Origin of the sequence: Pseudoalteromonas luteoviolacea (assembly GCF_021654285.1) — a bacterium.
In the GTDB taxonomy this organism is placed as follows: domain Bacteria; phylum Pseudomonadota; class Gammaproteobacteria; order Enterobacterales; family Alteromonadaceae; genus Pseudoalteromonas; species Pseudoalteromonas luteoviolacea_J.
The window spans coordinates 57,672-151,182 of sequence record NZ_JAKFZS010000015.1; the positions used below are offsets into that span (position 1 = coordinate 57,672).

General features: G+C 40.7%; 74 protein-coding genes (1 of these 74 running past the window's edge). 53 read left to right on the top strand and 21 right to left on the bottom strand.

The window, feature by feature from the left end; translation table 11 throughout:
• A protein-coding gene (locus tag L1077_RS15280) for a hypothetical protein (RefSeq protein WP_237137681.1) crosses the window boundary here: on the top strand, nt 1-162 show its final stretch. Its footprint begins 651 nt before the window's first position; 162 of the gene's 813 nt are visible here — the last part of the coding sequence; its start codon lies off the left edge, out of view; it ends in the stop codon at nt 160-162.
• Between the two features lie 14 nt (nt 163-176).
• Here L1077_RS15280 and L1077_RS27610 read toward each other — a convergent pair whose 3' ends face one another.
• Nucleotides 177-1,352, bottom strand: coding sequence for a GGDEF domain-containing protein (locus L1077_RS27610; protein ID WP_237137683.1), 1,176 nt, complete (start codon nt 1,350-1,352; stop codon nt 177-179).
• Between the two features lie 191 nt (nt 1,353-1,543).
• Between L1077_RS27610 and L1077_RS15290 the strand changes: the two genes are divergently transcribed.
• Complete coding sequence (locus tag L1077_RS15290) at nt 1,544-1,882, top strand: gamma-glutamylcyclotransferase family protein (protein WP_237137685.1); 339 nt, start codon at nt 1,544-1,546, stop codon at nt 1,880-1,882.
• A 45-nt stretch (nt 1,883-1,927) separates the two neighbouring features.
• On the top strand, nt 1,928-2,857 hold the full coding sequence (locus L1077_RS15295; protein ID WP_237137687.1) for an ABC transporter substrate-binding protein: 930 nt from the start codon (nt 1,928-1,930) through the stop codon (nt 2,855-2,857).
• A gap of 1 nt (nt 2,858) precedes the next feature.
• Here the strand turns inward: L1077_RS15295 and L1077_RS15300 are convergent, their stop codons facing one another.
• Nucleotides 2,859-3,887, bottom strand: coding sequence for a LacI family DNA-binding transcriptional regulator (locus L1077_RS15300; RefSeq protein ID WP_237137689.1), 1,029 nt, complete (start codon nt 3,885-3,887; stop codon nt 2,859-2,861).
• Between the two features lie 280 nt (nt 3,888-4,167).
• Here L1077_RS15300 and glk point away from each other — a divergent pair, with 280 nt between their 5' ends.
• The 6 genes from glk to adk all read left to right on the top strand — a co-directional run bounded on the left by glk (nt 4,168) and on the right by adk (nt 10,914).
• Nucleotides 4,168-5,184, top strand: a complete 1,017-nt coding sequence (gene glk, locus L1077_RS15305) for a glucokinase (protein WP_237137803.1) — start codon at nt 4,168-4,170, stop codon at nt 5,182-5,184.
• Between the two features lie 12 nt (nt 5,185-5,196).
• A complete protein-coding gene (locus tag L1077_RS15310; protein ID WP_237137690.1) occupies nt 5,197-6,207 on the top strand; it encodes a LacI family DNA-binding transcriptional regulator in 1,011 nt (336 codons plus the stop codon).
• A 271-nt stretch (nt 6,208-6,478) separates the two neighbouring features.
• Nucleotides 6,479-8,332 (top strand): phosphogluconate dehydratase, encoded by a 1,854-nt coding sequence (gene edd / locus L1077_RS15315; protein ID WP_237137692.1) that lies wholly within the window; start codon nt 6,479-6,481, stop codon nt 8,330-8,332.
• 22 nt (nt 8,333-8,354) lie between these two features.
• On the top strand, nt 8,355-8,975 hold the full coding sequence (locus L1077_RS15320; RefSeq protein WP_237137694.1) for a bifunctional 4-hydroxy-2-oxoglutarate aldolase/2-dehydro-3-deoxy-phosphogluconate aldolase: 621 nt from the start codon (nt 8,355-8,357) through the stop codon (nt 8,973-8,975).
• A 16-nt stretch (nt 8,976-8,991) separates the two neighbouring features.
• On the top strand, nt 8,992-9,996 hold the full coding sequence (gene gap, locus L1077_RS15325; protein ID WP_039609764.1) for a type I glyceraldehyde-3-phosphate dehydrogenase: 1,005 nt from the start codon (nt 8,992-8,994) through the stop codon (nt 9,994-9,996).
• A gap of 273 nt (nt 9,997-10,269) precedes the next feature.
• The gene (adk, locus tag L1077_RS15330) at nt 10,270-10,914 is read left to right on the top strand and encodes an adenylate kinase (RefSeq protein WP_237137696.1); all 645 of its coding nucleotides are present in this window, start codon (nt 10,270-10,272) and stop codon (nt 10,912-10,914) included.
• Between the two features lie 186 nt (nt 10,915-11,100).
• Here the strand turns inward: adk and L1077_RS15335 are convergent, their stop codons facing one another.
• Nucleotides 11,101-13,326 (bottom strand): GGDEF domain-containing phosphodiesterase, encoded by a 2,226-nt coding sequence (locus L1077_RS15335; protein ID WP_237137697.1) that lies wholly within the window; start codon nt 13,324-13,326, stop codon nt 11,101-11,103.
• 330 nt (nt 13,327-13,656) lie between these two features.
• On the opposite strand from L1077_RS15335, the gene tmk reads away from it, so the two are divergent.
• From tmk to L1077_RS15365, 6 genes are all read left to right on the top strand, one after another.
• Nucleotides 13,657-14,292, top strand: a complete 636-nt coding sequence (gene tmk, locus L1077_RS15340) for a dTMP kinase (RefSeq protein ID WP_237137699.1) — start codon at nt 13,657-13,659, stop codon at nt 14,290-14,292.
• A gap of 28 nt (nt 14,293-14,320) precedes the next feature.
• Nucleotides 14,321-15,229, top strand: a complete 909-nt coding sequence (gene holB, locus L1077_RS15345; RefSeq protein ID WP_237137701.1) for a DNA polymerase III subunit delta' — start codon at nt 14,321-14,323, stop codon at nt 15,227-15,229.
• Nucleotides 15,230-15,234: 5 nt separating this feature from the next.
• Nucleotides 15,235-15,561: a PilZ domain-containing protein gene (locus L1077_RS15350; RefSeq protein ID WP_237137703.1), complete on the top strand. Its 327-nt coding sequence runs from the start codon at nt 15,235-15,237 to the stop codon at nt 15,559-15,561.
• Between the two features lie 10 nt (nt 15,562-15,571).
• Nucleotides 15,572-16,372: a TatD family hydrolase gene (locus L1077_RS15355; protein WP_237137705.1), complete on the top strand. Its 801-nt coding sequence runs from the start codon at nt 15,572-15,574 to the stop codon at nt 16,370-16,372.
• A gap of 25 nt (nt 16,373-16,397) precedes the next feature.
• Nucleotides 16,398-18,197, top strand: a complete 1,800-nt coding sequence (locus tag L1077_RS15360; RefSeq protein ID WP_237137707.1) for a metallophosphatase — start codon at nt 16,398-16,400, stop codon at nt 18,195-18,197.
• Between the two features lie 73 nt (nt 18,198-18,270).
• Nucleotides 18,271-21,981 (top strand): sensor histidine kinase, encoded by a 3,711-nt coding sequence (locus L1077_RS15365; RefSeq protein WP_237137709.1) that lies wholly within the window; start codon nt 18,271-18,273, stop codon nt 21,979-21,981.
• A gap of 58 nt (nt 21,982-22,039) precedes the next feature.
• Here L1077_RS15365 and L1077_RS15370 read toward each other — a convergent pair whose 3' ends face one another.
• The gene (locus L1077_RS15370) at nt 22,040-22,786 is read right to left on the bottom strand and encodes a hypothetical protein (protein WP_237137711.1); all 747 of its coding nucleotides are present in this window, start codon (nt 22,784-22,786) and stop codon (nt 22,040-22,042) included.
• A 251-nt stretch (nt 22,787-23,037) separates the two neighbouring features.
• The gene (gene metG, locus L1077_RS15375) at nt 23,038-25,062 is read right to left on the bottom strand and encodes a methionine--tRNA ligase (RefSeq protein ID WP_237137713.1); all 2,025 of its coding nucleotides are present in this window, start codon (nt 25,060-25,062) and stop codon (nt 23,038-23,040) included.
• Nucleotides 25,063-25,254: 192 nt separating this feature from the next.
• Here metG and apbC point away from each other — a divergent pair, with 192 nt between their 5' ends.
• The gene (gene apbC, locus L1077_RS15380) at nt 25,255-26,328 is read left to right on the top strand and encodes an iron-sulfur cluster carrier protein ApbC (protein ID WP_237137715.1); all 1,074 of its coding nucleotides are present in this window, start codon (nt 25,255-25,257) and stop codon (nt 26,326-26,328) included.
• A 180-nt stretch (nt 26,329-26,508) separates the two neighbouring features.
• Entirely contained in the window at nt 26,509-28,977 is a 2,469-nt protein-coding gene (locus L1077_RS15385; RefSeq protein ID WP_237137717.1) for an EAL domain-containing protein, read from the top strand.
• On the opposite strand, the gene L1077_RS15390 is transcribed toward L1077_RS15385, so the two are convergent.
• The 3 genes from L1077_RS15390 to L1077_RS15400 all read right to left on the bottom strand — a co-directional run bounded on the left by L1077_RS15390 (nt 28,974) and on the right by L1077_RS15400 (nt 32,504).
• Nucleotides 28,974-30,998, bottom strand: coding sequence for a hybrid sensor histidine kinase/response regulator (locus L1077_RS15390; RefSeq protein WP_237137719.1), 2,025 nt, complete (start codon nt 30,996-30,998; stop codon nt 28,974-28,976). The genes L1077_RS15385 and L1077_RS15390 overlap by 4 nt on opposite strands.
• 122 nt (nt 30,999-31,120) lie before the next feature.
• Entirely contained in the window at nt 31,121-31,960 is an 840-nt protein-coding gene (locus L1077_RS15395) for a CLCA_X family protein (protein ID WP_237137721.1), read from the bottom strand.
• On the bottom strand, nt 31,899-32,504 hold the full coding sequence (locus L1077_RS15400) for a tRNA-uridine aminocarboxypropyltransferase (RefSeq protein ID WP_237137724.1): 606 nt from the start codon (nt 32,502-32,504) through the stop codon (nt 31,899-31,901). Before L1077_RS15400 ends, L1077_RS15395 begins: the two co-directional genes overlap by 62 nt.
• A 129-nt stretch (nt 32,505-32,633) precedes the next feature.
• Between L1077_RS15400 and L1077_RS15405 the strand changes: the two genes are divergently transcribed.
• Both L1077_RS15405 and L1077_RS15410 read left to right on the top strand, forming a co-directional pair.
• Nucleotides 32,634-32,978, top strand: coding sequence for an Hpt domain-containing protein (locus tag L1077_RS15405; RefSeq protein WP_211036303.1), 345 nt, complete (start codon nt 32,634-32,636; stop codon nt 32,976-32,978).
• A 148-nt stretch (nt 32,979-33,126) separates the two neighbouring features.
• The gene (locus tag L1077_RS15410) at nt 33,127-34,341 is read left to right on the top strand and encodes a pyridoxal phosphate-dependent aminotransferase (RefSeq protein WP_211036305.1); all 1,215 of its coding nucleotides are present in this window, start codon (nt 33,127-33,129) and stop codon (nt 34,339-34,341) included.
• A gap of 21 nt (nt 34,342-34,362) precedes the next feature.
• Here L1077_RS15410 and L1077_RS15415 read toward each other — a convergent pair whose 3' ends face one another.
• From L1077_RS15415 to L1077_RS15445, 7 genes are all read right to left on the bottom strand, one after another.
• A complete protein-coding gene (locus tag L1077_RS15415; RefSeq protein WP_237137726.1) occupies nt 34,363-35,037 on the bottom strand; it encodes a M15 family metallopeptidase in 675 nt (224 codons plus the stop codon).
• Nucleotides 35,037-36,185 (bottom strand): succinyl-diaminopimelate desuccinylase, encoded by a 1,149-nt coding sequence (gene dapE / locus L1077_RS15420; RefSeq protein ID WP_237137728.1) that lies wholly within the window; start codon nt 36,183-36,185, stop codon nt 35,037-35,039. Before dapE ends, L1077_RS15415 begins: the two co-directional genes overlap by 1 nt.
• Nucleotides 36,182-36,529, bottom strand: coding sequence for an ArsC family reductase (locus tag L1077_RS15425; protein ID WP_237137730.1), 348 nt, complete (start codon nt 36,527-36,529; stop codon nt 36,182-36,184). The genes dapE and L1077_RS15425 overlap by 4 nt, the downstream gene beginning before the upstream one ends.
• Nucleotides 36,526-37,032, bottom strand: a complete 507-nt coding sequence (locus L1077_RS15430; protein WP_237137732.1) for a PTS glucose transporter subunit IIA — start codon at nt 37,030-37,032, stop codon at nt 36,526-36,528. Before L1077_RS15430 ends, L1077_RS15425 begins: the two co-directional genes overlap by 4 nt.
• The gene (locus tag L1077_RS15435) at nt 37,032-37,412 is read right to left on the bottom strand and encodes an ACT domain-containing protein (protein WP_237137733.1); all 381 of its coding nucleotides are present in this window, start codon (nt 37,410-37,412) and stop codon (nt 37,032-37,034) included. The genes L1077_RS15430 and L1077_RS15435 overlap by 1 nt, the downstream gene beginning before the upstream one ends.
• A 116-nt stretch (nt 37,413-37,528) precedes the next feature.
• Complete coding sequence (pta, locus tag L1077_RS15440; RefSeq protein ID WP_237137735.1) at nt 37,529-39,673, bottom strand: phosphate acetyltransferase; 2,145 nt, start codon at nt 39,671-39,673, stop codon at nt 37,529-37,531.
• 2 nt (nt 39,674-39,675) lie between these two features.
• Nucleotides 39,676-40,875 carry an acetate kinase gene (locus L1077_RS15445; protein WP_237137737.1) on the bottom strand — a complete coding sequence of 400 codons (1,200 nt, stop codon included), beginning with the start codon at nt 40,873-40,875 and terminating at the stop codon, nt 39,676-39,678.
• A gap of 152 nt (nt 40,876-41,027) precedes the next feature.
• On the opposite strand from L1077_RS15445, the gene yfbV reads away from it, so the two are divergent.
• Nucleotides 41,028-41,474 (top strand): terminus macrodomain insulation protein YfbV, encoded by a 447-nt coding sequence (yfbV, locus tag L1077_RS15450; RefSeq protein ID WP_237137806.1) that lies wholly within the window; start codon nt 41,028-41,030, stop codon nt 41,472-41,474.
• Between the two features lie 48 nt (nt 41,475-41,522).
• Here the strand turns inward: yfbV and L1077_RS15455 are convergent, their stop codons facing one another.
• Entirely contained in the window at nt 41,523-42,134 is a 612-nt protein-coding gene (locus tag L1077_RS15455; protein ID WP_237137738.1) for a PKD domain-containing protein, read from the bottom strand.
• 243 nt (nt 42,135-42,377) lie between these two features.
• On the opposite strand from L1077_RS15455, the gene L1077_RS15460 reads away from it, so the two are divergent.
• Complete coding sequence (locus L1077_RS15460) at nt 42,378-46,115, top strand: M4 family metallopeptidase (protein WP_237137740.1); 3,738 nt, start codon at nt 42,378-42,380, stop codon at nt 46,113-46,115.
• Between the two features lie 49 nt (nt 46,116-46,164).
• On the opposite strand, the gene rlmA is transcribed toward L1077_RS15460, so the two are convergent.
• The 3 genes from rlmA to xthA are packed head-to-tail and all read right to left on the bottom strand — an operon-like array spanning nt 46,165 to nt 48,444.
• Nucleotides 46,165-46,974, bottom strand: coding sequence for a 23S rRNA (guanine(745)-N(1))-methyltransferase (gene rlmA, locus L1077_RS15465; protein WP_237137742.1), 810 nt, complete (start codon nt 46,972-46,974; stop codon nt 46,165-46,167).
• Nucleotides 46,971-47,594, bottom strand: a complete 624-nt coding sequence (locus L1077_RS15470; protein ID WP_237137744.1) for a hypothetical protein — start codon at nt 47,592-47,594, stop codon at nt 46,971-46,973. Before L1077_RS15470 ends, rlmA begins: the two co-directional genes overlap by 4 nt.
• A gap of 40 nt (nt 47,595-47,634) precedes the next feature.
• The gene (gene xthA / locus L1077_RS15475) at nt 47,635-48,444 is read right to left on the bottom strand and encodes an exodeoxyribonuclease III (RefSeq protein WP_237137746.1); all 810 of its coding nucleotides are present in this window, start codon (nt 48,442-48,444) and stop codon (nt 47,635-47,637) included.
• Nucleotides 48,445-48,681: 237 nt separating this feature from the next.
• On the opposite strand from xthA, the gene L1077_RS15480 reads away from it, so the two are divergent.
• The 3 genes from L1077_RS15480 to yccX all read left to right on the top strand — a co-directional run bounded on the left by L1077_RS15480 (nt 48,682) and on the right by yccX (nt 52,407).
• The gene (locus tag L1077_RS15480; RefSeq protein ID WP_237137748.1) at nt 48,682-49,125 is read left to right on the top strand and encodes an exonuclease III; all 444 of its coding nucleotides are present in this window, start codon (nt 48,682-48,684) and stop codon (nt 49,123-49,125) included.
• Nucleotides 49,126-49,340: 215 nt separating this feature from the next.
• Nucleotides 49,341-52,007, top strand: coding sequence for a TonB-dependent receptor plug domain-containing protein (locus L1077_RS15485; protein ID WP_237137750.1), 2,667 nt, complete (start codon nt 49,341-49,343; stop codon nt 52,005-52,007).
• Between the two features lie 133 nt (nt 52,008-52,140).
• Nucleotides 52,141-52,407 (top strand): acylphosphatase, encoded by a 267-nt coding sequence (gene yccX, locus L1077_RS15490; RefSeq protein WP_237137752.1) that lies wholly within the window; start codon nt 52,141-52,143, stop codon nt 52,405-52,407.
• Between the two features lie 141 nt (nt 52,408-52,548).
• Here yccX and L1077_RS15495 read toward each other — a convergent pair whose 3' ends face one another.
• The gene (locus tag L1077_RS15495) at nt 52,549-53,835 is read right to left on the bottom strand and encodes a citrate synthase (RefSeq protein ID WP_237137754.1); all 1,287 of its coding nucleotides are present in this window, start codon (nt 53,833-53,835) and stop codon (nt 52,549-52,551) included.
• A 415-nt stretch (nt 53,836-54,250) separates the two neighbouring features.
• Here L1077_RS15495 and sdhC point away from each other — a divergent pair, with 415 nt between their 5' ends.
• The 11 genes from sdhC to L1077_RS15550 all read left to right on the top strand — a co-directional run bounded on the left by sdhC (nt 54,251) and on the right by L1077_RS15550 (nt 69,821).
• On the top strand, nt 54,251-54,628 hold the full coding sequence (gene sdhC / locus L1077_RS15500) for a succinate dehydrogenase, cytochrome b556 subunit (protein WP_145925080.1): 378 nt from the start codon (nt 54,251-54,253) through the stop codon (nt 54,626-54,628).
• Nucleotides 54,619-54,966 carry a succinate dehydrogenase, hydrophobic membrane anchor protein gene (gene sdhD / locus L1077_RS15505; RefSeq protein ID WP_063363994.1) on the top strand — a complete coding sequence of 116 codons (348 nt, stop codon included), beginning with the start codon at nt 54,619-54,621 and terminating at the stop codon, nt 54,964-54,966. Before sdhC ends, sdhD begins: the two co-directional genes overlap by 10 nt.
• Nucleotides 54,967-56,739 carry a succinate dehydrogenase flavoprotein subunit gene (gene sdhA, locus L1077_RS15510; protein WP_063363993.1) on the top strand — a complete coding sequence of 591 codons (1,773 nt, stop codon included), beginning with the start codon at nt 54,967-54,969 and terminating at the stop codon, nt 56,737-56,739.
• A 10-nt stretch (nt 56,740-56,749) separates the two neighbouring features.
• Entirely contained in the window at nt 56,750-57,475 is a 726-nt protein-coding gene (locus L1077_RS15515) for a succinate dehydrogenase iron-sulfur subunit (protein ID WP_039609797.1), read from the top strand.
• 90 nt (nt 57,476-57,565) lie between these two features.
• The gene (gene sucA / locus L1077_RS15520; protein WP_046356224.1) at nt 57,566-60,379 is read left to right on the top strand and encodes a 2-oxoglutarate dehydrogenase E1 component; all 2,814 of its coding nucleotides are present in this window, start codon (nt 57,566-57,568) and stop codon (nt 60,377-60,379) included.
• A 10-nt stretch (nt 60,380-60,389) separates the two neighbouring features.
• Entirely contained in the window at nt 60,390-61,889 is a 1,500-nt protein-coding gene (odhB, locus tag L1077_RS15525) for a 2-oxoglutarate dehydrogenase complex dihydrolipoyllysine-residue succinyltransferase (protein ID WP_237137756.1), read from the top strand.
• 185 nt (nt 61,890-62,074) lie between these two features.
• Nucleotides 62,075-63,241, top strand: coding sequence for an ADP-forming succinate--CoA ligase subunit beta (sucC, locus tag L1077_RS15530; protein WP_023399327.1), 1,167 nt, complete (start codon nt 62,075-62,077; stop codon nt 63,239-63,241).
• Complete coding sequence (sucD, locus tag L1077_RS15535) at nt 63,241-64,113, top strand: succinate--CoA ligase subunit alpha (RefSeq protein WP_063363991.1); 873 nt, start codon at nt 63,241-63,243, stop codon at nt 64,111-64,113. Before sucC ends, sucD begins: the two co-directional genes overlap by 1 nt.
• A 618-nt stretch (nt 64,114-64,731) precedes the next feature.
• Nucleotides 64,732-66,696, top strand: coding sequence for a hypothetical protein (locus tag L1077_RS15540; protein ID WP_237137758.1), 1,965 nt, complete (start codon nt 64,732-64,734; stop codon nt 66,694-66,696).
• A gap of 188 nt (nt 66,697-66,884) precedes the next feature.
• Entirely contained in the window at nt 66,885-67,916 is a 1,032-nt protein-coding gene (locus tag L1077_RS15545) for a hypothetical protein (RefSeq protein ID WP_237137760.1), read from the top strand.
• A gap of 141 nt (nt 67,917-68,057) precedes the next feature.
• Nucleotides 68,058-69,821 (top strand): tetratricopeptide repeat-containing diguanylate cyclase, encoded by a 1,764-nt coding sequence (locus L1077_RS15550; RefSeq protein WP_237137762.1) that lies wholly within the window; start codon nt 68,058-68,060, stop codon nt 69,819-69,821.
• Between the two features lie 29 nt (nt 69,822-69,850).
• Here L1077_RS15550 and L1077_RS15555 read toward each other — a convergent pair whose 3' ends face one another.
• Nucleotides 69,851-70,921 (bottom strand): DUF3083 family protein, encoded by a 1,071-nt coding sequence (locus L1077_RS15555; RefSeq protein WP_237137764.1) that lies wholly within the window; start codon nt 70,919-70,921, stop codon nt 69,851-69,853.
• Between the two features lie 217 nt (nt 70,922-71,138).
• Between L1077_RS15555 and L1077_RS15560 the strand changes: the two genes are divergently transcribed.
• The 18 genes from L1077_RS15560 to L1077_RS15645 all read left to right on the top strand — a co-directional run bounded on the left by L1077_RS15560 (nt 71,139) and on the right by L1077_RS15645 (nt 93,311).
• A complete protein-coding gene (locus tag L1077_RS15560; protein ID WP_237137767.1) occupies nt 71,139-72,380 on the top strand; it encodes a hypothetical protein in 1,242 nt (413 codons plus the stop codon).
• 275 nt (nt 72,381-72,655) lie between these two features.
• Nucleotides 72,656-73,237, top strand: coding sequence for an RNA polymerase sigma factor (locus tag L1077_RS15565; RefSeq protein ID WP_237137769.1), 582 nt, complete (start codon nt 72,656-72,658; stop codon nt 73,235-73,237).
• 334 nt (nt 73,238-73,571) lie between these two features.
• The gene (locus L1077_RS15570; RefSeq protein WP_237137771.1) at nt 73,572-74,084 is read left to right on the top strand and encodes a UpxY family transcription antiterminator; all 513 of its coding nucleotides are present in this window, start codon (nt 73,572-73,574) and stop codon (nt 74,082-74,084) included.
• A 268-nt stretch (nt 74,085-74,352) separates the two neighbouring features.
• The gene (locus L1077_RS15575; RefSeq protein ID WP_237137773.1) at nt 74,353-76,272 is read left to right on the top strand and encodes an ATP-binding protein; all 1,920 of its coding nucleotides are present in this window, start codon (nt 74,353-74,355) and stop codon (nt 76,270-76,272) included.
• A gap of 1 nt (nt 76,273) precedes the next feature.
• A complete protein-coding gene (locus tag L1077_RS15580; protein ID WP_237137775.1) occupies nt 76,274-76,909 on the top strand; it encodes a Pvc16 family protein in 636 nt (211 codons plus the stop codon).
• A gap of 97 nt (nt 76,910-77,006) precedes the next feature.
• Nucleotides 77,007-79,067, top strand: coding sequence for a tail fiber domain-containing protein (locus L1077_RS15585; RefSeq protein WP_237137777.1), 2,061 nt, complete (start codon nt 77,007-77,009; stop codon nt 79,065-79,067).
• A gap of 15 nt (nt 79,068-79,082) precedes the next feature.
• Complete coding sequence (locus tag L1077_RS15590; RefSeq protein WP_237137779.1) at nt 79,083-81,131, top strand: Ig-like domain-containing protein; 2,049 nt, start codon at nt 79,083-79,085, stop codon at nt 81,129-81,131.
• A 118-nt stretch (nt 81,132-81,249) separates the two neighbouring features.
• Nucleotides 81,250-81,675, top strand: a complete 426-nt coding sequence (locus tag L1077_RS15595) for a hypothetical protein (RefSeq protein WP_237137781.1) — start codon at nt 81,250-81,252, stop codon at nt 81,673-81,675.
• A gap of 67 nt (nt 81,676-81,742) precedes the next feature.
• On the top strand, nt 81,743-82,138 hold the full coding sequence (locus tag L1077_RS15600; RefSeq protein WP_237137783.1) for a hypothetical protein: 396 nt from the start codon (nt 81,743-81,745) through the stop codon (nt 82,136-82,138).
• A gap of 19 nt (nt 82,139-82,157) precedes the next feature.
• Nucleotides 82,158-82,559 (top strand): hypothetical protein, encoded by a 402-nt coding sequence (locus L1077_RS15605; protein WP_237137785.1) that lies wholly within the window; start codon nt 82,158-82,160, stop codon nt 82,557-82,559.
• Nucleotides 82,560-82,571: 12 nt separating this feature from the next.
• Entirely contained in the window at nt 82,572-84,857 is a 2,286-nt protein-coding gene (locus tag L1077_RS15610) for a GNAT family N-acetyltransferase (RefSeq protein WP_237137788.1), read from the top strand.
• A 111-nt stretch (nt 84,858-84,968) separates the two neighbouring features.
• A complete protein-coding gene (locus tag L1077_RS15615) occupies nt 84,969-85,265 on the top strand; it encodes a hypothetical protein (protein ID WP_237137790.1) in 297 nt (98 codons plus the stop codon).
• 142 nt (nt 85,266-85,407) lie between these two features.
• The gene (locus L1077_RS15620; RefSeq protein WP_237137791.1) at nt 85,408-86,109 is read left to right on the top strand and encodes a hypothetical protein; all 702 of its coding nucleotides are present in this window, start codon (nt 85,408-85,410) and stop codon (nt 86,107-86,109) included.
• A 64-nt stretch (nt 86,110-86,173) separates the two neighbouring features.
• A complete protein-coding gene (locus L1077_RS15625) occupies nt 86,174-86,785 on the top strand; it encodes a hypothetical protein (protein WP_237137794.1) in 612 nt (203 codons plus the stop codon).
• Nucleotides 86,786-87,169: 384 nt separating this feature from the next.
• Nucleotides 87,170-87,553: a hypothetical protein gene (locus tag L1077_RS15630; protein ID WP_237137795.1), complete on the top strand. Its 384-nt coding sequence runs from the start codon at nt 87,170-87,172 to the stop codon at nt 87,551-87,553.
• A gap of 231 nt (nt 87,554-87,784) precedes the next feature.
• A complete protein-coding gene (locus L1077_RS15635; protein ID WP_237137797.1) occupies nt 87,785-89,278 on the top strand; it encodes a DNA/RNA non-specific endonuclease in 1,494 nt (497 codons plus the stop codon).
• Between the two features lie 112 nt (nt 89,279-89,390).
• Nucleotides 89,391-92,225 (top strand): hypothetical protein, encoded by a 2,835-nt coding sequence (locus tag L1077_RS15640; RefSeq protein WP_237137799.1) that lies wholly within the window; start codon nt 89,391-89,393, stop codon nt 92,223-92,225.
• Nucleotides 92,226-92,777: 552 nt separating this feature from the next.
• A complete protein-coding gene (locus L1077_RS15645) occupies nt 92,778-93,311 on the top strand; it encodes a hypothetical protein (protein WP_237137801.1) in 534 nt (177 codons plus the stop codon).
• The last annotated feature ends 200 nt before the right edge of the window (nt 93,312-93,511 follow it).

Consider the following 93,511-nt stretch of genomic DNA (forward strand, 5'->3'; position numbering starts at 1 on the left):
GAGCAGGCAATCGCACACTTTTCAGAGTTAGAGTTGACTAACAAGATTAGAGATTGCTACGCGCTTGCCGTTAAATTATATAAAGCTCAGGGCAATGAAGATAAAGCAGCTTATTTTTTAAAACGTTTGGATAGTTTTAACCCTTATTCAAAAGCACAATAAATCGTTATGCTATGTCATACGTCTTCTATTAAGTGTAACTCACTTCGGTTTCTGCCTTTGTGCTTGGCCTGATAAAGTGCGTTATCCGCTTGTAATTGGGTCGCTTCAAATGCAGCTTTTGATACAGTTTCAGTGCTAGCAATGCCTGCACTCAAGGTTACTTCACCAACTTGTGTGTTGACTTGCGCTAAGCTGTGAGTAAAAGCACGCCTTATTTTTTCGGCCAGTTGCAGTGCATGGGTAGGGTTGGTATCGAATAAAACGATACAAAATTCTTCACCTCCCCAGCGGGTAACAAGGTCTGAAGCACGCACAGATGCATGCAGTTGTTTACCAACATGAGCGAGAATTTGATCGCCAGTTTGGTGACCAAACGTATCATTTATTCTTTTGAAATGATCAACGTCTAACATGACAACAGTTAAAGAGTGACATTTTCTTTGTGAGAGGGGCATGATGTTATCAAGGCATTTAGACAGGCCACGACGATTGAGTAGTGTTGTTAATTCATCGTGATGGGCTGCGTATTCGAGCTTTCTCACAAATCGGCCAGCACTGAGTAACATGAGTAATGGAATGCCTGCGACAATACCAATCAAAGCCACTACCCAAGTGTAACCGCCCACCCAACTAAACTGCTCTCCGATACTCGGTAATGCGCCAAATGCACCATAAAGTGTATATAAAAAACTTAAAATCAGCTCTAAAAGCACAACAGATACAGTGATTTTTACAGCGATATATTCGTTTTTATCTTGCTTGGCATGTTGCCACAAGACCCAAGCATAATTTGCTCTAACGTAAAGCAGCCAAACTCCAATCACCAACAGCCGTATTGAGCGTTCCGGTATAATCAGCGTAAATATTAAAGACAGTACCAAAACGGGTGCGATCAGAAGTAACACTTTTTGTTTTGAAGGCGGACTATGTACAAAGTGCCAAGCCCCAATTAACCAAAGTGCATGCCCGATAATAAGACAGGTATTAAAGGTCACAACCATGATGTTTCTTGGTAATCCTTGCAGGGTTAACTGAGAAAGGTAAGCAACAGATAGAATACCAAGTGCAATGGCCCAATATCTTGCGCCCTCAATAGTCTGGCTCATCCTTGTTATGGCGCTCAATACAATTGCGCCAGTCATTGATGCGATGAAAAGGGAGAGCATTAAGGTTAAGTCATGAACTTGCACTTATTACATGATCCTTATCAAGTCATAAAAAGTGACTTTGAGTTGAATTGTTCCCCAAATTTGGAGCCCAATAAAAGCTTAGCAAATGTTGATGCTTTTGCATGAGCTTGCCGATTAGATAGCTATTAATTTTGGACCATAATTTGCAATTATTACTATATTTTAATGTGAGGGGTAGTATGGAGGTGAATGTGAAGCAGAGTATCAACAAGCTATTTGTATATGGTTCTTTAGCGCCAGATTGTGAAAATGCTAGCGTCTTGGAGCCTTTGAAAGCGACATATCAAAAAGCCTGGGTAAAAGGCAAGCTTTATGAACAAGGATGGGGCGCAGCAATGGGCTATCCCGGCATTGAACTGAGCACTGAGGGAGATTGGATAGAAGGCTATTTGGTCAGATCGAGCAAACTCAACGATTTTTGGCAGGTGATTGATGAATTTGAGGGGCAAGAGTATACGCGGCAAGAATGTGAAGTAAAAACAGCCTCTGGAGAGTGCCACAGAGCCTACATTTACACATTAGTCAGCTAAAAATGTGGAAAGTCAACACCAACTATTATCGGTACTGTATAGATTATGAAAAAAGTTTTGTTCTTCTTATTGTTAATGCATTGCCAAGCTATGGCGGAACCAATTCGAATTATCGTAAATGATTGGACGAGTCAAAAAATTCTCGCAAATATTGCAGAACAAATTTTTATCCGATTAGGTTTCGAAGTGGAACTGATCACAGTCACGGTAGATGAACAATGGTATTTATTGAAGGCAAATAGAGCCGACCTGCAATTAGAAGTGTGGCAAGGCACCATGGAGGATAAGTTTAATCAATTGCATCGTGCGGGAAAAATTGTTGATTTGGGGGAGTACTCTGTTAAGACGCGAGAGGATTGGTGGTACCCATTATATGTTAAAGATATGTGCCCTGGGCTACCAAACTGGCATGCACTAAGAACATGTGCAGATATATTTAAACGGGCAGGCTCAAGAGGAAAAGGCGTATATGTTGCAGGACCGTGGGAAAAACCAGACAGAGCACGGGTCAAAGCATTGGGCCTCAATTTTATCGTTAAACAAGTTGATGAGGGCGAGGAAATTTGGCAAGAGCTTAAATATGCGATAGAGAAACAGCATGCAATTTTGGTATTTAATTGGACTCCCAATTGGGTTGGAGCGGTTTACCCTGGAGAGTTTGTAGAATTTCCGAAATACGCTAAAGAATGTGAAGAAGATAGCAGCTGGGGTGTCAATTCTGAATTAGTATTCGATTGTGGTAACCCCAAATCGGGCTGGTTGAAAAAAGTCTCAAGCCGACGCTTCGCTGAACTGTTTCCGTGTTTAGCAGGTGGAGTTAAGAGGTTTGATTTAACGAATGAAGAAATTGAAACGCTGTCCGCCCAAGTGGATGTCCATGGGCGAACAGTTAAACAAGCAGCACGGGATTGGGTTAAAACCAATAAGTTATTGTGGAAAGAGATTTTTTCGACTTGCGAACCTCAACTAAATTAATCTACTGAGATGTTGACTGTCTGAGTATCAATTTGGGTGGCAATAATGTGTCGGTTATATCTTCACCTCTGATTAAAGAGAGTAGGTTTGTAACAAGCATTTGCCCTGCAAGCGTTGTATTTTGCTGAACTGTGGTTAGAGATGGTGTGATATAGTTTGATGCAGCAATATTATCAAAGCCAATGACATTGACGTCTTCAGGTATTCTTAGGCCTGCTTCTTTTAAAGCTTTGATGGCGCCAATGGCGATTAAATCACTGGCGGCAAATAAAGAGTCAAATTTTACATTGTTGGCCAAAAGTGAATGTGTCGCGTGATAGCCCGAATCCTCTGTTGATATGGCATTTGCAATATGTCTTTCACCGCATGAAATACCGTGACGCTGTAAAGTTTCTTGAAAGCCTTTAAAGCGAGTTAAAAATTCAGGGCTGTGTTCCGAGGCGTCTCCAATAAAGACGCAGTTTTTTCTTCCCTTTTCGATAAAGTGTTGAGCTGCCAATTGGCCGCCGCCATAATTGTCACAACTAACAGTTAAATCGGGCCTCCCCTCGACGTTTGCTCCCCAGCATACGAACTTGGTATTTTGTGATAACAGATTTTGTAACCTTGACTGGTAATCCATGTAATCACCATAGCCAAGTAAAATGATGCCATCAGCGCGATGACTATCTTCGTATTCAGCGCGCCAATCTTGGCTGATAGATTGGAAAGAAACCAATAAGTCATATCCTTCTTTAGCACATGCTCTAGTGATGCTTCCAAGCATGTTTAAAAAGAAAGGATTTATCTGAGACTCATCACCTGTAGGATCTTCAAATAATAAAATAGCCAAGGTTGCGCTTTGCTGAGTGCGTAAATTACTGGCATTTTTATCGACTTTATAATTGAGCTTCTTAGCGACCTCCCATACTTTTCTTCGCGTTTCTTCATTCACTAGTGGGCTATTTCTAAGTGCTCTAGAGACGGTTGATTGAGAAACGCCTGCAAAATGTGCAATGTCAAAGGAGGTTGCTTTACCTTTTGTTTTCATGTTCAAAATTAGTTTAATTGAGTCTTGGACATTGTCTTTGATTATTTTTTTTTTGCAACCAATTTCATAAAAGGCGTAAATTTTTATTGATGTACTTTGACACCGGTGTCATAATGTCGGTGTTTTATCATTTTGTTGTCAAAACGTATTTGGCTGCCCTGAATTAGGGCAGCTCTTTTTTCAGCCAGCGTGCAAAGTTTCGGCTGATTATGATTTGGGATAACAAGTGGGGCTAGCCCCAACAGGTGTTTGGAACACCGCAACAACAGAGAAAAACAGCATGAGCCAGACAACACTTAATAGTTTTAATGGTCATGACCGTGTGTTCGAGCCGATTATCGTTGCCGATATTGGTGGTACTAATGCTCGATTTGCCGTCGTGACAGGATACGATTTAGACTCTAATCAGTTTACAATTGCCCATCAACTTACTTTTCCAAGTGCAGAGTTTCAGTCCTTTGAAACTGCTTTATCCGCTTTCCTTGACTCACTGACTATTTCAAAACCTTCTAGAGCTTGCTTTGCCGTTGCAGGACCTATCAAAGGACATCAAGTATTTTTAACTAATTTGGGGTGGAACTTTAATACCCAAGATGTTCAGAAACAATTTGGTTTTGAGCAGTGTGCGGTGATTAACGATTTTGCGGCATTTGCTTATGCTGCGCCTTATCTAAAAAAAGAAGACAATATACAGATAAAGGCAGGACAAGCAGCTAAAGGTGCAAACATTGCTGTGATGGGACCTGGTACTGGGTTTGGTGCGGCTTGTCATGTTAGCGATATCCACAGCAGTTCAGTCTTGAGTTGCGAAGCAGGACATATTAGCTTGGCAGCAGTAACGGAATTAGACAGGCAATTATTACAAGTATTAAAAGAAAGCATTGGGCATGTTTCAGTAGAAACCGTGTTTTCTGGCCCAGGGCTTGCGAGGCTTTACAAAGCAATGGCGCAAGTCAAAGGTGTACAAGCCGAAGATTTAAATGCTGCACAGGTAAGCGCGAAAGCGGGAGAGTGTGAAGTATGTGATGCGACACTCAATCAATTTTGTGATTGGATTGGTAGTGTCGCAGGTGATCTTGCGTTAACTTTCGGGGCGTTAGGTGGCGTGTTTATTGGCGGTGGGATTTTACCCCGCATGACTGAACGGCTTATCTCAAGCAGGTTTGTTGAAAGGTTTACAGAAAAAGGGATAATGTCTCAGTACGCTGGGCAAATTCCAGTAACTCTAGTTGTGCAGGATAATATTCCTCTAATTGGAGCGGCAGCTTGTTTGCACAGCCGTAACCAATTTTCATAAATTGGAATAAGTATGAAAAAAGTAACCATTAACAGCGTGGCTGAGTATGCAGGGGTATCGAAAAAAACGGTCTCTAGAGTACTCAACAATGAGCCTAATGTTAGCCCAGCTACGCGTGAAAAGGTACTCAAAGTTTTTAAAGAGCTCGACTACAAGCCAAACCCCATCGCGCGCGGGCTTGCGCGCAATAAAAGCTTTATCATTGGATGTTTATATGACAATCCGAGTAAAAGTTATATAACTCGGGTGCAAAGTGGGGCTTTAGAAGCGTGTCACAAATTCAACTATAATTTGCTTATTCACCCATGCGAGCTAAGAGGTGATGAACTAATTCATAACGTTGATCAATTACTGACTACGTCGAGGCTAGATGGCTTGGTATTGACGCCGCCATTTTCTGATTCACAAGAACTGATAGATTTCTTAAAAACACAGAATATCCCGTTCGCGCGTGTTGCATCAGCTTTGGAAGATGACACCTCTATTTCTGTTTGTAGCAATGACGAGCAGGGCGCATATGAACTTACTGAACACTTGATATCACTTGGGCATAAAGAAATTGCTTTTATTAAGGGTCACCAAGATCACAGTGCAACTGAAAAGCGTTTTAGTGGTTATCAAAATGCACTTCAAAATCATGGTATTGAATTTAACGAAGGTTTAGTCGCACAGGGTAACTTTAGTTATCACTCAGGTGCAGATAGTGCAAAACAGATTCTAGATTTAAAACCAATGCCAACTGCTGTTTTTGCCTCCAACGATTACATGGCTGCTGCGGTGTTGAAGCTTGCGACGCAAAGGCAGCTAAGAGTCCCAGAGGATATTTCAATTGCAGGTTTTGATAATGCACCGATCGCCAGACATATTTGGCCGGGTTTAACCACAATTGCACAGCCTGTAGAGGAGATGACTCGCCAAGCTGTTGAGCAATTGATTTTGCAAATATCTGATCCATCAACAGAAGTTTATCAAAAAGTACTCGAAGCCAAGCTCATAACCAGAGAGTCTACTGCTGCAAAATAACCAGTTTTAATTACATCTACTTGTCAAAAGCCCAATCCCTAGCGATTGGGCTTTTTTTGTCCATAATTTAGATATGGCCCTAATTTAATCTAAATTTAATGTTCAATAGGTTGACACCGGTGTCATAAGTGTGAGTTAATACAGTGACACCGGTGTCAGGTTGAGGTGAGAGACAACCTGCCAGCGTACCTTTGAACGGGTAAATCAAAGCTGCTCAGTACATGTGAGATGTGCTGAGCCTTTTTCCTCTAAACATGCAAAGAGGCGGATTATGTTGCATCCTCGAATTCAAGAAGTTACTGAAAGAGTCGTTAAACGCAGCCAGACAACTCGTAGTGCCTACCTTAAGCGTATACAAGAAGCAAAAAAACAAACGCGCGTAAGAGCTGGACTTGGGTGTGGTAACTTAGCACACGTAATGGCTGCTTGTTCAAGCAGTGATAAGGCAAGATTGAAAGCTGATGATCAGCCAAACTTAGCCATAATCAACTCTTACAATGACATGCTTTCTGCACATGTTCCTTACATTGAGTATCCAGATTTAATTAAAAAGATAGCGACAAAATATGACGCGACTGCACAAGTTGCAGGCGGTGTGCCGGCGATGTGTGACGGTGTTACACAGGGTCGTGATGGCATGGAGCTATCTTTGTTTTCACGTGATGTTATTGCGATGTCTACCGCAGTTGCGCTATCACATGATGTGTTTGACGGCGTTTTTTGTTTGGGTGTGTGTGACAAAATAGTCCCTGGTCTTTTAATAGGCTCGCTTTCTTTTGGCCACCTACCAATTTTCTTTTTACCTGCCGGTCCAATGGAGTCTGGTATTCCAAATAAAGAAAAAGCACGTGTCCGTCAAAGTTTCGCGCAAGGTTTAGTGAGCCGTGAAGAATTATTAGAAGCGGAAAGTGCTTCATACCACAGTGCAGGTACTTGTACATTCTATGGTACTGCAAATTCAAATCAGATGTTGATGGAGATCATGGGTCTTCATTTACCAGGTAGCTCATTCATCAATCCGTACACAGAATTACGAGATGGTCTAACAGCAAGTGCTGTGAAAATGATGCTAGAACAATTGATTGAAACTAAATCAGCAAACCCAATCGGCGAGATTGTTGATGAAAAGACCGTTATCAATGGCTTAGTTGGTTTACTTGCAACGGGTGGTTCTACTAACCACGCAATACACCTAGTTGCAATGGCGAAAGCCGCTGGCGTACAGATCACATGGAAAGACATGGCTGAGCTGTCAGAAGTGGTGCCACTTTTAACACGAATTTACCCAAATGGTTCAGCGGATGTAAACCATTTCCAAGCAGCTGGTGGTATGGGCTTCTTAATGCGCGAACTGCGCGATGCGGGTTATTTGCATAATGATGTTAAAACCATTGTTGGTGAAGGCCTAGACGACTACACCAAAGAGCCTGTTTTAGATGTTGATACTAATGTGATCATGACCAACAGTGAAGGGCCAAGCAAGGTTAAGTGGGTACCATGCCCTGAAAACTCTTTGGATGAAGATGTGCTTAGACCGGTATCGAACCCATTTAACAAGCAAGGTGGTTTACAGCTATTAACAGGCAACTTGGGTAAAGCGGTAATTAAAGTGTCAGCCGTTGACGAGAAACACCAGTTTGTTTCTGCACCTGCAAAAGTATTTAGTTCACAAGCATCTCTTCAAGATGCGTTTGCCAATGGTGAACTTAACCAAGACTTTATTGCTGTGATTAAAGAGCAAGGCCCTAAAGCCAAAGGCATGCCTGAGTTACATAAGCTGACGCCAGTAATGGCAACCTTACAAGACCAAGGTTATAAAGTTGCGATTGTGACAGATGGTCGTATGTCGGGTGCATCAGGTAAAGTACCTGCGGCTATTCACTTAGCGCCAGAAGCCGTTGAAGGCGGAATTATCGCGAAGATCCGTGAAGGTGACATGATCACGTTAGATGCGCCAAATGGTGATTTAATTTTACATGTGTCAGATGAAGAACTCGCAGAGCGAGAATTAGAATTAACACAACCAGAACTCACATTTGGTACTGGCCGAGAGCTATTCACCGGGTTTAGAAACATGGTGAGTAGTGCGGACTTGGGTGCTAGCGCCTTTGGTATCGACGAATAACAACATTGGGGATGGGGTAAATATGAAAATACAAGAGATCTTATCGGCAGCGCCCGTAGTACCGGTAATTGTCATAGAAGAATTAGAAGACGCAATACCATTGGCGCGTGCTTTATATAATGGTGGTCTGCGTGCACTTGAAGTAACGCTTAGGACACCTGTAGCGGCTGAAGCTGTTAAGCAAATCAAAGAAGCATTACCAGAAGCTTATGTTGGCACAGGCACTGTTGTTGACAAGGCTTCTTTCGAAGCGTCGGTTAATGCGGGCGCAGACTTTATGGTCAGCCCTGGTGTGAGCTCAGAATTACTAGAACTTGCTAAAAGCACTGATATTCCATTTTTACCAGGTGCTGCGACACCAAGTGAAGCAATGGAACTCGCCTCGCATGGTTTTAAGTTTCTAAAGTTTTTCCCAGCAGAAGCTGCTGGCGGTGCACCTATGCTTAAGTCAATCGGTGGACCTCTTCCGCAAGTGACATTTTGCCCTACTGGTGGCATATCACTTGAAAGCGCGCCTAAATACTTGGCGTTAAACAATGTAGTTTGTGTTGGCGGTACTTGGATGTTGGATAAATCGCTAATTGCAAATAAAGACTGGCAAGCCATCGAAGCGCTTGCAAAACAAGCAAGTGAAGTTAAATAATTAGGGGAATGTAATCATGATCAACATCGCAATTAATGGCTATGGCCGCATCGGTCGCAACGTACTACGCGCACTTTACGAATCAGGTCAAAATGACCAAATCAAGATTGTTGCCATCAATGATCTTGCTCCAGCCGAAACAAATGCACACTTAACTCAATTCGATTCTGTACATGGTCGTTTCAATGAAAAGTTGACACTTGCTGGTAATACACTCGTTATCGGTAATGATGAAATCACACTAACGCAAGAGCGCGATCCTGCAAACCTTCCTTGGAAAGCATTAAATGTAGACATTGTACTAGAGTGCACGGGTATTTTCACATCGCGTGAGGCTGCAGCGAAGCACATTGAAGCGGGCGCAAAGAAAGTTATCGTTTCAGCGCCAGGTACGGATTTAGATGCGACAGTGGTTCATGGCGTTAATAGCGATGTGTTAAATGAAAACAGCAATATTATCTCAAATGCATCATGTACAACTAACTGCCTTGCGCCAGTTGCAAAAGCACTAAACGATGTTATTGGCATCGAGCAAGGTAGCATGACTACAATTCATGCATTCACAAATGACCAAAACTTATGTGATGTATACCACAAAGATTTATATCGTGCTCGTAGCGCGACACAGTCTATGATCCCTACTAAGACGGGAGCTGCAAAAGCGGTTGGTTTAGTATTGCCTGAGCTTGCTGGTAAACTTGATGGTATGGCTGTTCGTGTTCCTACTGTAAATGTATCTTTAGTTGATTTAACTTTCGTTGCTAAGCGCGAAACTACGACTGAAGAAGTGAACGAAATTGTAAAAGCTGCAGCAGAAGGTGCGATGGCGGGTGTACTTGAATACAACACATTGCCACTTGTATCAATCGACTTTAACCATAACCCAGCGTCATCAGTATTCGACGCAACGCAAACTAAAGCAGAGGGTAAGCTTGTTAAAGTGATGGCTTGGTATGATAACGAGTGGGGTTTCTCTAATCGTATGATTGACCAAGTTAAAGCACTAGGTGCATTTTTATAATTGCAACTAGGTATTAAAATTAAGCCCTGCAAAGTTGAAGTGCGGGGCTTTTTTATGAGTAGGGATTTCCTTGAGCGCTTGCCTGAAAGTGCAGCTTTATAAAAATACGATTTTTGTGTGTTTTTTATACAATGAGTTGATTCTGTTCATGTACATTCGAGATAGGGTACAAAACCTCTAATCAATTGGTATAAGTGACTTGAGTATCAACGCGCAATATGAAAAAATTCCAACCAATTAAAATACAGTAAACTCAGAATCGAGGAACATAATATGCGCATTATCCTTTTAGGCGCGCCTGGTGCTGGTAAAGGCACTCAAGCTCAATTTCTTATGGAAAAATTTGGTATCCCTCAAATCTCTACAGGCGATATGCTTCGCGCTGCTATCAGCGAAGGTACACCGCTAGGGCTAGAGGCAAAAAAAGTGATGGATGCTGGTCAACTAGTTTCTGATGAAATCATCATTGGTCTAGTTAAAGAGCGCATCGCAAAGCCTGACTGTGAGAAAGGTTTCCTATTAGATGGCTTCCCTCGTACTATTCCTCAAGCTGATGCAATGAAAGAAAATGCGATAACTATTGATCACGTTATCGAGTTTGATGTTGCTGACGAGATCATCGTTGAGCGTATGGGCGGCCGTCGCGTACACCCTGGATCTGGTCGTGTTTATCACGTTGTTTACAACCCGCCTAAGGTTGAAGGCAAAGACGATGAGACTGGTGAAGACCTTATTATCCGCGCTGATGATACAGAAGAAACTGTTCGCAAGCGTTTAGGTATCTACCATGACCAAACAAGACCGCTTGTAGATTACTACAACAAAGAAGCAGAAGCGGGTAATACGAAATACCACAAGCTAGACGGTACACAAGCTGTAGACGCTGTAAGTCAGCAGCTTGGTGAGTTACTTGGTTAATTAGATAATTAATTAGCTTTCAACCCAGTTGCGATGCGGCTGGGTTTTTTTTGTCTAAAATTTGGTTTTATCAGAGGAACAGAGAAGAAAAAGGCGCCTGAAAACTCAAGCGCTAAAAATCTTTAGGGGGAATTCAAATGCCAAACAAGTCTGTTTAGACATGCACATTAAACACTTTTTTGATGACTAATTTATGACAGCGTCTTGTTTTTTTCTATTGAAGTTAACTTCCTCGACGCTTTGGGGTTTGCTGAACCAATAGCCTTGATATTCAGTAATGCCTAGTGCATCCAAGCGTTTGAAGTCTTCTTGTGTTTCAACTCCCTCAGCCAGTAGTGCAATCTGCATGTTTTCACATATGGTTTTTAGTCCCAGTAATAGAGATCGTTGTTTTTTAAGGTCTGTAATGTCTGATATTAAACTTCTGTCTAACTTAAGCCTTTGAATTGGGCATTCAAGCACGCGTGCAATATTTGAATATCCAGTACCAAAATCATCAACACTGAGAATAAAACCAAGCTTGTTGAGCTGTTCCATAATGTGATTATGGTCTTCAGCGAAACTATATTCGGTTAACTCCAGTTCAATAGACTGAGGAGACACGCTATAGTATGTCGTTATCTCCTTAATGGCAGTGATGAAGTGAGGATCTTCAATATCCCTTGAGCTGATATTAATGGCAATAGGAACTGTGATATCGGGTGTATTAGTTAAAAGTTCACAAACCTTTTTCAACATAGTTTTTGTGACTTGGTTTATTAAGCCAAATTCTTCTGCAATGGGGATAAACTGCGAGGGTGGAACCCAGCCTAATAAGTTGTTATGCCACCTTGCTAGGGCTTCAAAGCCAATAATGTCTTTGTTGGCATTATGTTTACTTTGCAAATATAGCTTTAACTCACCCTGCTCGATGGATTTTTCAAGTAGCAGAGCCATTTCATGTCTTGCTAAAGTTTGCCTACGAGTCATTTGATCAAAAACGGTGATCATCTGGTTTGGTGCTCTAAGCTCACAGGCCTGAAGTGCATTTTTTAATAGTCTCTCGGCGATATAACCATGCTCCGGGTAAGTGGCAATACCAATGGCATATTTAGAGTGAAACTGATGTTGTCCAAGCTTTAGCCAGAAGTCTAGTTGTTTGTGCCAGCGGCGTGCAATGTCTTTTAATGGTGCCTTTACTTCTACTAATATGGCTATTCTTCCAGCACCAATATAAGCAATTTGATCTAATAACTCAGCATCTTGCTCTACAATTTGGTTTATTCGTGCATAGAGGGTACGATGCTGCTCCCCATCAATCATATAATCAAGCACATGCTTGTTTAAATTATCAGCGATCAACAAGGCAAAAGGTTCACCTCTATCTATGTGTGCTTGCAGCTGCTCTAGTAACCATGTTTTATTTGGGAGGTTGGTTGCTTTATCAAAGTACTTGGCTTGTTGGTGGGCAACGTCAAGCGTAAGTAGGTCTTGTTGAAGCTGTTGTTGATCTGACACATCTTGTAAATACCAAGCTTTAATATCGCTTGAGTGCTGCTCTTGTGCTGCCACTTCAATACATTTCTCATCTACGGTAAATGTTTTAGGTATTGCATCAACGAGTTCACTATCGTAAGTAAGATAATCAATGTTGTCCGGCGTAATACGTGAAAGTAGCAAGGGCAGGGGTTGTGTTTGGATATTCAGCAACCTTTTCGCTTTATCGTTTGCTTCCACAATATTTAAGGCGTTATCAACTAGGATAATTGCGTTAAATGATTTTTGGAAAAAACGCTGATAAATCTGCTTTTGTGACTTTAATAGGGTGTTATTTTCATGCATGTGCTGGTTTAAACGGTTTGCAGCTAGGCTTGTTCTCCAAACAGCAAGTGGAATACAGCAATTTAAGAAGAAAAACAGCAAAAGCTGAATATGTAATACGGCATCAACTAACATCCTACTTTCTTTTGGCACAACAGAAATATCCACGTTCTTGAGTATCAGTATGAAAGGGATAATGTTTAATAGCGCATAAAAAACGGCGGTTTTTTTTCCCACTAAAATCAATGCGATAATAGGTGTAATGTAAACAAAGATAGAACCTAAATGAGCAAGCTCAATGCTTGGAATGAATAGCTTGATCATCACTCCTGCAGTGATAATGCATACCAAAAGTAAATGTGCAGTGAGATAAAAAGAACGATTACTTAATAGCAGTAATGCGCCTACTGCAAGCGTGAATCCGGTAGTTAAAGCAATGACATAATTTAACTCGTAATCAATAGCCGCTGGTAAGCTATTTAGAAAAATGCCCAAGCACAGTACTAAGCCCGTCGCCAAAATAATACGAAGGGCACTAAGTCGCCATGTAGGTACGTTTACTTTTGGTTTTTGTTCTTCTTCAAGTAAGAAAAATCGGCTTAATGTACTCAAAACTAAATATTTCGTATTATTATTTTGAACAATACTAAGGTCTAACTGTACACAATTCAATGACAAATCAGCGAAATAAAGACTTAAATCAAATTGATTGCGTTGTCATTTTTTAATTATCTGAGATAGCTCAACTTGAGCTGGTTTATTTTTAATCGCAATTGTTAATTTGGAGTTGCTTTTGAATAATTCATATAACGTATAAAGTTTGGTACATATATATGTTGTTTGATTACTAGGCAAAAGAGTTAGCATGTACTGATAAAGATTTAAAAAAACGGTAGTATAGGGCACTTATACACGACCAAAATTAAGTTTGAGTGATTAATAATGAGCAAAGGGTTCATGCTAGTTTGCGATGGCAGTAATGGCGCAGGCAAAACAACAGTGATTAAGGGTATTGAGGCTTATCTAACTTCGAAAGGCTATGAGGTTGTTCTAACTCGTGAGCCTGGTGGCACAGAAATTGGTGAAAAGATCCGTGAAGTTATTCTTAATCCAGAGACCCCTCAAATGACGGACATTGCAGAATTAATGTTATTTGGCGCAGCGCGGGCACAGCATATTGAAGAAAAAATTAAGCCTGCGCTTGCAGCAGGCAAGGTGGTTATTTCCGATCGCTTTGATGCTGCAACCTTTAGCTTTCAGCATTATGCAAGAGGCATTGATTTAAAGGTCATTAAAACTATCAATGATTTGGCGCTAAACGGATTTAAACCTGATATGAATATTATTTTAGACCTCGAACCAGAACTTGGCTTGCAGCGAGTTCAGCAGCGAGGCGAAGGTTTAGATCGTTTAGAAGACGAAAAAATTGATTTTTTAAAGAGAGCTAGAGACGGATACCTAGCACAAGCAAACGCACAGCCAGAGTTATTTACTGTTGTGGATGCTCGACATTCTCAAGAGCAAGTATTGCAACAGTGCCTCAAAGCGGTAGATAACCTAGTGATGCGCTATTCATGAAGTATAAATGTAATCAAGGTGCGGCATAATGTTTCCTTGGATTGAATCAGTTAGATCTCAAATGCAAGAAAGCTTTGAACGTAATCGCTTTCATCATGCGCAGCTGATCCACGGGCTAGTTGGTGTCGGAAAAACAGCACTTGTGCAAAGTTTAAGTGAAGATCTTCTGTGTACAAATAGCAGTTCTCTCGCTAGCTGTGGTCAGTGCAAAAGCTGTTTGTTACTGCGCGCCCAAAACCATCCAGATTTATTATATCTAATGGCCGAGTCAGGTAGTATCGGAGTTGATGAAGTCAGGGCATTGAATGAATTCGTTTTCCATTCGGCACAGCAAGGTGGTAACAAGGTTGTTATCATTGAGCAAATAGAAAAAATGACAGAATCGGCTGCGAATGCCTTACTCAAAACACTCGAAGAGCCCGCAGCTAAACGATATATTTTAATGACGTGTAATGATATATCCAAGGTTAAAGCAACCGTGTTAAGTCGCTGTAATCAAGTTCGGGTGGCCGTGACTGATGGGACAGCAGCAAAGCAGTGGTTAGCAATGAAAGGAATTGCAAGTGAAGCACACTTATGGGCTGATAGCTTCACCAATCAACCGTTGCTGCTTGAACAGTGGTCCAGCCAAGAGATCATGCCTGAAGTGGATTATTTATGGAAAGTAGCGCATGATATTGCTAGCATTTCTGATATAAATGCACTTGAAAGCTCGCTTGCAAAGGGCACTAGTTTGTATACCGTTTTCACGCGTTTTTTAATTTCAGCGATTAAGCAGCAACTAGTCGCTGGCCAAATTAATTTTGTGCAGTATCATAATTGCATACAGCAAATCGAAAAATATATGTCTGATCATCATAAAATTTTGGGCATAAATAAGCTTTTGAGTTTGTCCAATTTGGTATTTGGACTTCAGCGCGTGCTAAGACAGGATTGAATATCATGCAAGAATTATTAGTCGATATTGAAGACAACGACGAGTTATATCGAAGTTATATGCCATTTTTAAAAAATGGCGGCATGTTTGTAAAAACCAATAGTCGCTTTGATATGGGTACGCCAGTATCTATGAGACTGATGTTACCTGATGCGCTGGAAGAAGAAGAAGTGACAGGTAAAATCGTTTGGATCACGCCTCAGGGGGCGCAAAACTCAAACCCACCGGGTGTAGGTATCAGTTTTGATACTGAGTTTGAATTGTTAAACGATAAAATAATAAAAATGCTGGGTACTGCACTCAATTTAGATAAACCAACTTATACGATGTAAGAAAGTAGTAATGATAGTAGATTCACATTGTCATCTTGACCGATTAGATTTCGACAAGTTAGATATTCAGTTGCCAGAAGTTTTGCAGGCTGCGCGCGATAAGCAAGTTGAACACTTTTTATGTGTCAGTGTCACACTTGAACAATTCCCCAATATGTTGAAAGTCATCGAGCCGTTTAAAGATGTGTCTGCATCATGCGGTGTACATCCTTTGAATCAAAGTGATGCGTTAAATAGGGGGGAACTATTAGAATTAGCTCAACATCCTCGTGTAGTTGCTATTGGTGAGACTGGATTGGATTACTATTACGCTAAGGACACACATCAAGTTCAGCAGGAAAGCTTTGCCGGACATATAGACGTCGCGAATGAGCTGAAAAAACCGTTGATCATTCATACTAGAGATGCGAGAAAAGACACCATCGACATAATGAAAGCCCATAACGCACAAGATTGTGGCGGTGTTTTACATTGCTTTACCGAAGATTGGGATATGGCGAAAAAAGCCATTGATATGGGCTTTTACATTTCGATTTCAGGGATAGTCACATTTAAAAATGCGGTTGATTTACAAGAAGTCGTGAAAAAACTACCTTTGGATAGACTTTTAATTGAGACCGACTCGCCTTATTTAGCGCCGGTCCCTCACCGTGGGAAAACTAACCAACCAGCTTATGTTCAGGATGTGGCTTATTTTGTTGCGGATCTTAAAGGGTTGCAATACAAAGAGCTTGCACATGCGACGACCGAAAATTTTTACCAACTTTTTAGTTTAGCAAATCGCAGTAATCAAAGTAGTGAATCAATCTAATTTCCCCCTATTTTTGTGCGGGCCTATGGTCCGCAGAGCTGAGCCTCAGCAGATTTGTTTGCAGTTTGTTACGACGAAAAAAACAAACATAAAGGTCGAGCTTAAGGGGCATCAAACGGTGTCAGATCAAACTGACATACGCCTAGGTGATGCGCTATTTTTGACGTTTGTCCATGTTAGTCCGCTACAAGGGGAGTTTAAGACAGATGAAGAGATTCCTTATCAGCTTTTCAATGCAGGCGAAAAAGCTGATCTAGCCAATTTGAGTTATCAAGGGTCGCCTCAGATAGTTGTACCCAAGATATTAAAAAATGTACTGCATGGTTCTTGCAGAAATCCGCATCACCCAAGCAAAGATAGCCTTGTTGAAGCCGATTCTTATATGGCTCAAAGTTATAGAAATAGTGATGAACGAGCAAGCTTGCTGATCTTATCAGGTGATCAAGTTTATGCTGATGATGTTGCAGGCCCAATGCTTGTAGCAGTTCAGCAGTTGATTGACTTACTTGGGATTTATAAAGAGCAAGCATTAGATTTAACGCTGCCAAGTACAGTGGATGACCAGCTTTACAACCGTGACTCTTTTCTCCCCAAGGAGCCTTGGAAAAGTCGAAGTAAACTCACTTTGGGTTATTGGTTACGAAAAGATGAACCCCATTTTTCCAGTGTTAAAGCAGCTAATCACCTTGTCTCGATAGAAGAGTTTGTGGCTTTTTATGTCTTAAATTTCAGTGCTAAAGCTTGGCAGCTAGTAACCCCTTTTGAATTTGACACTCAAAGCTTGAGTGCAAATCAGCAAACATTATTTGAGGCTGAATCAAGGGCATTGAAAGAATTCATTGCAACTTTACCTAGCGTGGAAAGGTTGATGGCCAACGTTTCCACATTAATGATGTTCGATGATCATGATGTGACAGATGATTGGAATTTAACGCCTAGGTGGGAGCAAAATATTGCGAATTCTCAAGCTAGTAAGCGTATTGTCAATAACGGGCTGATCGCATATTGGTTGTTTCAAGGCCTTGGTAATGATGCGCACCAAGTTTCTGGTCGATTGTTAGTCGGATTTTCCAATTCTTTAAAAGACAATATTTGGTACTTCAATGGTTTTGATAAAGAGATCAATCGATTTGGCCAATGGCATTATTGCTTAGATACAACGCCTAAAGTCGTCGTGATTGATACTAGAACACACAGGTGGCGAAGTGAGCAAGACTTTGATGAACCTAGTGGTTTGATGGATTGGGAAAGCCTGATGGAGTTACAGGAAGTACTTATTAATCATGAAAGTGTACTGTTGGTGAGCCCTGCGCCAGTTTTTGGTGTAAAAGTTATTGAAACCATTCAGGCAATTTTTAATACTTGCGGCGAGCCATTAGTTGTGGATGTTGAAAACTGGATGGCGCATGAGGGAGCAGCTAAAAAGCTTATTGATATCTTTAAGCGAGAAGACACGCCTAAGGAAACAATCATTCTGTCTGGTGATGTACATTATTCATTTTGCTTTTCGGTACAGGCGAGGTTTGGCCGGCATGACAATCGGATCTGGCAGCTAACTGCCTCGGGGATTAAAAATGAGTTCCCTAAAGGACTATTGGCGATTTTGGAAAAACTGGATATTGCGTTATTCGCTACTTGGAGCCCATTTAACTTATTTACAAAGCGTTGGCAGCTCGCTGTTTCTAAGCATAAATCTGATTATGAAAACGGACGGTATCTGGTGTCGGATTCTGCGATTAGTTTGGTGAGTATGGATGAGGGCAAACTGGTGAAATACACGCTACTTCACGGCACAGGTGAAGTAACTCAATTTGATTTAAACTAAACATCACGGATTAAAGCGCTACACGTAGCTTTTGCTATAGTTACGTTTAAGTATAGAGACTTAAGTGGCATTTATGCTTTTAATACAGCGCTTGTATGTGATGTGTATAGGATTAACACGGGTTATTAAGCCTTTTGTCCAGGGTGCCCTTTGTATTTTTTTGTTGTGTGCTGTTTTTGTTACGGCGGCAAACCCTGTCTTTACGGATACCTCTCAAGTTATGAGGCGATTTGACTATGAGTCAGGCCTCAGTCAAGTTACCATCATGGCACTTACTGAAGATCAGCTGGGTTACATATGGATTGGTACTCAGGCTGGGCTTAATCGTTTTGACGGCCATGAATTTAAACAATTTAGCAGTACGCAACAAAACCCAAACGAGCTAGCTGGTTCGTTTGTGACAGGGTTGTGTCATAGTGGGGAAACAGTTTGGATAGGCACGAGTACAGGGCTCAGTGCATATCATACAGTGACAGGACGTTTTCAAAGTTTTTTAGAGGAAAATTACCGAGCTATTACTTCAGACAGAGTAAAAACACTTAATTGCAGTGGTAATTACATTTCGGTCACCACTGAAAATCATGCTTTTTATCTTATCGACAAAGTGACACTAGAGCCGGTTGCGCTAGATTTAGCCGGCCGTTTTCCTAGCCATGCGATTGCCTACAATAATCAAGTCTTTTATATCACGGAAAGCGGCTTCAGTACGCTTAATCTGCAGTCTAAGAAAAGTGATTTGCTGCTCGCAGGAGAGTTTAAGTATCTGGCCTTGCGCGGAGAACGCGTTTTTCTGATCACCAAAGAAAATCAATTGCTCAGTTATGACACATTATATGAGCGTGTTCTATGGGAGATCTCAGTCGGTGCCGGAGCTGGGCTTGAATTGAACAATTTGCACATATCAACAGGGAAATTATTCGTTGGCAGTAATTATGGTGTTTATTTATACGACTTAAATGGTAATTTTAAAAAGCACTGGTTTAAGCATGAAGGTCAGGGACTTGGCTTACAAGACAACAGCATCATGTCTGTACTGGTCGACAGTAATCAAGATCTATGGTTTGGTACTGAGACAGGTGGGTTACATTTCATTAGCCAATTAAGTGAGAACTTCGGTCATATCAGTGCTTTTAACTATCCTCATAGCCCATTGCCTGAGCCTGATATTAGAAATTTTGCATTAGATAGGTTTGATAGACTTTGGCTGGCAACCTCTTCAGGCTTGTATTTTTTCGATGGAACAGGATTTAAAGAGGGGCATCTAGTTTTCCCTAATCTCTCGGTTGTTGAGAGTGCGTTTATAACTAAGTTGTATATTCGCGACCAATATATGTGGATTGCAACACGTGGATTGGGGATTTATCGGTTTAACTTAGATGACGGAACATTATTGAATATTATTCCCGATGTCGGTAAAGGCCCTGAGTTGAGTTTTAATGACATCATTGAGTTTCAAGGTCGAATTTTGGTGAGCTCGCGCTCAATGGGTTTGTTATTTTTTAACGAATCATCAAACAAGTTAGAGCCATTTTTAAACATGGAGAATGCGCCCAGCCACGTTTCATCACTACTGCCTCAAGGTAATGCGATTATATTTGGCAGTATCGGTGATGGGCTTTTCAAATATGAGGAGGGCAGCTTAATACAACTTACTATTGCAGATGCTTTGGCTTCTGATATCGTATTTATGTTGCAAGCTGATAGTTTTGGTCGGATCTGGGCTGGAAGTGAAACGGGCATTTCTGTTATTGATAATACGTTTTCTGTGGTTAGAACCATTAAAAGACAGGACGGGATAGCAAATAGCGCAATTTGGGCCCTTTTGTATGACGAGCAAGATCATATTTGGCTAGGCACGAGTGGTGGTTTGTCACGGATCAATATTCATGATTTTAAAATTGATAATTTCTTACCTGTAGATGGCGTACAAGGCAATGAGTTTAATTATAATGCGAGCTGGCTAGCACCAGACGGACGAGTATTCATTGGCGGGTCAAATGGGTTTAATCAATTTCATCCTGAGCAAATAACCATATCTCCGATAATTAGGCCACTATTGACTTCTAATATAGAGTTATTGGGCAAAACATTACACCCGTCGATAAATAAAGAATTAAAATTAGCACCCGAGCTCACCACTTTCCTCGAACTTGAATATGACCAAGATATTGTGTCGTTGCATTACTCAAGTTTGGATTATGGCTCTGAAGGACTTAGGTTTTACTATCGCATCATTGGACTCAGTGAGCAGTGGCTTAAGCTTGCTGACGGGGTTAGGCAAATTAATTTGCTCAAGTTGAACCCAGGCAATTATCAAGTTCAGGCTTATACAATTAATCGTTTTAATCAAACATCTCCTGTTCATCATTTTGATATAAAAATTAATGCGCCGTGGTGGTGGAGTAACCTGACTAAAACACTTTATTTCATTCTTTTATCACTTCTTCTTGTTATGTGGTTTAGGCAGCGACAAAAGCGATTCTTACAGGTTGTTAATGATAATAAAATAATGAATGAATTGCAGGAGCGTTTAGAGCTTTCTTTGTGGGCCAGTCAGGATGAAATGTGGGATTGGCATATTGATACAGACAAAATTTATCGTCACAGTGTTAAACCCCGAATTGAATATGGACACTGCAAGTCAGAGATGTCCGTTCATGATGCTGTGCAGTTTATACATCCAAAAGATTACATTGCTTGGGAAGAAAAACTCGAAGCTTGTCTTGAAGGTGAGCAAGATACGTATGAGATTGCAATTAGAGTTAAAACGATTGATGAACAATGGACATGGGTATTGGAGCGAGGCAAGGTTGTTAGCAGAGACAGTCATGGCAAGGTTAAACGGCTGGCCGGTGCGTTAAAAGACATCGCTGAGCTCAAAGCACACCAGAATGCACTTCAGGCTTTAAATGAAGATTTAGAAATTAAAGTTGCGGTGCGCACTGATGAACTTTATCAAAAGAACCAGAAGCTAGAGCAGGCGATGATTGAGCTCAAAAGAACGCAGCAAGAGCTTATTGAGAGTGAAAAGATGGCCTCACTTGGTAATGTTGTTGCTGGTATTGCCCATGAGATTAATACTCCACTTGGTATTTCGATTACGGCAATTTCGTATAACCAAGAAAGCTTGCAACAAGTCGCGACTAAATTAAAAAATCAGACGCTTAAGCAGTCTGATTTAGAGCAGTCTATTGAAGAGCAACAAGAGGGCTACTTATTGATGAGCCGTAACCTTGACCGAGCCAAAGAGTTAATTAGCAACTTTAAGCAAGTTGCGGTTGATCACTCCAGTGAAGTCCAACGAGAGATAAACGTAAAATGTTATGTTGAGGATGTATTTAAGTCTTTAAGCCCTTTGGCAAATGGCAAGCAAATAACTTTGGATATCGAAGGAGATGAGGAGGTGAATGTAGATACTTATCCCGGCGCTTTATATCAAATCCTAACCAATTTATATAACAACTCGATATTACATGGCTTTGAAGGCAAAGACTCTGGTGGGGTGAGTGTAATAGTCCATCAAATAGACGGCTATTGGTCGTTGGTTTATAAAGACGATGGTGTGGGAATGAGCGCGGGTAACTTACAAACAATGTTCGACCCATTTGTTACCACTAAACGCAGTCAAGGGGGGTGTGGTTTAGGTATGCATATTGTTTATAACTTAGTCACACAGTTACTTAAAGGAGAGATATCAGCTTGGTCAAAACCTAATAAAGGCCTAGAGGTGAAGTTGAAAGTGCCAGCAGCACGTATGAATGAAAAAAAAACAGGCTCTAATTAATGCTAGCCCATGTTAAATCATATTTTATACAGGGCTAGAGTTAATATATTTTAAAGGATTAATTTATATAGGTAGATATATTACGAGTGATATTGTTTTGATTTAGTTTCCAAGTCTCGACCATTCGAGTTGTACCGCCTGTATTTCTACAGATTATTTGTGCTGATATTGTTGCTGTTCTTGCATCATAATAGGTAGGCTCATCAAAAGAGATAATATCATTTATAAAACCATCACTGTGCCATGGCCCTAGTTTTAATGGTGCGTCACTTTCAATACTTGAAGCTGTACAAAAACCAGTCTCTTCGCTGTTATCAATGTTTAAAGTAGCTTGATAGCGTACATCCTGATAAAAACCCGGATAAAGATGATCGCCATCTTGCCAGTGAGATGCTGTCATTTTGCTTTTTAATTTGATTTTAGGTGCTGGGGCAATGTTATGCCTTAATCGTACTGATAAATTTGAGTTATCGATGCACTGCACCTCAATATACTTTTCTTTGTGTTCGTGGCCACGTTCAAGTTGAGCGGTTAAAATGCTTCCATTTATTTGCACATCAGCGAGATGAGTATGCGTGTACTTTTCGAAAATTTCGGCGTGATGGCAGGGGAGTTCGTTACCTGGATATGGAGCATAAACACGGATGTCGTATGCAGAGCTCGACTGGGTCACCATTACATTCAGTGCAGTTTGGTTATAATAAGTGACTCTACCGGGCGTGCCATCAGTATCGTGTATGATTGATGATGCTAAAGCAGATGTATTTATTATGATCGCCAAAGGTAATACTCGATTAATTCTCATTTTACATTCCTTTTTACATGTTGTGAGAATTTACTTTAGCGTGCACATGATATTATTTAAAGGGGTAGGTAGTATTTGTTGATGTGTTATTATACTTTCAAAAGTATTTAAACAATTAAAATAATTAAGTATAAAGGGTATAAATTAGAGTGTGTTTATTCTGAATTTTGTCGCAAAAGGCGTTAGATTTAAATAGAAATCAGCCTAAAATGAAGGCATGAAATAAAGCTTCATGCCCTCAATGAATTGTATTACATTACACGCATACCTGGCTCAGAACCTTCGTCAGGGTTTAAGATATAAATTTCTTTACCACCTGGACCTGCGGCTAAAACCATGCCTTCAGACATACCGAAGCGCATCTTACGTGGCTTAAGGTTTGCTACCATCACAGTTAACTTGCCTTCAATGTCTTCTGGTGCATAGGCTGACTTGATACCAGCGAATACTTGACGCGTTTCACCACCTAAATCTAACGTCAATTTAAGTAGTTTTTCTGCTCCTTCAACATGCTCAGCTTTGGCGATTTTAGCGACACGTAAGTCAACTTTAGCAAAGTCATTGAATTCAATTTCGTCTGCGATTGGCTCTTTAGCTAGCGGGCTATTTGGATCTATAGCTGGTTTAGCTGCTTCTAAGCTTTCTTTAGATGCGTCTACCATTGCATTTACCTTATCTAAATCAACACGCTGCATTAACGCTTTAAACTTATTAATTTCATGGCCAACTAATGGCTTAGAGACTGTTTCCCAAGTAAGTTCTGTTGCAAGGAATTGCTCGACGTTTGCACTCATGCCAGGTAATACTGGTTTTAAGTAAGTCAGGATAATCTTGAACATATTCAAACCAAGTGAACATACCTGATGTGCGCGCTCATGAGTCGCTTCGTCTTTGATTAATACCCAAGGAGCTTCAGCATCAATGAACTGGTTTGCTTTGTCAGCAAGCGTCATGATCTCGCGAATAGCACGGCTATATTCACGATTCTCAAAATGGCTTGCAATGGTATCAGAAACAGCACTGAACTCTGCTAAAAGCGCTTCGTCCATGATATTGTCGTTTAACTTACCAGCAAACTTCTTAGTAATAAATCCAGCGCAGCGACTTGCAATGTTCACAACTTTACCGACAAGGTCAGAGTTTACACGTTGTGCGAAATCTTCTAAGTTCAAGTCTAAGTCAGTGATACCGCTGTTTAGCTTCGCAGCGTAGTAATAACGCAAGTACTCAGGGTCTAAATGCTCAAGATAAGTACGCGCTTTGATAAAGGTACCTTTCGACTTAGACATCTTGGCACCGTTTACAGTAACGAACCCGTGGGCAAATACGTTGGTCGGCTTTCTAAATTCTGCGCCCTCTAGCATTGCAGGCCAAAATAGGCTGTGGAAGTAAATGATGTCTTTTCCGATAAAGTGATATAGCTCCGCGTCTGAGTTTTTGCCCCAGAATGCGTCAAAGTCGATACCACTCTTGTCACATAAGTTTTTAAAGCTTGCCATGTAACCAATCGGTGCATCTAGCCACACGTAGAAGTATTTGCCTGGCGCGCCTGGAATTTCAAAACCAAAATAAGGTGCATCACGGCTGATATCCCATTGCTGAAGACCTTCAGCAAACCACTCTTCCAGCTTGTTTGCCATTTCGGCTTGTAAACTACCAGAGTGTAGCCACTCTTTTAGCATGCCTTCAAAAGCAGGCAGATCAAAGAAGTAGTGTTCTGAGTCTTTTAAAACGGGCGTTGCACCAGACATTGCTGAGCGAGGGTCTTTTAGTTCTGTTGGACTGTATGTTGCGCCACAGGCATCACAGCTATCACCGTTTTGATCTACTGCATCACATGTAGGGCAGGTACCAGTTACGAATCTATCTGGTAAAAAGATATTTTTCTCTGGGTCAAACAACTGCGAAATAGTACGCTTTTTGATGTGGCCCTTATCATTTAGTCGAGTATAGATAAGTTCACTAAGAGCTTTGTTCTCATCGCTATGTGTGCTGTGGTAATTGTCAAAAACAATATTGAAATCAGCAAAGTCACGCTGTCTTTCAATACTGACATTCTTAACCATTTCTTCAGGTGTGATACCTTGCTTTTGCGCGTTCAGCATGATCGGAGTACCGTGTGCATCGTCAGCACAAACATAGTATGCCTCATGGCCACGCATTTTTTGGAAGCGTGACCAAATATCAGTCTGAATGTATTCAAGTAAGTGCCCTAAATGAGTTGGGCCATTTGCATATGGTAATGCACTTGTGATGAGAATTTTTCTCTTTGTCATAGTTTTCCCAAGGTTAATTAGCCGCATCGGCTAACGCCAGTGTCACTTTGTATTCAATTTGACGGTTAAATTAAATACAAATATTCTGACCAACTGGATTATGCCCAAATAACGCGATTTTGACTGGTCTTAATTTATCGAATGTTACATAATTCCTGCGTTCTTTTCATCACCTGATGGCGTTTTATTTGTATGTTTGGCATCAAGAAGTTTTTTAGTAAAGAAGATCCACAGCAAACTGAGATTATGAAGCTATTAAATAGCTATCGCAGTGCGATTTTTCCGATCGGGGTCCAAAGTGAGTGGATCTCTTCAATTGAGAAAAGTAAGTCGCAATATCGTGTATTAATTACGCTTCCTTTTGCTGCGTCCACTCAACAAAAGCAGCTTGAGCAATATCTACATAAAAATAAAATAGAAGAAGTCGCTATTGCCATCGAAACCAGTATTCCTGCTACATACAAATTTAAGAAAATAAAGCATATTGTGCTTATTGCTTCCGGTAAAGGCGGAGTGGGTAAATCAACAACCGCAGTAAACCTAGCATTAGCACTCGAACAAGAAGGGGCAAAAGTAGGATTACTTGATGCAGATATTTATGGACCTTCTATTCCATCATTATTGGGTTTGGTTGGTGAGCAACCTACTGCGAAAGATGATAAAACACTGAACCCAATGCAAAAATATGGATTAAATACAATGTCTATTGGTTACTTGGTACCAGCCGAAAATGCAACGGTATGGAGAGGGCCAATGGCGTCGCAGGCATTAAGTCAGTTGCTTAATGAAACCGACTGGGGTGAGTTGGATTACCTTATTGTTGATATGCCTCCAGGAACAGGTGATATTCAGCTTACTATGACGCAAAAGTTACCAGCCAGTGGTGCGGTCATTGTCACAACGCCACAAGACTTAGCGCTAGCAGATGCACAAAAAGGCATTGCCATGTTTGCGCAAGTTAATTTGCCCATAATAGGGCTTGTTGAAAATATGAGTTACTTTAACTGTCAGCACTGTGGTGAGAAAAACGCGCTTTTTGGCGCTGATGGCGGCAGTGAGTTAGCGGCGCGTCACGGTGTGCCTTTATTGGCTGAGATCCCACTAGATATTAAAATTAGAGAAGAGTCAGAAAAAGGGGAAAACTTAATTTCTCAAGGCACTAAGGTGGCTGATCATTATGTTTATTGTGCACAGCTTTTGAGTAGTATGCTGCACCTGCAATCAGCTGAGACATCAGCTGTCGAAATTACTTTTTCTGACGACTAATTGTCTATTTTATATGATGTTGGGGATTTTATTTCTCTTGAGTACTGGTAATTGTGTTGTTAGTCATCATACTTATACATGTGGTTTTTAGGGGTGTCTGGTTGAATTGACATTAAAGTTGACATGTTTGTGATGGCCTAGGCTATAGGCAATCGAAATCACTTACTCAAGGAGGTGGGTATGTGGTTGTATGTTAAGAACATAGCTTTGTTTTGCATGCTTTTGATTTGTAGCTATGGCTCGTTTGCATCTCAAAATTATATCATTGAGCAAGTTTCAGATACATCAAACCAATTGACCATAGATTCTATCATTGATCGTTCAGCGAGCTTTACTCAAACTAAGGGAGAAATTCGCTTTGTTAAAGGTGAGACACTTTGGATAAAAGTCGCGAGTGTCAGTGAGCTAGCTAACGAGTCGTTAGTTGTTTTAGGTTCCATTGAGGGAACTCTCAAGTTGTATCAGGTTGCTAGCGGTAAGGTGGCAGCATATAAGTTTGTTTCACCAGAGCTAGCGCATCTTGCGCCAAACCTTCACATATTGCCTTCCATCACATTATCAGCCGACAATCAGAGCTATGATGTCTATATTAAAGTGCAAGCGAAATATAGTGGCATGTTATCTTTATCTGTGATGTCGTTGGAACAGTATAGAGAGGCACTTAATTCGCGGTTGTTTATTGCTGGTGTTAGCAGTGGTATCCATTATTTCATAGCTTTTTTTGTGTTGTTGATGGCGATAAGTCAGTCACGAAAAGGGCTAGCGGTTTTAGCCGCTTATTTTGTCTGTGTTAGCATCCAAACAGGCGCATATAATGGGGCCAACAACTTAATTTTCCCAAGTGAATTGGCAAGCTATTTTGCAGTGTATCAAAGCCAAATATATCTACTTTCTTTGATTTTTGCGATACTTTTTCTGAATTATTTTGTCGTGGTTAAACGCTGTGACCCCAAATATACCAGACTCGTCAGTGCGTCTATTTGGGCACTTGCTGGGTTAGCTGTTTTGATATCTCCCTTAAATGCGCAGCACTCTCTTGTCTTCCACCTACTCGGTAGCTTGATCTGTTTCTTATTGTATATTTTGGTATTACAAAATCAGTTTTATGAACATAAGCGTGAGGTAGTGGCGATTGTTATTGCTTGGTTGCCTATTTTTATCTTTAAAATGTATGTTGTTATGAATCAATTTGGAATGTATGTGTCGATTGATCCATCTGTACTCAACCAGGTATTTATCACGCTACATGTTGTTTTACTTGCGGCATACCTGTACTGGCATGATAAAAATAAGAAAAAACAACTATTGTTCTACGCCACGCATGACAAAGATACAGGCGCCCCTAATCGCTATATGTTGCAGCAGAGTTTAGACGGCTTAGGTAAAAGTCAAAAAGATCATACATTGCTTCTTTTTCGTCCTCTGGTTTTGCAAACCATTCGATTAAATATGGGCTGGAGCTATGCTAACGCTCACCTAAAAAAGTTACTGATGAAAGTGGGTGAGCAGTTAAATACTTATGGTAACACTGTCATTGCAGGACATGATAATGTGCATACAGCGATTTATCGACTAGATGATTCATTGTTCGCAATTGTGTTACTCGGGAAGTTTGAACTTAGCCAAGTAGAGCAGTTTGTTTGTGTTTTATCTGCTAGCTTTGAGGAAGGTGTTGATTTTGGAGGCGATTTATTGGTAGATCAACTTGAAATAGGGGTGGCGAGCAATCCAATTCATGCCACAAATGCCGACTCATTAATACAGTGTGCAATGCAGGCAATGGCTGCAAAGCCCGCAGGGACTCACAAGTGGCAGCTATTTGACTTTGGCAATTCAATCGTCTCTCAAAGGCGCATAAAAATTGCTTCCGCGCTAAAGGTGGCTATTGAGCGAGAGCAGCTTAGTCTATACCTTCAACCTCAGCTTCGTCTTGGAACTGGTCGTGTATACGGTGCAGAAGCATTATTAAGGTGGCATCACCCAGAGCTAGGTGTTGTGCCGCCCAGTGAGTTCATTCCTGTTGCTGAGTCTTCGGGTATTATCTACGAACTCACTGAATGGGTGATCGAAACCGGATTAAAGCAGCAAGCTGAGCTTGTTCAATTGTTACCTGATCATACCTTATCTCTGAATATCTCAGGTAAAGATGTAGGTCGTAAAGAGCTAACGGTGCAACTTATTGAGTTAGTGAATCAATATACCTTAGTACCGACACAAATTGTCTTGGAGGTGACTGAGTCAGCGACAGTGGAGAATGAAAACACGTTGTTTGATACTTTAGGTGATTATCGAAGCATAGGGCTGAGAGTAGCGATAGATGATTTTGGTACTGGTTATTCATCACTGGCTTATTTAAGTCAGCTTGGATTTGATAAATTGAAAATAGATAAACGCTTTGTTATGGACGTAGAAAGTTCGAGGACCAATCAAACAATTTGTAAAGCCACTTGTGATATGGCGCACAGTTTAGGATCAGTTGTTGTTGCTGAGGGAATTGAAAGTGAGCAAAGCTATCGTCAGTTGCAACAGTATCAGTGCGATATTGGGCAAGGATATTTTATTTCAAGGCCACTACCTTTTGAAGATTACAAAAAATGGCTGCATAGAATGATTGAGGTTGAGGACGTTATTCATTACCTCACATCTTAAGTGTTACTTACAGACATAGTTTCAAGGCAGTTGGAGATTAAGTTGCCGAGTGTCATAAAGTCAATGGGCTTTGGCAGCATATCCGTCATTCCCACCTCAGATAGGTGTCTTTTGCTGAGCTCATCCGTGTTTGCTGTCATAGCGATAATGGTAGCATGATGTGGAAGGAGTTTACGGTCAAAAATAATTTTTGCAGCTGTGAGTCCATCCATAACCGGCATCATACTGTCCATGAATATGATGTCGTACTTATTCTGTTCACAGTGTTTTATCGCAATCTCACCATTGCTTGCAGTATGCGGGGAAATATTAAATTTATTTAAAAATGCTTTCATCACTTTTAGATTAATCAGGTTGTCTTCCACAACGAGCACATTCAAGCTAGATGCGTCAAAACTATGCTGTTTTAGTGGTTTTTCAATAGCGGGTTTAGGCACTAATTTTAACGGGATAAATACACTAAATTGGCTGCCTTTTTGCAAAGCGCTGGTAATATTAATTGTGCCTTGCATGAGATCTATCAGCTCTTTAACAATGGACATACCAAGCCCAGTTCCGCCAAAATAACTACCTATTTCGTTTTCCCCTTGTTTAAATGGTTCAAATAAATACTGGATGCTTGTGGGTGACATGCCTATACCTGTGTCATTCACATCAATAAAAAGATTGACGCCATCAGCGCGAGATTGAGAATAGACTTTGAGGCTCACGCTGCCATATTCCGTAAATTTGACGGCGTTACTAATAAGATTAGTGATAATTTGAGTGAGTCTCAGTGGATCACATGTTACCCAGCATGTTTTAGGTAGTTTGATGTCAGAGCAAAAATCAATGCCTTTGTTGCTTGCCAGCTGTTTATATAATTCTACAAGGTCATCGATTAAGGGAGGGATGTTGCAATCTTGATGAGTTAAAGAAAGGCCTTCTTGAGATATTTTTGAAAAGTCTAAAATTTCGTTTACCAGACCAGTTAAAATGTCTGTGCTGCGTAGCGCCAGTTGAAGGTGTTCTGTAATCTTATTTTTATCCGTTTCATCCATGGCGCTTAACAGCATGCCATTGATCCCGTTTAATGGGGTTCTCATTTCATGGCTTATTTTCGCCAAAAGTAAGCTGCGCTCATTTAGCAATTTCTCGGCGTCTAATTTTTGTTGTTGTAGGTTATTTCTTAGTTCGACATCTTTGGTAATGTTTTGTATTGAACCAATTAGATACATTTCCCCATCTTGATCAATGATTCTTTCCCCGTGACATGACACCCAAATTTCTTGGTTTAGTTTGGTTGTGACTTGTAATTCTAATTCCCATGACAAGCCGTTATTCAAGGCATTATCAATGGCTCTGGAAAATGCTTTGCGATACGAACCTTTGCTGATGAGTGCAAACCATTCACTGAGTGATAGTGTCGAGTTTAACTCTAGTTGGTGGATCCGCTTAGCTTCATCGCTCCAAAATACTTGATTAGAAGATATATCAATTCGCCAACTGCCCATTGACGCAACTTGTTCCATTTTTGCGAGCGTTTTGTAGTTTATCTTGAATTTGCTTTCAGACTCCATTCTTGCCAGTTCGCACCCTAGCCACTGAGCAAATAACTCTACATAGTCAATGTGCTCTGCTGTAAAAGGGTTACTGACCTTAGCCGCAGAGAAGTTTATAGTTCCAAATGTCTGATTTGCAATGCGTATCGGTGCACCGATGTAGGATTCTAATTGGAAGTTTTGATAGCAAGGATGAGAAGCAATGTTGCTCGAACCTGCATGGTGAAATGACAGCGCTTTTTTGGCTTTTAAAGTGTGAGTACAGTATGTGCCTGCTAAGTCAAATTGGCAGTTTGGTGTGAGTGAAGGGCTATCTGACTCGACATACAAAATGGTGTATTTATCATCTATAACCTGACTGACAATTGCTATTTCTAGGTCAAAAACGTCGAGTCCAAACCGCAGTAATGATTGGATTTTTTCCTCGGTGCTCAACTCTTGTTTTGATACAATATTATGAAATTGCCTTAAAAAACTCACCAAGTTAAATCCTTTTGAACTAGTTCAAATTACACTGAAATAGATTAAATCTAAAAGCTGTCGTTAGATGAATAATATATTAATATTTTTAATAATCAATTGGCTGGGTGATTATATTTACGTTAATTAGATTGGGAATGCAGTGCATGACCTAACGTATGAAAGTAGCGTTCAATATTTTTGGTTATCGGTTGAATCTCATGGGGGAGGGGGAATCCTCCGGCGCGATCCAACTTAGAGTTGATGACATCAGATACTAAAAATTCGTTTTGAATGCTAGATTGGTGTGCAACAAAACACTCAAAAGCACGTGCTGTGAGCTCTTGCGGCAAACTATAGTAGAGCTGATGTGCTTGTTTGTCTAAATGAATTCCTCTTTGAAAAAAGGCACTTGGTTTATTGCCATCACTGCTAAGTAAAATACTTTTATAGACTTGGTCTAGCAGCTGATTGAGTGGATGAACTGTCTCTGGAGAATTTGTGAGCCAAAGCGATGAAGCAAAGTCGTTGGCCTTACTAAACCCAAACAGGTGCTTACAGATATAGTGATCAAATGCATGCCACCACTCATGAGCAAGCGCACCACCACCAGCATTTTTTGCAAGCGCTAAGGTTCTAGTAGATGGGGCATAGTGAGCCTGCCCCCCCTTTTGGCCACCACTGCCAAACGCGAGGTTCAAAGTACCTCTTAGGCCAATTGCGGTGGGAGGAAGAGAGAGTATTTGGGCAAGATCAGCCAGTGAATCATAGATTAAATTGGCACTTAGGTATTGTTCTTCTTTGGTAACCCAATTCCCTAAAATAATCGTTTTAAAGCCAAATGTTGTTTTCAATTCGTCAAAACAAACTTGATCACCAAACCGATAATCCGGTCCGGTGCGCTTGAAGTGCCTGTGTAATCTAGTGCTCTTCATTGAAGTATCGTTGTTTAACGTCTGCGGGCATAAACTTTGTCTGCTCATGTATCATACCTGCGAGCAAATCATGTAGCGGCTTTACGTTTAATGATTCGTAACAGGATAAGAAATGTGCGCATGCTTCTAGGGTTGATAAACTGTACGATTGTTCAGCTTTTCTAATCGAATACTTATTTTCTGGTAACTGTGAAAATGAGACCTTTTGAAGGTCACCTAACCAAGGGTTTAGCATGGCAATTTTATTTACTTTTTTCCAAGTTCCGTCTAATACGAAAAGCGTGTCTATCGGGGTCAAATTTTTATCAATATTTTCAACCTGAAGCGCATTTTCGCCTGGAAATAGCAAAGCGCAATGACTTGAAGTGGCTATTTTTTGTGGGATAAAAAAATCAGACGGGCTCTCGCCTTCGTATATTTGAATGTTATCGAGTTGAAGGTTTAGCAGTCTAACTGTATTTTTTGCTACACAGACTTCGCTTGGGTGCTGCAATATTATGATCGTCGTTTTATTGGTAATCACAGGGCTTATATAGTGACATACGCATGTTTTAATCGAAAAATGGCAAATATTGCAGGTACTTCTTTTCATATGGGCTTAGAACAGGTTACATTGGTATATATCTTAACATAATTTATAGATGGCTTTGCTCTTGTTGATACTCTTAACTAGCATATAGTTATAACTTGATATACGGGCAATAGGCAATAAAGGACTTTTATGGATACTAGAATTGATGAAACTTGCTTAGAGAACATGCAGGCACTGCTTGGAGAGCAATTTAATGATACGTTAGAGTTTTGTCTAAGCGAATTTGATCGTCTGGCAAATGAGGTTAAGGAAACTATTGATAATGACTTAGAAGCGGCAACAAGAAATGCGCACAGCCTGAAATCAAACGCGGCACAATTTGGTGCAATGAGCCTAGCTGACGTGGCTAGAACGATTGAAATGTCATTAGTCGAAAATAATATAGCGCATGCTAAAACGCAAGTAAGTGTTCTGTGCTCAGAGGTAGATGCCTCTAAAGCGCTTTTACAAAGGTGGTTGACGTCTAGTGTGTAAATAGGGCGCTTAGCTTGTTAATGGCGCTATAGAAATATACATAATAAGGCGTATTGCCCTAATCACACTGCAATTAAATAATCCTGCAATTGACTCTTTCAAAACCCCTCATTCATCGTTATGCTAAGTTTGGATTGAGGGGAATATTATGAATAAAATAAGTAAAAGCAATAAATTAAATGGGGTGTGTTATGACATTCGTGGGCCCGTTCTGTCACAAGCACAAAAAATGGAAGATGAGGGCGTCAAAGTCTTAAAGCTCAATATTGGTAATCCAGCAGCATTTGGCTTTGATATGCCTGAAGACATGCACCGTGACATTATTAGAAATTTGCGAGACGGGCAGGGGTACTGTGATTCAAAGGGATTGTACTCAGCACGTGTCGCTGTTTACCAATACTATCAGCAGAAAAACTTTCCAAATATCAGCGTTGATAACACCTTTATAGGCAATGGGGTGAGTGAGTTGATCCAAATGGTCACGCAAGCTCTATTGAATGACGGCGATGAAGTATTGATCCCCGCTCCTGATTACCCGCTTTGGACTGCCTCTGTTAAATTAGCAGGGGGTGCGCCAGTGCACTACATGTGTGATGAGTGTGCAGATTGGTTCCCTGATATTGCCGATATCAAAGATAAGATCACCAGTAAAACGAAGGCACTGGTATTAGTTAATCCGAATAACCCAACGGGAGCTGTGTATAGCAAAGCGCTATTACAAGAGCTTATCGAGATTGCCAGAGAGAATAAGTTACTGATTCTAAGTGACGAAATTTACGAAAAAATACTTTTTGATGGTACAGAACATTTTTCGATAGGTTCGTTATGTGATGACTTACCTGTGATTACGTTCAATGGGTTAGCTAAAACGTACCGAGCCGCTGGTCTTAGAATGGGCTGGATGGTGGCAAGTGGTAAAATTTCTGTCATGCGTGACTTACTTGAAGGGTTGAACATGCTCGCTTCTATGCGTTTGTGTGCCAATGTACCAGCACAATTTGCGATACAGCAGGCTTTAGGTGGTGTGCAATCGATAGATGACTTACTGCTACCCGGCGGGCGTTTGTATGAGCAACGCAATATTGCATGGCAGGGGTTGAACGAAATTCAAGGTATCTCCTGTGTAAAACCAAAAGGTGCTTTGTACGCCTTTGCGAAAGTTGATACAAAACACTTTAACGTTAAAAACGATGAGTTAATGGTACTTGACCTTTTAAGGGAAGAGAAAATACTGCTCGTTCATGGTCGAGCTTTTAATTGGCCTTCTCCTGATCATTTTAGGTTGGTTTTCTTGCCCCATAAAGATGAGTTAGAGCCTGCATTACAGTCTATGCACCGTTTTTTTGATCATTATCGACAGTAAGTTTTATTTTTAGAAGGGCGTTTAGCCCTTTGCGATATTGGTAATAAACTGAGAATATAATTTTGGTAAATTTGCTAATATCGCTTCCTTTCCAAGAACATCCTGCTCAGAAATTACTTGCTGAATTGTATTTAGCGATACATGTTGCTCTAATTTATACGCGGTCTTTAGATGGCTTATATGCCAAGGCTCCGCAGCAACTCCGCCTCGATATGTATCGTACGGTTTAAAAAAACCGAATTGTGACAATGACCCGTCAAGCCAGCATGAAAACTCATAAAATGGGCCGCCTGATTGATATTCCCAAGGTTCAAGCTGCAATGACTCTCCAGCTCCAAGGCAGTTACTGGCGTAAACATCCAGATCGCTGCCAAAATGATGTCGGCTTGTTCCTGGCAAGGCTGAAAACAACATTATTGCTTCAACAATTTTTTCGTCACTGAGATGTTGAATATCAACAGGTGCATTATTCTTATCAAGAATAGGACGTTTACCACTAAATTTAGCATTCCAAATCATGGCTTGACGCTGGAAACCTCTATGTGCAGATGCAATCGAAAACGTAAAGCCAGCTGTTTTTGCTGCTTTATTAAGGGCATCTAAGTCCTTGATTACCTCTTTGTGGACAAACTTATTTTGATACTCAACTAAATGAGATGAGTCTAATCCAAGTGCTTGAAGCGCAATGTTATTCATTACGCTTTTACCAAGAGCTTTTCAAGAATAGACTCGTAGATGAGCGCTAAATCGTCTAGAGACTGGGCACAGACTTGCTCGTCTACTTGGTGGATTGTTTTATTCACAGGGCCAAGTTCAATGACCTTGCAGCCTGTTTGTGCAATAAATCGACCATCTGAAGTACCACCAGTTGTTTCAGGATTTGCTTTTATACCTGTGACTTCTTTGATAGCTTCTAATGTGACGTTGAGCAACTCACCTGGCTCGGTTAAAAAGGGTAGGCCATTCACTGTCCAGTTGAGCTCATAATCTAGGTTATGCGCTTTTAATATTGCATTTACGCCGTCTTGCAACTGCTCAACAGTGGATTCTGTACTGAATCTGAAATTGAACTGCACATCAACAGTACCTGGGATGACATTGCCAGCCCCTGTACCACCGTTAATATTTGAGATTTGAAAACTGGTAGCAGGGAAAAACGCGTTGCCCGTATCCCATTCCTTAGTACTCAGCTCAGTAAGTGCTGGTGCCACATCATGAATTGGGTTTTTAGCAAGGTGGGGATAAGCAACGTGGCCTTGAATGCCTTTCACGGTTAAATAGCCAGTTAAGGAGCCTCTGCGACCATTTTTGACTACATCGCCTAATGTTTCTCTAGATGAAGGCTCACCTACAAGGCACATATCAATTTTCTCGTTGCGTGCTTCAAGCAAATCGACGACCTTGGTGGTCCCATTTACGAATGGCCCCTCTTCATCGGATGTGATCAAAAAGCTGATCGAGCCTTGATGGTTAGGGTGTTTTGCAATAAATCGTTCTGTCGCAACAACCATAGCCGCGAGCGACCCTTTCATGTCGGCAGCGCCTCTGCCGTGTAAAATTCCATCTTCAACTAAACCGGCAAATGGTGGGTGGCACCAATCTTTTTCATTGCCAATTGGCACAACATCAGTGTGTCCGGCAAAGCAAAAGTGTGGGCTTTCAGAGCCTTTTCTTGCCCATGTGTTGAGTGTATCAGTAAAAAATAGCTCTTCAATATTAAACCCCAGCTTTTCGAGACGGCCATTCATTAAGCTTTGGCATCCGGCATCTTCAGGTGTGACTGATTGGCGTTGGATAAGGGCTGAGGCTAGTTCAAGCACTTCGCTAAGTGGGGTTTGGCTCATTTAAAAATCTCTTGATATTGCGCTGCTTTGAAACCAATGTGTAGCTTCGAATCAACTTGTAAAATAGGGCGCTTGATCATCGCTGGTGCGTCGAGCATGTATTGCTTGGCAGACGCTTCATCAAGTGTTTGTTTTTGCTCGTCGCTAAGGGCTCTGTATGTGGTGCCACGTTTATTCAATACCGTTTCCCAACCTAGCTCTGTCACAAAGCTGTCTAGTAACTCCGGCGTTAAACCGTCTTTTCGGTAATCATGAAAAGCAAACCCAATATTTTGCTCTTGTAGGAACTTTTTCGCTTTCTTAATCGTGTCACAATTTGGAATACCGTATAAAACTATGCTCATAATTTACTAGCTCTTGATAATGTTATTAGCGGATCTTGGCCCGCGTTGACTTGATTTAGCGGATAATAACACGGGCCTAATTTATCTGCATTGAGAATTATGAGTGTGCCTGTGATGGGCAAATCCTGTGGTATATCAAAATAACAGAGAATATCGCCAGTGATGATGTGTTTTTGTCCAACACAGTGTTTAATAAGGTTTTCCATTTTGCGATATTCATTCGGAATATTGAGGTGCAATAGCAATTGCAATCCGGATTCTGCACGGATCACAAACTCACCCCCTTGTTGACCAACTTTTATTATTTTGCCATTGCATGGTGACATCATCAGTGCTTGGTTCATTTTGACACACACGCCGCTGCCTATCATGCCTGTTGAAAACAGAGACACAGGGTGGTTTGTCAATGGAAAAACTTTACCAGTAAATGGGCTGGCAATATGTAACAGGGGATTGGCAATTTGCGTAATTGGTGCGTAATTAATAGGTTTAGAAAATATCATTAAACAAAAAGGTAACCGTCTTTTCTCAGTGCTTGAATCGCATTATTTAGCTGTTGTTCTTTAACTAAAATGTAATCGGTGTCGTATGTTGAAATGGAAAAAATAGACACATTTGCACTCGCTAAAACACCTGAAATGTTGGACATGATCCCAGTTAGTGAAAACCCCAACGGACCGATTATCTCTATGGCCCTCCAGTATGGCTCAGCGGCAAAGCTATCTACTTTGATGTCAGAAGGGCAAACAATTGATAACTCTTCTGTTGTTTTAGCGATAAAAAAGATATCAGATTTGAGCACATTACTAGGAATGACCTCATCACTATCTAGGCTATGAATCGTAAAGTCTTGTTGTAGTATTTGTAGCGTTTGTTTTGACATACTTGCGCTCTAACTGCATCGACTCTTTCATAGTATAGGCAAGCAAAAGGAAAAGAAACCTTTTTATTTAGGGAGTAGAGATTGCCTACTCCCTTGATAGCGTTAAGAAAGGCTATTTAAGTACGTTGAGCCGCTTGGATTGCCGTCAATGCAATCGTATAAACGATATCATCAACGAGTGCTCCACGGCTTAAGTCATTCACAGGCTTTCTCATCCCTTGAAGCATAGGACCAATACTGATGAGCTCTGCGCTTCGCTGCACTGCTTTGTATGTTGTATTACCTGTGTTTAGATCAGGGAATACAAATACAGTTGCCTTGCCTGCGACTTTACTATTTGGTGCCTTTTTACGCGCGACGTTTTCCATAATCGCTGCATCGTATTGTAACGGGCCATCGATATCTAAATCTGGGCGTTTTTGCTGTGCTAATTCAGTTGCTTCTCTTACTTTATCAACATCAGCCCCTTGGCCTGAAGTCCCTGTACTGTAACTGATCATAGCAACTTTTGGTTCTATACCAAATGCAGCTGCTGAATCAGCAGATTGAATAGCGATATCAGCCAATTGCTCAGCGGTTGGATCTGGATTAATTGCACAATCACCGTAAACGAGTACTTGATCAGGTAGCAACATAAAGAACACAGAACTGACTAGCGATGAATCTGGTGCCGTTTTTATTAGTTGTAAAGGAGGACGAATGGTATTTGCAGTTGTATTGACTGCACCTGATACAAGCCCATCTACTTCATTCTCAGCTAACATCATAGTACCGAGTACGACGTTGTCTTGCAGTTGTTCTGCTGCAACGACTTCGGTTAGTCCTTTGTTCTTGCGCAGTTCAACCATAGGTGCAATATACTTATCAATCGCTTGGCTTGGGTCAACAATGGTGATGTTTTCGTTTAGCACCACGCCCTGTTGTGCTGCGATACGTTGGATTTCTTCATTATCGCCAAGTAAGACTGTTTTAGCGATGCCTCGCTCACCACAGATTGCCGCCGCTTTGATTGTGCGTGGCTCATTACCCTCTGGTAATACGATGGTTTTGTTTGCTCTACGCGCTTGATCCGTCAGCATGAATCTAAATGCCGGTGGGGATAGCTTTCTTGTACGAGCAACGCCTTGTGACAAACTATCTAGCCAATCTGGGTCGATATGATCTGCGTTGTGTTGCTTCACCTTATCAATGCGTTGTTCATCGTCCGCAGGTACTTCCATATTGAAGTTATGCAGTAATAACGATGTTCTCCATGTATCTGCTTCTGTTGCAAGGATTGGCAAGCCGGTATTCATTGCTTGCTCGCACAGCTCCATGATACGTGGCTCTGGCTTAAAGCCTCCAGTCAGTAGAATTGCCCCTAATTTTGTACCATTCATAGCTGATAGGCATGCAGCGACCAAAATATCTGAACGGTCGCCTGGAGTCACTAAAAGGGCGCCTGGCGTAAAATGATTCAGGATGTTAGACACTGTGCGTGCACAAAACGTAACACGGCGCAGACGTCTGTGAGCCATATCACCTTCATTGATGACTTCGGCTTGCAGGTATTCACTCAGATCTCTTACTCGTGGCGCAACAAGATCGAAATCCCAAGGTATAGCGCCAAGTAACATAAACGGATGTTTGCGGAAGATAGGCAGTGAAGCCAAACGATTCATCTCGTTTTCAAGTTGTTCTGGTTCATGCTGATCAACCAAATCAGCACGAGCGCGTCCATCTTCATCAAGCGGTGCATTGACCTTATTGAAGATACAACCGAGTACTCTCGCATGATCTATACCGCCATAGTTACCAGAAGCAATTTCTAAGCGGTCTTCAAGTTGGTCGTTGGTATCGTTGCCAGGCGTTAAGACAAACACGATATCAGCGCCTAATGTTTGGGCGATTTCTCGGTTTACACGACCTGCATAAGGTTGCTTACGTGTTGGCACCATACCTTCAATGATGGCAACTTCATCATCTTGCACGCTGCTTTCAAAGCGCTCTACTATTTCCTCTAGCAGGTCGTCGCCTTTACCATCACCAATCATTTGCTCTGCATAATGCAATTCGAAAGGTGTAGGGGGCTTTATTGATGAACCTTGCTTGATGATTAAAGTCGACTTCTCAGGGCCGACATCAGCATTTCTGGGCTGAGAAATTGGTTTGAAAAAGTTAACTTTTACAGCTTTTTGCTCTAAAGCTCGCACCAAACCGACAGAAACAGATGTTAATCCAACCCCAGTTGAGATTGGAATAAGCATGATCCTACGACCCATAATTATTGCTCCCCAGCAAGTGTTGCCGCATCTTGTGCAATAACAAGTTCTTCATTAGTTGGTATAACCATGGCAATAGGCGTAGATGAGCCTTCAGTAATTACGCCCTCGCTGCCAAATCTTGCTGCTAAGTTTCGCTCATTGTTTAACTGGAAGCCTAGGAAGCTTAACTGGTTGACAACGCTTGCACGGATCACATCAGAGTTTTCACCAATCCCACCTGTAAATACTAAGGCGTCAATCCCGCCAAGCGGTACTGCAAAACTCGCAATTTGCTTTGCAAGTCTGAAGCAGAATATGTCTAAAGCAAGTTTTGCTTTTTCATGACCTTGGGAAGCACTTTCTTCAATTGTACGGCAGTCGTTTGATAGCTCACTTATGCCAAGTAAACCGCTTTCTTTATTCAATAATGTGTCGATTTGCGCAGCAGAATAACCAAGCTGGTTAACTAGGTAGGCAAACAAGCCCGGATCAATATCACCACTTCGAGTGCCCATCACAAGGCCTTCTAAAGGCGTTAAGCCCATGCTGGTATCTACTGATTTTCCATTTTTAACCGCACAAACAGAGCATCCATTACCAAGGTGCGCAGTAACAACTTTTGAAGATTGATCACCTAAGCCTAATTGTTCGATGGCTTGAGCCGATACGTAATAATGACTGGTACCGTGGAAACCATATCGTCTGATACTGTGTTTTTCGTATAACTCATACGGTAATGCATATAAAAATGCGGTTGCATCCATTGTTTGATGGAAAGCTGTGTCAAAAACAGCAATTTGAGGAAGTGTTGAAAATGCTTCCGTGGCCGCTTCAATACCCAGCAGGTTAGCTGGGTTGTGTAAAGGTGCAAGTGTTGCTGTTTGCTTGATTGCCTCAAGCACTGTGTCGTCTATAAGTGCTGATTTGGTGAAGTGTTCACCACCATGCACAACGCGGTGTCCAACAGCAACAAGCTGTTGATCGAGCTTTAACGACTTTACTAGTTCAACTAGTTTGTTGATGGCGACTTCATGGGCCTCGCCATTAGATAGAGAAATAATGTGCTTTTGGCCATTAACTTTATATTTGATTTGAGGTGATTCTTCACCTAAGCGTTCCGCTAACCCGGATAAATGCTCTTTTGCAGAGCTCGAGTCTATGATTGCAAATTTGAGGCTAGAGCTGCCACAATTGAGGACCAAAACATGCGACGATGACATAATGACTTTCCGTTTTGACAATAAGAGTAGTTGCGTATTAAGCTAAATGATGAAGTTCATTCAGCATTACACTTAATACTAAGGTATAATTGACATGAATGACCGTAATTTTACCTTATTTTTTTGAGAAAAGTTAGCACCTAGGAGTTATGATGCAGAAAAGTCTTATTTCACAAGTGCAACTGGGCCGTCAATATGCCAAAGAATGGCCAATGCGTAAGGAACTCGCGCCTTTATTCCCAGAGTTTAGAGTGATTAGGGCTACGGATCTAGCTTTACAATCGATGCCAATTTTAGCGATATTTACTGTTTTTTTTCAAACAAGCTTGCTTGGTATGGAATATTTACCTCAATCAATAGCGATTGCGCTATTTTTTCTAACGCTTCCAGTACAAGGGTTACTATGGTTAGGAAAGCGATGTGAGACGTCGTTAAATCCTGCTTTAAATTCTTGGTATAGAGATTTATACCAAAAAATGGTTGCACATGGTTATCAAGGTGATATTTGCACACGAAAGCCAACTTATCGTGAGCTGGCCAAGTTGCTTAGTGATATGTTTGAAAAGATGGACAAAGCTTTTACCAAAGAAAACTTATAACATAGTAAAGTACGTTTAGATGTAGAGTTAAAAAAATCAGGTCCTCATCTACACTTTTCTCTTCCTCAGTGAGGCAAATATAAGCAAAAGGGGCATGTAACTTAATGTGCCCCCAGAGCTCGATTCAGCAGCTGATGAATGCTTTCTGTTTGATTGGTCAGTAGGCTCATTAGCTGGAGCAGTGGCATTGAGCTCAAAATTGTCTTGTGCAACTAAAACGCTTTCATAATACGCTTTCACATTAACAATATGCTTGCCAGCTTTATCAAGAGTAATGTTAACTTCTTGTCCATCAAGTGATAAACCATCTGGAAATTCCCACAGATAGTTTAATGAAAGTTCATAATCTGATGTGATTAAAACGCTAGCCGGTATTGTTTTTCCTGTTTCTATTATGTCAGGCAAAACCAAGTTAATAGATTTAATGGCAGGGGAAACGGCGTTGATTTCGTATTGCTTACTATAGCTCAGTTTTTCATTAACAGAGGCTACGAGTGAAACTGTATAAATCCCAGGTTTGTCATATTCGTGAACCGGATTTTCATTAGTACTTGTTGTTCCATCTCCAAAATCCCATAAATAAGATGTTTCTTGAGCTTCAAGTAGGTACGGTATGCAATACATTAAACTTGCTATACATATATTCCTTTTGATCGACATAAGTTAAATCCTTCACCATTAGGCTCACATTGATTGCTTATCAATGATAGAGCTGAACTTTATTTGCAAGTCAAAAACGTTGTTAATCTAATATAATTAAATGACATTTAAAATACATACTTTAATATTATGAAATTGTTTATATATTATCCTGTTTTGGATTTTTTATCTGGATAAGTTGTCGAGTATTGGTTATTTTTTATTAGTTTTATTTGGATGAAATAACTTCAGAAAGGAGTCTCAGTGTCTAACTTACGACTTGTTATTGCTTTACTTGCTTGCCAGCCTTTTACATATAATGCGATGGCAAAACAACAATTACCCTTTATTCATCAAGCTAACAATTTAAAATTGTCCGGATTTGAGTATAAATTAAACAAAGTTAAGGAAACTGATAGCGCAACTCGTTTTGAGCATTATGAATTATACTGGAATGGGGTACGGGTATATAATAGCGCTCTGGTCTTTCAAAATACGATTGGTAATGTCCCAGAGTTAATTTCTGGAAATACTAGATTAACCTCACATCTAGAGCCGGAGCTATTACATACCGCGAGGGTAGACAGTAAGTTTAAATTTGAAGATGAAGAAGTTACTCAGCATGTGTATCAGGAATACCCGTCAACTTCAGAGATTATTAATACTGAACGTTTAATTGTTGGAGATAAGGATCTAGCCCCTCATTTTGTTTATCAGATTGAGATGAAGTCAAAGCAGAATCGTCGTCAATTTTTAATTCTAGATGGCCAAACACTTGAGAAGTTAGGCTCCTCAGCAATTCATTACGCGTTTGAAGGGCACCATGATGAAAGCTATCACGCAGTCGCTACAACAACTGGTAATTATAAATTAGGTTTAAACTGTCACCAAGCACCAAATATGACAACTCAAAAATGTCAAAATACGGTACTGCCTATGGAGCACCCGCTGACACAAAAACACTTTCCTAATTATCCAAGGGTAAGTGATGTTTACTTTAGAGGTGAAGCAAGCGTCGCGTTTGACGAGTTTAGTGGCTACCCAATGGTTGTAAAGTTTGAAAACAACCGATGTATTTTTAAGAATAATTGGGTTGAAACATATCAAGGTAGTGCCTCAGAACCATATTCTTATGCATGTCCTGAGGGGGTAGAGGAAAGTCATGGTATAGATGGTGATCCTTATTTTTATTATTACTTGAAAGGTGCATTTAAAGGCGTTAACGACGGACATTTTTTTGGAGGAGTGGCTGCGCAAACACTACATTGGCATTTTAAAGCGCTCTTTCCCAATCAGCAAAACCGCTGCGATGCAGAAGCTGGCTATTGCCTGAATAAGATCAAGCAGCGCGTTGATGTTGTCAATCTTTATCAAAGTAGTTGGGACGGAGAGTTTACGAACTATGCTGGTGGAACCATAGGGAGCCCATATCCTCATGGAAGTTCTTTAGACATAGTTGCGCACGAAATTGGACATGCAATTTTAGAGTGGAACACAGGCAACATTATTTCAGATTTAAACTTTGAAGGTGAATTAGCTGAACTTCGCGCGAAACGCGCTGCTTTACATGAAAGTTTTGCAGATATCACAGCCATTGCAGTGAAAGATTATTATGCGCGTCATTTGCAAGCTGAACCGTCAGATTCTAACTGGATACATACTTCTATTTTCTCTGAGCTGTACCACTATGATAATAAGTTCTGGGGTATTGGTTATGATAGCAGACTTGCTAATTCATTTTTGCGACATGTATCCAAGCCTAGACTAGATGGCATTAGCATGGATGATTATCGAGATTATGAACAAACAAGGGGATCACATCAGCGCGCAGGGGCACTCAATAAATTGTTTTATTTAATTTCAAGCAGCGATGGTTGGAGTGTACAACGTGCGTATAGGCTGGTTTTAAAAGCGATGACAGGATGCTTTTCGTCAACAGCTGACATGTACGAGGCATCACAGTGTATTGTTGCTGTAGCTGATGAGCGTGACAAGCAACATATAATTAATCTCGCTGAGCAGGTCGGGTTTGTTGCAGCACAGAAGGTTAATAGCCAACTTAATGTAGCGGTGAAGCGCATGTATGGAGAAGCACAGCTTGACATCAATGATCCTAGAATATCGCAGGATAATATTACTCAGCTAGAGGTGAAGTTGGATGAAAAGTCACTTCTTTCGTGGGCTCCGCAAAGCGCTAAGCTGTGGGATGAGGTCAAGTCTACACGTCATGTTTTGGGTGCTGGGGAGCATAGATTATCATGGCATGTTGAACTTAATGATGGCACTGAATTGGAGTCAAAGCGGCTACTGAATTTATTTGAATCTCCGCTATGTAGGGCAGAGCAAAATACAGAACGTTTTATATCTGAACTGTCTTTGAACGGCCAAAAAAGTGAAATCGAAGCAGGGGTCAGTGAGATCATTTTGACCGAACCTGTGTATAAGCAATCACCTATTAATATAGAAATGCTAACTCTTGATAGCAATGTGGTTACTGCAGCCTATCTAGATAAAGATAGAAATGGCTATTTTGATTCAGATAGTGAAAAGCTGATCAATCATAGTGACTTGGGTGGAAAGGCTATTTATGACCTTAGCCAATTTCAAAACTTAGATTCTGGTCAAACTGTTGTGAGGTTTGTTTTATCTGCACAACAAGAAAGATCAAGCTGTACTGGATTGAATGAATCACAAGTCATAGATGTACATATGAGTCTAAATGAAGGGGAGTATACTGCTCCAAGCATTGATTTTGGCTTCAAACAAAAAAACAACGATTTGCATTTATCTGTCAGGCAGCTGTTTAGCAATGCGTATACATTTAAATGGATATTTGAGCAGGAAGAAGTTGTGACTTCTGACTATCACATTGTGAAGTCAATGAACCAGACGTCAGAGGTCACCTTAGTATTACTTCGTGATGGTGTAGAAGTTAACCGTTTGACTAAAACTGTGAATGTTGCACCACAACCAGAGATAAGCATTGATTGCCAGCAAAACGGAACTGAATGTAAATTATCGGTAGAAGGCGAGCTTCCGAGTAATATTGCTCGATTTGCTTGGCGAGTAGATGAGCAACACTATACGAGTAGTAATAGCTACTTAATATATGACTTCGGTACAACGGGGATTAAAAATTTGACTGTATCACTCGTTTTGCAGGGGGCTTCAGTTATATTCGAAAAATCACAGTCTATTGAGTTAAAAGAAGTTGTGGAATTTGATGTTGATGTACTGCAAGAAAACAAGGAATTTATCGTAAATATCTCAAAAATACTTCCGGCTAGTTATTCTTTAATTTGGGTTGTTAATGGCGTCGAATATCCGCACAGTGAAACGGGGACTGTTTTAACTGCGCTGTCTCCTGAAGACAGCGTAAGTTATATCTTGCAAAAAGATGGAGAACCAATTTTTGAAAAGCGCATTGATATTGTTCATGTAAATGACCCCAACTTGCAGATCTCTTGTCAAAGAGATGGTCTAGAATGCAAGTTTTTAGCAGAGCATCAGTCTGCTGCTGCTGATTTAAAGTATGTTTGGGACTTTGGCGATGGTACTGTTATAGAGTCTAATGCACACAGTATTAGTCATCGTTATCAAGAAGCTGGGGAATACGTTGCAAAGATTACGCTGGTGATCGATGGAAGAACGAGGTTTACTGCGCAGTCATTGGTGAAAGTTGACGTTAAGCCTTTAATAAAAATCAGTTTTAAGCAACATAACCAAACCTTGTCACTGAGCGCTTCAGGTGAGGTACATGATGGGATGGCATTTCAGTGGTTGATCAACAATGAAATAAGATACGGTCAGACGATTGATTATGATTTTCCTGACAAAACACAAATAACAAGTATCAAGCTTACAGTGTATGAAGAGGAGCAAGAGGTGCTTGAGGTGTTTGAGAATATTCAGGTTTTTGAAAGCTCTGGGTTAGATTTTAAGTGGGCTCAAGACAATTCAGAAGCGCCACTGAAGTTTAGCTTTACTGTAGAGAAGAGCTGAACTAAAACATTTAAGCCCGTTGCGATTTGCATACGGGCTTAATTGTTAATCACTTTACTAATTTTTTGTACTGAGTAATTAAAAACGAAAAGGTAATATCATGAACGTCTTTGCGAGAGAGCTCTTCGTAGTGAGAAGCTTTAAATTTCCATGCAAAAGGCGTCATTTGAATTAAGTGCTCAACAATATCAGTCGAGACTGCCTGATTATCTTCAACCAATGTTTGTTCAATCACTTCAAAGTCTTGTGGACATTCCGGCGCTTCATGTAAGTGCACGTTATCATAAATTTTTTGTTTTAGTTCAAACAAATGTTTAGGGCCAGGTCCAACAACTATGAGTGTACCATCGTCTTGTAACAAACGAGCAGACTCTTGTGCAAATACTGGTGCGAATATACTTAATACCACATCTGCCTGTTTGTCCTTAAATGGTGCGTCTTTACTTGAAGCGACGCTAAAGTGTGGTTTCTCATAACGCTTTGCGGCATATTTCACAGCTGGTTTACTGATATCTAATCCATATACTTGGGTCGAATCTGGCACCGCATCTGCGATTGCGTGAGTGTAGAAACCTTCTCCACAGCCAAGGTCTATCACGACATTAGGGCCTTTACTTGTAATGAGCTCTGCCAGAGATTGCTGTAAAAAACGGTAGTGGTTGGTAGCGAAAAATGCACGTCTGGCTTGCACCATATCAAGATTATCGCCAGGTTGTTTAGAGCGTTTAAACTGTACAGGCAATAAATTGACATAGCCTTCTTTTGCAAAGTCGAATTGATGACGGTTAATGCAGCCCAGCGTGTTGTTTGTCTGTGTTAATGCCTCTGAGCAAATAGGGCAGCGGTAGTCTAAAGTCATCTATCTAAATATTCCTGATCATAAAAAGTCCTAACCCAATTAGGACGATAAGTGATCATTAATGTGATGGCCATGCCATTTAACATGGCTTCAGGGAACCACATGATCACTGAGTAAAACATATAGTTGTATTGCAGCGTTTGCCAGTCGTATAAACCTAGGGTCCAATAGTAAACACTGGTGAATAGTATTTTACAGGCAGCAACAACGCCTGCGCAAATAAATGCACATACAAAAATATATATAAAAAAATGTTTTGGCAGGTATTGGTAGCAAATAACAAAAAGACCATAACTGATGTAGACAGGAAAAATCCCTGTTAATAACCAAAAAGAGAAAAAGTCAACTTGTGTTGTCGCAAAAGCTAAGTGGAGTAGGGAAGCCAGTAGCGTGCTGATTAAAGACAGTCGCCAGCCGAGCACTAAAGTAACCGTTGTTATGGCCAATATATGAATATCCAAATAGGGTAGGATCCCCGCCTGTATTTTCCATAAAATAGCCATAACAAGCGCACAACATAATACACCTGTTTGTCTTTGCGGTGTTTTGAGTAGTGTTAATAGTTGTGTTTTATCAAAACTAACTGCAAATGCGAACAAAGAAAACAGTATAGTTGCCATAAAGTGTTACCTATCATTATAGGGCAAACTATCTCTGTGCTTATATGTCGAAAGTAGCCCAAATCGGCGCGTGATCTGAAGGCTTTTCTATACCTCTAAGCTCATAATCAATATCACTTTCTGTACAGGTTGCCATTAAGCTCTCTGTTGCAAGCACGACATCAATTCGCAGCCCTCTATTATCGTTAAAGCCTTTAGAGCGGTAATCAAACCAAGAGTATTTCTCTTTTGCATCAGGTGTCAGCTCTCTAAAGGTGTCTTTTAATCCCCAATCCATCAGTGTTTTTAGCCACTCGCGCTCTTCTGGCTGGAATGAGCATTTACCGGTTTTTAGCCAACGCTTCATATTTGGTTCGCCTATACCGATATCACTGTCTGTAGGTGAAATATTAATATCGCCCATAACGACAAGATTAGCCTCTGGAGATTCATTGTTATTGAGGTGAGTCATTAAATCTTTATAAAATTGACGTTTGTATGGGAATTTAGTCTCATGACTGATGTTATCTCCTTGTGGAAAATAGCCATTCATGACAGTGACTTCTTTCCCATTGTCGCTCTCGAATACCCCTGAGATCATTCGTTTTTGGGCTTCTTCAGTGTCTGTTGCGAAACCCTTCAGAATAGATTTGGCTGGTTTCTTTGACAGTAAAGCGACGCCATAGTGGGCCTTTTGTCCATGAAAATAAACGTTATAACCCATGGCTTCTACATCGTCGATAGGGAATGCTTCATCATGGACTTTGATTTCTTGAAGTCCAATTACATCTGGTTGATGTTTGTCGATAAGTGCTTGTAGTTGGTGAAGTCTTGCTCTAAGACCATTGATATTGAAAGAGATAATTTTCATATTAAAGAGTCATTTTAAATAAAAAAGAGTGTAACACTTTTGCAGGTAGGATAGTTGAAAAGTTTACGGATACTCATGTCCTGTTTGTTAATTATTTAGAGAGGTTTGCATCGTTAAAGCAATGTTTTTATGAAGATGTTAATTGATCATTAAATGTGCAGAAAAGTTTATTTTTATCATTTACAGCGCAAATTTTGATTATATAATGCGCAGCAATTCGTTCACCCGAGGTAAATTATGTTTAAATCTTTCACTGTTGCTGCACTTATTACTATTACATCTTCGACTGCTTTTGCATCTCAAGCCCAAAGCTTTAAGGCAAGTAATGCATCTGCAATCTCAAAAGTATGTGAGGTTGCTGCAAATCAAGGCCTAAGCGCTGCACGCAAAGAAGGTGCTCAGCAAGGCATATTCATCTCGCGATTTTCAGAAACAGTAAAGTGCAATGGTGAAGATATTCGCACATTCGCAAAAACGCAAAGTGCTGTTCAAGTTGCTAATCAACCTAGCAAGTCTAAGCTAGTTGCTAAAAATACGTCAGTAGCAACGGAGCTTTGTATGAAAGCTGCGAAAGAAGGTTTAGATAGTCTTAAAACTTATCGCGGTCAAGCGAGAAGCTTAAAATGTAATAACTTACCTGTTAAGCAGTTTGTTCAGCAAATTCATAGAGCTGCATTGTAAGCTATATAGAATCAATTTTTTATTAAGCCTGACACATTGTGTTGGGCTTTTTTATTTTCTGCTATTTTATCATTTAAAATTTAAATCATTTCATTTTTATTTCTCTGTAGTAAATCCTGTAAATTATACCCCTTTATTTGTGTTTTTATTGTTTTTTCTATGTGTTATAAAGGTTAACTGGATGTTTTATTTAATAACACTACGGAGAAGAAAAAATGAAAAAGGGGATTACGCTAATTGCATCTGCAGTCAGTCTTGCGGTACTTGGAGTGGCAAGTCCAAGTTATGCAAATGAAAATGAAGTGGAGCGTATTGAAGTAACAGGTTCGCATATAAAGCGGTCAGACCTTGAAGGGCCATCGCCAATTCAAACAATCTCAGCAGGAGATTTAGCCGCGACTGGTTCAACCGACCTTATTGGTGCTTTACAAAAACTACCTGTTGCTGGTGCTGGTACCTTTAGTACACAGGGTAACTCAAGTGATGATACTGCTAACGGTGGTTCAAGCGTTGCGTTAAGAGGTTTAGGTGCGTCATCGACATTGGTACTAATTAATGGTCGACGTGTAGCTGTTAGTCCATTTGCTAAAGACATTGAAACATCTTTTGTAGATTTAAATACAATTCCAGTGTCATCTGTAAAAAGAATTGACGTGTTAAAGGATGGCGCATCAGCAACATACGGTTCGGATGCGGTTGCCGGTGTAATTAATATTGTATTACGTGACGACATCGACGGTTTTGAAGTGGCAGGTAAGATTTCTGACACAGCTGATGGTGGAGCGGAAGAAGAAAACTTTACACTATTGTGGGGTAGCTCAACAGACAAAGGGCATCATAACTTCTCACTGGATTACTTCAAACGCGGCGATGTATTTTATGCGGATAGAGACTATGCATCCACGGCAGACCAAAGATTCAGAGGGGGTAATAACGCCCTGAGTTCATCAGGGATTCCAGGCAGTATTGAAGTAGTAAGATCTGACGTAACTGATGCTCAATGGGAAGCGCTACCTGTTACTCGCGTTGAAGACGATGGTACTAAAGTTAGGCAAACGCTATTTGCTGACGAGTGGGGAAATGATAAGTGCCCAGAGGATTTGATTATTGGTAATATTTGTCGTTATGACTATGCACCACATATGACATTAATCCCGTCTACAGAACGTATTAGCTTCAATTATAATGGTGTACAAGAGATAACGGACGGCATTGAAGGTTTTGCGGAGTTCTCTGCACAGCATACATCTACTTTTATACAAGGTGCAGCGAGTCCAAGCTTTACAGAATTATTTATGGATGGTGACAACCCGAATCACCCATTAGCGGACCAACCAGAACACTTTCTTCATGGTGTAAATATCTCAATGCGACGACGTACTGTTGATATCGGCAACCGTAAAAAAGACGTAGACTCAGAATATTATCGTGCTGTGATGGGGATGCGTGGCGAGTTTAAAGAGTGGGACTGGGAATTTGCATATTCTTCAATTCGTTCGAGTGCGGTTGAAAAAGGCTTTGATGGTTTTCCCAATAAGTTAAGAGCACAAGCGGCCATTGATAGTGGTGAATGGAACCCATTTGAGCCAAGTCAAAACTCCCAAGCTGTGTTAGATAAAATCGAAACGACCACAACACGTTATGGTGCATCAACGATGCAATCATTTGATGCAACGATTTCAGGCGAGCTATTTGAATTTGGTGACGGTTATGTCGCCGCTGCGTTTGGTTTAGAGCATCGTTATGAAAAAATAGAAGATAATCCCGACAGCCAATATTTAAACGGGGAAATATTTGGTACAGAAGCAACACAAGCAAATGGTGACAGAGACAATACTGCGATATTTGCAGAATTTAATGTGCCAGCGACTGAAAGCCTAGAATTACAATTAGCCTTGAGACACGAGGATTACAGTGACTTTGGTAACACGACAGATCCAAAAGTGGCATTTCGTTGGACACCACTTGAAGAAATTGTTGTGCGAGGTTCATGGGGGACAGCATTTAGAGCACCTTCATTGGTGCAGTTGCATTTAGGTAAAACGGAAGAGTCTCCAAGTGTTATAGACCGAGACCGCTGTAAAATTACCAAAGATCCATTAGATTGCGAACCTTTTGAATATACAGCCGATGTTGCGGGTAATAAAGCTTTACAGCCTGAGGAGTCAACAAACTATAATTTAGGCGTGATTTGGCAAGCATCTGATGAATTTAGTATCGGCCTAGACTACTGGAACTATGATCAAGATAACCTGATTAAAAAAATTGGTGCTCAAGACATTGTAGATTGCTGTGGCGACGACTCAAGTTTAGTTATTAGAGATCCAAGTACAGGAGGCACGCCTGGTCGTATTCGTCGTATTAAAGATACATTCGTCAATATTGGTGGCAGAAAAACAGATGGTATCGATATTGATTTAGAGTATAGATTACCAACTCAAGATATGGGTGAGTTTAAATTTGGTTATAACGTTACTTATGTAATGAGTTATGATGAAGAGCTAATCCAAAACGATGCGAATGGCAATCCGATTACGGTTATAGAAGACGAAAATGGCGAGTACCAGCACCCAGATATGCGTTGGAATGCGCGAGTAGATTGGGCATTAGATGACTGGGTAGCTAATTTTAGTGTGAATTACATTGATTCATATAATGATTTAGCTGATAGCGATGGCAATAAATTTAAAATAGATTCTTGGACAACTATAGATACAAGTGTCACATATATTGGCTATGACAAACTAACCTTGACAGTGGGTGCATCCAACTTGACTAATGAAGAAGCACCATTTGCACCGTCTGAAACAATGGGTGTAGATAACAAAACGCATAGTATTCTTGGTAGACAGGCTTATCTTAAGTTTGCTTACAAGTTTTAAATACTTAAATTTTTAAAATGTCATGCCCAACTGTAAATTGTTGGGCATTTTTTTGCCTAATTTTACAGGGTCTTTCTTTGACTAGTTTCTCATTACCTCTACTCTATACCTTATTAGCCGAAGGATCTTTGTGATGTATTGCGTTAAATTTATTGTTACTGGTACTGTTCAGGGGGTTGGGTTTAGGTATCACACTAAAATCACAGCCCATGCTTTAGGATTGGCAGGCTTTGCTAAAAATTTACCAGATAGAAGTGTTGAAGTTGTTGTTACAGGAAATCCTGACAAAATAGCAGAATTGGAGCTTTGGTTACAAAAAGGCCCAGTGATGGCAAAAGTAAGTTCTGTTACTCGAGAACAAGTAGATTATTTACTGTGCGATGGCTTCGAAATTTATTAAAAGAGCACATTTTTTCTAAAATATAATTGGATAAGTCAACTGTAAATATTGGTGTACGCCTGTTGGGTTTGAATGAAATTAAGTCAGTTTATACATAAAAAAAGAGGCTAATTAGCCTCTTTTTTCAAATAAAGCGAGAGATTAACGCTCACCTTGGTCTTTGTAATCGCGTGCTGTGTAGCCAGTATATAGCTGACGAGGACGACCGATCTTATGACCTGCTTGAGAAAGCATTTCATTCCAGTGTGAAATCCAGCCAACTGTACGTGACATAGCGAAGATCACAGTGAACATACTTGTTGGAATGCCGATTGCTTTAAGGATGATACCTGAGTAGAAATCTACATTCGGGTAAAGCTTTTTCTCGATGAAGTAAGGGTCTTCTAGTGCGATTTGCTCTAGCTTCATTGCAACATCTAGTAATGGATCTTGGATGTTAAGCTCTCTTAGAACTTCATGGCACGTTTGACGCATTACTGTCGCGCGCGGGTCAAAGTTCTTGTAAACACGGTGACCGAAGCCCATAAGACGGAATGGGTCATTTTTGTCTTTTGCTTTTGCTACGTACTCGTCGATACGGTCTACAGAACCGATTTCTTCAAGCATAGTTAGACAAGCTTCGTTTGCACCACCGTGCGCAGGGCCCCATAGTGACGCGATGCCAGCAGCGATACATGCATACGGGTTTGCACCTGAAGAACCGGCTAAACGTACTGTTGAAGTTGATGCATTTTGCTCGTGGTCAGCGTGAAGCATGAAAATGCGGTCCATAGCTTTTGCAAGAACCGGGCTTACTTTGTATTCTTCAGCTGGGACAGAGAACATCATGTGTAAGAAATTTTCTGCGTAGCTCAAGTCGTTACGTGGGTATACGAACGGTTGACCAACGTTATACTTGTATGCCATTGCTGCAATAGTTGGTAGCTTGGCAACTAGCTTAGTTGCACAACGCATACGTTGTTCTGAGTCTGAAATATCTAAATCATCGTGGTAGAAAGATGATAGTGCGCCTACTACACCACACAGCATAGCCATTGGGTGTGAGTCAACACGGAAACCTTGGAAGAAAGCTGCAATTTTCTCGTGCATCATAGTGTTACGAGTAATCTCGTCAGAGAAAGTTGCTAGCTGTTCAGCATTTGGTAGCTCGCCATTTAATAGTAAGTAGCATAGCTCAATGTAGTTTGAGTGCTCTGCAAGCTGTTCAATCGGGTAGCCGCGGTGAAGAAGTACACCTTTTGCACCATCAATGTAAGTAATAGATGATTCACAAGAGCCAGTCGACATGAAACCAGGGTCATATGTGAAGAAGCCGTGAGCACCTAAAGTACGAACGTCGATAACGTCTTGGCCTGCTGTGCCAGAGTGGATCGGTAGTTCGATTGGATCGTGCCCATCGATATGGACTGTGGCTTTCTTATCTGCCATCTAACTTATCTCCTATGGAATAACAACATTCTGATTGTTATGTTGTGATACTAATGTTAAGCAAATTCAGATCATTGTAACTTATAAATGGGGTGAAAAGTCAATTTTTCTAAGAATTATGCAAAAATGTATAATAAGTATTCTGGTCAGATTAAATATTATACCATTGGCTAATTCGCAAGCGTACGAAACTAAACAAGAATTGTAAAAACACGCACAGCCTTATATACTGTCAACGGTTTTATACCGTGTCGTCTGTGGGTAAACCTATTTTTACATCGAAGTTTTACAGGCAAGTGATCTTTTAAGTGTTTAAACAGGTTTATCTAGAGTGTGCCATTTGTGCATGTCGTGCAAGTGGGTTGATAAAAACAAGTAGATGAAGCTCTTATCGAGCAAAGATGGGCAAGTAACTGTGAAAAAGCAAAGACCTGTAAATCTAGATCTTACGACTATATCTATGCCAGCAACGGCAAAGGCGTCGATCTTACATCGTGTCACTGGTGTCGCGTTGTTCTTCGCGCTGACATTTGTCATTTGGGCGTGGTCTGAATCTCTCTCTTCTCCTGAAGGATTTGAATTTGTTAAAGAGCTTATGACTGGCTTTGTAGCAAAATTCATTGCGTGGGGCACCTTGGCTGTATTGTCTTACCACATCATTGGCGGTATCCGTCACATGATCCAAGACATGGGCCACTGGGAAGAGTTAGAGTCGGGCAATGCAAGTGCTAAAATTGCAATCGCCATTTGGGTAATCGTTGCGATTCTTGGTGGAGTGTGGATATGGTCTTAAATCAAGCAACTCTGAAACGTGATGGTGTACAAGATTATGTATCACTTCGCGCAACAGCATTAATCATTGCAGCTTACGCTGTATTTATCGTGGGCTACTTAGCGTTAACTCCTGAATTAACGTATGAAGCGTGGTCTGGGTTATTTGATAACCTAGCTATGAAAGCTGCAACTATTATTACACTTGTTTGTATAATGGTTCATACTCGTATTGGCCTTTGGCAAGTTCTTACTGACTACGTCAAGTGTTCAACAATGCGTTCAGTTTTAGGCTTTGTATTAAATCTAATGGCACTTGCATATGTTGCTGTTGGTTTGTTTGTTCTGTGGGGTGTTTAAGTGAAATATAATGTCCGTGAATTTGATGCTGTAGTTGTCGGAGCCGGCGGTGCGGGTATGCGTGCTGCACTTGCTATTTCTGAGTCAGGCAAGACATGTGCTCTTATCTCTAAAGTATTCCCAACTCGTTCTCACACAGTATCTGCGCAAGGTGGTATTACGGTAGCACTTGGCAACTCTCATGAAGATAACTGGGAATGGCACATGTACGATACCGTTAAGGGTTCTGATTATATCGGTGACCAAGACGCTATCGAATATATGACTAAAACGGGTCCTGAGGCGATCACTGAGCTAGAAAACATGGGTCTACCATTTTCTCGCTTCGAAAATGGTCGTGTTTATCAGCGTCCTTTCGGTGGTCAGTCTAAGCACTTTGGCGGCGAGCAGGCTGCACGTACTGCAGCAGCAGCTGACCGTACTGGTCACGCACTTCTTCATTGTCTATACCAACAAAACGTTAAAAACAAAACTAACGTTTTCTCTGAGTGGTATGCGCTTGACTTAGTAAAAAATGATAAAGGCGACGTGGTTGGTGTTACTGCGATTGAAATTGAGACTGGTGAAGTCGTTTACTTCAAGTCAAAAGCGGTAGTTCTTGCAACTGGTGGTGCTGGTCGTATCTATGCATCAACAACGAATGCACACATCAATACTGGTGACGGTGTTGGTATGGCAGTACGTGCTGGCATCGGTATGCAAGACATGGAGATGTGGCAGTTCCACCCGACAGGTATTGCAGGTGCAGGTACACTCGTAACTGAAGGTTGCCGTGGTGAAGGTGGTTACCTTCTGAATAAAGATGGCGAACGTTTCATGGAACGTTATGCACCTAACGCGAAAGACCTTGCCGGTCGTGACGTTGTTGCGCGTGCAATGATGACAGAGATCCGTGAAGGCCGTGGTTGTGAAGGCCCTTGGGGTATTCACATTAAGCTGAAACTTGACCACTTAGGTGAAGAGATGCTTAATCTTCGTCTACCAGGTGTTTGTGACTTATCGAAAACATTTGCACACGTAGATCCAGCTGAAGAGCCAATTCCAGTAATTCCTACATGTCACTACATGATGGGTGGTGTGCCTACAAACGTTAACGGTCAAGTACTAGATGTAGATAGCAATGGTAACGAACGTATCGTTGAAGGTCTATTCGCTGTAGGTGAGATTGCATGTGTATCTGTACACGGTGCAAACCGTCTAGGCGGAAACTCATTACTGGACTTAGTTGTATTCGGTCGTGCGGCTGGTAACTTCTTAGGCTCTTACCTTAAAGACTTTGAGTCAACTGGCGAAGCGTCTAAAGACGATGTTGATGCAGCGTTTGCTCGTTACAATCGTTGGGAAACGTCTGAAGTTGGCAAGGGTGAAGATCCGGTTCAAATCAAGAAAGATCTACAAGAGTGTATGCAGCTTAACTTCTCGGTATTCCGCGAAGGTGACTCAATGGCTGATGGCCTTAAGCAGCTTAAAGAAATTCGTGAGCGTCTTCAGTATGCGCGTCTTGATGACAAGTCAACTGAATTCAACACGCAACGTATTGAGTGTCTTGAACTAGATAACTTGATGGAAACTGCATACTCAACAGCAGTTGCTGCTAACTTCCGTACGGAAAGCCGTGGTGCGCACTCAAGATTTGACTTCCCTGAGCGTGATGATGAGAACTGGTTATGCCACTCAATGTATCACCCTCAAAGTGAGTCAATGACAAAGCGTGATGTTAACTTTGCGCCGACTACGCGTGAAGCATTCCCACCTAAAGCTCGTACGTACTAGGAGTTAAACGATGGCAACAGCAACTTTAGAATTATCTGTTTATCGTTACAACCCAGATGTTGATACTGCACCTCGTATGCAGGAATACAAACTTGAGGTTGAAGAAGGTCGTGACATGATGGTGCTTGACGCACTACTTATGTTAAAAGAGCAGGACTCGACACTTTCTTTCCGTCGTTCATGTCGTGAAGGTGTTTGTGGTTCTGATGGTTTAAACATGAATGGTAAAAATGGCCTTGCATGTATTACTCCATTGTCTGCTCTACAAAAAAATGGCAAAGGTAAAATTATCGTACGTCCACTTCCTGGCTTGCCAGTAATTCGTGACTTGGTAATTGACATGAGTCAGTTCTACACTCAATACGAGAAAGTAAAACCTTACTTGATCAATGATAAGCCAACTGGCGGTGAAGAGCGTCTTCAATCTGTTGAAGATCGTGAAAAGCTAGATGGTCTTTACGAGTGTATTTTATGTGCATGTTGTTCAACTTCATGCCCATCATTCTGGTGGAACCCAGATAAATTTATCGGTCCTGCTGGTCTTCTTCATGCGTATCGTTTCTTGGCAGATAGCCGAGATACAGCAACTGAAGAGCGTTTAGCTGGTCTTGATGACGCGTTCAGCGTATTCCGTTGTCACAGTATCATGAACTGTGTTAGCGTTTGTCCAAAAGGTTTGAATCCAACCAAAGCGATTGGACATATTAAATCTATGCTATTAAACCGTTCGGTTTAAAGCATATTATTATCTTAAGATGGCATGCTGAGCATGCCATCTTGTTTTCGTTTAAGTTTAAGTTTCTGCGCTAGAGAAAAGGGCTAATAAATGCACGAAGGTGTGATGAAAGCATGGCTGGAATCTTCTCACTTATATGGCGGCAACGTTGCATATGTAGAAGATTTATATGAGGCGTATCTTGACGATGCGGCTTCAGTGCCAGAAGAATGGCGAGAAGTGTTTGATCAACTGCCTAAAGTAGAAGGTGTTGATGTTGATATTAAACATTCCGATGTAAGAACACAATTTGCTGAGCTTGCTAAGAACAAACACAGAGAAGTAGTAGTTTCTGCAGAAGGTGCGGCAGATGCAAAACAAGTGCGTGTGTTGCAGCTTATTAATGCATTTAGATTTAGGGGCCACCAAAATGCCAATTTAGACCCGTTGGGTTTATGGCAACGTGACCGAGTTCGAGAACTCGAGTTGGCTTACCACGATTTAGATGATGTGGATCACGATAAAGAATTCAACGTTGGCTCTTTTGCCTGTGGCAAAGAGACAATGAAATTAAAAGACTTGTACGCTGCGTTAAAGTCTACCTACTGTGGTTCAGTTGGTGCAGAGTACATGCACATCACATCAACCGAAGAAAAGCGCTGGTTACAACAACGCTTAGAAGCCGGTTTCTCCAAGCCTCAATTTAGCAAAGAAAACAAACTACGTTTATTGCAAGGCTTAATCGCTGCAGATGGTCTTGAAAAATATCTTGGTGCTAAGTTCCCAGGTGCAAAACGTTTCTCACTAGAAGGTGGCGATGCACTTGTACCAATGCTTAAAGAGCTGGTACACAGAGCTGGTGAAAGTGGCCAAGAAGAAGTTGTTATCGGTATGGCTCACCGTGGTCGCCTTAACGTATTAGTTAACGTCCTTGGTAAGAACCCTCAAGAATTATTCGATGAATTCGCTGGTAAATATGGCGAGTCTGCAGGTTCTGGTGATGTTAAGTATCACATGGGTTTCTCTTCTGATTTCGCGACGCAGGGCGGCGATGTTCACATGGCATTGGCGTTTAACCCGTCTCACTTAGAAATCGTTAACCCAGTGGTTATGGGCTCAGTAAGAGCACGTCTTGACCGTTTAGATTGCGCAAGTGGCTCTAAGGCACTACCAATCACTATCCACGGTGACTCAGCTATTGCAGGTCAAGGTGTTGTACAAGAGACATTTAACTTATCAAAAACACGTGCATACGGCGTTGGCGGTACTGTTCGTATCGTTGTAAACAACCAAGTTGGTTTCACAACGTCTAAACCAGAAGATACGCGTTCTACAGAATACTGTACTGACATTGCTAAGATGGTTCAGGCGCCAATCTTCCATGTTAACTCTGACGATCCGGAAGCTGTAGCATTTGTAACGCAGGTTGCGCTTGATTTCCGTAACAAGTTTAAGCGTGATGTTGTTATTGATTTAGTGTGTTACCGTCGCCACGGTCACAACGAAGCTGATGAGCCAAACGCAACTCAGCCTCTAATGTATCAAAAGATCAAAAAGCACCCTGTACCGCGTCAGTTATACTCTGACAAGCTTGTAGCTGAAGGGGTATTGTCAGCACAAGAAGCAAAGCAGCTTGCTGATGACTACCGAAATGGCTTAGACAATGGTGTGTGTGTGGTTTCTGAAATCCAACCAGAAACGAAGCATTCATCTGAGTGGTCTAAGTACGTTGGTCATGACTGGGATACGCCTTACGAGACAGAAGTTTCTGTTGATAAGCTTAAAGAGCTTGGTGAAAAGGTTGCTAGCTACCCAGAAGATCACAAAGCACAGTCTCGTGTTAAGAAAATATACGATGACCGTAAAGCGATGGCAAAAGGTGATAAGCCACTCGATTGGGGTATGGCTGAGACACTTGCATACGCGACTATGGTTGACCAAGGCACTGACATTCGTCTAACTGGTCAGGACTCTGGCCGTGGTACTTTCTTCCACCGCCACGCTGTTGTTCATAACCAAAACGATGCATCTACTTACTTACCATTGCAAAACATCAGCCCAGAGCAGGGTACTTTTGAGGTTTATGACTCAGTACTTTCTGAAGAAGCTGTTTTAGCATTTGAATACGGTTACGCGACAGCTGAGCCGACTTCACTGGTTCTTTGGGAAGCACAATTTGGTGACTTCGCGAACGGTGCACAGGTTGTATTTGACCAATTCTTAAGTTCGGGTGAGCAGAAGTGGGGCCGTTTGTGTGGCTTGACTCTATTGCTTCCACACGGTTACGAGGGTCAAGGTCCAGAGCACAGTTCTTCACGTATGGAGCGTTACCTTCAGCTTTGTGCTGACCACAACATGCAAGTATGTGTACCAACTACGCCAGCGCAAGTTTATGCAATGTTACGTCGTCAATCAGTACGTCCTTTACGTCGTCCATTGATTGTAATGACACCAAAATCATTGCTACGTCATCCATTAGCAGTTTCTAGTCTTGAAGAACTATCTGATGGTGTTTTCCACAATATGATCGATGAAATCGATGAGATTAAGCCGGAAAACGTAGAGCGCGTTGTATTCTGTAGTGGTAAGGTTTACTACGAACTACTTCAAGAGCGTCGTAAGCTTGAACTAAACAATGTTGCTATTGTACGTGTTGAACAGTTATATCCATTCCCTCACAAAGAGATGGATGAGATTATGGCTCGTTATCAGCATGTAAAAGATTTCGTATGGTGTCAGGAAGAGCCACAGAACCAAGGTGCTTGGTACTGTTCTCAACACCATTTCTGGGAAGCAATCCCTGCAGGTGCAAACCTAACATATGCTGGCCGTAAGGCATCAGCTGCACCGGCATGTGGATATATGTCTACCCACACTAAAGAACAAAACGCGTTGATTGCTGACGCATTAACAATTAAAAAATAAGGAATAAGAGATGACAACCGAAATTAAGGTGCCTGTTCTTCCTGAGTCAGTTGCAGACGCGACCGTTGCGACATGGCATGTAAGCGTTGGTGATACGGTAAGCCGTGACCAAAACCTAGTTGACATCGAAACGGATAAAGTCGTTTTAGAAGTTGTAGCACCTGAAGATGGTGTAATTGTTGCTATTTCTGAAGAAGAAGGCGCGACAGTATTAGGTGAGCAAGTAATTGCACAAATCGGTGCTGCAGGTGCGGCACCAGCTCAATCAAATGAACAATCAGCAGCGCCAGCGGCAGCGGCGCCAGCAGCAGAAGGTAAAGAAGTGGACATTAAAGTACCAGTACTTCCAGAATCAGTAGCAGACGCTACAATCGCAACTTGGCACGTTCAACCAGGTGAGGCTGTAAGCCGTGACCAAAACCTAGTTGACATCGAAACAGACAAAGTTGTTTTAGAAGTAGTTGCACCTGAAGACGGTGTAATGGGTGAGCACTTGCACGCTGAAGGCGACACTGTACTTGGCGAGCAGGTTATTGGTAAGCTTTCTGCAGGGGGTGCACCAGCTGCAGCAGCGCCAGCACAAGCAGATGCTGCATCTTCTGATGAAAACGCTGATGTGCTAACGCCTTCAGTTCGTCGTTTAATTGCAGAAAAAGGCCTAGATGCTTCTCAAATTAAGGGTTCTGGTAAAGGCGGTCGCATTACAAAAGAAGATGTTGACGCGTTCTTGAAAGCACCTGCGGCTAAGCCAGCTGCAGCACCTGCCAAAGCGGCAGCAGCTGCACCAGCTCCAGCGGCACCTGTAGGTGACCGTACTCAGAAGCGTGTTCCAATGACACGTCTTCGTAAGACAATTGCTAACCGTCTTCTTGAAGCGAAGAATTCAACAGCAATGCTTACTACGTTCAACGAAGTAAACATGAAGCCAATCATGGACCTTCGTAAGCAGTACAAAGATGTATTTGAAGAGCGTCACGGTATTCGTCTTGGTTTCATGTCTTTCTACGTGAAAGCAGTAACAGAAGCTCTTAAGCGTTTCCCTGAAGTAAATGCATCAATCGACGGTGATGACATCGTTTATCACAACTACTTCGATATCAGCATCGCTGTTTCTACACCTCGTGGTCTAGTAACACCAGTACTTCGTGACTGTGATAAGCTATCTGTTGCTGAAATCGAAAAAGGTATCCGTGAGCTAGCGCTTAAAGGTCGTGATGGTAAACTAACAGTTGACGATATGACTGGTGGTAACTTCACAATCACAAACGGTGGTGTATTCGGTTCACTACTTTCTACGCCTATCATCAACCTACCTCAGTCTTCAATTCTTGGTATGCACAAAATCCAAGAACGTCCAATGGCTGTAAATGGCAAGGTAGAAATTTTACCTATGATGTACCTAGCGCTTTCTTATGACCACCGTCAAATTGATGGTAAAGAATCAGTTGGTTTCCTAGTAACAATCAAAGAATTACTAGAAGATCCAACACGTCTACTTCTAGACGTTTAAGCAAAAGATTAAATCTTAAGCTGTATGTGTGCAATTAAGCGACATACAGCTTTTTTTTTGCGCCTTTGGTCTAACTGGGGTTTTATTAAAACGCCGTGGGATCTATACTATGTGCGCAATTTGGGATAGCTGATTATTTGCATAAATATTCAGCATTTTTAGTATAAAAAATTGGATAAAGCATCATGAATTTGCATGAGTATCAGGCAAAACAACTTTTTGCCGAATATGGTTTACCTGTGTCTGAGGGTTACGCTTGTGACACTCCTCAGGAAGCAGTTGAAGCTGCTGGTAAAATTGGTGGCGACAAGTGGGTCGTTAAATGTCAAGTACACGCGGGTGGCCGTGGTAAAGCTGGCGGTGTTAAGCTAGCTGATAGCAAAGACGAGATCCGCGCATTTGCTGAAAACTGGTTAGGTAAAAACCTAGTAACTTACCAGACTGACGAAAAAGGTCAGCCTGTTGCTAAGATCCTAGTTGAAAGCTGCACTGATATTGCAAATGAGCTATACCTTGGTGCTGTTGTTGACCGTGCTTCACGTAAAATCGTGTTCATGGCTTCAACTGAAGGTGGTGTTGAAATCGAGCAAGTTGCTGAAGAAACTCCAGAACTAATTCACAAAGCTGAAATCGATCCACTAGTAGGCCCTCAGGCATACCAAGGTCGTGAGCTAGGCTTCAAGCTTGGTCTTAACCCAGCACAGATCAAACAGTTCACTAAGATCTTCCTAGGTCTTGCGAACATGTTCATCGATCACGATTTCGCACTTCTAGAGATCAACCCTCTAGTAATCACTGACGAAAACAACCTACATTGCCTAGACGGCAAGATTGGTGTTGATGGCAACGCGCTATTCCGTCAGCCTAAGATCCGTGAATTCCACGATCCTTCACAAGAAGATGCACGTGAAGCTCACGCTGCAAGCTTCGAGTTAAACTACGTTGCTCTAGACGGTAACGTTGGTTGTATGGTTAACGGTGCAGGCCTAGCGATGGGTACAATGGACATCGTAAACCTACACGGCGGTAAGCCAGCTAACTTCCTAGACGTTGGTGGCGGCGCGACTAAAGAGCGTGTATCTGAAGCATTCAAGATCATCCTTTCAGATGACAACGTGAAAGCAGTACTAGTTAACATCTTCGGTGGTATCGTTCGTTGTGACATGATCGCTGAAGGTATCATTGGTGCAGTTAAAGAAGTTGGTGTAAGCGTACCTGTAGTTGTACGTCTTGAAGGTACTAACGCTGAAGCTGGCCGTGAAGTACTAGCTAACTCTGGTCTTGACATCATCGCTGCTGAATCACTAACTGATGCTGCAGAGAAAGTAGTTGCTGCTGCGGAGGGCAAATAATGTCTGTACTAATTAATAAAGATACTAAAGTAATCTGTCAGGGTTTCACTGGTGGTCAGGGTACTTTCCACTCAGAGCAAGCTATCCAGTACGGTACGCAAATGGTTGGTGGTGTTTCACCTGGTAAAGGTGGTCAAACTCATCTTGGTCTTCCAGTATTCAACACTGTACGTGAAGCTGTAGAAGCAACTGGCGCAACTGCGACAGTAATCTACGTACCAGCTGCATTCTGTAAAGACGCTATCTTAGAAGCTATCGACGGTGGCATCGAGCTAATCGTTTGTATCACTGAAGGCATCCCTACATTAGATATGGTTGATGTTAAAGTGAAGCTAGAAGAAACTGGCGTTCGCATGATCGGTCCTAACTGCCCAGGTGTTATCACTCCGGGTGAGTGTAAGATTGGTATCATGCCTGGTCACATCCACCAGCCTGGTAAAGTAGGTATCGTATCTCGTTCAGGTACTCTTACTTACGAAGCAGTTAAGCAAACTACTGACGCTGGTTTCGGTCAATCAACTTGTGTTGGTATCGGTGGTGACCCAATCCCAGGTACTAACTTCATCGACGTACTAGAAATGTTCCAGAACGATCCTAAGACTGAAGCAATCGTAATGATTGGTGAGATCGGTGGTACAGCAGAAGAAGAAGCTGCAGAGTACATCAAACACAACGTGACTAAGCCAGTTGTCTCTTACATCGCTGGTGTTACTGCTCCTCCGGGCAAGCGTATGGGTCACGCTGGTGCAATCATCTCAGGCGGTAAAGGTACTGCTGATGAGAAGTTCGCAGCTCTAGAAGAAGCAGGCGTTAAGACTGTTCGCTCTCTAGCTGAGATCGGTTCTGCACTTAAAGAAAAAGCTGGTTGGTAATTATTTACCATTCAGGTAAAAAGGCTCCTTAGGGAGCCTTTTTTGTTTTACAATGTCCCGTCCTAAATAAGGTTGACACTTTTCAAACTTTTTATGAGTGTGTGAGACAATCGATAGTTAGCCTACTTAACGCAATCATATCCAAAGTAATTAGTCTTCATCCTTCAATTAGCTGTATCTGTTCAACAAGCCCATATAACCTATAAATAAGTGCATTATGGTAATCAAGTTCGTTCAACCCTTTTCGTTTAGATTCGAAAGTATGTCTGTCTAAATTGCTCGCAAGTTACATCAAAGCGACAAAGTATGGAAGATAAGTCAGAAATCTAGGACACACTAGAGAAACCTACCAGTTTAAAACAGGCTAGCTAATACCAAAGCCATGGTTTGACCTTTCGAAGGTGTAACTCATGTACACAAAACTAACTAAGAGGTGAGTATTTAAAAAACTTATAGTTAATGAATATACGCCCTTGTTAAATCAAATGCGTGTTTGTTTTGTGTGAATTCTGTTCGTTTATTGCATTTTTTATTTTTATATTCATGTGTGTGGATTTGTCGTTAACAACTTGTACTCAATCTGTTATGTTGCCCCTGAATTAGAAAAAGGAGAATAATGTGCGGTTAATTTTCAGTTCAATCGTTTTGGGGTTACTTACTGGATGTGGTGGAGGTTCTTCGAACGATAATAAAAATACAACCCCTTCAGTTGCAGCAGCTAATAACTCATCTACAAATAGTTCGTCGACCAGTAGCTCTTCGATAAATTGGGCTCCAATATTCAACACCGATAAAAAATGGTCGGTTATCGCAAATACTGAAACAAGCAAGGTGTTTACGCTCTCCGATGCTGATGGAGATGAGATTTCAGCTCAAGTAGACAATTTACCTTCTTGGTTATCTTTTTCTTTAGAGGGGAGTAATCTCACACTGGTTGCTAAACCAAGTATGTCAGAGGTAGGTACTCATTCAATTGCAGTGACTTTGTCAGACGGTGAAAGCTCTGCAAATCACAACATTGAAATAACTGTCGAAGATGACTCAGCGCAGCACGCAGAGGACCCAATTGCGATTGATAACGACACTCTAGTCGGTACTTGGTCGAATGCGGATGAAGGTCTTTTGTTTTATTTTTCTGAAGATAAGTCAGGCCTAGGTAAAATAAAGCAAACTAACTTTGCTTTCTCTTGGAATAATGAAGGTGTCATAGAGCTACAAACCAAAGAGGCTGAATGTTTTGTTAATTGCAGTAGCGCAGGCTTCTTATCCATCGAAGTATTTTCGCTAAGTGATGATCAGTTACGCGCCAAGCTCTTTAAGAGTGAGTCAGAGTACGACTGGATCACTCTCAAGAAGGGGGATGTTAAAGACCTTGAATACAGTGAATATAGTGAGCAAAGACTTGCGGACAATGTAAATGTTAGTGAGCTAACCACTTCTGAAACACAAAAGTCTAGATTTATTGGTTACTTACATGTTAATTATGGTGACTACAATCAGTGGGTTAGTTTTAATGAAGAAGCTGATTACAGCGTAACGACTGGTTTTAAATTATTAGATACGCAAGTTAGCGGTGCAACGTCTAGCATTTTGACATTAGATTTCGAGAATCAGGTTACTCAAAACACAAAAAGTCTGTCGTTCAGGCCACATATTACAGCAACTAAACTGATCGCTGCGGTTGATGATTACGCTGCATTCGAGTTTACTTATCAGTTCAAACTTGATCCTTATTCATTTGTCTCCAATGATGAAATTGACGATTATGAGGGTTTAGCGGAGGTCTTGGAACCACGTTCTAGCTATAAAATATACAGAGGCATTACCTTCTTGCCATTTTCAAATCTGTCTGAAAATGCCAAGCATGGTGGCTTTTCTACCACGTGGTTTATAGATTTGGCGTCAGGCGAAAGGTTCAAAGGAAGTAATGCACGATTGAATATTAATTCAGATAACAGCGTTAATTTACTCTCTAAAAATCTAATTACTGGAGACGAAGAGCCTGTAGAAGTTAGCTTTGAGAAATCATTTGGTGGCTTAACATACAAAATAGGGGCTTCCAATAAAACAATTAGTTATGCTGAGCTTTATGACAATAGAAAAGCATTTATCTACACCCGAACTGATCCTGCAGAAAAGGTTTTTTCAAATGCTTACATAAGTCAGTTTATTGAACTTGATAATGTTACTCAAGATGATTATATGAAATTATTCTCCTCCGATGACATCCAGTTGAATAATCAAGGCATAGTTGAGATTGTTCATCCCTTAGAAAATGGTAAGGCCATAGTGCTCAGTGATGATGCACAAAGTCCAAATGGACGATGGAAGTTTGAAGATGATAATAGTATGACCTTGATAACTCCATGTTATGAGGATAGCTTTTCCGAGTGCTTGAACAATGACGGTGATCTGACAGTTGTCAATTATAAGTTGATGCAAAAACTTGATGAGGGTTATTGGTTTAAGCAACTTCGTACTGACAAAGAAGTAAGCCCGCAAGGTCTGATTGTTACTTCTAATACTGAAAGCCTCGAATTTATGCGTATTTGTGAGGGGACATGTAACTCCATCAGTAACTAATCTGTGTCAAAGGCAAGCAGTCTGCTTGCCTTTACTATGAACAACTATATTTCATCTCTTATTATTAGTTTTTATTTTAAAATAACGCCTTATTTACTCTTTAAATAAGCTTGCAACTAAATGTTCTTGAAGTATGAACTAAATACCTGATATAAATAACCTTTCGGCATAATATAATAGGTAACGTCATGTCCAAAAAGGACTTTGTAGGTCATTTACTAACAGAATGTGATGTCATGATCCGCTATGCTTCCGGTGAAGGTAAAACCGTGCCGAGTCATATTCCCAATACAATTTATCAGTTACAAAATAAGTATGAGATTAACGAAATTGACGGATATAGTTTGCTTTTGGAAAACGAGCTAACTGCTCTAACTAGGTGTCACAAAGAGCTTTCCATTCTGGTATATCCAGCCAAGCCGCTTACCTTAGCTATCATGGATAAAGAGTCGACTTCAGTAAGTTGGTTGAGGTTTTTGGGGCCCGTAAAGCTGGTTCGCCATATGTCCTTATTAGCGCTTTTCTTTTTAATCTCTATAATCGCCTTGTCTATTTCTCCTGAAGTAAATCAAAAAACCATCAATGAAGGCTTGTTCAATTCTGAAGGTAGGGTGCTCTTATTGAATCAGCTATTTTTACTTTGCTGTGCAGGTCTTGGGGCGAGTTTTGCCTGTTTATATAAGTCACGCAATTTTATTCGATTGTGTAACTATGACCCTAAATTTGACTCAACTTATTGGTCTATGGTGATCATGGGCTTCATGGCAGGTTTGATGATTGCGGAATTGATCCCCACACAAGACCTTACTCAAGGCTCTAGTTCATCTATTGGAGACTTTCATAAACCATTGGCTGCGCTCCTCGGTGGCTTTTCGGCTGATGTTATTTATAGTGTGTTGAGTCGGTTGGTTGAAGTGATTAATCAGCTGATGGGTAGCACAGATCAAAAAACTAAAGAAAAGGCGAAAGTCACCCTTACTAGGTCTGACTTAGCTGAACAGTTACAGCAGCAAAACAAGGACATTCAGGACTCTATTTTGCAGAGCCAAAAATTGAACCAGCAGATCCTTAGTGCGCTCTCTACAGAGTTCAAATCAAATGTATTTAATAAAAGTGATTTTCAGTCTTCATTACAAGACATCAACCGATCCAGAGCTGGTGAGCTAGATACCCATAACAAGAAGACCGCATCAGAAAAAGAGCCTGTCTTATCAGAGTAGTATTACGCTTTTGCGTGGGATAGTCAGTCACTTACCGCCCGTAATTTATTGTATATTTCGTAATAAAGGATTACATTTAAGTTGAGATAAATTTTACGGGCGGCTTATTTGCAACGCATATTTTTTTTGATAGTAGTGACTTTGTTTTACTCATTATCTGCATCAGCACTCTCTAAAAAGCAGTTACTAGAGTTTGAGTCATCTGTTGTTTCTTTTCCATCTCATTTACTTCAAATGGAATCGACTCCCCCGGGCGTTGATAAACTTCTGTGGTTGACGCTCAAAGCTCGGGCAGCTTTTTTCAGGGGAGATATCAACACTGCAGCGAAACTTTTTGATTTAGGCAAGCCTGCTGCACAATCTTCACCTTTACAACTTACTTCTGGCTATTGGTTTTTGTATCGAGCTTTTTTTTCGGTGGAACAAGGAGATCTGAATAAAGCAAAGCAATACATAAAGCAAGCGAGCCTTTGTTTTGCGCAGAGCAAAGACAGTGATTTTTTAATACGTGCGCATGCGATGGAAGCAATCATCTCTGTATGGCGAGAAGAGTACAGTACCGCGTTAAAACGGCTTCAGTCAGCGCAAGGTCTGATGTCTAAATCCTCCATTGAGCAAGATGATGTCACAAAACTATTGGTTTACGATGCGCTCACAGCTTATTACTCAACGCTAAAGTTTTATGTCAAAGCCCTCGGTTATGCACACCAGGCACAAGAGTTAGCTGACAGAAAAAATAATGTTCTGGATGGTTTACCTGTAAAATATAACCTGTGTTTGACGCTATTACGTGCTGAGCTGCTTGAAAAAGCGAAAGTATGTTATACGCAAATGTTTGAAGCTTCAGAAGAACACGACTTGCCTAGGTATGAGTTTTGGGCTTTATCAGGGCTTGGTAAAATAGCGTTATCGGAAAAAACATTTGAGTTAGCCATAAAACATTTAAACTTGGCACAACGTGCACAGAAAAATGCCATTATTAACCCTGCGCACATCATTGTATTACATAATAATCTGGGTTATGCATATGCGCAAACAAAGATGTTTGACAAAGCATTAGAGCAAATAACCTTCTCAAAACAGGTTTTGAGTACATACCATAGCCCATTGAATAATAGATATATGAGACAAACTCTGAAAATTGAGGCGGATGTACACCAAGCAAAACAAGATTTCCCCCAAACCGTGTCAACATTGCGTACTTATATTCGCTTACTTGAGGAGAGTGAAGTAAAGAAACAAGAAACACAGCAAAATAATAATCAAAGCGCAATAATGTTAGAGCCGAAGGGGAAAAGTAGGCAGCTTAACGAGCTTGGGAACAATAGTACATTTAATGAAGATACGACGTTGAAAAAGGCATATATTTTAATTGTCTTTTTATTTGTTTGTTTGGTTGGGTTAGTTATTTACCATAGACAATCGAAAAGAGGATTGACAGAGGCCTTGTATTATAAAGATATTGCTACAGGGCTGTATAATAAACGGTATTTCATTGAAAAATATGATGATTTTATAAATCTTCACCTTGATTATGCAATGGCGCTTATTGAGATCAACCCTGAATCGAGCGAACGTTGCAGTAACGGAGGGTTTGAGAACACGGATCTTAAATTTATTGCCGACCAATTGTTGATGCAATTTCGAGACGATGGTGATTTGGTGTGTAGAGTGAGCGAACATGAATTTGTCATAGTGTGCTTAGGCATGAAAAAACCACTCTTACAAAAGCGGTTGGCGGCATTTCAGCAAGTTTTGATAACAAAAAATAAGAAAGAACCTTTAATAGTTTCAGGTGCCTTAATATGCTCTGACGAAGGGGATTTTGGTAATATATTTGCTGAACTTGAAAGTCGATTGGTTCATGTGAAACGCACTGCAAGAGGGCAGGTGGTGTCATTTTAACCACCTACTTCTCTAACGGGTTCGAGATATCAATAGCTGTAGCTAATGTGTTGGAAAAAACGCATGGTTACATCTTGTTTCTCTGGGTTTATGGGGAGTTGAGACATAAACCTTCGGACCATAGTTTCAACATTGTTCATGAACTTTCCATACCCCGCATCTTTGTTATCACTATCGTTAGCTACGATAACAAAATGCATAACATCACACAGGTGATCACCATCCCAAACTGTGTGGGTTTGCCCATCAATTAGTGACGTGTCGAAGCTCAGCTTCTGGAGCTCTCGATTGTGTGCTGATTTATCAATTTGGCTATTTCTGACAATAGGCAACTTACCATCTGCTACAAAACCAATATGTGACAACTGTAGTTGAGCGCATGTTGTTAGTAACTTATCTTCAATATGTCTGTAAAAACTAGCATAGTCGCCAGGTCTTAGCATATGCTGAAATTCAGTCTTAATGGCTCTGGTAATTGGTACGGAGAAAGTAACATAGGTAATTTCACTATGTGCTTCTGGTAAAGAGCAGTTTCTAGCTTGATAGCGAGGGTATAAGCTACGCAATTTATAGCCGTATGTTTCCCTGTGTCCTTTAATTTTCGAGAAAATATCATAAGTCAGGTGTTGGTGATCCCTGACTTTAAATTGCATATTTTCTTCTTCATATTGAGATTGAAGAGAGTCTAGAGCACGCTTAACTTTACTGTGGAATGATGCAGCATTAGCTCTTAATTCATCCCCAGTCGCTAAAAATAAGAAGCGAATTTTTCTGGCTTTGTGACCTTCATCACTGTAAACCTTGTGTGCTTCGTGGTACTTCGGGTTATAAAAGAATAGGATTTGTTTGTCTGTTTGCAAACTGTAAGCTTCTTCGTGATATCTCACAACAGGCAGCTTGTCGTTAACAATAAGCTGCACGTTATATAATTCATATTCATCACACAATGCAAATAGCTTTCTAGCAAGGCGTTGATAAGCACTTTCTACATTGTCAAAGCGTTCATAAAAAGAGTTATCTGGCTTAAACTCAGCCAAGATATAGTGGTTGTTGCGAGCGTTGGTTGGAATGTAGACACGATGTAAATTCAATGAAGCCATTTTTAATCCTTAACGATACACCTGATTTTTAGCTCATATTATTGAATTTAAATGACGATTTTATTGCGCTGGAACAAAAGTTGTCACAATTATTGGTGGGAAATTTATTACAAGGGAAGATCCAAATTGCGTATTTGTCTCATTATTTAGGATAACTCATTAGACATGGAAATGATTCTCGTTTAAAGTTTTCTGGATTATTAATGGGAACTTTAAAATGAAACTAATGCCTTTGAGTGACCGTTCACTCAACTTTCTAGCTCTTGGTGAAGCAAACAATAACAATGCAAATTCATGTGATTTAGCCATTCTTGATGGTCACTTAGATATGAACATATTAGCCAAATGCGTTGATAGAATTGCACTAACACATCCAATTTTGCAAAGTCGTATTGTTAGAAAAGGGCTTAAGTATTATTGGCAACATGACGAATCCATATACCCTCAAAAGTTATATTTAGATTGGAGCCAATGCTATTGCGAATTTGACCAATGGCATGAAGCTTTGCGTCAATATGTCATTGACAATCCAATAGATCCATTTTCAGCTTCTCCCTTGAAGCTTATTTATATTAAGTATCAGCAGTTTAGTGCAATTTTGTTTCTTTCATCACATGCCGCGTCTGATGCCCGCAGTGGTTACATTCTGTTTGAACAATTAAATTCGATTTTGTGTAATCAAAGTATTCCTGAGGAAGATAATAGCTTTTGTGAGGACCCTCTGATTTTTGATAGAGTTGAATGGAAAGCATTGCTAAAAGCAGGTAAATGCTTAGTGTCTGAGCTATTCAAACCGAGTTCTAAAATCATGATTAAAGATTCTGGCAATTGGAGTGTGGATTATTTTGATTTTGGTGTTGGGGCTACTGAGTCTTTGATTAAATGGGCTAATCAGCATGAAGTATCTGTTAATGTTGCGCTTAACTACTTACTTAATAAAGCCTTAAACAAGGGTGAAAAGTACACTATTATTGAAACTATTTCGATTCGAGGGATAGCAAAAAAAAATCTTGCGTCTTCTTATAACAATTTAATTATGCCGTTCGGTTCAGAGGTCGGAGGCGATAGCTGTTGGGTTAAGGCGTACCAAGCGCGTTTACAGGATTTGAAACTTGAAGGGTATAAGGTACATCAAGCAGAGCAGCGCATACAATCATACTCTATAAATATGATGCCAAAATTTGCATTAAAGTTATTGGTAAATGCCTATAAGTCTATGTTTTTAAATGGAAATGTTATTTTGTCTAATTTAGGGCGATTAGAGTTTGAGTTAAATTATATTGGCGAACGGAAAATTATAGATATTTATAATTTTAGCGTGCCGTTACCGCCCGCAGGTTTAGCCTTAGTGGTGAGTACTTATAAAGGGCGGTTGAGAATTTCTTTTGCTCATAGAACTGAAAAAATAGAGCAAATTATCAAGGCCATTCAACATGAGCTTTCAGTCATTAACGAATAGATATTAATAACATTGTGTATACCTTTTTACCCATAGGAAGGTATACCAACGTAGTAATTGCACTAAATTTACTCTTTTTAAATTCTCTGACCTATTCATACTTGGTGAAACAGGTTTTAGCCAAAATGTGCTTTATCCCTAAACGTAAATAATTTATGGCTGTAGAATAGGGTTATACATTAAATAAACAATGGTTTATATATTGTATTAATTTTGTTTTCACATAAATGTTAAGCGCGCGTCTTTCCTCCGATATAAATTTTTTTATTGGAGAAATGATGTTACATACAGGGGAGTTAGTTGCAGCACAACAAAAGCAACTACAAGGACATAGTGAGTTTTGGACAATTTGGCTAGAAAACAAAGAAAAACTATTAAGTTGTTGTCATCGGTGGTTAAGAAACGACAGTGATAAAGTTGAAGATGTACTTGCACAAACTTGTGAAAAAGCATTTAGGGCATACAGTCAATCAGGTTATACAATAGAGAATGAATTTGCCTGGCTATGTCGCATTGCACACAATCTATGTATGGATGAGCATCGTGCAAAGGCAAAACATCAAGATATAGTAAATCATGTAACAGAATTGCCGGATCATTTCTTTTTTGCAGATAACCAGTCAACATCTCTTGAAAGTGATCACTGGAATACCAGTTTATACACAAAGCTTGTAAAAGAAATATCAACACTTCCCAAAGACTTACGACTTGTCATGCAATATAAATTTATATATGAGATGGAATATCCAGAAATTGCTAGCCGGCTGCAATTATCATTAGAGAATGTGAGGAAGCGTGTACAGCTAGCGAGAAGGAAGTTGACAAGTTTAAAAGATGAATATAAGCGATATTGTTAACGTTTTATAAGACTTGTCATGGTAAGAAGTTACACTTTCTCATTAACTCTATCAAAATGATATTTTAAATCAATAAACTAATTCACATATATCTTTGCTGCACGTTTAAAGCTTGCTTGGTTTTAAACATCAGCCCAACCTTAAAATGGCCTCACAAATTGAGGCCATTTTTTTATCACTGGTATTAAATATTCACAAATTTTCTTTGGCGTCGTCAGAGGGGTATTAAACAGTAATAAATATATTAAAAGTGTTTATTACTCAACTTAAAATGAACCTCTGAAAACTTGCTCCATTATGTGGGGGATGTGGCGGAGCGTATCTAGGATTTGATATGACAACAATAAGAAACTGGTATGTTGTTTACACTAAGCCAAATACCGAAAAAAAGTTTGCAGAACAAGTGTCGAGTATTAACTCTGGGTGTGATGTTTTTTTACCATTGAAGACACAAAAAAAACAGTGGAGCGATCGTGTTAAATTAATAACCACCCCTTTATTTAAATCGTATGTATTTGTTTACCTCGACGATTTTGAATATCACCACATAAAACGCTTGAGTGGGTTTGTGGATTTTATAAAGTTTAATGGTAAGGCTAGCATTGTAAATAATACTGAAATTGAAAAAATCAAAGCGGTTATTTCTTTGGGCTTTGAATGTGAACCTGTCCCTAATAAGTTAGTTATTGGTAGTCAAGTAGAAATCACGGTAGGTGCGTTAAAAGGTTACCAGGGCTGTTTAGTAGAGCGTACCAATGAAAGTGTATTTGTTATTGAAGTTGCGGGTTTAGATCAAAGCCTTATGCTCTCGGTACCTGCCAATTTGTTGCAAGCTGTTGAGATCTGAAGATGAGAGAGCACAGGGTTTATAACTCTTCTTTTGCATTAACTGTCATGTTGAACTTTGTTGAAACACTCGTTGTTCACGCAATTATAAAAGCCTACTTGATATTAGCGATCGAGAATTTGAATCACAATCTTGCTGTTAAAATCTCTTATTTACGATCACTAAGTGTTGAACTCAAATGTGACAGAGGCTGTGAAAATAATATCAATAGTATGCAAGTTTATGAGCAAGCAATGGCGGGAAGAGCTTTATGGTAGAAGGCAACCCAATGAAACCGCAATTAGATTTAGAAAAGCAGCTCTCACAGGTCTTTTTTCAATTAGGGGCTGCGCTGGCACAAGATGAGGAACACATACAGCACTTGATATCTAAGCTTGATAGTGTGCTGAACCAGTTGATAAGTGTACCTAAATTCAAATATGTGGAAGACATGTTTGGTCTTCAAGAATATGAAATGAGGCTGATTGCCTTAGTTTATATTCAAGAATTAGAACCTGATATTTTAACACCCTATATCGGGCTGAGCTGGTATGAAAATGGTCCAACACTCAGTCTTGATAAGCTATTATATTTAAGTAAACAGGGCAATAAAAGGGCATTGCTATCTAAGGGAGGCCTTCGTATGAAGGTATTCGAATGGCAGTTGCTACAATGCGGGCCCTCGCAATCGCTAACTGAACGTGTTGTTATTCATTCAGGGCTTTTACACTTTTTATTGACAGGTTCTTTGAACCTCAAAGAAGATCACCCCATTGCTTTAGATAGTTGTGCTTCACAAGACACTGTTTTTGAATCTTGTTTGAATGTTTTGGATATTGATTTATCTGACAGGCAATTTTTTCAGTTTGATACACGCAATACAGATCTCATTTGCTGGTACACGGAACAGCTTGCGGTTCATGAAAGCGCGTTGTTTGGTTTTTTTCATAGTGAGCGACTACAACAAATGGGTTACGCTGGGCTTGTCTGTTCGTTGGTAGATGTGATCCTATGTGCTAACGGGAAACCCATATTCTTATTTGCATCAGATTTGAATTGCGTTTCACCTGTGGTTTTTGAAAGCTTAAACAAGCTAGATATGAGTGTTGCCAATTTATCATTTTTTACTCCTTTAATTTGCGAACATGCTGAAGCGCGAGCATATTGCAAGACAATTAAGCTTAATAAGCCCTCAACCACATCCCTTGTAGATGCTTGGCAAATGTTATCCCCAATACCAAATGAAGTGCGATCAACCGCCATTACTGCACGTTACCCTATACCGTTGCACCGTATGTCTGCATTGGCAGACACCGCCAAAAAAGAGGAGCAAAGTGGCGCTGATTTTTGGGATGCACTGCAATTACTGTGTTTACGTGAGCTTAATACTGGCCCTGAAGAATTGGCAAAGCTGGCTGAACCACGCTTTAAAATTTCGGATATGGTCTTATCGCCGCATGTCGCTTCACAACTTCGTGAATTAGTCGGTCGTGTAGATAAAAAAGCTGAATTACACGCTCAATTACCTCGTTTTATGCCGGGTTGTAAAGCGCTTTTTTGGGGTAAGCCTGGGACGGGTAAATCAATGGCAGCGGAAGCCATTGCCGGAGACCTTCAGTTGCCTTTGTATGTTGTGAACTTAGCCAATATCGCAAGTAAATGGATAGGCGAAACAGAAAAGCACTTAGAAAAGCTGTTCGATCAGGCCCAAGAACACAATGCTGTACTGATGTTCGATGAAGCCGATGCAGTATTTGCAAAACGAAGTGCTGTAGAGTCAAGTCAGGACAAAAATGCAAATACGGGTGTGAGTTATTTACTACAAAAAATAGAACACTATAGCGGCCTTCTTCTGTTAAGCACCAACCTTAAATCCAACCTGGATGATGCATTTTTACGCAGGTTTCATAACGTGATTGAGTTTACATTGCCAACGCCTGCACATAGGGAGCTGTTATGGCGTCAAGCTTTGTCAAAAAATGCCAATAACGATCTAATGAACTCGATAACCAGTTTGGCACATAGATTTGAATTAACGGCTGCACAAATTCTCAATATTACGGAGTCAGCGTTATTACAACGTTTGATGATAGATCATAAAGATATAGATCCTGAATCGCTCGCAAATGCACTTAAAAGAGAGCTTTCAAAACAGCACGAAGGATTTATGGCACAGCATGAAATAAAAGCCTGGTTGCAAGGAAATTAATATGGATCCAAACATTATTTACAACACTCAGCAAGCGTTAAAAACATTCCTCACAGAGCGGATTTTGTCGATGAGTAATGGTACTGGCGCAGAACTTGATAGTGAAATCGCGCTTAGTTTCATTGCGCCAGATAAAACCTTCTACGACAAACATGTCAGTGATGAGCCTACAGTTAACTGCTACCTGATTGGGGTTGCTGAGGATATCACACGTCGACAAAGCGAGCCGCCAAGAAGTTATTTGAATGTTTCTCAGACCCATCGTATTCATCATAAAGAGCCAAGGTTTGTTTCATTGACTTATATGCTGACTGTATGGAGCAAGGCAGAGTCGGGTAGTGCAGAGCTTGAACATATGGTGCTTAGTTATCTGCTATGTGGCTTAGGTGCCTATGATTTTTTACCTGAAGATATCTTGGCCAAGTATGAGGTAGAAGACAAGCCTTATGGGATCCGAACACAGTTGTTCGGTAATGAACACAGTGAAAAAGTAAGTGGTCAAGTATGGCAAGCTTTAGGTTCGACGCCTAAGCCTACGTTATTACTTTCGTTGTCTGTGCCTGTGCCTGTGTTTACCCCTGATGTATTGCCAGTTATTCAAGAAATCGAAACTAATATGGATAACAAATCAGCTTAAAAACACTTTTTTACTCTTCCAAATTTCGCTTGCTACATCAACTCTCCCCCGATGTAGCAAGATTTCTCAATTTAAGACTAATCACCAAAGGTTAACTATGAAACATTCAGAATTAAATACTGAACTGCGCGGATATTTTGAAAATGGCGATATACCAACTCAAATCGAATTTCGCAAACTGATCGATGCAGCAACGGATAATACAACCACATTTAGCTTATTAGCGCATCTGTTTGGTGCCACAGTGGATTGCGCAATAAGTGAGCCTGATCTCGATTTAGAATCAGATTTAACATCAAAATTAGCAGATTATTCGCTGGTTCCAGGTGAGCAAGTCATTTTGCATGCGCAGCAAGATATTACAGAAAATGGTGTATACATCTTTGACCTAGAGACAGTTGAAGGAGAGACAATCGCCAAGCTGACTAAGCAGGCGATTAATGAATTTGAAGGCATGCTAATTAAAGCGAATCGTTCTCTAGATGACAGTGCAAGTTATTATCACTATGTTATGGAAAGTGATACTGACCAAAATTTAGATTGGCACAAGGTTGAAAATTTTGATGTACCTGAATACTACTCAGAGCACATTCAAAACGCTCGTTTTCCAGCAGAAATTGATTTAACACAGCAAGACAGCGTCGAAAACAGCAAATTGACGGCCAATTACTTAGTTGGTAATGGTGCTGCGATCACGGATTTAAATAATGCCAACCTGCCTGCGCAAATAGATCTCACGCAAATAGATAATGATTCTAGCCTTAAAGCCAAAGAGATCATTGGAGATGGGCAGCAATTAACGGGGTTAGATGCTGATCAGCTGCAATTTGGACAAGTGCCGCCACAGCGTATTGATTTTGCGCAAATGAGTGATATTGAGTCAGGCAGCAGCGTAAAAGTCTTGAACGCAGATCATGGGTATTGGCTTAATCAAAAAGTAGAGTCGCTGGGGATCTATACTTTAATACAAGATTTTATCACTTGCGCTGAAGTCAACACGCACATTGATACGGCGTCACCCTTGCTGGCGCTCGACGGTGTGTCATTGCAAGCGGGCGATCTTGTGTTGTTAACAGCCCAGCTGGAGCCAAGTGAAAATCGCATATGGCAAATTCAACCAAACAAAACACTGTCTTTACCATCGCCAGAGATTGCGTTAAGTCCAGGCGCCGCAGTAAAGATCAATGCAGGTACTGTGCATCAGCATAAAGTCTTTGTATTAGCCTCTCAGTTTGAAAATCTACAAGGGGATGTTGAGAACCAATGGCAGGCTTCAGCTCAAGTTACATTAGCGGGTGCTGGGATCAAGGTCATTAATAATCAACACTCAGTAGATGTTGCTACACCTGCAGATATTGAAGCGGGTGTCACAGATAAGCTGCTCGATGCGGCCCAATTCAAAGCACAACAATCTTCTGGTTCAGATGCTTTAAAAGCAGACTACAACGCTAAAATTACCGTTCAAAAAGAGCGCATTGATAGCATTTTGGAAGCGAGTGATGCAGATGCAGACTCATTTAAAGAAATTGTTGATTTGATCAACTCAGTAGACACTGAATCGGATCAGGCCTTTGCAAGCTATGTGCTGAGCAATGATCAGCGAAGTGCCCAAATAGAAACTGATCTGGCTACTGAATCGAGCACAAGGTTACAAGAGGTAGCATCACTTCAGACAGCTTTACAGCAAGAGGTATCAGATCGTACAGCAGATTCAGCATCAAGATATACCAAGACAGAAGCCGATCAACGCTTTCTAAAATCCGTCAATACCCAGCTTGTAGGCACGGTAGATATTACCCAAGCTAACTTTAACGGCAATATGACTGTTTCAGGAGCAATCACTGCGACAGGTGATGTGACCGCTTTTTCTGATGCACGGTTAAAGTCGAATATTAAACCGATTACTGAGGCGCTTGCAGCCGTAGGAAAGCTAGAGGGTGTTACATTCGAGCGTGCTGATGGTCAGTGCGATAGAAGGTATACCGGGTTGATAGCGCAAAACGTAGAGCAAGCCTGTCCTGAAGCTGTATACGACCAAGATGACTATAAGTCTGTTGCGTATGGCAATTTAGTTGGTCTATTAGTTGAAAGTATAAAAGAACTAAATAACAAGGTGATCAGTTTAGAAAATCAAGTTGCCAAACTTGAGTCTGAATAAAGGGAGTGAAGGTGAATGACTTTACAAACGAATGGCCCCATATCACTCAAAAATATTGGCGATGAATATCGAGACTCACAGCCTCATGAGTTAGGGTATTTCAGTGAGCATGTCGACAAGGTGCCAGGAGATACGCTAGCAATCAGTGAGTTTTACGGCAAGTCAGCTCAAACGATACGCCTAGTTGATAAAACCTTTCAGGTTTATACAAAGCGCACTGCTATTATCCCAATCGCTAATATTCTTGAGGGGAGTTTTGATGAATATAGCAACGGGCAAGATCCTATTCGGCTGATTGCGGTACAAAACCCTCAATATGGTACGGTAATTATTGACGGAGCCAATATCGAGTTTACCTCAAATAGTGGTATTGGAAGTGCGGCCCGTTTTGACTTTATTGTTGAAAACAGTATCGGGGTTCGTAAAACACATTTTGTCACCATGTCAGTTGTTGCTGTACCACCAATTGTATGTAACCCAGATACTTTGAGCTTACAACAAGGGGAGTCGGTATTTATTAGCAAGCAGCAATTGATTGCTAATGATGAAGATGGTTCAGGTACTGGCCTATCCTTAATTGGCGTATCCAATGCGCAAGGCGGTACGGTATCTCTTAGTGGAGACACCATTACTTTTCTATCTACAGGGCTGGCGGAGCAACCGGCGCAGTTTAACTATCGCGTCAGAAATGGTCACGGTGTTGAGCAAACTGGTACGGTTTATATAAACATCACACCTTTGCCTGAACTGGAATCGTACATATACCGCACCCAGCAGCAATCAGATGACGCACGGCAAAGTTATAGTCCGCCGACGATGCAGGACATCTTCAATAATTGGGCAAGATTTAACGGTAACGAGTATTTCCTAAACAAGCAAGATGCCGAAGCTCGTAATAGCGCCAATGCAAAAGCTTGGTTCTATCGCGCTTCTACAGATAGTGTCGTTATGCCGCTCAATGTATCGCCTTCAAATGGGTTTGTATCCTCGGAGAAAGTCGATAACTACACCTTAGAGGCGACTTTAAGTTCAGATCATGGTGACAATGATACGATAGGGGTCGTTGCTGCTTTTGTTAGGGAAGGGAACATAAACTATGTCCTAACGATAGTGCTCAATACGGGTGGCACAGCGCCTAGCTCAACAGGATGTGGTGTATATTTTGGCTATGCCGGTGTGGGTTCTGGTTCCGATAAGTTACTAGGGCAATATAACATTGGAACTGGAGGCGGTTGGAACAACAAACGTGTGCGCGTAAAAGTTCAGCGTCAAGATGATATTTTTAAATTTTACGTGACGCCATGGAACCAAACGGGCAACTTCCAATCCGCCAGTGAGATTATCGTTGATTTGAATAACGACACAGATTTACATCGCTTCAAAGGCAAGCAATCTTATGGCTACATCACTTACTCCCAGCCAAATTCAACCTACTTAGACACTGATTTACGCGGCGGACTGGATGTATCGAAGATTTATGATGCACAAAATAATTTTGTTTGGGAATACGTAAGCGGAAGCTGGCAAAAGGTATCGGGTAGCATACAAAGTCACTTAGGGTACATCAGAAAGGTCTTTAACCCGCAAAGCCAAGAACGTTTTTTAATTTCTCAATCAACTGTCAGCTACTTAGGTAATTTGGTACAAAGCAGTGCTTGGAATAACACCAAATTGCTTGATGAAAGCCAAAATATTCTAGCGGAGCAAGCTTTAGCACAAAATGGTGCGCCAGCTGGCAGGCGGATGCTAGCCTTATATACCAAAGGAAAAGAAGAGAAAAATTATCTAACCGGTAAACCCGCAGTGTCCTCTACGTCAGCACATGCCCATCACAATAGTAGTCCAGGGTTTAATAATTTATCGAGTAAAAATTGGTTTGCAGATAACGAAATAGACTTGGCAATTACCAATTTTATTGGCGGAACAGTGGTGTTCGAGGGCGGAATTGTCGGCCGGATCACCAGTATCGGTAATGATAATGGAACGAGTGCCTTTGTACATTATCAAGTTACCAGTTATCGATTGTTTGAGCTGATCCCAGAAGTATCATCCCAGCACCTTTAAATATCTTGCACAGTACTGTTGTTATTTTCTCCATTACCGCTGTCGCCAGTACTAAAACACCAATTTTATAACCTGTAGCACATCAAACTTGAAAGCTACATTTATCAAGGAGGCCATAATGGCTTTAAAAACTCTCTCTGGCATTCTCGCTGCCATTGATGCTGAGCAGATCGCTGTCAACATGACAGCGACAAAGTCACTTTATAGATACACGGGTATTATTGACCGTGTTCATAAAGTGAAAACTGATACCAATGTAAACCTGCCTGCAGCAAATACGGATGACTTTCTCACTAATACTTTAGCACTTGCTGATGGAGAAAAAATTCTACTTACTAAGCAATCTGCACCATCTCAGAATGGGGTTTATCAAAGAATTGCCGACACGCTTAATAAAATCACTTACCCAAATGTTGAGTTGGGCAACCTAGTTGAGTTGTTGGGCACACCACCTACATCCTCTACCGTTTTTTATAAACTGATGGAGGGCGATCAGTGGAGTGAAGTCGCCTTGAGCGATGGGGCTGTGTCAGTCGCAGTTTAATCTCTTTGGCCAAGTGTGACCACTTGGCCTTTTATTTTAAATGAAGGGTTCAAAATGAGGTATGCACATGACTTTTAAATATCTAAATGTCAACGCTTTACTCAAAAAAATAGACCAACATCAGCAATATATTGAGCGGTATATCGGTTTCATTGGTACGATAGACAGCGTTTTTGAAGAGCCTATTCCCCTGTCACAGCCAATGCCCCCAAGTTATTGGCAATCTTTAGTATTGTTAATCAAGCAAACGCAACAAATTGAGAATGGTTTGTACCAAATTAGCTCTACAGGGCTTTGGCAACGGTTCCCTGTTGAGATTGAGCTTGGCAACATTGTGGCTTTAAAGGGAGTGAATGAAAGGGCGACTCGATACTTTAAACTAATTGAGCAAAGCCCAGAAAAACAGATTTGGCAACCTTTCACCATAGACAGCGTTGAAACATTCAATATGTCATCAGTGTAATCGCCGGATGGAATTGACAATGGAAAGCTCATTAAGAAAAACCCTTAAATCTTTTTTTAGGCGAGGTGCAAAGCCGACAGAGTCACAGTTTGCTAAATGGCTGGATGCATGTTTACTGCAAAATGAAGATGGGATCAAAAAGAGCGAGAGTGGTTTAGAGTTTAGTAATGATGTGATCATTAAAGGTAACCTCAAACTTGACGGTACATTTTGGTTGTCAGCAGACACACCAGAAACGAATTTACTAGATGTGGAACCAACCAGTCATTCAGTCCCTGTTGGTGCAATTTTTTTATGGTTTGGTCAGCAGCTTCCAAAAGACTACGAATTATGTGATGGAAAGTTTGGTCGGCCCTTTTTGTCTCCTCCAGATAAACACGTCAAATACATTATAAAGCAAATCAAAAATGAAAATGGTTAAGGAAGAAAATTTATGTCAGATCATGGTATTGAGTCTTCGCAACAGCCTGTATTTGAGCAATTAGAATATGCCAACTTGAGATCAGCCCCACAATCATGCCAAATTGACAAAACGAAAAAGTATGGTGAATTTCGCAGGGCCTTTGATGCAGATATATGGCCAATCTCTTTGTCTGAACAATTTGTCGACGAGTGGCATAACCAAGCTTGGCTAAAAGTATACGCAGAGTCTATTTTAGCTTGGTTACATGACTTAGAAGATAATGAATTAGTAGATGCATCGAAGCCGCTCTATGTGTGCCAAGTAGGGGCGTGTAGTTATAAGTTTGGGTTGTCATTGCTACATAAACTGAAACAGGGCTGCGCTGAGCAAGGTCTACAGCACATACATTTATGCTTATTACTGCATACTCAAAGTAAGCAAGAACAAGTGCTCTTGAGTCAACACCCTGACTTTAAATTCTTTAATGAGCAAGATAGCGCAGTGATTATTGACTGGGGGATCACCTCATCCATTTCAGCATTGCCCCAAAAGGCTATTTGTGGGACGCATATCGATTTTGCAAGCAATCCAGCTATTTTGATTGCTAATGGTACGTTATCTCAGCTCGCGCAATCGCTTTACCATGTTCATTATCATGAGGTTTACAGAGCAGATGTAGCACGCGTGTACGAAAGTCAGGTAAATATTGATACCAGAATGAATCAGGCAGATACGTGCTTTGAGTTGCCATTTTTACAGCAAATGAAGAGCAAAGTGGCAAACAAGGGTACTCAAGATAATGAGCGTATAGAGATCGTTTACCAATGGAGCAAGGTGAATTTAGATGATGAAAGCAGCTATTATGGTTCGCAATTATCTAAGCGCATAAAGCAGTTACTGGAGTATCAAAGCTCAAAAGGAAACAGTGAAGTGATTGCGGTGCCTGTGCAAGCCGCGCAAGTGATTAAAGCCATTGAATCTTCGTTTAAGAAGGGGATACTTGGGCTGTTCAGCGATCACACGAACGATCAAAAGGGGTTAAAGTTATCTAACAGTATTAATGTGGTGGGTATGGCTTTACCCATTGACTTTATGAGTATAAATCAATTGCTTTGTGAAGACTTAAGTATGCAAAGTGGTAGATTATCAAACGATGAGACCGGCTGTGTGATGGTTTTGTCTGAAAAAGACTCTAGCCAGTTTAATTATGCAAGGCATGCATTTGATACTAGCTGCGCAAACGAGCAACCAAAGGCAAGATCGCAAATACTGCAAAGCTTAGAGAGTGCAACTGCCGCTTTATCAGATGCTCAAATCCGTGCTTTTATTGTGCAAATGGATCACGATGTAAAAGTACTTAAATTATTTCTACCTCGCTTACGCAAAGAAGGTGTGCCTGTTAAGTATCGTTTAGCTTGGTGCAAACTTCTCTCTGAGATATGGGACAACTACATTGCTAATCTTGAAAGTGAGTCTTTTGCCTTTGAACTTGGCCTGTTAGCCGTTGAATTAAGCCATTGGCCTTTAGCTAAAAGTTGCATGCTGATGTGTATGGAAGTTAATGGACCAAATACGGTGTGTTTGCATAACTTGGCACTGGTAGCATGGATGACTGGTGAGCTTGACATCGCGCTGCAAAGCATTGATTTAGCCTTAGCCATGAGTGAAGACAAAATACAACTTGAACAGCTAAAAGGTGAGTTTTTACATTATCAACAGCGTTGTAAGAAGTTACTTTGGTATGACAATGAATATCAAAGTACAGTTCTGGAAAACAGAGCACTTAAACTACTTCCCTTGGGCGAGCACCAATTAGTTGAGTTTTATACTCAATATAGCAATCAGAATATTGCTGAGCGATTAAGAAGCATAAAGTTAGAGAGCCTAGAGCAGTTAAAACAGTTATGGCCAACCTGGCAAGCTCAAGGGGATAGTGCTCAAAAAGCTCATTTCGCCATGGTGCATGGTGAATTCGGACTCGTTGGTGGGGTGGTTTTTGACTTTTATGATATCGATGACGCGTCACGTGTTGATAGTTCAGAAAAAACAAAAAATCGATATGCGCACTTGTCATTTTGGGTGGGTGAAGATTATCAACATAAAGGTTTGGGAACGCTGGGTGTTAATTTAGCGATAGAACAAATTCGTTCTATAGCTCATAAGCTTAATATTACTTATATTAAAACCTCAGCTTGGTGCCACAATATACCGTCTCGAAAAATTTTAAAAAAAGAGGGGTTTATTGAGCTGCCTGATGCTCAAGGTATTGGTGTTGAGAAGGAAGTTTTCTATGAGCTTTATTTTAATGGGGTGTGATATTTTTTAATATTTAAATTATAAAGTAAAATATAATAATTATAAATTTTATTCTAAGGTTCATCTTTTTTAAAGGTGATTTAAACCAAGATCAATGCAAGGAGATCTTATATGAAAGATAGCTACAAAAATTATGACGATGGCCAGTTAATAAAGTCGTTAGCTGAGGATGAAAGTACGCAGATTTTACCTCAACCTACTTATCATACGTCAGGGCAGTATGTTGATAGTAAAAGTAAGTTGAGGTTATTTGGGGTGTCCAACCCGTCTGGTTGTGCTGTGTATTATCAATCATCTAAAGCGACTGAACGCCATCTACATGAAATCGGAACTAATAAAGGTGGTAGCATTTTTAGTGGCCTTAAACAGCAACATAAATCAGATTCAGAGAATAAATATCTGAATTAGAAAATTAACTTTCATTTATAATGCCATTACCATAAGACTCTCTCCCACCTTTTCCGGTTTTTATAATTTTGATTTTATTTGTGAGTGACTTTTTAAAGTTAATCACATGTTCTGTTGTAATTAAATTAAACTGGAGAAAAATATGTTTTCTAAGAAAAGTACAGGTGCGAAAAAAAGCAAGCCTGTTAAAAACTTGCCGAGCACTTATAAAAAAAGTAAGACGGGGAAATATGCATTAACAAGTCAAAATCGGTTACTGCTTTACTCAAAACCAACGAGCCCGGCATTAGTACCTGCAAAAATGTTTAGCCATTTTACCAATACTTATGCTGATTATAGCGAGCATTGGAAAAGCAATGGGGGCAACAAACAACTAGGTATTTACAAAACAGATTGTGGTAAATATGCAAGGCTGCTGAGGTCAAAAACCACTAAAAAAGAGAAAGATAAAGTAATAAAAGATAGCAAGCAGGCTAAAACTAAGCCTCAAGTGGGTGATACATATTATATTTCGCCACGGACTAAGACACAGCCAACATTCAGTGCTTTGACTTCAGGTTGGGCTGTTGAAGATCCTGTTAGTGACTTAAATGCAAAGATTAAAAAGCATGCTACAAACTTTCATGTCGCCACTGTGGTTGCAAATGATGGCAGTACGATTATTACCTCCGAGGTCAATGCTGCTTTTCAAAACAATACAACGCCTTGGTTTTCGATGTATGAAGGAGGTATGGGTTTTTATAAAACCTTTAGACTGGAATACAGCAATCTTGCTAAAGATAAAAAAAGTGGCAAGTGGAAAGTAACCCAGCCCCCGATAATTCAAAGGCAAAGTATTAAATAATGAACTTAATCAGTGGTATTTTCAAAAAAAATAATTTTTAAAAACTAACTTTTGGAAAGAAATAATGCAGACTTTTAAAGATAAATATGATTCAGAAAACTCACCAAGAGATGTAATGGTTGGGGATATTATGAATAACCAGCATTTGAAAGGTCTTAAAGATGACCAGATTCAAATCAAGAAATCTCCTACGAATAAGGCCGAAGTATTAAGAAATGCGTGGAGTGCTGGATACATTGGCGCAAAAAGAGAAAATAATCCTAGTGTGGTTAATAGTGTGATACAGATTAATAGGAATGATTTAATTGAGAGTTTACACAATAATCAAGCAAACCATGTAATAGAGTGGAAAAAGCACTCTAAGCTGACAACGGATGCGCAATTAACTTACTTGGGAATGAGTAATAAAGATTTGAAAGGAAATAATACGGATAAAAGGCTTTTATCTGTTGGTGAGCCAATCACTGAGTTCAGTGTGGTATCAATAATAGATCCAATGAAAATTAATCATTTAGAAAGCACTAATACGTTACAAAAGAACCCCACTCATGCAAATTATTGGTATGCGAAATGGACTGGAAGTGAAATTGAAACAAGTGGTGACTTAGATGGTGCAAGTTGGGATGAGATATCCGCAGCAGCAGATAAGGGGATCCAAGGAGATAACCCACCCTAACCGAATTAATTAAACCACAGCGTATAAAAAGGGACTCATATAGAGACCAGTTAAAGAGTCGCATGCTTTTTTATTCGGAGGGGATAAATACATGGGTAAAACTTTTGACCACGGGCGTATATAGCTATTAGAGCAAAATAAACTGCTAAGCGGTCAAGACTAATCACTCTTTTTTGGATTTTAAGGAAATAGCATATAAGCACTGGCTGCACTTCACTCTAACTACCTACGCCGAACCATAGGGTTATTTAAAGTCATATGATTGTGGTTGAGTGTAATAGAGAGTAATACTTTTTTGTCTGGTTATTGCTAAATTTAAGGCTCACTCAATACTGAGTGGGCCCTAAACTTGGGCAATATGAACAGACAAAAGGAGCACATATTATGTCTAATGAAAATTGGGTACTTAAAACATTTACTAGCGGACATCAGATAGACAACATCGGTACTGTACAGGCTTTTTTAAACACGGAGCTGAACGGCGCACAAAGAGCAGTATGTAAAATTGCTTACTCTGATTACCATACTGGAGATGCCAGTGTTTTTGTGATGTACCCGACAGATGTAAGCAAAGTAGATTGCTTAACTTCGTTCAATTTGTTTGAACAACATACGGTAAATAACAGCCACGACTCAGAAACGTTAGCACAAGAAATTGTTAAGTTTTTAAACGCGTTACCAAGTGCGCAGGCTAACAGTGCGCGTGTTGCTGCATCCGATGCAAAAAGCAACCCTGCGACATTGACACTTTGGTACCCTAAAGCTTAATGATTGACTAAGTTTTGGCAGTTTTAATTATCAAGCGCCTCATGCCCATTTTGCTACAGAGCCCATCATATTCTCTGTAGCAAAATGTATGTATTCAAACGTAACAGTCCAAACTCCAAATCTAGTCAGCTTTTGTATAGACCTTGATCATTTCTATTTGAAGGTCTGTTCAAACTCACTTCGCATAACACAATTCAGACACTAATTTACTCCACAAGAAGGCGACGCATCATGATGTCAAATATGGACTCTACATACTCGGTTGATAGGCAAGAACAGAAGCAAAGAGATAAAGCGTTTCGACAGCAAAGGTATCGGTCAGATGAGGAGTCGCCTCGTTATAGGGAGCGCAGTCCCATTCGTCGTCCAGCCTTTGAAATTGCACGCACCAGTTCCAATATGAGTGTTCAAGATGAAGAAGATATTGAGACAATTGTACTTGATGACCTAGATTACGTGGAGTCTATATCTCAGGATGAATATGACAGCTTCATTCCAATTTTGGATCAGTATTCAGCGGATTTAACCTCTACTGAGAAAGTGGAAGAAGCCATTGAGGTGATAGGTAGTAGTTACTTTGATGTCTTATTGGATCCTGAGCAAGTTCAAGAAGTGGCGCAATATTATTATCAAGTTGTTGGCGCTAGGCTAAGCCATATTTACAAACTGCTCCTTCCTGAAAGTCGCAATGTGGATTTTGCATTTAGTGCGATTAATGAGGTTGCTCTAGCTGAGATGCCTGGTGCGCATCTAATCCAAAATTTTGCCTATCAATATAATCCATCTGTGATAGGTGCGACATTTTCAATTAATCCTGCATGGAATATTGCAATACCGGCTGGTGGCAGTGAAGAAAGAGTGCGAGAAACCACCGGAGCAGACTCAATAAATGATACAAAAATCAGGTTTTTTGCAGCAAAAGATTTTAAGTATAAAGATGCATCTGGCAAAGATGTTACGATCAATACGATTGTGGGGGATAAGGTTGAAGCACGGTTATCCCGTCTAGCACCACGGGGTGAGTCGGCTGAGGTCAATGCCGATCAAAGTGATTTGATGAAAAACGTGCTTGTTTACAACAATAACGGAAATAACGCCAATGAAAAAGGGTGGATCCGTGGCCATCTCCTTAACGATAATTTAGGGGGGTCTGCACTGAAATTCAATTTATACCCGATCACAGGTTCTGCCAATAAAGAGCATCATTCTCGGGTGGAGTCGCATGTTAAAAACCTCGTAGAAGCAGGTTATATCGTCGAATATAAAGTGGAGGTTGTACCAACAGTTCCCGCACCTCATCAAAAAGAAACAGCACCCGGATATAAGAGTGGCGCAGCGCCCAAAGCAAATTTGCTCTGCTCAGTAAAAGTACTGAGTGACACCAGCACAGATACGGCCAGTAGCTACCACCCAGAAGGGTCATTCTCAGTGACCATTACGTCTGAATACAAAACCAAACATGCCTCATCGGGGGATGTGTCGACTTTAAAAGCGTTTGCAAATAAAGCCGTTAAAAGTAAAGACAATACGGTTGATAGCAAAGCTTATATGCGACCATGGACAAGTAAAAAAGGGCTTACTAAACCGCTGGGCTTATCTCATAAAGATGATAAGCATATTCGAGATAAAGATTATAAAGATTGGACTGACAAACAAAAAAATAGCAAGTTCTGGACTTGGGATCAGACTCGCATTGATGCACTTAAAACTGCGCTAAAAGGCTAAACCTTCCCCATTTATATTCTAGATAGCTGCTTCACTCATGCACTTGTGCTTCTAATCAGTACCTCTTTCAAGTTTCTATTATTTACACACGCAACAATAGGAAATTATTGATATGCAACAACAAGAACAGGAGCACGCTCCTTCCTTCCAAAATTACCCCACGCGAACAGCTTTATCTGTGAGTAATGCATTACAGTCTGATTCTGTGAGTGTTGATCTGTTGTCATCAGGCGTTGACGTTGCAAAACGGTATGCCTCTCAAGTGGTTTGGGATCACTTTAATGGTGACGCGACAGCCAAGCTGATTATCTCGAGTGTATTTAATTATGCGGTGACCTCGTTAAAATCTTTGAACCCGTGGGTCACTGCCATAGCGCAAGCGCTATTGCTGTTGGCAAAAGTCCCGCCTGGTGTGGTCTCTGCGGTTTTATGGGCGGTCGGCAAAATTTGGCTTTGGGTCGCAAATAAATTTTACAATGGCGGCTGGATAGCTGCGGCTTGGGGAGATATTGATGAGCCATATATTTATCAATGGCTAAAAAAGGGCAGTGATGCCCATGGTGCGCTACGGGCACTAGTAGACAATTTACAAGATTGGGTTAAGTATATTCAGGATAAACTGAATAGCCGGGTTGCACGTTTGATAGGTGTTTCTGACGCTAGCAATGAAGACGAGCAAACTAATCAGCAGCAGGCTCAGCAAGGGGCGCAAGAGTCATCACCTAATCTAGTAGATAATAAATTCATCTCATTAGGAATTAACCAACCAGAACTGATGGATTGGGAAGACGGTGCAAGTAAACCCAAAAGGGCGGGTCTGCATGGTACTGGGGTTGCCAAGGTGAACCTACTTGGCCAGCAATTTGGCGGTGATATTGATATTAAGCTGCCTTTTGGAAGCGGCTGGGAGGTGGCGGTATCGCCGGTTTTCGCAAGCCAGCAAGGTGTTGGCTTTAGCGGCTATATTGAAGCTCACCAAGTATTAGGGGATGAGTTGGTTATAAATGAAGCGGGCCTTGCTCGGTTTAAAGCGAGCATTGTCGGCTTAAATATTGCCAACAAACGGGTTTATTCGGACTTGATGTCGCTGGATTACAACAAACAGCAAAAAGAAGTTCATTTTGCTGGTGATGCCCATGTGCCTCTTTGGAATAAAAAGAAGCTGGATGGTGAGTTTGACCTTAAAATGGATACTGCTGGTAAGTTTAAGTCGGGAAGGACTAAAGTCTCCTCAAAAGACACGTTTGAAGTGATCCCCAAGTTCTTATCAATCAGTAACCCCAGTGGTGAAGTGGAAGTAAAAGAAGATGCATCACCAGAGTTTGAAGTAGGGACTGATGTGTCGCTTTATGGTTTACCAGGTGGCGTGAAAGCATCCGTGACACAAGCCAAAGTGATGTACCACGATGAGCAGCTCGGGGGTGAAATAGAGCAAGCTGATGTCGAGATCCCCATCAGTAAACACACCACAATGACCCTTGCGATGACCAAAGCCAAGTTCACAAAAGATGCCATTGAAGCTGAAAACGCCTTTATGGACCTAGAGCATGATAATTCAAAAGTGCTCAATGAAACCGCCATTGTCGAGTCTGACTTTTTCTCAGGTAACTTTGATTTTAGTAAAGTGTTTGAACTGAAACAGTTAAAAGTTCACCAAGGTTTAAACTCGCTCAAATTTGCAGGCGGTAAATTTACCTATGAAAAAGATGAAAATAATGGCTTACAGCTACTTAGAGCACGGATTTTGGGGCTTGAAGCCTATTACGATAGAGAAAAACGAGAAGGGGGTATTTCCGGTGAGTGGCATAAAGGCATAAGTTTCCCTGCATTTTCTCTAGACTTTCCTGTGGGGGCAGGGGTTGCAGGCGTCGGTGTTGATATTACCGGTGGCTTCGACTTTGGTGCAGGTATTGGTGCAACACTTAAAAACGATGAGAAAGATAATACCGATACACAGATGTTATTTTCGGTCTCTGGTGAAGCCTCTGCCAGTGCAAAAGCCAAAGCAAGAATTGAAGCTGGGGCTTTTGTGGGAGTGCCATATCTTGCCAAAGTTCAAGCGGGCGTGTTTGGTGAGATCCGAGGAGGGGTCGCCGGTAAGGTTAATACCACTGGCCGCTTAAAATATACACGAGGCAAAGGCGGCGACAGCTTTGGTCAATTTGCCATTGACAGTGATATGCCAATGAAAGGCGACTTTAGCCTCAAAGGTTCTTTAGAGGCCGAGGTTGGCGCGTCGATAAAAGCCAAAGTGCTGACTTTTGAGAAAGAAATCGCGTCAGTTTCCATCGGTGACTGGACACTCGGCGAATACACGTTAAACGGTACAATCAAAAAAGATCCAAACGGCAAAGGCTATATTGTTGAGCGCTCTAAAGGTGAATTTACCAAGGGTAAGCCAGAGCCAGCACAAGTCACAAAAGAGACCTTAACCGTTGATAAATGGGTAGATCAGCTGGAAAAAGACCATACCCATATTGAATACACCGAGGATGAAGCGAAAAGAAAATTACCAGAGGTGGCACGTAAAACGGTATATAGTCATCTGAGCTCGGTACAAAAAGATGATGTGAGTGATCGTTATAAAAATCTACTCAAACAAATTTCGCAGCAAAATAAGTTCGTTAAAATTTATCGAGAAACCAAAGCTGGGCGGGATAAGTTGCCTACTAGTGGCACTTATATTTGGACCTCTAAAGTCTGGAGTGAAGCGGTACAGCGCAAGAGCTTCTGGATATTTGAAATGAGTAAGAGTAAAGCCAAAGTGGCGGATAAGCTGGACAAGTATCACAAAACCAATTCTATTTTGGACCGTAGGGTGATACTGGCGGAACTTGAAGAAATTGCATCAGACTATCGTCAAAACCGTTCAAAGAATGAGGATAACAAAGAGGCAGCAAAAGAGTTTTTAGACAGTATTGATAAAGAGAGACTGATTTTGATGTGATAAACAGACTGAGTTGTCATCTGTAATCGCCTTGATGATTGTTAAGTTTTTAACAACGCATGTAATAAGGCGTAATAGATATTGGCAAGTGAGTTCATTATGTTGCTAGGTAGATTTGAGTAGATGCAGCGTCGATTTACTCGTATCGATACAACATGTAAAAGGAACATTTATTCATGCCAAAGCTTAATTGGCGACACACACACTCGGTCAGAGATGGCCCAGATTTAGGTCTGTAAGCAAGCGAGCGTAAAAATATTTACGTGTACTTGTAGACCTTAAACTCAATAAAAAGCAGCCTTGTGGCTGCTTTTTTTGTTTTTTATATTTATGTGTGATTTTAAAAACGCGTGTTATGTATATTTGATGGTCACAATACAAAATCGATTCAATATTATTTGATTGAGGTTTGTTCAATTCTACGGGTTTTAAAGTGAGTCTTTATTTAATAAAGTGCTGAGTGTGCAGTAATGGAGTTTATTAACCTTTTACTCAGTAAAAGATGCTATTATTTTGCGAAATAAAAAATAAATTATGGGTTTGGCAGATAAAATGCAAGAACAATTTTCAAAAAGGTACAGGCTCATTCGCTCATTGTTAAAGCCGTTGCGTGGCGAATGGGGGCCAGGAATATGTGATGAGGAAAGTTTTAATAAAAAACACCCCGCAAAACCCTATTTAGGTGAGTTGTCATTGTGTATATTAGAAATGCAAGATATGTATCAGCAGTTCTATGATAATAAAGATGATAAACAGAATTTACGAAATGAGCTTATCAATATATTTGATGCTGATGATGCTCACTGGCATGGTATGTGCTCTAATTCTGAGTTGCTTGGCGATAAAGAACTAGAAGATTGTGAATATGGATTTCAACCCAGTGCTGTTAGTGTTTGGGAAGAGACTTTCTCAGATGAAATTGAGTTAAATAGCATAGACTCAGAAGAAGAGTTCCATATCGAGATGCTTAAACTGATGGTAAAACGGGTTATGTGGGATGTGTTATTTCCCGGGGAGACTTTGCCTGGTTATAGTGAGCCCACATCGGGTGATTTGTCCTTACTAGATTACAGCATAATGGAATAAAAAGAAATTTATGGGATAAATTTATGGGACAGAAGAAATTTATGGGACAGACACAAATCTTTATGGCACAAGAAATTTATGGGACAGACACAAATCTTTATTACATATAAACAAATCTAAAAGAAGCGCTTAAAGAATTGGAGCTATATTTTATATGAATTGGATGACTTATCTTGGGCGTTGGATGTGATGGTCAATAT

Coding starts and splice junctions, on each gene's coding strand:
- odhB (WP_237137756.1), top strand. CDS start 60,390: ATGACAACCGAAATTAAGGTGCCTGTTCTTCCTGAGTCAGTTGCAGAC.
- L1077_RS15350 (WP_237137703.1), top strand. CDS start 15,235: ATGCAAGAATTATTAGTCGATATTGAAGACAACGACGAGTTATATCGA.
- sucC (WP_023399327.1), top strand. CDS start 62,075: ATGAATTTGCATGAGTATCAGGCAAAACAACTTTTTGCCGAATATGGT.
- holB (WP_237137701.1), top strand. CDS start 14,321: ATGTTTCCTTGGATTGAATCAGTTAGATCTCAAATGCAAGAAAGCTTT.
- L1077_RS15435 (WP_237137733.1), bottom strand. CDS start 37,412: ATGTCAAAACAAACGCTACAAATACTACAACAAGACTTTACGATTCAT.
- L1077_RS15515 (WP_039609797.1), top strand. CDS start 56,750: ATGGCAACAGCAACTTTAGAATTATCTGTTTATCGTTACAACCCAGAT.
- L1077_RS15620 (WP_237137791.1), top strand. CDS start 85,408: ATGTTTTCTAAGAAAAGTACAGGTGCGAAAAAAAGCAAGCCTGTTAAA.
- L1077_RS15610 (WP_237137788.1), top strand. CDS start 82,572: ATGTCAGATCATGGTATTGAGTCTTCGCAACAGCCTGTATTTGAGCAA.
- adk (WP_237137696.1), top strand. CDS start 10,270: ATGCGCATTATCCTTTTAGGCGCGCCTGGTGCTGGTAAAGGCACTCAA.
- dapE (WP_237137728.1), bottom strand. CDS start 36,185: ATGAGCCAAACCCCACTTAGCGAAGTGCTTGAACTAGCCTCAGCCCTT.
- gap (WP_039609764.1), top strand. CDS start 8,992: ATGATCAACATCGCAATTAATGGCTATGGCCGCATCGGTCGCAACGTA.
- L1077_RS15370 (WP_237137711.1), bottom strand. CDS start 22,786: ATGAGAATTAATCGAGTATTACCTTTGGCGATCATAATAAATACATCT.
- L1077_RS15495 (WP_237137754.1), bottom strand. CDS start 53,835: ATGGCAGATAAGAAAGCCACAGTCCATATCGATGGGCACGATCCAATC.
- L1077_RS15425 (WP_237137730.1), bottom strand. CDS start 36,529: ATGAGCATAGTTTTATACGGTATTCCAAATTGTGACACGATTAAGAAA.
- L1077_RS15415 (WP_237137726.1), bottom strand. CDS start 35,037: ATGAATAACATTGCGCTTCAAGCACTTGGATTAGACTCATCTCATTTA.
- sucD (WP_063363991.1), top strand. CDS start 63,241: ATGTCTGTACTAATTAATAAAGATACTAAAGTAATCTGTCAGGGTTTC.
- L1077_RS15625 (WP_237137794.1), top strand. CDS start 86,174: ATGCAGACTTTTAAAGATAAATATGATTCAGAAAACTCACCAAGAGAT.
- L1077_RS15630 (WP_237137795.1), top strand. CDS start 87,170: ATGTCTAATGAAAATTGGGTACTTAAAACATTTACTAGCGGACATCAG.
- pta (WP_237137735.1), bottom strand. CDS start 39,673: ATGGGTCGTAGGATCATGCTTATTCCAATCTCAACTGGGGTTGGATTA.
- L1077_RS15300 (WP_237137689.1), bottom strand. CDS start 3,887: ATGAAAACAAAAGGTAAAGCAACCTCCTTTGACATTGCACATTTTGCA.
- rlmA (WP_237137742.1), bottom strand. CDS start 46,974: ATGACTTTAGACTACCGCTGCCCTATTTGCTCAGAGGCATTAACACAG.
- L1077_RS15590 (WP_237137779.1), top strand. CDS start 79,083: ATGACTTTACAAACGAATGGCCCCATATCACTCAAAAATATTGGCGAT.
- xthA (WP_237137746.1), bottom strand. CDS start 48,444: ATGAAAATTATCTCTTTCAATATCAATGGTCTTAGAGCAAGACTTCAC.
- L1077_RS15580 (WP_237137775.1), top strand. CDS start 76,274: ATGGATCCAAACATTATTTACAACACTCAGCAAGCGTTAAAAACATTC.
- L1077_RS15480 (WP_237137748.1), top strand. CDS start 48,682: ATGTTTAAATCTTTCACTGTTGCTGCACTTATTACTATTACATCTTCG.
- L1077_RS15645 (WP_237137801.1), top strand. CDS start 92,778: ATGCAAGAACAATTTTCAAAAAGGTACAGGCTCATTCGCTCATTGTTA.
- L1077_RS15430 (WP_237137732.1), bottom strand. CDS start 37,032: ATGATATTTTCTAAACCTATTAATTACGCACCAATTACGCAAATTGCC.
- edd (WP_237137692.1), top strand. CDS start 6,479: ATGTTGCATCCTCGAATTCAAGAAGTTACTGAAAGAGTCGTTAAACGC.
- L1077_RS15455 (WP_237137738.1), bottom strand. CDS start 42,134: ATGTCGATCAAAAGGAATATATGTATAGCAAGTTTAATGTATTGCATA.
- L1077_RS15470 (WP_237137744.1), bottom strand. CDS start 47,594: ATGGCAACTATACTGTTTTCTTTGTTCGCATTTGCAGTTAGTTTTGAT.
- L1077_RS15605 (WP_237137785.1), top strand. CDS start 82,158: ATGGAAAGCTCATTAAGAAAAACCCTTAAATCTTTTTTTAGGCGAGGT.
- L1077_RS15365 (WP_237137709.1), top strand. CDS start 18,271: ATGCTTTTAATACAGCGCTTGTATGTGATGTGTATAGGATTAACACGG.
- L1077_RS15595 (WP_237137781.1), top strand. CDS start 81,250: ATGGCTTTAAAAACTCTCTCTGGCATTCTCGCTGCCATTGATGCTGAG.
- L1077_RS15385 (WP_237137717.1), top strand. CDS start 26,509: ATGTGGTTGTATGTTAAGAACATAGCTTTGTTTTGCATGCTTTTGATT.
- L1077_RS15395 (WP_237137721.1), bottom strand. CDS start 31,960: ATGAGCAGACAAAGTTTATGCCCGCAGACGTTAAACAACGATACTTCA.
- L1077_RS15295 (WP_237137687.1), top strand. CDS start 1,928: ATGAAAAAAGTTTTGTTCTTCTTATTGTTAATGCATTGCCAAGCTATG.
- yfbV (WP_237137806.1), top strand. CDS start 41,028: ATGCAGAAAAGTCTTATTTCACAAGTGCAACTGGGCCGTCAATATGCC.
- L1077_RS15545 (WP_237137760.1), top strand. CDS start 66,885: ATGTCCAAAAAGGACTTTGTAGGTCATTTACTAACAGAATGTGATGTC.
- L1077_RS15635 (WP_237137797.1), top strand. CDS start 87,785: ATGATGTCAAATATGGACTCTACATACTCGGTTGATAGGCAAGAACAG.
- L1077_RS15405 (WP_211036303.1), top strand. CDS start 32,634: ATGGATACTAGAATTGATGAAACTTGCTTAGAGAACATGCAGGCACTG.
- yccX (WP_237137752.1), top strand. CDS start 52,141: ATGTATTGCGTTAAATTTATTGTTACTGGTACTGTTCAGGGGGTTGGG.
- L1077_RS15560 (WP_237137767.1), top strand. CDS start 71,139: ATGAAACTAATGCCTTTGAGTGACCGTTCACTCAACTTTCTAGCTCTT.
- L1077_RS15615 (WP_237137790.1), top strand. CDS start 84,969: ATGAAAGATAGCTACAAAAATTATGACGATGGCCAGTTAATAAAGTCG.
- sucA (WP_046356224.1), top strand. CDS start 57,566: ATGCACGAAGGTGTGATGAAAGCATGGCTGGAATCTTCTCACTTATAT.
- L1077_RS15355 (WP_237137705.1), top strand. CDS start 15,572: ATGATAGTAGATTCACATTGTCATCTTGACCGATTAGATTTCGACAAG.
- L1077_RS15320 (WP_237137694.1), top strand. CDS start 8,355: ATGAAAATACAAGAGATCTTATCGGCAGCGCCCGTAGTACCGGTAATT.
- L1077_RS15575 (WP_237137773.1), top strand. CDS start 74,353: ATGAAACCGCAATTAGATTTAGAAAAGCAGCTCTCACAGGTCTTTTTT.
- L1077_RS15360 (WP_237137707.1), top strand. CDS start 16,398: ATGGTCCGCAGAGCTGAGCCTCAGCAGATTTGTTTGCAGTTTGTTACG.
- L1077_RS15585 (WP_237137777.1), top strand. CDS start 77,007: ATGAAACATTCAGAATTAAATACTGAACTGCGCGGATATTTTGAAAAT.
- L1077_RS15640 (WP_237137799.1), top strand. CDS start 89,391: ATGCAACAACAAGAACAGGAGCACGCTCCTTCCTTCCAAAATTACCCC.
- L1077_RS15410 (WP_211036305.1), top strand. CDS start 33,127: ATGAATAAAATAAGTAAAAGCAATAAATTAAATGGGGTGTGTTATGAC.
- glk (WP_237137803.1), top strand. CDS start 4,168: ATGAGCCAGACAACACTTAATAGTTTTAATGGTCATGACCGTGTGTTC.
- L1077_RS15600 (WP_237137783.1), top strand. CDS start 81,743: ATGACTTTTAAATATCTAAATGTCAACGCTTTACTCAAAAAAATAGAC.
- metG (WP_237137713.1), bottom strand. CDS start 25,062: ATGACAAAGAGAAAAATTCTCATCACAAGTGCATTACCATATGCAAAT.
- L1077_RS15565 (WP_237137769.1), top strand. CDS start 72,656: ATGATGTTACATACAGGGGAGTTAGTTGCAGCACAACAAAAGCAACTA.
- L1077_RS15555 (WP_237137764.1), bottom strand. CDS start 70,921: ATGGCTTCATTGAATTTACATCGTGTCTACATTCCAACCAACGCTCGC.
- L1077_RS15570 (WP_237137771.1), top strand. CDS start 73,572: ATGACAACAATAAGAAACTGGTATGTTGTTTACACTAAGCCAAATACC.
- L1077_RS15400 (WP_237137724.1), bottom strand. CDS start 32,504: ATGAAAAGAAGTACCTGCAATATTTGCCATTTTTCGATTAAAACATGC.
- L1077_RS15310 (WP_237137690.1), top strand. CDS start 5,197: ATGAAAAAAGTAACCATTAACAGCGTGGCTGAGTATGCAGGGGTATCG.
- tmk (WP_237137699.1), top strand. CDS start 13,657: ATGAGCAAAGGGTTCATGCTAGTTTGCGATGGCAGTAATGGCGCAGGC.
- apbC (WP_237137715.1), top strand. CDS start 25,255: ATGTTTGGCATCAAGAAGTTTTTTAGTAAAGAAGATCCACAGCAAACT.
- sdhD (WP_063363994.1), top strand. CDS start 54,619: ATGGTCTTAAATCAAGCAACTCTGAAACGTGATGGTGTACAAGATTAT.
- L1077_RS15445 (WP_237137737.1), bottom strand. CDS start 40,875: ATGTCATCGTCGCATGTTTTGGTCCTCAATTGTGGCAGCTCTAGCCTC.
- L1077_RS15485 (WP_237137750.1), top strand. CDS start 49,341: ATGAAAAAGGGGATTACGCTAATTGCATCTGCAGTCAGTCTTGCGGTA.